This window comes from Alcaligenes pakistanensis (assembly GCF_014652815.1).
Lineage (GTDB): Bacteria > Pseudomonadota > Gammaproteobacteria > Burkholderiales > Burkholderiaceae_B > Alcaligenes > Alcaligenes pakistanensis.
Genome location: NZ_BMZN01000004.1, coordinates 231,795 through 345,646, shown reverse-complemented (window position 1 = coordinate 345,646; position 113,852 = coordinate 231,795). Strand labels below are relative to the sequence as shown.

Sequence of the window (113,852 nt, the reverse complement as noted above, 5' to 3'; positions counted from 1 at the left end):
CGTTCCGAGCCGGTCTAATGTATTTCAAACCTAAAACAGTATCCTGTCCACGGCACCTTAGCAGATTGGGATACGACTGGGAATTGATGTATTCACGTAGTCCCTGGGGCCCGTCTTTTCTGGCCTGCAGGACAAGTGACCATTTAGAGGTGGACACCTGTGAGTTACAGCTTCCAGCGTAGTGGGGGTGGTCCAGAGCAGGCGACAAGTCCAGTTTTTGAGAGACAGAGGACGGAGACAATCATGAAAAAACAATTTGCGTTTTGTATGAGCACGCTGGCGTTGGCCTTGGCCTGTAGCCCCGCGTCCAGTCAGGAAGTGTTCAAGGTCGGTTTGCTGACCACCTTGTCTGGCCCAGGCGCCGCCATTGGCGCAGAAATCCGCGATGGTTTCGAGCTGGGTCTGAATCATTCGGGCGGCAAGCTGGGTGGCGTGGATGTCGCTTTGACTGTGCTGGACGACCAGCAAAAACCGATGGAAGGCCGTCAGGCCGTAGATCGTCTGGTCAAGCGCGACAAGGTTGATGTCATTACCGGCATGGCCTTCTCCAATGTGCTGCTGCCCGTGATGCCGACGATTTTGAACAGCGACACCGTTTACATTTCTGCCAATACCGGCCCGGCTGATTATGCGGGCGAGCGTTGCCACCCCAATTTCTTCAGCGTGTCCTGGCAGAACGAAGACATTCCAGCCGCTATGGGCAAGTACGTGACGGATCAGGCGCACAAGAAAGTCTATTTGATTGCCCCTAACTACCCCGGTGGCCGTGAGTCCATTGAAGGCTTCAAACGCCTGTTCAAGGGCGAGATTGCCGACGAAGTGTATGTAAAGGTCGGTCAGATGGATTACGCCGCCGAGCTGGCACAAATGCGTGCGTCGGGGGCGGATGCGGTGTTCTTCTTCCTGCCCGGTGGCATGGGTGTGTCCTTTATCAAGCAGTTGATCAACTCGGGTCTGTCCTCGCAGTTGGCGGTGTACACCCCCGGTTTCTCAGCCGACCAAGACACCATTGCCGCTATTGGCGAGTCCATGAAGGGCATGGCTAACGCCGCCCAGTGGTCGCCCGATCTGGATAACGCAGTCAACAAGCGTTTTGTGGCGGATTTTGAGAAGACCTACGGCCGTCTGCCTTCCATGTACGCGTCTCAGGGTTACGACGCTGCCCTGTTGCTGGATGGTGCATTGAAAGCCGACCCCAAGGCCGCAACTGACCGCGAAGCCTTGCGTAAGGCCTTGCGCAGCGCGCCGTTCGAGTCCGTGCGCGGAGCCTTTGCCTTTAACAACAACCAGTACCCGGTGCAGACCTACTACATGCGCGAAGTGGCCCCGAATGAAAAGGGTCAGATGAGCAACAAGATCGTGTCCACCGTGTTTGAGCAGTTCCAGGATCATTTTGCACCGCAGTGCAAGATGGAAAAGTCATAAAGAGGATGCGCACAGCATCCGGCAGCAAGGAGGTAATGATGAGCTATAGCAACGAACAGCTGTCCGCACTGGTGCGGGGAGACAGCGTACATAAATCGGTCTATACCGACCCTGAGATCTTCCGTCTGGAGATGGAACGCATTTATGGCCGTGCCTGGATCTACATCGGTCACGATAGCCAGGTACCCAATCCGGGTGACTATCACACCACCTTGCTGGGTGGGCAGGACGTCATCATGGTGCGCGGTAGCGACAAGAAGGTGTACGTGCTCTACAACCGTTGCCCGCACAAGGGGGCGAAAGTGGTGGCTGATGGGTGTGGCAATGCCGGTAAATTCTTCCGTTGCCCTTACCACGCCTGGACGTTCAAGCTGGATGGGCAACACCTGGCTGCCCCCATGAAAAATGGCCTGGAAAATACCTGCTTTGATCCTAAGCACCCGGATTTCTCCATGCGTCGTGTGGCTCGTGTTGAAAGCTACCGTGGCTTTGTGTTCGCCTGTCAAAGCGCTCACGGCCCGGATCTGCATGAGTTTTTGGGCCCCATCATTACCTCTATCGACAATCTGTGCGACCGTTCGCCCGTGGGTGAAGTGGAAGTGGCCGGTGGCAGCTTCAAGGTTTGGCAGCCCTCCAACTGGAAGGTGTTCTACGAGAACCTGCACGACACCATGCATGCCAACGTAACGCATGAATCGTCTTACGTGGCTGCCCGTGAACAGGCAGAAGACTATGGCTCCATGCCGCTGGAACTGCACATCATGGACGGTAATGGCGAGCCCTACGGGTTCTGGGAAAAGCTGGATCTGTACGCTTTTGATAACGGCCACGGCTATATGGAAGGCATCTTCAATCCTGGTGCCATTGAAACCGACCCCATTACCAAGGCGCACTACGAAACGCTGAAAGAAGCCTATGGCGAAGAAAAAGCCCTGAGCGTTCTGGGCGAGAACCGTCACAACAGCATTATTTACGGTAGCGGCTCGCCACACACCGTGTTCCAGCAGTTCCGCGTGATTCGCCCTGTGGCCGTAGACCGCACCCATGTGGAAATCCAGTTGTTCCGCCTGAAAGGCGCACCGGACGATATTTACAAGCGCGGCCTGATGTACGCCAACCTGATCAATTCGCCCTCGTCCAACGTGATGCCGGACGATATCGAAGTCTATGGCCGTTGCCAGGAAGGCAACCAGACCAATGGCGGTGAGTGGATCAGCATGCACCGCTACAACGGGACCGACAAGCCGATCGAAGGCGGCATGGTTGCCACCAACGGCACCAGTGAGTTGCCGATGCGCAATCAGTTCCGTGCCTGGAAGCATTTCATGACCACCAGCTTGTACGACGCGCCTGCACAGAGCGAAGAAAGCGGCAAGGCTACCGTGCGTTCGGCTTCAGGCGAGCCTATCGCCCCAGCCACACACGCTTAAGCGGGCTGCTGTCCGAGCCAAGGAGAATTCTTATGTTGTTTGATATTGATTTTGATGTAAGTGTGGATCAGGTCACGCCCGTGAACCTGAGCCTGGAGGCCATTCGCGAGGTGGAGCAGTTCGTCTACCACGAGGCTCGTCTGCTGGACGAGCGCCGCTGGCAAGAGTGGCTGGATCTGTGGACCGAGGAAGGCATGTACTGGATTCCGCATAGCTACGATCAGGACAGCCCTTACGAGCACATTTCCCTGTGCTGGGAAAACAAGCTGCTGCGTGAGCTGCGTATCCGCCGCCTGGAAAACCACCGCAACTGGTCCCAGCAGCCGATTACCCAGTCGGGCCGCGTGCTGGGCAATCTGATGATCGATGGTACGGACCCTGAAGGTTACTTGGTCGTGCGCTCCAGCTTCCACGCCATGGAATGGCGCGGTAAAGACCCGGTCTACCGTGTAGGCAGCCTGATTCACAAGCTGCAAGCGCAAGAAGGCGGTGGCTGGAAACTGCGCATGAAGCAGGTCAATCTGGTGGATAGGGACGCGGTTCACGGCGCGATTCAGGTGTACATCTAATGTCGGTCGCCCATCACACCGCCTTGCTGGCCCTGCATTATCAAAATGATGTTTTGCATGCTGATGGCCTTATTCGTGTGGGGGTTGAGGCCAATAGCCCCCAACGTCAGGCTCTGATCGAAGCTGCAGGCCGTTTGTTGGCGCAGGCCCGCGCACAGGGCGTGCCTATTGTGCATGTGCGGGTGGGCTACCGGCCTGACTACGCCGATCTGCTGTGCAACGCCCCGATTTTGCACAATGTAAAGCGTATCGGCGCCATGCAGACCGGCAGTTGGGGGGCCCAGTTCTTTGAGGGGCTAGCTCCCTTGCCCAACGAGTTTGAAGTCCATCACACTCGCATCAATGCCTTTTTTGGTTCGGCGCTGGAGCCGGTGGTGCGTTGTCTGGGTGTAGAGCGTCTGGTCATTGCTGGCGTGGCCACCCATTCCGTGGTTGAAAGCACGGTGCGTCATGCGGTGGATATGGGCTATGAAGTGGCTGTGGTGGCCAGCGCCTGCGGCGCACCGCCCGCCACCCATGAGGCCTCCCTGGCAAGCATGAGCCTGATCGCTCATATAGACCGGGACGAAGACTGGGCGACCGTTTTTGGCGCGCCGCAAGCACAGTAGGAGAAGCACATGCAGCAGGACATGAAGGTGAATTTACAGGGTAAGGTCGCCATCGTGACCGGGTCAACACAAGGGCTGGGAGCAGATATCGCCCTGGCTTTGTGCGCGGCCGGTGCGTGGGTGCTGATTGTGGGCCGCAGCCAGGAAGAAGGCCAGCGTACCGAGGCGCGTTTGCAGGCTGTAGGCAAGGCCCAGTTTCTGGCCGCCAATATTTGTGACGATGCGCAGCTGGAGGCCTGTGTGCAGGCGGCTCTGGCACAGACCGGCCGTATTGACATTGTGGTCAATAATGCCTGTTCTTACGGGGATGAGGGCTTGGCCTCCAGTCGCGAGCTTTGGCATCAGACGCTGGATGTGAACCTGATCTCCAGCGCGATTCTGGCCCAGAAAGCCACGCCGCATATGGGGCAGGGCGGGGTCATCATCAATATGGGCAGTACGGGCGGTAAATTCGGTGTCGCCGGGCGTGCTTTGTACCCGGCCTCCAAAGCAGCGATCTTGCAGTTCACCAAGAGTCTGGCGGTGGAACTGGCTCCTTCCGGTATCCGCGTGCTGACGGTCTCGCCTGCCTGGACCTGGTCGCCCTCGGTCGAACGTATGAGCGGTGGCTCGCGCGAGCTGGCCAATCAGGTGGGCGCTCAAGTTCATCCTTTAGGGCGTGTGGGCTCGGGCGAGGAAGTGGCCCAAGTGGTGTTGTTTGCTGTGTCGGGTGCAGCGTCCTGGATGACAGGAATTGATCTGCCTGTGGATGGTGGCTTTTCCATTTTGGGGCCCGAACAAGGCAAATCGCCCCGTCACTGGTTTGAACGCTGGCAGGCGCAGTCGTCTGGCTCATAAATAGAAAAGTGCGGTAAAAGATGCTCAGGGCTTGTTAACACCGATGTCTGACTGCGTGTTCACAAGCCCTGACCCCGTTCAGGGCAATTTTAAAAAAGGTGTGGGATGACAGATTCAACAAATAAAAAGTCATATGCCGTCATTGTGGTGGGCAGTGGCATTAACTCCTTGGTGTGTGCGGCGTTGCTGGCGCAAAAGGGCAAGCAAGTCCTGGTGCTGGAGCGTAATGATCGTGCGGGTGGCTGCATCCGTACCGAGGAGCTTTTTCCAGGCTTTACCCACGAACTGCTGTCGTCCTGGTATCCCTTGTTTACTTCCGGCGCTGCCTACGCGCGCCTGAAAGATGATCTGGCGGCGGAAGGTGTCGAGTTTCTGGAAAACGGCTACACCACCGGCGTGGTCGGCAGCGATGGCAAAGGTCTGGCCCTGCGCCATGATGTGGGCGATTCGATTCAGCGCATTAACGGCTTGCAAGCGGGCGATGGCGATGCCTTCGGAGCCATGTGCAGCCAGTTGTTCGAGCGCGATGCCGGACTGACCTTTGGTTTGCTGGGCACTGAGCCTTATAGCCGAGGCTTGTTGGGGTTGCTGTTCTCGCAATGGCGCAAGCGCCGCATGGACGGCATGGTGCAATATGGCCGCGAGTCTCTGGAGTCCTTCCGCCGTTGGGCCGACCGTGAACTGAAAGATGATCGTGTACGCGGCATGATGGCCCCTTGGGTTTTGCACTCGGGCTTGGGGCCAGATGACGCTTGCTCCGCCCTGATTGGTAAGCTGACCTTTGCGGCCGTGGTAGCCGGTGGCATGCCTGTAGTAAAAGGCGGTGGCCAAAATTTAGTGCGTGCCTTATGCGCCATCATTGAGAAAGCCGGTGGCCGTATTCAGCTGAACACCGAAGTCGAAGAAATTGTGCTGGACGGACAAAAAGCTCGTGGTGTGCGTGCCGGTGGCCAAGTCTACGAAGCCAGCCATGTTGTGTGCAACGTCACGCCTCCGCAACTTTACGGACGCCTGCTGCCCGGTGCTCCCGAGCCCGTGCGTGAACAGGCCAATGCCTACCGTTTTGGCCGTGGGGATATGCAGATTCACCTGGCTTTGGACAGCATGCCCAACTGGAGCGACCCGGAGTTGTTGAAAGTGCCTCTGCTGCACCTGTCCGATAGCCTGGAAGACGTTAGCATGAGCGTGGCCCAAGCCAATAACGGTTTGATCCCGGCGAAATTCACCGTGGCAATTGGTCAGCCTTGCTCGTTGGATCCCAGCCGTGCGCCGGAAGGTAAATGGATTCTGTGGATGCAAATGCAGGATATGCCATCCAAATTGCGTGGTGATGCCGCAGGCAAGATCGATGTTCCTGCAGACGGCAAATGGACCGAAGAAGTCAGCAAGGCTGTGGCTGAGCGCATTATTGACCAACTGGAAGGCGTCATGCCCGGTTTGCGTCAACAGATCGTGGGCCAGAAAGTCCTCTCGCCCGCCGATCTGGAATCCATCAACTGCAATCTGGTGGGCGGCGACCCCTACTCGGGCATCTGCTCCCCAGACCAGTTCTTCTGGATGCGCCCCTTTGCGGCCAGCAACGGTGCCCGTTCCCATGCAACACCGTACAAGAACGTCTACCACATCGGCGCGTCTACTCACCCAGGTCCAGGCTTGGCAGGGGCGTCCGGCTTTATGGTGGCGGAGCAGATTCGCTAAGCGTGGCCGCACGCTCGCTTAGGGCATAGTTTTTAAGCTTTGAGAACCGGTTGGGTAAGGTGTTGTACACCGATCCTTGCCGGTTTTTTTATGACTTAAATAAATACAGTGGAAGTGGAATTACTAGTGTTAAGGGACGAGGTGTGATGTTTAGAAAGTGAATGGCCCTGAGTTCAGGGGCGTTTATCTCCTAAAAAAATGCTATCTCGGGAATACGTCATGCGCCAAGCAGACAATAGTTCGGTATTCTGTGCATGTTTTCTGCCGCCCTGCCAGTTTCAAGCGCGGGGCCTTATTATTTAGCCGGAGTTTTTCTTGATGCACGCTTTCCGCCGTTCGCGCTTGTGTGTCTTTTTGTCGTTTTGTCTGCTGGCCATCGTGCTGGCTGCAGGGACTGTGCAAGCGGCGGCCGAGACTTCGGCCTGGACCCCGGCACAGGCTAGTGAGTCCCTGAATGAATTGCGGGACACGCTGCAAACAGTGCAGGGGCGGCTGCAAAAAAATGATGGTTTAGGGGATTCGGATCTGGTGGCTTTGCGCAATCAGCTTTTGCTGGCGCAGGAGCAGGCGCAGGAAATGAGTGTGCGTCTGGAACCGGAGTTGTTGAGTGTGACGGCCCGCTTGAGTCAGTTAGGAGCCGTGGATGATCCGGCAGGGGAGTCCGAAGACATTGCTCGCCAGCGTAGCCAGTTGCAGCAAGCCGCTACCGAGCTGGATGGCATGATCAAGCTAGCGCGTTTGATTGGTGTGGAGACGACTCAAGGCCTGGATCAAGTGTCCAAGCAGCGCCGTGTGATTTTTCAGGCCGAGTTGGGGCGGCAGTCGCAGTCGATTTTGACGCCCCGTTTTTGGCGCAATGTCTCGCGTGACCTGCCTGGTGATTTGGCGCGGGTCGAGCGCATGCGCAAGGACCTGGCGCAACGGATCACGGACTTGCCTGCTTATGTCTTGTGGTCCGCCGCTGCGTTAGCTGCGGTTTTGCTGGGTCTGTCGATGTGGGCGGTGCGGGGGCTGGAGAGCTTCACCATCAACCACACCAAACCTTCGCGTTTGCGGCGCTCGTTTTATGCCAGTGCGCTGATTGTGCTGTATTGCCTGACGCCGGGTTTGTTGGCCTCAGTAGCGGCAGGGCTGTTTTATTGGAATGGCAATCTGACTCCAGACTTGGCCAGCTTTGTGTCCAAGTCGGTCTTTGCCTTGTTTTTAGGTGGTTTTGTGACGGGGATGGGCCGGGTGCTGCTGTCGGCTCAACGCCCCAGCTGGCGCTTGCCTCCAATTCCAAGCAATGTAGCCTTGAAATTGGCGTGGTTACCGATTGCACTGGGCATGATGGTGGCCTTGACCTGGATGTCTCAGCAATTGCTGGGCTTGATCAACGCCACCTTGAGCACCACCCTGTTGGTCAATAGCTTTAATACACTGACCTTGAGCATCTTTATTGCCATTGCCGCCTGGAATTTAAGCCAGGGGCGTGAAAAGACACCCGTGCCAGAAGGTGGTGAAGATCCGCAAAAAACCGCCCCTGTTCAGCAAGGGGCGACGTGGTTGCGTGCTATTCCCATTACCCTGGGTGTGGTTATCGGTCTGGGGATGATTGCATTCTTGCTGGGCTATATCGCCTTAAGCAGCTTGATTGTGCAAGAGGTGCTGTGGCTCAGCCTGGTGATTTGTACCTGCTATGTATTGGTGGCCTTGATTGCTGACATAGGCCAAAGCCTGTTGCTGCAGTTCAAGGAAAAGCGGGCCTCCAATGAATGGACCAGCACGCAACTGCGTGGCAGCAGCCAGATCGTGATTGTGCTGTCTGGGGCGCTGCGTTTGTGCCTGATTATTACGGCGATTACGCTGGTCTTGTTGCCCTTTGGGGAAGATCCCACGCAGTGGCTGCAGCGTCGTCTGGGTTTTCTGGTCAAAGGCTTTTCTTTAGGTCAGGTTCAGCTCAAACCCAGCTCGGTTCTGCTGGCGGTACTAATCCTGGTGCTGGGCATTTTGTTCGTCAAAGCCCTGCAGCGCTGGGTGGCGAATCAACTTTTGCCTGCTACGCGCATCGATCCGGGAATGCGTGTTTCGACGGCCAATCTGTTCAGCTATGTGGGCTACTTCATTGTGGTGGCCACGGCGATTTCTTCTTTGGGAATCGGGCTGGAGCGTATGGCCTGGGTGATTTCCGCCTTGTCGGTAGGTATCGGTTTCGGCTTGCAAGCGGTGGTGCAGAATTTTGTGTCGGGCCTGATTCTGCTCGCCGAACGCCCCATCAAAATTGGGGACTGGGTCAGCCTGAATGGGGTGGAAGGCAATGTGCGCAAGATCAATGCCCGTGCCACGGAAATCGAGATGTTTGATCGCTCGACCCTAATTGTGCCGAACTCCGAGTTCATCACCAAAACCGTGCGTAATGTGACCTTGAGTAATCCTTTGGGTGTGGTGAAGGTTAAGATCAATATGCCTATCGACACAGACGCTAAACGGGTGCGTTCTATCATGCTGGATGTGATGCAGAACTACAGCGATGTGCTGGCTGACCCCGCGCCAGATGTGACGCTGGATGGTTTTGATGCCAATGGTTTGCAGTTTACGGCGACCTGCTACGTGGCCTCGCCTCGCGTTGGCAGCAAGGTGCGCAGCGTATTGATGTTCGATATTTTAGATCGTTTGCGACAGGAAGGTCTGGTGCTGCACCATACGCAAACCATGACGGTGTTGCCCACAACGCCGGTGGCCAGCCAGACCGAGAGCAGTACCCCCTTGTTGAATGATTAAACCTAGATAAAAACAACAGGTAGTCCCCAGGGAGAGAGTGATGATGAAGCCGCTACGACTATGTGTGCAGGTCTTGCTCTTATGTCTGGGTCTGATGGGGGCGGGGGCTCAGGCACAAACACTGTCCGAGGTAGAGCAAGAGCGGCACATGATGCGAGAACTGCAGCAGGCTCAGGATGAAATCCGCCTGATGCAGTATCGCCTGGAAGGTAATCAGGTCTCGATACGGCCCGAGCGCGGTCACGAGCAGGATCTGAAACTGCTGGAAGCCCAGAGTCTGGCCAGCCGGGTCGTGCTGTCGCTGGAACGGCGCAGTCGCTTGCTGCGAGCACGTCTTCAAGAACTGGGCGAGGATGCTGGGGATGAGGCGGATCAGGTCACTCTTCATAACGAGCGCATACAGTTACGGCGGGCCGATGCCGCCTTGCGTGCGGATTTGCGCGTAGCGCGCCTGGTGCAGTTGGAGGCGCAGCAGACTCGCCAGTTACTGCAGGAAGCGACCAAGCGTTACGAACATGGCAAGCGCTGGCAACGCAATCCGTCCTTAGTCTTGCTGGAAAGCGCGCCGGAGTTCAAGGAGGCCTGGCCTACAGACCGAAAAAAGCTGTCGGACTTCGCGCAACAGTGGCGTCAAACGTGGCAGAACGGCAGTTGGCAGGACAGTAATGCGTCCTTGTGGATGGCGGCTGCGGTCCTGATTCTGACGGTCGTTTTGTTCCGCGTCATCCCCGTATGGGTGATTCGCTATTTGCCTGCGGGGCGCCTGCGTCGCTCCAGCCTGACGATTGCCAATTTTCTGTTGTGGTTCGGTGTTAGCTGGATTCTGGTGGATCAGGTGGTCGAACTGTTATTTGACCGGCCAAACCTTCAACCGACGCAATTGGAGCTGCTGGCTTACCTCAAGGCGGCATCTTTGCTTGCTGCCATCGTGCTGGCCTCTATCCGAGGCATTGTGATGCAGCCTCGCGCTTCCTGGCGCCTGATTCCCATTTCGGATCAGACCCGGGGTCGGCTACGTTATTTTGCACCTGCCTTTTTCCTGGTCGCCTTTGTAGACATCACGGACCTTTTTTTTCGTGGCTCTATAGGCGTATCGGACGCTTTTCAGGCCCTGTTGGATGCGATGATCAGTCTGCTGTATTTGGTTTTGTATGGCTATGGTTTGTGGGTGTTGCGGGGTGAGCTGTTTGGTCGAATCGAGCAGCAGGGGCAGGGAGCCGGCAAAGCGGCGCGTGCTTGGGCGCGTCTGGCCTTCAAGGGGGCGGTTGTCCTTTACATGCTGGTTCTGGGTTTGTTCGTCACCGGCTGGCAAGGCCTGTCTGATGATTTGATGTCGCACTTCATCACCATGCCTCTGGTGCTGGGCTTGCTGGCCTATGTGCTTATGGTATGGCTGCAGGACATGTCGGATTCTTTGCTGACGTACTTACATAACCGCAGCCGCGATCCGGACGCCGCGCCGATTCGTGTGCAAAGTCAGTTCATCGTGGTGTTCTTTGCCATTGTCCGCATGACGGTGCTGGGTCTGGCTATCTGGATGGTTAGCGGGGACTGGTTGAACGAACCCAAGCAGTTGCTGGAGTCTGGCCTGGATGTGTCGCGCGATGCCTTGCGTCTGGGAGCGGTGCAGTGGCGTCTGGACTTGTGGTTGATTGCCTTGGGCGTGATGCTGGTGGGCGCAGTGCTGATCCATTTCCTGCGCGCCTGGCTGCGTCAGCATTACATGCCTAACACCACGCTGGAACCGGGTTTGCAAAATGCGATTGTGGGCATGGTGGGTTATATCGCTTACTTTGTCTTGCTGGTGATTTGCCTGTCCATGTTGGGTGTGCCAATTGAGTCAGTGACCTGGATCTTCACGGCCTTGACGGTGGGGCTGGGTTTTGGCTTGCGCGGCATTGTGCAGAACATTGCCTCTGGCCTGATGCTGATGGTGGAACGCCCCGTTAAAGTAGGAGATTGGGTGGAGGTGGAGGGCAGCGAAGGCAATGTGCGCCAGATTCGCCTGCGGGCTACGTATGTAGAACGTTTTGATCGCACCATGCTGATGGTGCCCAACTCACAGATGATGGGGCGACAGGTTCGCAACCTGACCTACACCCCCACATCCATCGGCGCGATTGAGTCCCGCTTCTTGTTTCCATTGGATGTGGATGCAGACTTGATTATGCAGACTTTGCGCGACGCTGTATTGGCCGAGCCGGAAATTCTGGATGAACCAGCGCCTATCTTGTCCTGCGACGGAATTTTTGGCGATGGCTTGGCTTTCAGCACACGTTGTTTTATCAATACCATGCGAGTACAGCGCCGGGTGCGCAGCAATCTGATGCTGGATATCTTGCGCCGTTTGCGTCAGCAAGGCATCAGCTTGCATCCTGCCCAACGCTGGGTACAAGAGGCGATCGACAAGGACAAAGCTCAAGAAGCTGATCTCTAGGGATTTCCCTGTGATTGAAAGCTGAAATATTCATCCGTATAATTTGTTTAGCCACACTAAACAGAAAGGCGCGCTATGCGCATCAGGATGGATGAGACATGAGCAAGAAACAGTCCCCCCAGGACGGGGCCCCCGTATCGCCGTGGCGTGCCGCTAGCGCGGCTGGCCTGGGCACCATGATCGAGTATTACGACTTCCAGCTATATGGCGTCTTGGCCGTTACGCTAAGCGTACTTTTTTTCCAGACAGGCAATGAAAACGCCGCTTTGCTGTCCACGCTGGCCGTGTTTGGCGGTGCTTTTCTGGCTAGGCCATTAGGCGGAATCTTCTTTGGCTGGTTCGGTGACAAGCATGGTCGCACCGCTGCCTTGATGTTCACCATTGTGGGTATCGGGATTGCCAGCGCTTTGATGGGCATGTTGCCCACCTACGCTACCTTGGGCTTGGCTGCTCCCGCTTTATTGTTGCTGTGCCGTTTGCTGCAGGGTTTTTTTGCTGGTGGTGAAATTACTGGCGCAGCAACCTATGTGGCGGAGTGTTCGCCTCCCGGCAAGCGCGGCTTCTTTGGTGCCTTCAACCCAGCAGCGGCGACCTTGGGCTTGTCCTTGGCCACGGGTGTTGCCGGTCTGGTGACGACGCTGGTGGGCAAGGAAGCTATGGTGGATTGGGGCTGGCGCATTCCATTTTTGTTGTCTATCCCCTTGATTATCCTGTGCGTTTGGGCCCGTTCACGGATTGAGGACTCCCCCCGTTTCAAGGAGATGCTCAAGACGCATCGCCCAGAGCACTCGCCCTTGTCACTGATTGTGCGTAACTATCGCCGTCCCTTGCTGCAGGTGATTGCCATTGGCTTTGCCCAGAATGCAGCCGGTTATGTGGGCGTGGTTTACCTGAGCACGCATTTGATTCACACCCTGAAATACGATGGCACTGCCGTGTTCTGGCTGATCTCCCTGGTGACCTTGTGTTCCGCCTTTGTGATGCCTTTTGCCGGCAGTTTGTCAGATCGCTTTGGCCGCAAACCTTTGCTGACGATTGGGTTTCTTGGCTATCTGGTGCTGGTGCCTTTGACCATGTGGGTTGCGTCCTGGGGCAGTTTCCCGCTGGCCGTTATGGCGGTGGCCGTGTCGATTGTGCCTTTTATCGTCGTTCAGGCCGTGGGCTACCCCCTGTACGCCGAATTGTTCCCCACCCGAGTGCGTTATAGCGGCGTGTCGCTGGGCTTTAACGTGGCCACTATTTTGGGTGGTGCGACTGCCCCCTTTGTCGCATCCTGGCTGACGAGCCTGACCGGTTCCAGCATGGCTCCGGCCTTCTATGTGATGGCAGCGGCCCTGGTCGGGATTGTGGCCTTGAGCACAGTGCAGGAAACCTCTGGCCGTCAGTTGGCCGATTGATTTTCAAGGAAGTGAATGATGTCCGGATATTTTCTTTACCACTCTATTGGCATGTTCGAGGGCAAGGAAGCCGCCATGCGTGCCGAACTGGATCAGTTCAGCCAAGTTTGGTCAGCACAGGATGATGGCCAGTGGGGCTACGCCCTGGGTCATAAGCAGGCCTTTATGGATGCGTGGGCCAGCCTGATTGGCGCTGACTCCAAGGATATTGCCCTCAGTGAAAACGTGACGGGTGGCTTGTACAGCATTCTAGGTTCTCTGCCATCGCATGTGCTGAAAGGACGCACCTTGCTGGTGGCGGCTGACTGCTTCCCCAGCCTGCATTTTCTGCTGCAAAAGCTGGCACAGCGTTTGGGTTTTACCCTGCGCACAGTGCCACTAAGCGCGGGTCTGTCCTATGTGACCGATGATGATTTCATCAATGCCTGGGATGACAGTGTTGGCGTGGCCTTGGTGACCTGGGTCAGCTCTACGTCTTCGCACCGGGTCGATGTGGATCGCATGGCCCAGTGTGCCAGCGAACATGGCAGCCTGATGGCACTGGATTTGACGCAAGCGGCCGGTTTGGTGCCGTTCACGGTGCATGAGGGCGTGGCCTTCACCCTGTCGGCCTCTTTGAAATGGGCCTGCGGGGTGTCGGGGGCCAGCTTGTTGCATGTGCGCGCTGATTTGATCGAGCAGTGTGAACCCGAATTCCGGGGCTGGTTCAGCCAGGAAAATCCGTTTAACTGGAATTTGGATCAGTTCAGCTACGCTGACGGCGCACGCCGCTTTGACCACGGTACACCAGCTATTTTGGGCAGTATTGCCTCTTTACCCGGCATGCGTTTTGTGCTGGAAACCGGAGTGGAAAAACTCCTGGAACAAAACCGGGCCCTGACGGCCGTGTTGCTGGATCACGCTGCTAAGGCCAATTGGCCCGTGCTGACCCCATTGGCCGAGAACGAACGGGGCGGCAGCATCATGTTGCGGGCCAGCAGTCCACAGCGCGCCCAGGCCATAGTGGATCAGCTGCGCACGCAGGAGCTGTATTGCGACCAGCGTGACGGCGTGTTGCGTCTGTCCCCCGGTAATGTGTGTACCGAACAAGATGTGCTGCGTTTGTGCGACACCTTGCAAGCCGGTTGGTAAAAGGGGAACCGTATGGATAGCCAAACCTGGGCCCATCAGGCCAGCCGTCGTATTGAATGTTCTGCCAAGGTCGTGATGGACTATATGGCGGATCTGGATGCCTTGGGGCGCTGGTCCCTGGGCTGTTTTGACACGCAAACGGTGGAGCCCGGCCTGGTGGTGGGGACTTCTTTGTTTGACGGCGGGCAAACTCATGTCAGCGCAGAGCTTCTGGCCGAGCAAGGTCTGATCCGTTATTGGGTGGGCAGTGCCACGAAGCGTACGCCACGCATCAGCGCTATGGTGCAAGCACTGGACGATGACTCCTGCGTGTTAATCATGCTGGCCACGCGCAGCGCCGATATGGATGAAAACCGTTGGCTGCGCTTGCAGCGTTGCCATGAAACCGAGCTGGATCTGATCCAGGCCCAGTTGCACAGCGCTGCGTAACGGCTGCGCTTAATAGCTGGGTGGGGTGATCGCCACAATAAAGCGCACATCCTTGTCGTAAGGATTGCGATACGCATGGGGCAGGCTGGAGTTGAAATAACAGCTGTCGCCCGTTTGCAAACAGTGCTGATCATCCCCTACATCGACCAGAAGCTGGCCTTCGGTGACCAGCACACATTCCTCGGCTGGGTGGCTCCAACGCTGCCCAACAGAGCTTCCCCCCGGCGGCAAAAAGCCCGCCAACATTTCAATACTTCCAAAACCGGGTGACACACGCTGATACTGTACGCCCGAGGCAGATTGAATACTCATGCGCTCGTTCTGGCGCACTACCGCCACTTGCTCCACATTGTCATCCAGCAAGGAAAACAAGGGCGTATCTAAGGCACGCGCAATCTGGCGCAGGGTATCCAGGCTGGGCTGGGTCAAGCCACGTTCAACCTGACTGATCAAACCGGGGGAGACTTCAGCCAGCTCGGCGAGCTTGCGCAGAGACAGTTTTTTATGAAGTCGAACTTGGCGAATACGCAAAGCGGCCATGTAGGAGCGAGGGCTAAGTGGCAAAGCCGTAATTGTAAGACAAGCCTGACACGTCGGGGAGCGTGTTGCGGGTATCTGCCGGCGCAGTTTGAATACAGGCTGCCTGGGTGGCGTGTGAATTCAGGGGCATTCAGGTGCTGTCTCGTAAGTATTATTTGTTTTTTTAAAGGGCCATCAGCTTGGGATCATCGGCCCATTTTTCTTTAATATGCAGCATTTCAGGCAGGCATTTATCCAGTAGCGCCACCAGTTGAGGGTCAAAGTGCAGGCCGGACTGTTCGCGCAAATAGTTGATACAGCGCTCTACACTCCAGGCTTTTTTGTAGGGACGGTCGCTGGCCAAGGCGTCAAAGACATCCGCCACCGCCACAATACGGGCGGGCAGAGGAATGTCCTCACCCTTCAGGCCATAAGGGTAGCCGCTGCCATCCCATTTTTCGTGATGGTATAGGGCGATGGTACGCGCTAGCTTCAGCAAACCATGCGAATGCTGGCCGATAATGCGTGCGCCTATCAAGGTATGCGTGCGCATGACTTCCCATTCTTCCGAAGTCAGTTTGCCAGGCTTTTGCAAGATGGAATCGGGGATGCCGATCTTGCCAATATCGTGCATGGGTGCAGCGTGCAAGAGGTCGTCGGCCGCTTCGCTGGAGTAGCCCAGCCAGTGGGCCAGAATACGGGTGTAGTGGCTCATGCGGATCACATGGCGGCCTATCTCGTTGTCTTTGTATTCGGCGGCTGTGCCCAGGCAGCGGATAATTTGCAGGCGGCTGTCGCGTAGTTCCTGCATTTGTACCAGCGACAAGTGGTTGCGAACCCGTGACTTCAAAATGGCAGGGTTAACGGGTTTGGAAATATAGTCCACAGCCCCCATGTCCAGACCCATCTGTTCGTCCTGAGGTTGCGAGAGCGCGGTGACGAAAATAATGGGAATGTGGCGGGTTTTGAGCTCGGCCTTTAGCGCGCGACAGACCTCGTAACCGGAGAGCTGCGGCATCATGATGTCCAGCAAAATCAGGTCCGGCAGATCCCGCTGGGCCAGCTCCAGGGCTTTGACCCCATCCTTGGCAAAGAGCAGCCGGTAATCCTGTTGCAGCGTGTGGCGCAGAATCTGAAGATTCGCCGGCTCGTCATCAATTAGCAACAGGGTAGGGCGTGGCGAGGTAAATTCATTCATGTCGGGGCGGATCCTTGACCATGCTTGCATTCAACTCTTTGATTAGCACAGACAGGATCAGGCTGGCTTGAACAAAGTCGAAGGCATCAATGGCTTTGTTGAGATCATTCAGGGCGTTGACTTGCCCTGTGCTTTCCAAATATTGGTAGACCACCAGCAAAGCGGGCTCATCAAGCTCATTGAGCAGCACGCTGTTATGCAGAATGTGTAGATAATTCAAGGCCACATCGGGAGTGTGTTCCACGATGGTTTGTGGGTCTGAGTATGGCGTGGGCGGGCCATTGTGGCTTAATTCGTGGGCGATGCGATTGAACATGTCTTGAAGCTGTTCAATCCGTTCACGTACCTGACGGGTTTGTCCGTGGCGGATTTTTTCTTCCAGCTCGGCGCTTAGCGCTGACACTTGCGGCAGGCCCAGATTGCCGGAGGTACCGCGAATGCCATGCAGGCTACCAAGCACAATTTCCCAGTTGGGTGTGTCACGCTTGATTTCATCAAGCGGGTAGCGCGTATGCAGGTCCGACAAAAAGCTCAGAATGGCTCGGCGCAAGCGTACTTGTGAACCCCACAGGCCCAGGCCCATCTCCCAGTCAATCAGGCTGCTTTCTTGTGGTTCCACACTGTGCTCGGGGGGGGCGCTTGGGTCCAGACCCATGACCAGAGCGATTTCCTGCAACAGATACGGCAGGTCCAGCGGCTTGGTGGCAAAGCCATTCATGCCCGCCTCTTGGGCTGCGCGGCGGTCGGACTCCATGACACTGGCCGTCAGGGCAATCAAGGGCAAGGGTAGGCGGGCTTCCCGGCGTTCCTGCTCGCGCCACCGTCGGGCGGTTTCCAGGCCGTCCATTTCGGGCATGTGCACATCCAGCAAAGCCACATCAAAGTCTTCTTTGCTCAACAGCTCCAGGACCTTGTGGCCATTGTCGGCGACCGTGACGGAATGCCCGTGCTGCTCTAGCGCCAAGGTCAGCAGTTCCTGGTTCAGGCTGATGTCATCGGCCACCAGAATCCGCAGCGGTGGCAAAAGGGGCAGGTGATGATCGTTCGGGTCCAGGCTAGGCTCTTTGCCGGGTTCCAGAGGGATGGTGACTTCAAAGATGCTGCCCACGCCCAAGGTGCTTTGCATGTTCATTGTCCCGCCCATCAGGTCTACCAATTGACGGGCAATGGACACGCCCAGTCCGGTACCGCCAAAGCGGCGGCTGATGGAGACATCGGCCTGGGTGAACGGGGTGAATACTTGGCGTAATTGATCCGGCGACATGCCAATTCCCGTGTCTGCCACGCGAATTGAAATGGCATTGCGCCCCGGTTCGGGTTTGACATCCACGCGTACAGAACCGCTTTGTGTGAACTTGATGGCATTGCCGATCAGGTTGTTCAACACTTGCTGGATACGCAGCGGGTCGCCTCGGTAAAAGTGGTGCAGCTCGGGGGCATAGTTCAGGCGGAATTCCAGGTTTTTGGCATCTGCTGCCAAGCGTAATGAAGCCACGACCTGTTTGCATAATTCAATCAAGGAAAAATCAACTTTTTCCAGTTCTACTGAACCGCGCTCCAGCTTGGTGGTATCCAGAATGTCGTTTAGCAAGCCCAGCAATGATCGGGCCGATTGATTGATAATGGCCAGATGTTTGTTCTGTTGCGCAGTGAGCTGTTCATTCAGCATCAAGTCGCTAAAGCCAATAATCGCGTTAAGTGGTGTACGGATTTCGTGGCTCATATTGGCCAGAAACGCACTCTTTGCCTGGGCCGCTTGCTCGGCTTTTTCCGCACTTTGGCGTAGCGATTCGGTCAGGGCGTTGTAGCGGCTCATGTCCGTGACAAAACCAACAAAAAGTGGATCGCCGGGCTGACGTACCTTGCCCACGGCCAGGCGCATCGGCATCAGGCTTCCATCTTTGCGCAGCCCGGTCACATCCCGGCCTACACCAATAATTTTGGGATCGTTGCTGCGCAGGTAATTGGACAGATAGCTGTCGTGGCGCGAGCGGTCCGGCTCGGGCATCAGCATATTCACGTTGCGGCCCAGCACCTCGCCGGCTTTCCAGCCAAACAGGCGCTCGGCAGAGTGGTTGAAGTCCAGAATCGTGCCGTGGCTGTTGATCGTAATAATGCCGTCAATTGCGGTGTCCACAATGGCACGGTTATGCGATTCACTCTCTTCCATCTTCAGAAAGAGCTGGCGGTAGCGCAGCAGGCCATTGGCGGCAGTGACCAGCACCGTCACGGTAATGGTGAAGGTGGACAGCACCATAGAGGCAAAGGTGCTGTTGAAGATGATCATGTCATCTGGTGGAGTGGTCTGGCCTATAAAGCGCGCCGCCGCCATGCCGGTGTAATGCATGCCAGAGATGGCCAGCCCCAGCACAATGCCACTGATCACCACGCGCTGCAGCAAAGTCAGGCGGGTGCGATGCAGGCGAAACCGTATCCACAGCGCCATAGTGGCCAGTACAACGGCCAGCACAATTGACAGGAAGAAGGTGAAGGGGTCGTAGCGCAGCATGGGGGCCATTTGCATGGCCGCCATCCCGCTGTAGTGCATGGTGCCTATGCCCAGGCCCACCAAGATGCCGCCGACGATCAGGTGCGAGCGCTGGACGCGGGCTTGGGACAGAATCTGCAAGGCCACCCAGGAGGCCCCCACACTGGGCAGGACCGACAGCATAGTGATGGCCGGGTCGTAATGGACGCTGGTGCACAGATCAAAGGCCAACATGCCAATAAAGTGCATGGTCCAGATGCCGCCGCCTAGTGCGACGGCGCCGGTACAGATGGCGATCTGGCGATGCAGTCGCAAATCGGCCATACGGGCGATATGCGCTGTCTGCAGAGCCATGCCCGAGGAGAAAATCGCAACCAGCAGCGACAGAATGACCAGACCGCTGTTATAGCTACCGACTAAAAAGGGAGCCATTTGGTCTGCACTGATGAAGAACTGGTCGAGTATCCGCATAGGTGCTTACGTCCGAAGCGGCCCCGCAGGGCCAAGTTAGACTAAATGTGTCGGGCTCCCTCAGTCTTAGAGGAGGGATGTAACGGTAAAATCCGGATAGGTTACCGAGTTTGTCTCGCGCTGTGCAGTTTTTTGTATGGATTGAACAAAAAATTTCATGGCTAAAGCAAGGTTCCTGTCAGCAACATGGCTGCCACAGAGAAATAAATGACCAAACCCAGCACGTCTACGAGTGTTGCCACCAGGGGAGCAGAGGCGCTGGCCGGGTCAAAACCAACCCGTTGCAAGATGAAGGGCAGCATGGAGCCAATACATGAGCCAAAGGTCACAATTCCCACCAGTGCCAGCCAGATTGTGAAGGCAATCAGCAGGGAATGTTCGCCATAGTCATACAGGCCCAGGTGTTGCCAGACTTCGATACGGACAAAACCGATGGCCCCCAGCATGGTGCCCAAGACCAGACCTACAGGCAGTTCACGCAGCAAGACACGCCACCAATCGCCCACGCGGACTTCGCCCAGCGCCAGACCGCGAATCAGCAGGGAAGTGGCCTGCGAGCCGGAATTCCCGCCGGAGCTCATGATCAGGGGAATGAACATGGCCAGGACTACTGCTTTTTCCAGCTGTATCTCGTAGTACTGCATGGCGCTGGCAGTGAGCATTTCACCCAGGAACAGAATGGCCAGCCAGCCCCCCCGTTTGCGGATCATGGTGCTAAAGCCCGCTTGCAAATAGGGTTTGCCAATATGTTCGGCACCCCCGAAACGGTTCATATCCTCAGCGGCCTCGTCCATCAAGGCGTCGATTACGTCGTCTACGGTCACAATGCCGATGATGGCATTGGCCTCGTCCACTACCGGGATGGCCAAAAAGTCGTGACGGCGAATCAGCTGGGCCACGGCTTCTTTATCGGTCAGGGCCTGGACGGCGATGGGGCTGTCTCCGCTCCAGAGTTCTGTCAGGGCGGCTTGCGGGTCAGCGCACACTAGTTTGCGCAAGGGCACCACAAATTCCAATTGCTGCTGCTCGTTGACTACATAAATGGCGTAGACCGTCTCGCGGGTACTTTCCACTTCTCGGATGTGTTGCAGGGTCTGCGCCACATTCCAGCTCATGGGAACTTGCAGGAACTCGGTGGTCATGATGCCGCCGGCAGTATCGGCCGGGTAGTGCATCAGTCGCATGATTGAGGTGCGGGTAGCCTGGCTCAGGCGGCCCAGAATCTGCTCCTGGTCCTCGTGGTCCAGGTCCTGCAGCAAGTCGGCCATCCGGTCTTCGGCCAAGGTTTCCAGCACTGGTAGCCGCTCCGGGCGGGTCAGCTCCATCAAAATGGCACTGGCCCAACGCAACTCAGGTGTTTCCAGCAAAGCTTGTAGCCGCTCATTATCCAGCTCTTGGGCCGCTGCCAGGGCTGGACGCCGCTCCAGCTGGTTTAAGGCTAGAACAATGTCGGCAATGGGGATTTGGGGGCCAAGTAAGTCTGTGGATGGGGGCTTGGACATGCAATACTCCAGTTGGCGCGCAAGTATGGGATGTTGGGCTTTGTTTGGGGAGTTACAACAGGTAGTGGCGAGCTTGTAACGGTCTGCGTGGGCTGCGGGTCATTGGCAGGATTGGTGCTAGGATACCTGCAGTTCTTACCAGTGGAGCATGTTATGGATTTGAAGACCAGACTGACAACCCTGACAATGACTATATTGATGGGGGGAGCCCTCGTTCCCATGGCTCAAGCGCAATATGTGGGCCCATCCAGCCAGAAAACGTTCACCAATGTTGAACAAGTCACCAAAAACGCCAAAGACGACGATCCGGTGGCTTTGCGCGGCAAGCTGGTGCGCAAGGTGTCCAACGAGACCTATGTGTTCGCGGACGAGACTGGTGAGATCCAGGTCGAGATTGATGACAAGATTTTCCCGAAAGAGCCCGTGGATGCTAACACGACCGTGGAAATCGTTGGCGAGATGGACAAGGCCATCGTAGGCACCTCCGAAGTGGATGTTAAAGCGATTACGATCGTTCGATAAATAGCCGCCAGGAATGTAAAAAGGCCCGCGAACCTGGTTTGCGGGCTTTTTTGTGGGGCAGTCGATGCTATAGTGCCCGCTTTCGCCCCACCTGCAGAACAGAAATTTTCACGCCAGGGCGACTTCGTCCGCTACAAGATCAGGAACAACCATGAGCAATGCAATTAATTTTGACAAAGGCAACTACCGCTTCATTCCGACCGGCGTGAACCGCTACTCGGGCGGGGTGGCTGCTCAGCCTGGCTACGAGATCTGCCGGGTCGTGTTTTCCGCGCCTGTGCCACTGAGAGAAGGCTTTGATTTAATTCAGGCTGTGCTGGAAGCTGAAGAGCGTCCTCTGACGGCCCTGTGCGCGTGCGAACTGCGCTCGCCCGAGCCCGTTAGCGATAGCGCGTTTAACCAGTTCAATGAGCTCTATCTGGAAACACTGGAAGATTGGGGCCTGATTAAAGGCAAACACAATCCTGTGGCCCGTAGCAATGTATCTCCGCTGGTTGGCGCACCAGACGAGCCTAGCTTTTATGCATTCAGCTACACGGTCGAAACCGATATTGAAGAGTCTACCTTCGTGATTGCCGGTAGCTGCGAAGTGCCAGAGACTCCCGATGACTATATTGATAGCATCGTGGCGTATCAGGATGTATCGCCTGAAGGCTTGTTGAAAAAGGCACAGTGGGTGTTGGATGAAATGGAACGTCGCTTAAGCGTGTTGGAACACGAATGGGCAGATACGACTGCTGTGCATGCCTACACCGTTCACAATCTGCATCCGTTCATGGCCAGTGAACTGGCCAGCCGTGGCGCGATTAACCACGGCTTGGGCTGGCATCTGGCACGTCCTCCGGTCAAGGACCTGGAGTATGAAATGGACTGCCGTCGTGTCCTGAACGAGCGTGTGTTGACGATTGATTAATTTCGTCCAGCAATAGAGAAAAGGCCCAAGCTAGCTTGGGCCTTTTTTGTTATGCCTGGCTGTAGGCCGTGTCGGTAGATTGCTGATAGCGACGGCGTACGATCAAACCCCAGCCCAATCCCAGCACTGCCGAAGCTAAGGAGCCGCACAGCACCCCTAGCTTGGCGGCATCCAGCAGTACAGGTTCACCAAAGGCCAGGTTGGCCACGAAGATGGACATGGTAAAGCCGATACCAGCCAGCAGGCCGATTAGCGTAACGCCAGCCCAGTCCATGCCGGCAGGCAGTTTGCACAGGCCCAAGCGTACCGGCAGCCAAGTACCCAGCAAGACGCCCAGTGGTTTACCCACAATCAGGGCGATGGCCACGCCAAATAAGGCACTTTGCGCGCCGCTGGCATCCAGATTCAAACCATTCAGGCTGACACCGGCATTAGCCAGGGCAAACACCGGCATGATCACAAAGGCGACCCAGGGGTGCAGCAAGGCAGGAATACGCTGTACCGGGGGCAGAATCTCGCGCTGGGCCAGCTGCATTTTCTGCAGAGTGTGCATAACCTCCTGAGTATCGTGCTGGCTTTCCAGCCTGGTGGCCAGTTCCAGATTCAGGTGACGTGCCTTGCGAGGCAGGGGCAGGGCGCGCACGGGGCTCATCATGCCCAGGACGACACCGGCCAGGGTGGGGTGTGCGCCGGTTTTCAGCAAACCAAACCAGAGAATGGCACCGGGAACGACATAGGCCCAGGCCGAGCCTATCCCTATTTTTTGCAGACCCAGTACCGCGACGACACCCACACCGGCAATTAGAAAGGCGCTGTAATCCAGGCCGCCCGAGTAAAAGAAGGCAATGATCAGGATGGCGACCAAGTCATCAATAATAGCCAGCGCCAGCAGGAAAACCCGAAGGCTGGGGGGAAGCGAGCGCCCCAACAGAGCCAGCACACCAACGGCGAAGGCAATGTCCGTGGCGGTAGGAATCGCCCAGCCCATCAAGACCTGAGGGTCGGGGTTCATGGCCGCATAAATCAGGGCAGGCAAGGTAATGGCTGACAAGGCGGCACAGATGGGCAACATGGCCGAGCGCCAGTCGGACAAGGCACCGTCATGAATCTCGCGGCGAATCTCCATCCCGACGACCAGGAAAAAGAGGGTCATCAAAATGTCGTTGACGACAAAGTGCAGATCTTGCGAGAAGCGCCAGGAGCCCAGCTCCAGGGTAACTTGGGTATGCCACAAGGCCGAGTAGCTGTCTGCAAAAGACGAATTGGCCCAGATCAGGGCCAGGGCAGCAGCCAGCAATAAGACGACGCCGCCCAACGCTTCGATATGCAGCAGGCGCTGCAATTGTGCTTGTAGCTGGCGGGTTAGAACATGGGCGCGCGGCAAAGGCGCACCGGGGGAGGGGTGGGACATGGTCGGCCAATCTCCACAAGGCGGCCCGACCTTGCGTATTATTTAACCTGCCTTGCTGCACAATGCCAGCAAAACACCCTGCGCAATTATAGGGATGTCGCCTCTTTAAGGCAAATGTCAGCTTAGGTCAGTGTCCGGGGCGATATGCAAGGGAATTGTGACCGGGCCGTCATTGGTTAGGCTCAGCTGCATATCAGCACCAAACACACCGCACTGCGTATTGGGCAGACGTGTGCGGGCCAGGGAAACCAGTTCATCAAACAAAGGTTGGCTGATAGCAGGGGGCGCCGCGCGGCTGAAACCTGGGCGATTGCCCTTGCGCGTATCGGCAGCCAGGGTGAACTGGCTGACCAGCAAAAGCTGACCACCTGCTTGCAGCAGATTCAGATTCATCTTGCCCTGCTCGTCCGAGAAAATGCGCAGGGCCAGTAATTTGTCCAGCAAGCGGATGGCTTGCTCGGTGGTGTCGCCATGTTCAGCACAGACCAGCACCGCCATTCCGGCACCAATCTTGGCAACGGTTTGGTTTTCAATATCGACCTGGGCCTGGCGTACCCGTTGAATCAAGGCAATCATGGTGTTTAGTAAAGCTAGGGTGTGGTGTCGTGGCAATCGGCCTTAGTGGCTGACAGCCTTGGAGAACAGGTTCACAATCAGCACGCCGACCACAATAAAGGCGATGCCAATCATAGCGGCCAAATCCAGCTTTTGCTTGAAGACCACCCAGCCTATCAGCGAAATCAGCACAATGCCCACGCCGCTCCAGATGGCATAGGCGATACCCACAGGCATGACCCGCAGGCTAAGGGACAAGAAATAAAAAGCGCCAGCATAGAACAGGATCGTGAACGAACTGGGAATCAGGTGCGTGAACTGTTCAGATCGTTGCAACAGACTGGTGGCGATGATCTCGAAGATGATCGCAATAAATAAATGCAGGTAGGCGAGGCTTACAGGAGTCATTGAAAATCAGGGTTGAAAACTAAACCAGCCAGGCAACAGTAGGGCGCTGGCCCATAAGCCGGCTGACGCCCAGGAAGACAGATGAAAGCTGATGGGCGACATGGCGCAGGTGCCGGCAATCAAGGGGACAGTCGAGCGCAAAGGCCCAATAAAGCGGCAGGCCACAATACTAAACCATCCCCAGCGTGCAAAAAAAGCCTGCGCTTTGGCATATAGGTGCAAGCGTTTGCGGGCCCACTCAAAATGGAATAGATTGCCGCCGTAACGTTGGCCCAGATAAAAGGAGATGGCATTGCCTATGCCGGCACCCAGCATCACTGCCAGCCAGACCGGTAGCAAATTGATGTCACCTGCGCCCACCAAAGCCCCGACAGACAGGAGAATGGCGGTACCGGGCACAATCAAGGCTAGAAAGGGCAGGGATTCAATCAGGCATAAGGCAAAAACGGCTGGGGCAACCCATTGAGGATGGGCGCTGATCAGCGCGGTAGCTTGCTCCGCAACATTGCTTAAGGTGCTCAGCATAGTAATCAGAAGGAAGGGACGGCAGCAGGCCGTTCTTTAGTTCAAGGCAAGGCGTAGGATCAGGCGGTCTTTGTGCTGCAGACCGTCTTCAAACAGGGCCTCGTCGTAGTGTTGCAGGAAATAATCTGGCTCTACCGCCACCACCCGAAAGCCTGCACGCTGATAGAAAAACAGCGGGTAGCCTATTGTGCCGGTGGCGACATATAAAGACTGCCCGCCTTGCTCGCGCACCGAGCGTATCAATGTGGACAGCAATTGTGCACCCAGCCCACGGCTTTGATACGAGGGCAAGACAGCAATATTCATCAGCTCCCAGTCCTGCGGATTTCTTTGCTGCGCAATGGCGGCCGCCACGGTTTGCCCTTGATCGCTAATTTGCCAAGCATAAGGCGTATCCCGGTAGCCATCAATTAAGCGAGCGCTGGGGTCCGCTTCCAGCAATAGAGACAGGGGCAGACTTAGGCCATGTACCTGTTTAACTGGCCCGTAGCCATGGGGCTGACTCATGAAAAGTCACCATCCACATAAAACCACTGGCCCTGCTCAAATACAAACCGGCTAACTTCATGCAGGCGATTGGCGCGGCCATTCAAACGATTGCGCGCCACAAATTCTACGATGGCTTGGGTGTCAGAAACACGCTCATGCCGACGTACATCCAGTCCTAACCATTGCAAACCTTCAGGATTGGTTTCCAGTGAATGGGGGCGGGTGGAACTGTGCCAGGTGGCCAGCAGGTAGTCCAGATCGTCACGTACAAAGGCACTGTAACGTGAACGCATCAAGGTAGCGGCATCGGGGGCTTGCAGGTATTGCGGGCCTTGATGCCAGGGGCCACAACAGGCTTCGTATTGCTTGGGATTGCCGCAAAGACAGATGTTTTTTGAAGAGGAGGACTTTTTCAAGAGCGTGACTGCCAAGACCAAAGAATGTCACAAGCATACCTGAAAGTAGTTTGAGGTTTAGAGGGTCTGCCGCGACGAAAAGTAACGGATCAGGCATAAAAAAACCCGCCCGCAAGAGCGGGCGGGTCATGTGCATGCGTTTAGCTGCGTCGAACCGGCTTACTTGGCCGCATCGATACGCTGTTGCATACGCTGGGCACGTTCTTTGGAGCCGGGGTGCGAGCTCATTGCGCTGCTCTCGCCACCATCCAGGGCAGCCAGTTTTTCGAAGGCGCTAACCAGACCTTGGGTCTTGAGTTTGCGTTCGGTCAACAGCTCGAAGGAGTAGTCGTCAGCATCGGACTCTTGCGATTGCGAGAACTGGGCGTTCAGGAACGCTTCGGACAGTTCGCCCAATTGGCTGGAGTTCAGCTGAGTTACCAGACCGTTGCCGGTGGCAGCCGCCGCATCACGAGCAGCGGACAGGCCGTAGGCTGTTTGCATGGCTTTCTTGCTGTGACCCAGTTCAACGTGGCCCATTTCGTGGCCGATCACGCCGCGCAGCTCGTCGTCGCTCATCTTGTCCATCAGACCGGCGTAAACACGGATACAACCGTTAGCCATAGCCCAGGCGTTGACTTCCTGTGTCTGGTAAACCTTGAAGTTAGGAGTCTGACCATTCAACTGTTTCGTCAGGGGTTTGACGACACGTTGCAGGCGCTTGTTGTACTTGCTGTTGGCGCTGGCCACTTTGTTTTCAGCGTCCATCTGCTTGCAAGACTGATCAGACAGAGCAACCACTTCCTGATCGGACAAATTGAAAGCCTGAATCGCTTTGCTACCCGCACCAACCATGCCACCCACATCCATTGTCTGACAACCGGCGGTCAGACCAGCGACGGCCAGCATAGCGGCCAATGCACCCATACGAAAAGTCATGAACTTCCCCTTCTAGTTATATAAAGAGTGAGGATTTTAATGACTAGGCGGCAAAGGCTTATTGCTTCACACAATGTTTAACAATTGTTGTTGGTGTACTTACACATAGTTATAAGAGGTCGCTGCGCGGGTTAGCCGATCTTGGCGCTTTTTATCGCCATGAGTTGGTAAAAATAGGCCCGTGAACAGACTGGGAGCGAATGGGTGAGAAGGCCTTGCTTGCCCGTGTGATGGATTTTGCTGGTGCGGACCAGGCCCCTTGGGTGGATTTACTCTACGCACTGATTGATAAATGTCTCTGCAACGATCGCTGCTTTTCCTGGAGGCGATAGACCGAATTTATGGTTGAGGGAACTATGGGACTACGTGCAGGGCAGGGTACGCAATCTAAGTTGAGGATTTAACGTATCAAGGTAGGTCATTAGATTGAAGTAGTTGTTTTTAAATAAAATGAGTTTTTTGACTGCTTAAATGCCTTACATAAACAATAAAGAAATTGCAGTGCACGATAAGCTTGCTGGGAACCATACTAGGCCGGCTCTGGTTCTGCTCTTTGGCTTTGGGATGTCCTGCGAAGATTGCGCTTGCCGTGGTCGGCCGGGACCTTGCAGCGTATTGTGCATTGGTCTTAGGTGGCTTGGAGCTTCATTCCGTCATCGATCTGAATAACGATCGGGTCGCTGAAACGCTTAAATTAGGCCAGGAAGCATGGCTTTCGCTTTGGCGGAGCAGGTTTCAAGTTCCAATGGGAATGGCAAGACGTTTAGCCCAGATCGACACTCAAGCGCTACATGCGCTACGTACGGCAGAGGTGAGATGGCAAAGGGTGCCGGAAAAGATCACAGCGCTTGGCTGTGCCAAGGACGCAGTAAACCCGATAGTAAATTGCTGAATGGATGATGACAGCAGATGCAAAAAAGCCCGCAGTGAAAGCGGGCATTTGCGGTGAAAGTCGGATTTTCTCCCACCGGGATTTTGTGCGGTTTTAAGTAAACATAATAAAAGCGCATGAATTCTGGTGCCCCCCCCGTGAGTCGAACACGGCACCAACGGATTATGAGTCCGCTGCTCTAACCAAGCATGAGCTAGAGGGGCGACAAGTCCGCAATTATTACATAAAGTCCGTGCTTATGCCTAGCGAAGGTGCGCTCGGGGCAAGAGTTTGGAGAAGGCAGGGATTCGACATTATCTGCACGGGATTGGTAGCGGCTTGTTGTTCATTTCTGGAGCACAATGAGCGCGTTTGGAAGCAGCGGAGATTGTTGATTGAGTCCTGTGCCGTGACGGCCACTTTATCGACCTATTTACGCTGATAGCGTTTACTACCTGTGCTGGTTTCACAGTAATGTCCCCCTCTTGAGCCGGTACAATAGGTGCCACTGGAGCATGAGCATGGGCTGTTCGAGCGAAGCGCCTGTGGGGTAGCCCCGAGGCTGTTTCCTGTTGCTCTTGTGTAATCGGGGCAAGACTGTTTGCTACTACTGGCTGAACCATCACGGCATACAAATACCTCACCCTCACAATGGGAAATACCCCCTTTTTTGCCTGAGCAGGGCTTATTTCTTGCCTGGGTGTTTAGGGGTAAAAGTGCCATGATCAGGCAGAGAACCAGCCATTTCATTCTTGTCTCATGTATGTAGAAGTGGTTTTTTACCCGATGTAATGGTTATAACTAGGGCACTGAAAAATAATGGTTTTTGGGTGCACTGTGAGAACTTTTTTATGGAGCTTGCCATGCGAATCTTACTGCTTGTCCCCGCCTTGTTGTTAGCCGCGTGTCAAAGCGCTGGCTCCACGCCTAAAGTCGGCAGTGACGCTTGGCTGGAAAAAGTGGATCGGCAATTGGCAGTATCAGATGGACAGGGACATGGCCCGGACTACGGCTCCCAAGAATGGTGCAACGTTGTTCACTTTCGTTTGTATGGCCAGGCGGCCACTAAGCCAGTGCCATGCGATCGGGCCTGGATGGAACGAGTTGAGCTGGAGATGAAAAAGCGTTGATTAGGGAACCCGTTGATAGAGGGGGAATACTCAGGGGCACCTTGTTTGATGAGGTTTAAGTCGACCAGTAACTGCCGCTTTGATGAAACTTTTAGGGTGCACATCACCTGTGTTTACGACGAAGTAGGGTCGCAACCTCCTGTAGTTCTTACTTCTCCAGCCCTTCAGCCTGATAAAACCGCTTCAACTCTCTGGCGCTGCCCAGTCTGACTTTAGGCAAAGTACTTTCCTCGAAGATCTTCAGGTATTTATGCCGGTTGGGCGGTGTGGCGATGGTGATGTGACGGATCATTTGCCACTTCACACTGTCTTTACCTCCTTCCAGGGCGCCGCGTCGATCACGCTCAAACCAGGTTCGTCGAAAATAGCGCAGCAGGCTGGTGGCGGTAGACACCTCCAGCACAATAAAACCCGTGGCGCGATCAAGGCGGGGTGTCAGGTGGCTCGTGTAGTTGCCGTCCATCACCCATTTATCCTGAGTGATGGCCGCTTGGTGCAGCTCAATAAACTCTGCCTCGGAGCGGGGGACCCAATTGCTGTGGGGCTGATGAAAAAGCTGATCCAGATGTATTGCCGGGAGATCCTGCTTGCGGCCGATGGCATCGGCCAAGGTGGATTTACCGCTGTTGGACGGGCCTAGTATGCAGATACGGGGGCCTAAGTGCTCAAGAGTCATCATGGTGTTGGGGGAGGGGCATTTGGCTTAGGGAAGTCTAGCACTGCAGAGTGCTGGGTGCTGTGTGGTCTAGTCAGGCTGGTTTAAGTCTAAGAATGGGCTTGATGGCTTGTTTAATCTGGACGTATAGATCCACTGCGGGCAAGGAGTAAATGTAATTTCTGCCGTTGTACCTGGTAACAAGGCAGGCAGGAAATCGCCGGTTTGGTAAGGACGCTGATGGTATCTACTGTTATGGTTGAATTTCAAGCCATGAACGATGGGAGTCATTATGTCCAGTTACTTCAACGTGCGCTCGGTCGTAGCGCTGGCCTTGTCATCGGCCTTATTGTCTTTTCCGTCCTATGCTCAATATACGGGGCCCTCGGAGATTGGCCAGACGACGGTGGCGGATATCTTGAAAAAACCCGTGGATGATCAGGATGTACGCGTCCAGGGGCATTTGTTGCGTCAGTCAGCACATGACAAGTTTGTATTCTCAGACGGGACCGGTGAGATTGTGGCGGAGATTAAAGCCAAGCATTTTGCGGGGCAAACCCTGGATGAGAAAACCAAGGTGGAGTTAATTGGGGAGGTTGATACCAGCTCCAAGCGGCCACCCGAGATCGAAGTGGATTTCGTGAAAGTGGTGAATTAGCGATTCAAGAGTTTTGGACGCGGCAGGCTGATTCAGCCTATGTTGCATAGTCTTTTGTGGGGTGTGGTGGGGGCTTATGGCAGAGCCATGGATTGGTACTGGAAAAGTCGGTTGAAGTCTTGTTTTCTTGCTGCCTGATTATCCCCATATCCGCTGAACGAATGTGACGCTACACTGGCTCAGTCGCGGCGGTGAGCCGCTTATTACATCCGTACTCAGAATGGCTAAGATTCTCCCTATCTTGATGTTGGTCGTCTCCAACGTGTTCATGACCATTGCCTGGTATGGGCACTTGAAGTATCCCAATAGCCCTTTGCTTAAAGTCGTGTTGATCAGCTGGGGCATTGCCTTTGTGGAGTACTGTTTAGCGGTTCCCGCTAATCGTCTTGGGCATACCGTTTACAGCGCGGCCCAATTAAAGACCATGCAGGAAATCATCACCTTGCTGGTCTTTGTGGTGTTTTCGGTGCTGTATCTGAAAGAGAGCTTCACCTTGAATCATCTGGTGGGCTTTGTGCTGATCGGTGCAGGGGCATTTTTTATATTTTATGGGCCGTTGAAATAAGCCTTCGTGATGTGGTCCTATCTTCCGGGCTGCTGGGTTTGCGAGTAGCTGGCTGAGTCAACACTGGCTTTGGATGGCATCGCGGCTGCTTGCTTGTTGAGGTTCACGCTCCCTAGCTGATCCCTTGATCTCTCTGGTTTTGGGAGAGGCTCGGCAAAAAAAAGGGCCTCGCGTGAAGCAAGGCCAGAAGCCGGATATATAGGGAGGTGAAAAATGATATCCGGACTGTTCCAGTCTACGGATGGGATCGCCTGCTGACTAGGTTCAAAGCATAGCAGTCAGTAACTATTTGTGGCTTCGCTCGTGCTCTTCCGTATCCCGCCCGTAAAGGATGAAGCGTAGCAACAGGCTGAACCAAGTCAATGAAAAAACGGCCCTGAATGAGCTGTCCTTCAAGTTGGAAATATATCCAGCTTCTGGGCCAGTTCATTCAGGGCCGTTTTTTTACGGCCTTAAATCTAAGTTTATTTGCTGACTTGTTCGGACTCCACCACCATGTCCAGCACGTCGGCCTTGGAAGACGCATCGGCAGGAACATTTTTCAGTTCGTAACGGTCGATACGCAGCACATTACGAACACCTGGGGTGTGGGTGTAGCCTTCGATGTCGCCGTAGTAGTACATCCATTCGCCGGTCCGGGTTTTCAGGCCAGAGTCGCTGTATTGAATTTCACGTACTTTCAGGCACTGGTAATTAGGGATCAAGGGATGCGAGCAGGCTTCGCGTTGGGCCGCCACTTCCAGGAACACACGAGTAGGCTCACTGCCGTAACGGGTGGTTGCGGTCGGCTCGCCTTTCAGGCGCCATTTGCTGCCATCGCTAAAGGACAGGGTCAGTACCGGAGCTGGATTATCCGGTGCGGAGTCGGCCTTGGCCATACTCCAGTCCGTTGCGGTCGGCAGCAGTTTGCCTACAGCTTGCTCGTTGCGCATCAGCTCTGGGTCTGCACACATTTTCAAGGTGCTGACAGGCGAGGTAAAGGTGATTTTGGGGCCCTTGATGGTGTACCCGCTACCCAAGGTATTACACAGATTGTCCACCGACATCATTTTGTCGGAGAAGTTTAAGGTGACTTGTTCGCCGCCTATGCCTGGAATGGCAGGGGCAGGCTGGCCGTCTTTGCCAGTGGTGGCAAACAGGCGCCAATGATAAGCCTGCAATGAGGTTTCTTTGTCCATATGGCGCTCGGAGCCAGCGGTGCTGGAAGAGTTGTTTGGAGCCGCGCAGGCGGCCAGACCCATTAATGCCAGTGAACTAATCGCTAACTTGAAGGTGCTTTTCATGGGCAGTTTCCTTGATAAATCATCGAGCTGCAGCGGGTGTGCTGCTCTGGGGAAAAATAATGTCATTCGGCTAGGGCACTCGGGTGAAGAGGTCCAGTACCGGATTTACTCTGTCGTTAGAGCCTGTACCTGATTATCCAGACTTTTGCGCAAGGAGTCTGGCAAGGATAGTAAACGTGCAAGCTCCTCCAGGTAGGCGCGCTCCATATAACTTTGCTCGTCGATGGCGATCACGCTAGCCAAATAAATTTCGGCTGCCATTTCGGGAGTTTGAGCCAATTGGGCGACGGCCTGAGGGTCGACAGGTTTGAGCAATTCTTGTGACAGCCAGTGGCGGGCTTGCTCGGGGGCGGCCATTTTATTGATTTCCGCTTCGATCAACTCGCGCTCGGCATCGCCAATATGTCCGTCAGCCTTGGAGGCGGAAACCAGTGCAGTCAGGATAGCCATAGCATGGGTATCGGCCTGCTGAGGGGCTGCTAAAGGCAGAGGGGTGGGCGGGATCGCTTGTACCGGTGATGGCGTCGATTGTTGACCCGCATTTTGTTCTTGCCAGTTTTGGTAGACCTTGATGGCTAGGGCGCCCAGGGCAGCGGCTCCACCATAGGCAGCCATGGAGCCGCCCATTTTACGGAACTTCTTATTACCCAGCAGCACGCCCAGGACACCGCCTACGACCGCACCGCCGCCAAAACCACCGGCCTGTTCACTTATCTTTTTGCCCAAGCCCGATGAATTCAGTTGGCCTTGACCTTGTTTCAGTGCGCTCTGGCCGCTTTGCAGGATTTGTTGCAACATTTGCTGAAGTGACATGGATTCGCTCTATCAGAGGTAAACAGTAGCTTCGTTATAAACTACTTTATTGGGCGTGCCCGCGTACAATTGTAAGCAGACCTGCCTGAGAAGATCGCCGAAGAAGGCGTCCGCGGTACAGGGAATTTGGTATCTTATGTCCAGATCAATCCATATAGGCGCGGCTGCGCTGATATCAAGGGGGGAAGGGCTTAATTGGCTCTACATATTATGAAATTGACTCGAACTGCTTTCGCTTTGTCCGTTGTTCTGGCCGCTTTGGCAACGCCGGCCCAATCACAGGTAAAAATTGGCGTGATCGCTTCGGCCACCGGGCCCACCGCGGTTGTAGGTTTACCGCAGCGCAATACGGTGCCTCTCTTGCCCACGAAAGTGGGGGATCTGACGATCGAGTATGTCTCTCTGGATGACGCCAGCGATCCGAACCAGACCGTCACCTTGTTCAAGAAAATGATTTCCGAGGACAAGATTGACGCCTTGATCGGGCCTACCGGCTCGCCCAATGCTATGGGTTTGATTCAGTTTGCTGCCGACTCGGGCACGCCTGTGCTGGCACCGGTGGGGGCCGCATCGGTCGTGCTGCCCATGACCGAGCAAAAGAAATGGGTCTTTAAGACCACGCAGAACGACGACATCATTGCCCAGGCACTGGTCAAGCATATGGTCGACAATGGCGTGAAAACTGCTGGTTTTCTGGGTTTTAACGATGCTTATGGCGAGAGCTGGTTGAGCGTCTTTAAAACACTGGCTGACGCGAATGACATCAAGATTGTGGCCACGGAGCGTTATGTGCGTTCGGACACCTCGGTAACCGGGCAGGCCTTGAAGATTTATGCCGCCAAACCGGACGTGGTTTTGGTGGCCGGTACTGGCGCGGCAGCCGTTTTGCCCCAGGTAACTCTGGTTAAGCAAGGTTACAAAGGGCAGATCTATCAAACGCACGGTGCTGCTTTGCCTGCCTTCTTAAGTCTGGGTGGCGAGCAGGTAGAAGGTACGATTTTGGCGGCCAGCTTGATGCTGGTTTTACCGGAAATTGCAGACAGCAATCCTTCCAAGCCTATCGCACAGGACTACATCCAGCGTTACACCGAACGTTATGGTTCGGCGCCCGCGACGTTTGGCGCCAATGTGTTTGATGCCGGTCTGCTATTGGAAAAGGCTATTCCTGGCGCAGCGGCCAAGGCTAAACCCGGTACTCCAGAATTCCGGGCCGCTTTGCGTGATGCCTTGGAGCAGACGCGGGACTTGGTCGCGACTCAAGGTGTCTACAATATGTCGCCCGAGGATCACAGCGGCTTTGACGAACGGGGTCGGGAGTTGATTACGGTGCGCAATGGCCAGTGGCACTTGCTCAAGCCTTAAGCCAAGTCTTTGGCAGGCATAAAAAAACGCGGCCCAGGCCGCGTTTTTTTGTATCCCCAGGCAGCAGGGAGTGAAAGGAAGGCTGTCTATCCGGCCTGGCTGGGTAAGCTGAGCAAGATATGCGGCTCTTCAACTTCAAGCTCAGTTTTCAAGTATTTGGCACCAAAACGGCTGAGCGCCACGATCAGCTTGGCAGGAATGCCATCCAGAAGAATGTAATAGTCTTCCTGGCCTTGCTCAATGTGCTGGACCACATCAGGTTGTGAGCGCTGCCAGCCTGTGCCTCCCAAATGGGTGATTCGTTCGTATGGGTCCCGACGCATATCTTTCGTGACGTATGCAACCTCGATCATGTGCCACCTCATGAAGTTCTTGTTGGGACCTTCATCATTGGCTATAAGCCGGCGGGTAGCCATTAGGGATTTTACGAACGTTTAGGTTTATAACTTCAAGGCTTTGAGCAGATAAGGGTCCAGATCGGGTTGGCGCAGCAGCCAGTTTTTGTAATCCTGTGGCACATCTGCAATAGCCATGCCCTTATGTTTGCCGAAACGCAAAATAGTGGGAATGCGAGCGTGCTCAGATAGCTGCCACAGCTGTTCCCAATTATGGATATTTTGTGTCAGACCCAGCAAATGCTGCAAAAGCGACAAGCAGTTGCGCACGTCCGCTAAAGCACTGTGTGCATTGCGCAGGCGTTCACGGGCGTGGGGGCGATCAATGTGATAAACCAAGGCGGACTGACTGTAGCTGTCCAGGCCGGGCATCAGGTGACGGGCCAGGGCCAGTGTGCAGATGCGCTTGACCGATGGGTGGCCTGCCACGCCCCAGTCATAGTCCACATTGTGGCCAATGATGTACTGGGTGTCGGCGGGTAGCTTGAACTCGGTATGAGAAGGGCAGTCTTGCAGCTCTTCGTCGTAAATGTGGTGCGTAGCCAGGGCGCCCAGTGTGTTGGCTTCATCAGGGCGGTAGCGTTGCTCAAATTCTTCATTGACCAGCAAGAAGGCGGGGTCGCTTAAACGCAGCCAAGCCGCCTCGATGACTTGAGGCTGGGCAGTGCCGGTGGTTTCAGTATCAAACAGCAGGGCAGACATACAGGAATCGCTAACAGACAAAATGGTCATGGTAGTGCATGTGCCCGGCTTTGCCTATACAGGCTTCAGACGAAAACCTTCGGGAACACCCCAGCGGTTGGTGCGCAATAACCAGTGTGTCTGGCAGCTCAGGCAACGGTATTGGGTTTCGTGGGCTCCGTTCGCAGAGGGAGGGTGCTGCCCCAGTAAACGCAAGTCGGCATGCGCTTGGCTGGTACTTAAACCCTGTGGCAAGCTCTGACATGCTTGGCACAAGGGCGAGCCGTGAAATGACGCCATATCCCCGCTCCCTGATGTTTTGTTTCGTATTGACACATCAGTATCGGTTTGCTTACGGATAGCGTCAAGTCCCTGTCTTGGCTTTGGGGTAATGGTAGGAAAAACTCTGATCCCGACCGGCACGTTTGGCTTCGTATAAAGCCGTGTCCGCTTGACGCAGCAGAGCGTGCAAATCCAAAGTGGAAGACTCCAGGGTGGCCACGCCCAGGCTAGCCGTCATGGTCAGTTGCTGATCGTTGTCCAGCGCAAAAGGCAGTCGGGCAATACTTTTACGCACGCGTTCGGCGACGGCGTGGGCTTGGGTGGCGCTACAGTCCGGTAGCAAAATACCAAATTCTTCACCGCCTAAACGGCCGAACAAGTCGCTGTCACGCAGAGCCAAAGAGATACGCTGGGTAATGGCGCTCAAGGCCAAGTCACCTACATGGTGGCCGTGGGTATCGTTAATTGGTTTGAAGTGGTCGATATCTAGAACAATCACGCTGATCGACATATGCTTTAAGCGGCATTGGGTCAGTACGGTCTGGCCTTGCTGGAAAAAGGCTTGTTTATTAAGCAGGCCAGTCAAGGCGTCGTGATGAGCCAGTCGTTGGAGTTTTTCTACTGCCAGATTGCGGGCGGACATCAGGCTGGCACCCGTGATGGAGGCCAGGGCAATCGAGGCTATGCCGATGCGCATAGATAGCAAGTCCAGCGAGGTATTTAACTGGCTGGGCAGAAAGTACATGGGCTGGCTCAGGGCGAATAAAGTCCACAGCACATAGAACAGCGTCAATAAGGTACTCGTGAAGAGCGAGTAGCTCAGTGCGCACCATAATAAGGGCAGCACGGGAAAAGCCAGCGAGCCGGGACCCTCAATCAGCAGGCTCAGCAAGCTGGTCAGCAAAAGCGCTAGGGCCGGTGCTAATTGCGCCAGGCTCAGCAAATGGGGTTCGTTCCAGTATTCCTGAAAACGTCGCCAGGGCCGGGCCGGGGCTGTCAGGATGACAGGCAAGATGGCGGTATAGGAAATCAAGCCAGTCAGCATCCAGGAAAGGATGGCTAAAGACAGATCTTGAGAGGTGTGTAGATACAGGGCAATGCCGCCCAGCAAAGCCGATAAAAGACAGGCCAGACTGTAGCAGGCAGCCAAGGATAGCAGGGCTTGCGGGCGGCGCAGGGACAGATCCAGCCGTGGGTTGCGAGTGATCAGCCAAAAGGCCAGACCAACCCCGCTGACGTTTGCCAGGGTCAGCAAGAGCGCAATGGCTAGGGGGGTGTCACCAGTCAGTTCAGCACAGAGGTAGCCCAGAATAACGACTAACCAGCTGCTTGGGCTATGAGCCCAGTCCGGGCGACGAATGAACAGGCCCAACAGTACGGCTTCGGCCGGCCAAAATATAGTGAGGGCGTCGTAATGACGTAATTTTGCGCCCAGCAGGGTCAGTGACAAGACCAGGCCGAACAGAAAAAAGCGGGAGAGATAGGAGTGGCGCCGGGATGGGCGCAAGCAGGAATCCTGCTTTGATTTCATATCCGTTGCCATAGGAGCGTACGCTCGTCGTGGACGCTTTACAGCGTCGGATAAGTTTCAAGCCGCCACTATTGTAGGATGAAAGCAGAAATACTTTTTACAAATTGTAATTATGTGTTTTTAAATGAAATTAATTCGGGGGCTGGGTCAAGCGCCCCGTATTAATTGGCAAGCAAGGCTTTAGTTCAAGGCAGGCATGGCATGGCGTGCGGCCACGTGATGCACGTCTTGCAGACGAAAGCGGAAACGTACATTAGCGTCTTGGCTCTGGGCATCCGCGGTGTAGGTGGTGCAGCCGTGTACAGGCGAGCTGAAAATCACGGTACCAGCCATGCGAGGGCCGTTTTTAGGTTGCAAGTAAACAGTGTCGCCAATGCGAATATCGGTTTTGTTCAAGGCAATATGCTCAGGGCGCGAGACCAAACCAGTTGGATAGATATTTTTCATAATTTTTTTCCTTATCGTGTGGTGTCATTACATCGTTTTTTTATTGAGATTTGATGACACCATGATGGACCGGACTCCACACGGAGACCAGGCCAGTACTATTTCAATGTAGAACATCGCTGGCTGGATGTTAAAAAGCATCAGGCAGCCGTGCTCTGTGGCAGCATGGACAGCGCCTTATTCGTTTGCCAAGCAAATGGACGGAGCGAGTCCGCTACGATGCAAAAAATAAGTCTGGATGTGGCTGTCGTCGCCGTTGTGAATGAATACCCGCATGGTTGGGAACATGCTGGCAGGCTTAAGAGTTAGAGCCTGAAAAGTGGGTACATTCAAAAAAAGGTTGATTGCACGTTCTTAATGTAATGGATATGTTGGTGCAACCAATCAACTATTAAGTCATAGGCTTTGATCTTTGTCAAGAGCTGTGGCAAGAAAGTTTTCAAGTGCCGACGTTTCTGGCCCACGTCTGATGAAAACAGTAGCAAAGTGCCTGCAGTTCGAACGCTGGGCTGCTCTAGAATAAGTCCCTTGTCTTAGCCCTTTTGTTGTTGCGACTCATGATTACCATCACCGGCTTGTTTACCCATCCCATCAAATCCTGTGCAGCCCAAGCCCATCCGCAGGGCGTGGAGATTAGTGTTGCTGGTCTGGACTTCGACCGCGAGTGGGTGGTGGTTGACCAACAAGGCGTGTTTATGACGCAGCGCCGCTGGCCGCGCATGGCCTTGATCCAGCCAGTGGTGCAGGACGGGGAAATTACCGTGCAGGCTCCGGGTATGGCCCCCTTGTCCTGGTCCTTAGATGTATCGGCCGGTGACAACGTGGCTGTGTCTGTGCGTATCTGGAGCGCTGATACCTTGGGCCGCGATGAAGGCGATCAGGTCGCGCAATGGTTTAGCGATTTTTTACAGACCCCTTGTCGAGTGCTGCGTAACCATAGCCGTGCGCGTCGCTATGTCTTGACCGAGCGGGTGCGCCCTTGGGAGGAGAAGTCCCAAGGTTGGCGTGTCATCGGGGATCAACAACAAGGTTTTGGTTTTGCAGATGCCTTGCCATTCCTGTTCACTAATGAAGCTTCCTTGGAAGAACTGAACCGCCTGGTGCAACAGTCTGGCGAACAGGCCGTGCCTATGGATCGCTTCCGCGCCAATATCGTCTTTGAAGGCTTACCCGCTTACGAAGAGGACTATGTCTTGGGTGTCAGCAGTGAATGTTTGAGCTTTGCTTTCATCCGCGCCTGCACGCGTTGCCCCATGCCTAATGTGAATCAGGTAACGGCTGATGTCGGTACGCAGCCTGGTTTGGCCTTGGCCCAAAGCCGGCAGTTCCCGCAAGGGACCTTGTTTGGCATGCAGGCCATGCTGGTGGAATCCAAGCCGCAACGTTTGACGGTGGGCCAGACATTAGATGTGGAATACAGTTTTTAAAGACAGAAGACGGTATTCCGACGCTTGCCAGGTCTGTAATCAGGCGTAGTCCAGGGGCAGACGGGTGGTGAACTTGATCTGCTCCATGGCAAAGCTGGAGCTGACATCGGTCAGCTCAATTTCAGCGATTAATTGTTGATACACCCGATCAAAGCTTTTGATATCAGGTACGACCACGCGCAGCAAGTAGTCGGTATCGCCACTCATGCGGTAGAACTCCACAATTTGTGGAATCGCTTCGACCACCGCAGAAAACTGGCTATACCACTGCTTATTGTGTTGATTGGTCTTGATGGCCACAAACACGGTCACCCCCACATTCAGCTTTTCCGAGCTGAGCAAGGCTACCCGCTTTTCTATATAGCCCTCTTGTTCCAGGCGCTGTATGCGTCGCCAGCAAGGGGTGCTGGATAAACCCACGCGATCGGCAATTTCTTGGATGGCCAGGGTGGCATCGTTTTGGAGGATCTCCAGAATATGCTTGTCGAACTTATCCAGCATAAAAATAATTTCCCAATAATTTTCTTAATTGTAGATTTTTATTCTATATATTCTGCGTCCTATAGGGTGAAAACGCAATAATTCACTGCGACCCCTTGCGTAGACTGTTTCCATTCACACATATCGATCAGGATCAGGAAAACAGCATGCAGGACTGCGATTACCAAAATACCCGTTTGACGCATTTGGGTCGGGACACCAGCGTGTCGGCCGGTTTTGTTAACGTGCCTATTTGTCGGGGCTCTACGATTTTGGCCGACAACCTGGAGCAATGGGCGCAGCGTAAAGAGCCTGACAATCCCTATGCCTCTTACGGCCGTTTCACCAACCCGACCTTGCAAACCTTGACGCAGGCCGTAGCTGAACTGGAAGGTGCTTATCAGGCTTGTCTGTTTCCTTCTGGTTTGGCCGCTTGCACGCACGCTTTATTAGGCATGCTGAAAGTGGGGGACCATTTGCTCTTGCCGGATTCTGTCTATGGACCGGTTCGTGCTTTTGCGCAGCAGGTACTGGCTTGCCGCATGGGAATTCAGGTGCAGTTTTACGAGCCGTCTTTGGGGGAGGGGATTGCTAGCCTGCTGCAGCCCAATACCAAAGTGGTTTATGTAGAATCCCCCGGTTCGGCCACTTTTGAAGTTCAGGATATTCCCGCCATTGCTCGCTGCGCACATGCAGTAGGAGCCTATGTGTTGATGGATAACACTTGGGCGACTCCCTTGTTTTTTCAGCCTTTTGAGCACGGTGTGGATGTGTCCATCCAGGCGGCCACCAAGTATTTAACGGGGCATTCCGATGCCTTGCTGGGCGTTGCGAGCGCCAATGAACGGGCCTGGCCGTTGTTGCGTAGAGCTGCTCATGACTTCGGCCAGACAGCGGGGCCGGACGATGCTTTTTTAGCCTTACGGGGCTTGCGTACCTTGGGAGTGCGTCTGCGTCAGCATCAGGCCAGTGCTTTACAGATTGCGCAGTTCTTGGAGGGGCATCCGCAAGTTAAGCAGGTGCTGCATCCAGCTTTGGAATCTCATCCGGGCCATGCTCTCTGGAAGCGGGATTTCAAGGGTTCGACCGGTTTATTCGGTATGGTCTTGGCGCCGCTCAGCGAGGAGCAATTGTCTCGTTTTTTCAAAGCCCTGCGCCTGTTTGGCATAGGCTTGTCCTGGGGCGGGTTTGAGAGTCTGGCCCTGCCTATCGATATGCCCAACCGCAATGGGCAAGCCTTGTTCGGAGACGGGCAGCTGTTGCGCGTGCATGTGGGGCTGGAAGAACCCCAGCATTTGCAGCAGGATCTGGCTCAGGCTTTGGACGTGGCGTATTCGCAGCCAACATCCTGCGAAATCAGTGAATTGCGTTTAGTTGCCCAGCAGGCTTAACTGCTGGTTTTCCTGTCTGGCGAGCAGGCGGCGCGTCTGTTCCTCATTGATGTCCAGGCTGGGATCATCCAAAGAGGGTTGGGCGGGGCTGGAGATGCGCTCGGCAATCCGGTTCCAGCGCAAACCCAGTTTGCTGGGTTTGGCAGGACGGCGACGGCTGCGCGGGGCAGTTTCATGTTGGTCGGGGGAGTACTGGGTCAGATCAAACTGGCCCGTCACAATGCCTACCTGTTTGAGTAACACCATGGCCTGCAAGGGACTTTTGAAACTGCGCGGATCTTTGCTGCGAGCCGTTACCAATACGGCCTGGCCAGCGCGGGTGGCCACTTGTACAAAAAAATGATTGCCTTGTCCTTTGATGGACACACCTAAAATCCCCCCCGCTTGCGTGGCGGCACGCAGTTGCTGCAGGGTAAAGGTGACGATTGCGCCTGGACAGGGCAAAGAGGACATAAATTAGCGCTCAATAAAGAAAGCCCGCCGTTGCGGGCTGGTCGGGCAAATGGCTGCGTCCCCAGACAGGGGACTCAAGGGCGACATTATGCCAAAAAATAGCCTGCTCGTGGCTTGAGCGGCCTAATACTTGAAGAAGTAGTGCAAGGGCTCAGGCTGTGGGCTGGGCGCACAGGCGCGGCAAAATGTGATCAGCCAGCAGTGGGGCCAGTGTCAGGGAGCGAATTTCCTGGGGGCTGACCCAGCGCGCTTCTTCCAGTTCGGCGGCGGCCTGGATGTCCCGGTCTAGCGTCAGGGTGAAGACATGGGCATGAACCACATGACCGGGCTCATTGGCGGCAGGGCTTTCAAAGTAAGCTTCGTAGCGCGCATGGGCGGTTTCTTCTGCTTTTAAACCCAGTTCCTCGTCCAGTTCACGTTGCAGGGCCTGCAAGGGCGATTCGCCAGCCTCCAGCTTGCCACCTGCCTGCATGAAATAAGCGCTGCCACGTTTGCGGACCAATAGAATCTGACCGGCAGGGTTGGTGATGTAGGCGGCAGCCAGCAAGATGACAGGGTTGGACATGGAGTCTTTAAACAAAAAAGGGTGAAGCCAGGATCGGTTCAAGTACGCTATTTTTGCACAGGCTCTGAAGGGGTGTCATCCAGGGTTTTGGCTCGCAGCAAATAACGGGTGGCAAAAATGCCGGGGATCAGCAGGCCTAATCGGTACCAGCCCAGGTGGCTGGTTAGCCAGGCCGAGGCGGCCAGAGAAAGCCACAACATGATCAGAGCCCGGCGTTTGGCCCGGCGGGTGAGCCCTTGGCCGTTTTCCCAATTGCGCAAGTAGGGCCCCAGATGGCGCTGATCCAGCAACCATTGATGGAAGCGGGGTGAACTACGCGAAAAACACCAAGCGGCCAACAGGACGAAAGGTGTGGTGGGCAGCAAGGGTAAGACGGCGCCAGCCACGGCCAACGCCACACAGATCCACCCGGCAAACAACAGGGCGTAACGCATCATCGTTTAGCGAGGGACGCGTCCCAGCATGTAGAACTCGTCATTGCAGCGCATAGACATGAAGTTGGCCATACGGTTGCTGAGGCCAAAAAACGCGCTGATACCAGCAATATCCCAAGCATCTTCGTCGGTGAAACCGTGTTCGTGCAGGGATTGGAAATCGGACTCTTCAATCTCCTGGGCGTTTTGCGAGATTTTCATGGCAAAAGCCAACATGGCTTTTTGGCGGGGGGGAATGTCGGCCTTGCGCCAGTTGACGGCAACCTGGTCAGCCACCAGTGGATTTTTGGCGCGGATGCGCAAAATGGCACCGTGGGCAATCACGCAGTAATGACATTGATTGGCAGCGGAGGTGGCCACCACAATCATTTCCCGATCGGCATGGCTCAAACCACTGGGTTTTTCCATCAGCGCATCGTGATAGGCAAAAAAGGCACGGAATTCGTCAGGGCGGTGTGCCAGGGCCAGAAAAACATTGGGAATAAAGCCCGATTTTTCCTGCACGGCTTCAATACGACTGCGAATATCCTCGGGCATTTCGGCCAGCGTGGGGACGGGATAGCGGCTGATAGCGGCTTGAGCATTTGTCTCGGGCATGACTTGTCTCCAGGTGAAAATGGATGTTCTAGTTCATCGGGGAATTAAATCCAGCTACGCAAAGGTGTCCAGGGTCGGTCAAGACGATATAATGACATATTGATCCTGCCACGGGCAGCGCTCTTCTAGAGAGCCTTGCGGGCGGAACTGTACTTGCACACCACTACTGACGCGATAATGACAACCATCCTCGAATCTCTTCCAGTCGGCCAGAAGGTCGGCATTGCCTTTTCCGGTGGCCTGGACACCAGCGCTGCACTTTTGTGGATGCGCAATAAAGGGGCCATCCCTTACGCGTATACCGCGAATCTGGGTCAGCCTGACGAACCCGATTACGATGCGATCCCTCGCAAGGCCAAGGAATACGGCGCCACGTTGGCCCGTCTGGTGGACTGCCGTCAGCAGTTGGTGGCTGAAGGGATTGCTGCTTTGCAGTGCAACGCCTTTCACATCACCACCGGCGGCGTCACCTACTTCAACACCACGCCTATTGGCCGTGCTGTGACCGGCACCATGCTGGTTGCGGCCATGAAAGAAGACGACGTCCATATCTGGGGCGACGGCAGCACCTACAAGGGTAACGATATCGAGCGTTTCTACCGCTACGGTTTGTTGACCAACCCTGATCTGAAGATTTACAAACCTTGGCTGGACCAGACTTTTATTGATGAGCTGGGCGGTCGTGCCGAGATGTCCGAGTACATGCAGGAAGCCGGTTTCGACTACAAGATGTCGGCCGAAAAAGCGTACTCCACTGACTCCAACATGCTGGGTGCCACGCACGAAGCCAAGGATCTGGAATACCTGAACGCCGGTATCAATATCGTCAAACCCATCATGGGCGTCGCGTTCTGGCGTGACGATGTGGCCGTGCCTGCCGAAGAAGTGCGTGTGCGCTTTGAAGAAGGTCAGCCGGTTGCCCTGAATGGCGTGGAATTCTCGGACCCCGTGGAATTACTGTTGGAAGCCAACCGCATCGGTGGCCGTCATGGCCTGGGCATGAGCGACCAGATCGAGAACCGCATCATTGAAGCCAAGAGCCGTGGCATCTATGAAGCTCCGGGCATGGCCTTGCTGCACATTGCCTACGAGCGTCTGGTTACCGGTATTCACAACGAAGACACCATTGAACAGTACCGCATCAACGGTCTGCGTCTGGGCCGTCTCTTGTACCAAGGTCGCTGGTTCGACCCACAATCCATCATGTTGCGTGAAACCGCCCAGCGTTGGGTGGCGCGTGCCGTGACCGGTGAAGTGACTCTGGAACTGCGTCGTGGTAATGACTACTCCATCCTGGACACCGTCTCGCCTAACCTGACATACAAGGCCGAGCGTCTGAGCATGGAAAAAGTAGATAGCATGTTCTCGCCACGCGACCGTATTGGTCAACTGACTATGCGCAATCTGGACATCGTCGATACACGCGACAAGTTGTTCACCTACACGCAGGTCGGCCTGTTGGCTCCTGCGGCAGGTTCGGCTGTTCCTCAGCTGAAAGACAGCAAGAAGTAAATGCTGATTCGGTGATCTGTACGGCTCCGAACAGGAGGCTATAAGCACAGATCCTAAGTCGCAGATCTAAACACCCCAATGCTTGTTTGATCAGGCATTGGGGTGTTTTTTATGTGTTCTGTGGGTGCATGTAGGGGATGGACTCGTCAAGCAGACGAGTTGATATTGGCTTAATCAATCAACGCGCCATCGGGTTCATGAAAGGCGAAGGGCCCTTCAAATTCTCCCACCGTGGCGGTATGCGTGACGATATGTCCTTGAGCATTCAAGGCATGAACTGCGTAGCCGGGAGGCTCCAGTGTCCATGCGGAGGCCGCATCGGGAGCCAGATCCAGGCAGACCTGATGGGCGACGGACGGTGCTGTGCAGGCAATGCTGCCACCAAAGCGAACTTGTATCGTGCGATGCAGGTGTCCGCTGATGACACGCTCTACATTGCTGTGACGACGCACCAGCTCCTCCAGTCGTTCTGCTCCCTGCAACAGGCCGATCTTGTCCATATGGCCGATCAAGGTTTGAAAGGGAGGGTGGTGCAGCGCAATGATTGTTGGACGATCTGGCTGCTGGTCCAGTTCGGCTGCCAGCCAATCTAACTGCTTTTCATCCAGGCTGCCCGCACTGGCACCTGCCACAGCGCTGTCCAGGGCGATTAGCCTTAATTCACCCATATCCACGCTATAACAAATAGGCCCGGCCTGGCCTAAATAACGATGTTTTGGAAAGCTCAGACGCAGTTGCTCCCTGTCATCATGATTCCCCGGCATCAAGTACACAGGTATGGGTGCCAAGGGTTCCAGCAAAGCCCGCAAGTGAGCATATTCTTGCGGTCTACCAAAATCGGTCAGATCACCCGTCAGTACAAGGGCATCCGGTTTTTGCGGTAGCGCCAGGACGTGAGCGATGGCGCGTACCAAATAGGGGGCGGTATTCAAGCGCCCGTAGGCCAGCCTGCCTTCTTCCCGGATATGCGGGTCTGTCATTTGAATAAGTAGTGTTTTCAGCATGTTTGATCGGGCCGCTCCTATCGAGGCGTTCCCTGAATAAGTGTTTTTTTGGCGAGTGGAGACGAGGCGTCTGATGGATAGACGGGGCAGTCCAACCGATGGCTTCAGGACGGCGCTATCGTGCCTGGCATCAGCGCGCTAAGTGGGATGTGAATGCCGACGCTACTGCCTATGACTGCTGGGTGATCGCGGTCCACTTCGGCAATCAGGGCGGCTTGGCCGTCCACGTCCAGCGTCAATTGAACCCGTCCTCCCAGGAAGCTGCGCTGTTTGACTCTGGCTCGCGCCCAGCCCGGCTGTGTGTTCATGCAAACGGTGATATCTTCTGGGCGCACCAGTAATTCTTGCGCACCGCGTAAGGCATCCGGGCAGGACAGGCTTAGACCCGCTAATTCCACTTCGTTGTTCAGCAGGCTTTGTTCATTTCGACGCAACACATTAACCCGCCCTAAAAACGTAGCCACAAAAGGATGGGCAGGGTGGCGGTACAGGCTTTCTCCATCCCCAATCTGGACGATGCGGCCTTCATGCATAACGGCCAGCCGGTCGGCAATAGCAAAGGCTTCTTGCTGGTCATGGGTAACATGAATAGCCGTAATACGCAGACGTCGTAGCAGTTCGGCCAACTCGTCTCGCAAGGACACTTTCAGTTTGGCGTCCAGCGCAGCCAAGGGCTCATCTAACAATAAGACGCGTGGTTGATTGGCAATGGCGCGGGCAATGGCCACTCTTTGTCGTTGGCCGCCGGACAAGGCGGAAGGAAGACGTTTTTCCAGGCCATTCAGACGCATTAAATCTACTAACTCACCTACCAGGCTTTGACGCTGCGCCTGTGCCACTCCTTTGATCTTTGGCCCATAGCCAATATTGGCCTCTACCGTCATAGTGGGAAATAGCGCGTAGTGCTGAAAGACCATGCCCACCTCGCGCTTCTCTATAGGTAGCTGTGTAACATCCTGAGCATCGAAGAAGATACGGCTGCCCGCGTCGGGCATCTCCAGTCCAGCGATGAGTCGTAGCAGCGTTGTTTTGCCACAGCCTGACGGGCCTAGCAGAGCCATGACTTCACCGGGGGCAATATCCAAGGTGCTGGGATGTAGGCCTCGGGTGCCGTCTGCATAGGTTTTGGCACAGTGCTCGATGCGCACCGGTATGTGTTTATGGTTCATTGTGTCTCTCCAGCAAGCGGGCCAGGGTTTGTAAGCCCCACAGCACGGGCAAAATAACCAGCATGAAAATCAGCGTGTAGGCTGAACCCACCTCAATGCGCATTGAGGCGTAGCTATCGGCCAGCCCCACCGGCAAGGTGCGGGTTAGTGGCGTGTGCAGCATCCAGGTCAGGTTGAACTCGCCCAAGGACAGGGTGAACACCATCAGGCTAGCTGCCACAATGGCCGGCAAAATGGCGGGCAGCAAAATGCCAAAAAAGATCTGAGTAAAGCTGGCCCCTAGCGATCGAGCGGCTTCTTCCAGATCCACCAGACTGCGTTTTTGCAGGGCTGCCGTCGTGGTACGCACCATAAAGGGCAAGGTAAAAACAATGTGTCCGACCAGAATGAACCAGAAGCTTTGGCGAAAGCCTTGCAGGGAACCGTAGGCCAGCAGCAAAGCCAGCGCGGAGGCCATTCCTGGCACGGCAACGGGCAAGGTCAAGAGTTCCTCAAACAAACGAGCCAGGCGGGAGCGGCTGCGTGCCAAGGCATAGGCGCACGGCACGCCCAGCAGGATGACGGCCAGTACGCAGAGTAAGGCCAGTTGCAGGGACAGCCAGACCGTACCGCCGTAGTTGGCCCAGACCTGTGCTACCCATTTCAAGGTCAGGCCGCTTTTCAGCCCCACACGGTAATTGTTGACCAGACCCGCCATGACGGAAAGTAGAATAGGCCCCAGCAAAAACAGTACGGTCAGCCCGGTGACGGCCAGCAAGAGGGGGGAAGGGCGATGCATGCCAGAAGAGGATCGTAGCGTCATGGCAACCTCACGCGCTGATAGACGGATCGCGCACCAGGCGGCGGGCCAGCCACAAGGTAAACCATGTCAACAGTCCCAATGAAATTGACAGGCTGGCTGCCAAGGTGAAATTCGCATAATTCGTGAATTCGTTATAAATGGTGATAGGCAAGACTTCGTAGCGGCTGGATAAGGTAAAGGCCGTGCCGAAGGCGCCCATTGAGGTGGCAAAAACGATGGCACCGCAAGAAAGTGAAGTGGGGGCCAACTCGGGCACCCACACATCTCTGGCGATCTGCCAGCGTGTTGCGCCACAGGAGCGCGCTGCTTCTTCCAGATTGGGATCAATGGACTGGGCTGCAGCGGTATAGGTCGCAATCGCTCTGGGCAGGGAAAAATACAGGTACGCCAGGAACAGGCCCAGCAAGCCATAGGCAAAGGTCACCCGCCCAAGGCCCAGCTCCTGGGTGATTTGCGCCAGCGCACCTTGTCGGCCACCCAACAAAATAATGAAAAAACCCACGATGACGCCGGGGAAGGAAAGAGGCAAAGTCATCAGTGAAAGCAGAAGCCGTTTTGCGGGTACACGATGCCGTGCCATTACGATCCCGACCATTGCGCCCAATACCAGGGTGGCCAAGGTGACAACAACGGACAGGGCGAGGGTTTGCAGTAAGGCTTGCAAGTAACGTCCCGAACTCAAGACGACCCAGTACGTTTTTATGCCGTCATGGGCAGGCAGCGCCAGCAACTGTGCCGCTGGCAACAACCAGAAAGCGGCGAAGAAGGCGAGAGCTGGGGCGGAGCACAGTGGCAGTAGGTAATGGCGTCGCATATGCTAACTCCAGGAAATACGGGGCAGAAAATGGCGGCTCGATGGCGTTCGAGGCCCCGATGTAGATGGTCCAGTCCAGGGAGCCGAACGCCTTGAATTCCGCTCTGCAGCAGGCCAGAGTGTGCTTGGCCCAGCCTGGGCTACAGAGTGAAATGGCTTAGCGAACCTCTGCCAGGTAACGCTCGGCAAAGGGTTTTTGGCCTTGTGCCATACGGTCATAGTCAACGGGTTTGGCGCGGGCATATTCGCTGTCGGGCAAGAAACGCGATTGCGCTTGCTCACTGACTGCGCTGCTACGAACGGGGCGCAAAAAAGCATTGGCCCAGATAGATTGGCCTTGCTCGGACAGGACAAAATCCAGTACTTTGCGGCCGTCATCGGCGTGCGGTGCCTTGTTCACTAGCGACATGACGTAGGGCACCACAATCGTGCCTTCTTGTGGAATGACGAAGGCCACGTCTTCCCCATCTTTGTACTGAGCGCGGTAGGCACTGAAGTCGTAATCGAGCAGGATCGGGATCTCACCGGAGATCAGGCGGGCATAGGCGGTTTGCTTGGGGACGATGGGATTGTTTTTCTGCAGCGCCTTGAACCAGTTGATAGCGGGGTCAAAGTTGTCCATATTGCCGCCCAAGGCTTCATTGATGGCAACGGCACCGACATAGCCAACGAAGGCAGAAGAGGGGTCCAGATAGCCGACCAAACCTTTGTACTCAGGCTTGAGTAAGTCTTCCCAGGACTTGGGCACAGGGGCATCGCCCAGGGCCGACTTGTTCACCATGATGCCCATGGTGCCCGAGTGGATGGCAAACCAATGGCCTTGTGGGTCTTTCAGGCCCTCGGGAATCTGCTCCCAGCCTTCGGGTTTGTAGGCTTGGGTTATGCCTTCTTTCTTGGCCTGAATGGCAAAGGTGATGCCCAGGTAGGTCACATCGGCCACCGGGTTGGCGGACTCCGCCACCAACTGCGCCAGCGATTGGCCCGAGTTCTTGTTATCTGGTGGCACGGTGATGCCGGTGTGCTGTTTGACCGCTTCGATCTGGCTGGCCCAGTCGGCCCATTCAGGGGGACAGTTGTAGCAAATGGCAGTCTGTGCGGCTGCGGCGCTAGCAAAAGTCATCAAGGCTAGTGGCAGTGCCACACGGCCCGCCAGTGAACTCAGAATATGTTTCATGATCCATCACTCCAGTCAGTGAGTTGTGTCTAGAAAAAAGCCCGTCAAGGCGTAAGAGCAGGGTCGTTGCGGGAATCATTCCCTCGGGAAAAGGGGGCTGCATCAAGGATGCGCATCGGGAGGAAAAGGACAGGGGGCGCAGGATTCACCTGGGTCAAAGCGGTGTGGCAAGAGCACCGAAGCTTGGGTAGGCACGGCTTCTTGTCGTTTCACGGCGGTCAACAGCAAGCCTACGCATTGCCGGCCGATTTCTTCATTAGGCTGAACGATGGTGGCCGGGCGGGGAAAGAGGTCCGCCCCGATGCCAATGCCATCGAAACCGACCACGCTGATGTCCTGGGGGATACGCAGCCCGATTTGTTGGGCGGTTCGCATGCAGCGCATGGCAATCAGATCATTGGAGCCAATCAGGGCTGTGGGCCTGTGCGCCTGACGCAAGAGCGTGGCGACATCAGCCAGATGAGTTCCTGCCCGCGTGTCGCCAGGCTGTGCATCTGTCTGGCTTGTGCCTTTTGCTGGGGCCTGGTCCATGAAAGGCACCTCCAGCAATGCAAGAGGCCGCAGCCCGGCCTGTTCCATACCTCGGGTGTATCCACGGCTGCGCTGTTGGGCTCGATCGGAAACGTGCAAGTGTCCCGTCACCATCGCAATCCGGTGGTGGCTTCCGGCCACAAGGTGGGCGATCAAGTCGATCATGGCCTGCTCGCCGTCTACGGTCACGCAAGGGTGATCCGGGTGCTGGTTATAGGCCAGCACATAGGGGCAGGTCGTCTTGCTTAGTCGGGCCAGAGCGGGAGAGGAGGCGGGATTGGATACCACCAGCACGATGCCTTCCACATTGCTGGCCAGCAGCAAGGCGACTGCCTGGGATTCGCGTTCGATGTGGTAATCGGTAAAAAACGGCAGGATGGCATAGCCACCCTGGGCAGCCGTATCGGCAATACCTTTAAGGCATTCTGCAAAGACCGGGTTAAGCAGCGTCGGCAAGATCACACCGATCACACGACTACGCTGGCTGCGCAGACTGCGGGCAGATGCATTAGGTTCATAACCCATAGCCTGGATGGCGGCCTGCACGCGCAGCAAGGTTTTTGCGCCTACCTTTTCTGGCTCGTTCAGTGCGCGCGACACGGTGGCCACGGACACCTCCGCCGCTTTGGCAACATCCAGGATTCCAACTGTAGCCATGACACCCAGCCGTCAAAATGAAAACGATTACATTTGAGCAAAGCTATATGTCAGGCAAATGACGCCCCGTGATTTTTTGACCAGTGAACGAGTGATCGTCTGAGCTGGTTTGGGGCCTGTCCGGCGACCCTTTGCCGCCACAGCGCTTCTGTCTGCACGTCACAATCCATATGCCGTCTTTATACGCAGACCATTAAACACTGCTCTGAATTTACGCCGCCAATCCTAGACTTGATCTGTCTGCTGCTGGTCAGCATTACTAGGAGGCGGGGATGAGTGCGTCCTTTTTTACAGTTCTGTCGGGCGGCGTTGCCCTGGGGCTATTTATCTATTTGTTCTATGCCTTGCTTAGGGCCGAAAATTTTTGATTTCGGGCTCCCTAAACGTTCATTGTTTGGAACAGGTGTGCAAATGAGTGATGTTCTATTTCTAACGGTGCTGTTTGCGTTTTTTGCGATGGCGATCGGATTTGTTCTTGGTCTTGAGAGACTGTAAGAGGGGCTGTCATGCTGGATGATCTGATGCAGTTCCTGATTGTTTTGGCCGTCTCAACGGTCTTGCTGGTGGTGGCGGGCAAGTGGATTGCCCATCTTTTTAGCAGTCCGAATCACGGCGTGATCGAGCGTGGCACGTATAGGCTGTTGGGGGTGAACCCAGACGAGAAAATGTCCTGGAAGCGATATGGTCTGGCGCTTTTGCTGAGCAATGCCGCCATGTTGCTTCTAGGATATGTTCTTTTGCGTGTGCAGGCGTGGATTCCTGGCGACAGCTTGCAGCGGGCGGCGCAATCTCCAGACCTGGCCTTTAACACCGCCGTGTCGTTTACGACGAATACCAATTGGCAGGCGTACTCGGGTGAATCCAGCCTGTCCAACTTCTCTCAAATGGCGGCGATCACTTTTTTGATGATGATCAGCGCCACGACGGGTCTGGCGGCAGCGGGTGGCTTTATACGTGGTTTAAGTCGTAAAAATACGGCCGATATCGGCAACTATTGGGTGGACTTCACCCGTGCCTTGTACCGTTTGCTTTTGCCCTGCAGCTTTTTGCTGGCCTTGCTCTATATCTGGCAAGGCATGCCGCAAACACTGACTGCGGAAGTGGTGGTCAATACGTTGGAAGGCCTCAAGCAACACATTATTCTTGGGCCCGTGGCCAGCTTCGAGAGTATCAAACACATCGGTACAAATGGGGGCGGTTTCTTTGGTATGAATGCCGCCCATCCTTTTGAAAACCCTACGCCCTTGACCAACACCGTGCACATGCTGAGCATGTTGCTGGTGCCCTCGGCCCTGGCCTACGCCTTTGGCTCCATGCTGGGGCGGCGCAGCCAGGGTTGGGCCTTCTTTGCTGCATTCCTGGTGATGTTCATTGGCTTTCTGTCCTTGATCTACAGCGCCGAGCAGGCGGGCAATCCCTTGCTGAGCTCGTTGGGTGTCGATCAAACCCAAAGTAGCACTATGGGGGGCGGCAATCTGGAGGGCAAAGAATTGCGTTTTGGGGTGGCGCAAAGCAGCTTGTTTGCCACGGTGACCACGGCAGCAACGACGGGCTCGGTGGACGCCATGCATTCTTCCTTGACGCCCCTGGGTGGCCTGGTGCCGATTGCACAAATGATGCTGAACAACGTCTTTGGTGGGATTGGAGTGGGCTTCATCAGCCTGGTCAGCTATGCCATTTTGACGGTGTTTCTGGTGGGCATGATGATAGGGCGCAGCCCCGAGTTTCTAGGCAAGAAGATCGAGGCGCGGGAAATGAAGTTCGTGATGCTGGCCATGCTGGCGCACGCATTCAGCATCCTGGGCTTTACCGCGCTGGCCAGCGTGCTGCCATCGACCATGGACAGCCTGTCCAATATGGGGCCGCATGGTTTTAGCGAAGTCTTGTATGCCTATACCTCGGGGACGGCCAATAACGGCTCTGCCTTCGCGGGCTTTAACGCCAATACGCCATTTTTCAATACGACGATAGGGCTGGCCATGCTGGTCGGACGCTACCTGACCTTGCTGCCTTTGCTGGCCTTGGCTGGCGTACTGGCAGCTAAAAAAGCCGTACCTGCCGGCCCTGGAACCTTGTCGACGGCCACTCCCTTGTTTACCGGTTTGCTGATTTTTGTGGTCCTGGTGGTGGGAGGGCTTACTTTCATGCCCGCGCTGGCCTTGGGGCCGATTGTGGAGCATTTGCTGATGCTCGATGGAATTACTTTTTGAGGTTTGACTGCCATGTCTACACCACACTTTATGGTCTTAGTGCCAGCCGCATCGACGTTGAAAAGCTTGCTGCGCCCTGCATTGGTGTCTGCCGCCTTTTTTATGCTCTTGACCGGCATTGCCTATCCTTTGGCGACCGCGATGTTGGGGACGGCCCTTTTCCCTGAACAGGCCAAAGGCAGTCTGATTCAGCGCGATGGCCACGTCGTGGGTTCGCGCCAGATTGGTCAGTACTTTAGTCAGCCTCAGTACTTTCATGGCCGCCCCAGTGCAACCTTAGGGGCTGATCCGGCCGACCCATCCCGCAGCCTCGCCCAGCCTTATAACGCGGCTGCCAGCGGGGCCAGTAATCAGGGTGTGCTTAGCCAAAGTCTGCTTGAGGCCGTGGCCGAGCGTAGCAAAGCCTATCGCGTGATGAATGGTCTGGCAGACGATGCAAAGGTGCCGGTTGATGCGGTGACGGCATCGGCCTCCGGTCTGGATCCTCATATTTCCATTGCCAATGCCCGCCTGCAAGCCGCCCGGGTCGCCAGGGTACGTGGCATGTCGCTTGCCCAGGTTCAGGTACTGCTTGATCGCTACACCAGTGGCCGTCAGTTAGGCGTGTTGGGCGAACCTCGCGTGCAGGTCTTGGAGCTTAATCTTGCGTTGGATATGGCTAAGGCCGTCCAGCCTGCAGTGCGTTAGGAGCAGGTGTCATTATGTCTATTACTGATCTGAAGGCTTCGCAAGAGGCAGAGCGCTCGACGACGTTTAGGGCCTTGCCTTGGGGCACGGTCTGCAAGGATGCCTTTAAAAAACTGTCTCCACGTGTTCAGTTCAAAAACCCGGTGATGTGCGTGGTGTATCTGGGCAGCATCGTGACCAGCTTGCTGGGCGTGCAGGCCTTGATGGGGCAGGGCGAGGCGCCCGCTGGGTTTATTTGGGCTGTCGCCGCTTGCTTGTGGTTTACGGTGTTGTTCGCCAATGCGGCAGAGGCAGTGGCAGAGGGGCGTGGCAAGGCGCAAGCCGACGCGCTACGCTCTACTCGCAAGCGCGTCATGGCAAAAGTCTTGAAAGACCCTGCACGCGATAGTCGATCCTGGCCTGTACCCAGCGACGAGCTGGTGCCCGGTGCCTATGTGCTGGTTGAAGCAGGGCAGATTATTCCGGCTGATGGCGAAGTCTTGCAGGGAGCGGCCTCAGTGGATGAGTCCGCCATTACCGGGGAATCTGCGCCAGTTATCCGCGAGTCGGGTGGGGACTTTTGCTCGGTAACGGGCGGCACTCGTGTTCTGTCGGACTGGCTGGTGATGCAGGTGACGGCCAAGCCGGGCGAGGCTTTTCTTGACCGCATGATTGCTATGGTGGAAGGGGCCAAGCGTGGCAAGACGCCCAATGAGATTGCCTTAAACATCCTGCTGGTGGCGTTGACGCTGATTTTTCTATTGGTCTGCGTCACTTTATTGCCTTTCTCCAGCTTTGCGACGACCCTGACCGGTGCAGGATCGCCAGTTACGATCACCGCCTTGATTGCCTTGCTGGTGTGTTTGATCCCGACCACTATCGGCGCTTTGTTGTCCGCAGTGGGAGTCGCGGGGATGAGCCGCATGATGAAGGCCAATGTGCTGGCCAGCTCCGGTCGCGCTATTGAGGCTGCAGGCGATGTAGACGTGTTGCTGCTGGACAAGACGGGCACGATCACCTTGGGCAATCGGGAAGCCTCGGCATTTTTACCGGCGCCGCAAGTATCTGAACAAGTCTTGGCGGATGCGGCCCAGTTGGCCTCGTTGGCGGATGAGACCCCGGAAGGCCGATCCATTGTGGTGCTGGCCAAGCAGCTTTTCAATTTGCGGGGCCGTGAACTGCAAGGGGCACAGACTATTGCCTTTAGTGCCCATACCCGAATGAGCGGGATTGATATCGATGGTCGCCAGATCCGTAAAGGGGCAGCGAGCACGATGCGTTCGCACATTGAGTCACAGGGGGGCGTATTTCCTCGCGAGCTGGATACCTTGGTGAATGATGTCGCCCGACGGGGCAGCACGCCACTGGTGGTGGCGGAAGGCAATAAGGTGCTGGGTGTGGTGGAACTCAAGGACATTATTAAAGGCGGCATCAAGGAGCGCTTTGCTGAGCTGCGTGCCATGGGTATCAAGACGGTCATGATTACCGGCGATAACAAACTGACGGCAGCGGCTATTGCGGCGGAAGCCGGGGTTGATGACTATTTGGCCGAGGCCACACCCGAGGACAAGCTGCAACTGATTCGCCGCTATCAGGACGAAGGGCGTTTGGTCGCTATGACTGGCGACGGCACTAACGATGCTCCTGCGTTGGCACAGGCGGATGTGGCCGTGGCAATGAATAGTGGCACCCAGGCGGCCAAAGAGGCGGGCAATATGGTGGATCTGGATAGCAACCCTACCAAGCTGCTGCGCGTGGTCGAGGTGGGCAAGCAGATGATCATGACACGCGGTGCTTTGACTACCTTCAGTATTGCCAACGATCTGGCCAAGTACTTTGCCATTATTCCCGCTGCCTTTGTGGTGACCTATCCCGCATTGGGGGCCTTGAATGTCATGCAGCTGCATAGTCCGGCTTCCGCCATTTTGTCAGCGGTGATTTTTAATGCCTTGATTATCATCGCCTTGATTCCCCTGGCCTTGAAGGGTGTCAAATACCGAGCCGAACCCGCCAGCCGCCTGCTAAAGCGCAACTTGCTGATTTATGGTCTGGGAGGGCTGATCGCGCCCTTTATAGGTATCAAACTGATTGATTTGCTGCTGACTCCCTTTTTTGGATAAGAGCGTAAGATCAATAGCAATTTTCTGGATGGAGTGCACAGATCCATGTCGCTTGAGGATAGGCCAGACCCGGATGAGCTGCTGCAGGTGGTGGGCGAGGATCCGCATCAGCCGCGCCGCGGGCAGCTGAAGATATTCTTTGGAGCCTGTGCGGGCGTGGGTAAAACCTATGCCATGCTCCGGGCCGCCCATCAGCGTCAGGCCGAAGGTGTGGCGGTTGCCATCGGCCTGGTAGAGACGCATGGCCGGCAAGAAACGCAGGCTTTGACGCAAGGTTTGCCTGTTTTGGCGCGTAGGGAGTATCAGCGTCAGGGGCGGGTGGTGACAGAGTTTGATCTGGATGCTGCCCTGGCTTCGGGCTATCAGCTCTTGCTGGTGGACGAGTTGGCGCATTCCAACTTAGAGGGCAGCCGCCATACCAAGCGTTGGCAGGATGTGGAAGAGCTGTTGGATGCCGGTATCGATGTGTATACCGCGTTGAATGTGCAGCATTTGGACAGTCTCAATGAGGTGGTGGGCGGCATTGTCGGAGTCCGTGTTCGGGAGACCGTACCCGACCGGATTTTTGACCGGGCTGCCGACGTGCTGCTGGTGGATTTGCCACCCGATGACCTCTTGGCCAGACTCAATGCGGGCAAGGTTTATCTGGCTGACTCGGTCGCGCAGGCCCGCCAGAACTTTTTTCGTCGTGGCAATCTGATTGCTCTACGGGAGCTGGCTCTGCGCCGGGTGGCCGACCGGGTCAATGCTGATGTGCATGTCTACCGGATTTCCCATGCCATACGAACGGTCTGGCCGACCCGCGAGCTATTAATGGTGTGCGTCAATGCTGATAGCGCCCAGGAAGCCTTGATTCGGGAGGGCGCACGCCTCGCGCAGCAGCTTCAGACGCCCTGGATCGTGCTGCATGTGGATACGCCGCAGGAAAGTGGTCAGATCAAGGCGCAGGAAGCTTTGGTTCGTCTGGCGGCCAGTGCACAACATGCGGGTGCGGAATTTGCCAATCTGGCTGGACAGGATGTGGCGCATACGATTCTGGCCTATGCCCGCCAACGCAATGCCACCAAGTTGATTCTGGGTAACTCCTCCGCACACTCTGTCTTGCCTTGGCGGACCAGCCTGTCTGAGCGTCTTGCTCGCAGCAACCCGGAAATTGGATTGCTGTTGGTGCGCATAGAAGGGGGGCAGCGACCCATACGACCTCTGGAACTGGAGCCAGCCATGGCCCAGGGCAAAGCCTTATCGATTGCTTCGGTGGTCTGCGTCATTACGGCAATCCTTGCCAAGCAATTGCTGCCATTTTTCGAGCTTTCCAATGTGATCATGCTGTTTTTGATCACGGTGGTGTTTATCGCCCTGCGCTTGGGGCGACTGGCCGGCGTCTGGGCATCCTTATTGTCGGTGGCGTTTTTTGACTTCTTTTTTGTCGAGCCACGCTATTCCTTTTCGGTGACTGACACTCAATATGTGTTTACCTTCGGTGTCATGCTGGGGGTTGCGCTGATTATTGGCCAGTTGGCCGCCAAGCTGCAGGCCGAGGCCAGAGCAGCACGTGATGGTGAACGCCGTGCTGCTGCCTTGACGCGTGTTAGTCGGGATCTGGCTGGGGCGCTGGCTTTGGAGCAAGTCTTGGCGGTATGTCGGGATACGCTGGAGCCTTTATTCGAGATGCAGGTGGTATTGGTAGTGCCAGATCAGCAGAATCAGTTAGTGGCTACCCGCCACACGGAGTTTGTTGAGCTTTCGGTGGCGCAATGGGTTTTTGAGCATATGGAACCCGCCGGCAATGGTACTGAGACCTTGAGTGGTGCTAGCGCCTTGTATCTGCCCCTTAAAGGCCCGATGGCTCCGCGTGGTGTGCTGGTGGTTCAGTCTGGGGGCGCCGCTTCTTTGGGAACGCCGGATGGACGGCGCTTGCTGGATGCTTGCTGCTTTACGCTTGCGCAGGCTTTGGAGCGCATTCACTACGTCGAGATCGCTCAGGATACGGTGCTGCGCATGGAGGGGGAGAAAATGCGCAACACCCTTTTATCTGCTGTTTCGCACGATTTACGGACCCCCTTGACGGTTATTCGAGGGCTGGCTGAAACCTTGGAACAGCCCAAGGGCTTGAGCGAAACAGAGCGTTGTGACATTGCCCGTTCCATACGTATTGAGTCCGATGAGCTGCGCCGTCAGGTGTCCAATCTGCTGGACTTGGCTCGTATGCAAAGTGAAGGGGTCAAGCTGCATAAAGAGTGGCATGCTCTGGGTGAAATCGTGGGTATTGCGCTTGGTCGTTGCGCAGCAGCCTTGCAGCCCCGCAAAGTGCTGACCGAGTTTGCGGCTGATCTGCCTTTGGTCGAGGTCGATGGTGTCTTGCTGGAAAGGGTGGTGACGAATCTGCTGGATAATGCCGCCAAATACACGCCCAAGAACAGCACCATCTCTTTGCGCGGGCAGTGCTCTGGCCAGTCCATGTATCTCTTGATCAGTGATGATGGGCCCGGTTTGCCGCCGGGCGATCCCGAGCGTTTGTTTGACACCTTTACGCGGGGGCAGAAAGAGTCCTCGGTTGCCGGGGTTGGCTTGGGTTTGGGCTTGTGTCGAACGATTATTGCTGCGCATGGTGGTACGATCAGCGCCAAGCCGCGTCTGCCTCATGGGGTGATCTTTGAGATTCGCCTACCCTGGCAAGCGGCTCCCCGTATGGATAGTGACGAGTTACTGACATGAACAAAGCCCAGATACTGATTGTCGAGGATGAGGCTAATATCCGTCGTTTCGTGCGGATTGCTTTGGAGCAGGAGGGCATGTCAGTTATTGAGGCCAGCACTCTGGCGCAGGCACGTATGGATGCGGCAACCCGACGCCCTGATTTGATGATTGTGGATTTGGGATTGCCAGATGGTGATGGCAAAGATTTGATTCGTGATCTGCGTAGCTGGGTCTACTCGCCCATTCTGGTTTTATCCGCGCGGGAGAGGGAAGAAGAAAAAGTGGCCGCGCTGAATGCTGGGGCGGATGATTATCTGGTCAAACCCTTTGGGGTACCGGAGCTATTGGCTCGAATCCGGGCCTTGTTGCGGCGTTCTCAGCTAGTCCCGAATGTTCAGGCGGCCTCGTCGCGGGTTCGATTTGGTGGCGTTAGTGTGGATCTGGCGTCCCATGAAGTCGCTCGTGACGGGGAGGTCGTGCATTTGACGCCCATCGAGTTTCGTCTGCTGACCGCTCTGATTCGAGGCCATGGCAAGGTGCTGACGCATCAGCACTTGCTGCATGAAACCTGGGGGGCGGCGTATTCAGATCGGCCTCATTACCTGCGGGTGTACATGATGCAACTACGTCAAAAACTGGAGCAGGATGCCGCGCAGCCTAAGTATTTGCTGACAGAGCTGCAAGTTGGGTATCGATTAGCGGGTCTGGAGGTCGCAGAGTAGGACGGGCGTGTTGCGTTGATAATCTGCAGCACAGCACGGGGGGAATAGTCTGGGCGCTGTGTCAGCACCGTATCGCGGGAATATTAAACGGAGCAGTAGCAGAGTGTCGCTTTTATCAAGGAGGAGGAATCCCCCCGTATTTAGATGCTCTTCAAGCGCTTATTTAATGATTGCCATTAGGTTTATCTGTGTCGCTGCCGCATTAAAAAAGGGATGCTAAGCATCCCTTTTTTCATTCATGGGCAGTTTGCCCTGGGTAGGAGCGCTTAGGCTTCCAGAGGTCCCAGAATCAAGAATTCCATCAATGCCTTTTGTACGTGCAGGCGATTTTCTGCTTCATCCCAGACCACGCTTTGTGGGCCGTCAATGACTTCGCCAGTGACTTCCTCGCCACGGTGGGCGGGCAAGCAGTGCATGAAGATCGCGTTGGGATCGGCCACGTCCATCATTTCCTGATCGACACGCCAATCGGCAAAGGCCTTGCGGCGCTCTTCGTTCTCGTCTTCGTAGCCCATGCTGGTCCACACGTCGGTGGTGACCAGGTGCGCGCCTTTGCAGGCTTCCAGTGGGTCGTCGAATTCACGCAGAATGCTGGAGTTCGGGTTACCGGTACGGTCTGCTTCCAGGTGATAGCCGTTAGGCGCTGACACGTGCAGGGTGAAGCCTAGAATTTCAGCCGCCTGCAGCCAGGTGTAAGCCATATTGTTAGCGTCACCAATCCAAGCCACGGTCTTGCCCTTGATATCGCCACGGTGTTCGATAAAGGTGAAGATGTCGGCCAGAATTTGGCAGGGATGAAATTCGTTGGTCAGGCCATTGATGACCGGCACACGCGAGTGGGAGGCAAAGCGCTCCAGACGGGTCTGCTCGAAAGTACGAATCATGACGATATCGACCATGCGGGAAACCACGCGGGCGGTATCTTCAATGGGTTCGGAGCGGCCCAACTGCGAGTCGGTGGTGGTCAGGTGAATGACCGAACCGCCCAACTGATACATACCGGCTTCAAACGAAACCCGGGTACGGGTACTGGCTTTTTCAAAAACCATCGCCAGGGTGCGGTCGTGCAATGTGTGGTGCGGCTGATAGCGTTTGAACTTGTCTTTGATCAGGCGTGCGCGGTCCAGCACATATAAAATTTCGTCGTGAGAAAAGTCGCGAAATTGCAGAAAGTGCCGAAGCGGCCCTGCTTGCACGATGGCATCCATAAAAAAATCCAACGAATAAAGAAAGTAATCTTAACCTGTCCGGCTATTTAGAGCAAAGACAGCCCAAGCAAAGGACGGTCTAACTGCCTGATTTTGGAATAAATTGATCACTCAAAGCAATGACTGGCAATAAATTGTCAAGCGGCTAATTTCTTGAATCCCAGGCTTTGCGTGGCCGCGATCGGATACAATGCGGGGCAAGAAAGGAAAAGGTGCAGCAGACCTGAACTGCACGATTAGCCATTAATTGTTATGACAGAGCCAGTGAAGCAACTTGTTATCCATGGTGTGACCCGGCAGGATCAGCGGTTTCGTCCCAGTGATTGGGCCGAGCGCTTGGCCGGTGTAATGTCCCAGTTTCGTCCTGCAGGGGCGATGGGTGGTCATCTGACTTATTCGCCCTATGTGGTGCCGCGTTTGATTGACGGTGTGCGGTGTGTTGTCGTGGATGCACGCCTGCGAGAGCTGGAACCTTTGGCCTGGAAATTCGTTTGTGGCTTTGCAGACGACAATAATTTAAAAATCACCGGCATTGATCCTGAAAATATGGACCCGGTCGACTCTTGAGCACAAACCTGGCCTGAGCAGTATGTCGCCACCGCGAAAACGATAGGCGACATGGCTGTTCTAGACGCTTAGCGGTGTCAGTACCTTACCGGTTTTTTGATACTGCAAAATATTTTCCAGCGTCAGTGTCAACATGGCTTCGCGCGTTTCTACCGTAGCGCTGGCCGTGTGCGGTGCCAATACCACTTGATTCAGATCGCGTAGCGCCTGGGGTACCTGGGGTTCGTTCTCGAATACATCCAGCCCGGCAGCGCCCAGACGTCCTTCTTGCAGGGCAGCGATCAGCGCGCTTTCATCGACCACACTACCGCGAGCAATATTGACCAGAATGCCTTTCGGGCCCAACGCATTCAGTACGTCGATATTGATCAGTCCGCGCGTCTCGTCTCCGCCGACTGCAGCAATCACCATAATGTCAGCCCAATCGGCCAGCTCAATTAAAGAGGGCTCATAGTGCCAGGCCACATCGTGCCGTGGGCGACGATTGTGGTAGCGCAACTCCATATCAAAACCACTGGCACGGCGGGCAATCGTCTGGCCAATCCGGCCCAGGCCCACAATACCCAGTTTCTTGCCGCTGACACGAGTGCCCAGCCCAAAGCCGTTGGGGCGATCCCACAGGCCGGCACGGACATAGCGGTCGGATTCAGTAAGGCGTCGGGCGGCATCCAGCATCAAAGCCCAGGCCATATCGGCCACGCAATCGTTAAGAACATCGGGGGTGGTGCTGACTTGTATGCCACGCTGTTTGGCGGCATGGATGTCGATAGAGTCGTAGCCTACGCCTACGCTGCAAATCGCTTTCAAAGCGGGCAGACGGTCCATTAAGGAGGCGGGGGTAGGGGTGACCGCGCTGGTCAGTAGAATCTGGACGCGCTCAATCTGTTGGGCAGAGAGTTCTGTCAGGTCTTGAAAGGCAAGGCGCTCGAAGTGACGGTCGATATCGTCAAAAGAGGGGTGCTGGGCCAAAGATGCCAGTTGCAGCACGATGGGACGTGTCATGGGGACTCACTAATGAAAAAGCAAATCCATAACTTAGCATGATTGGCCTGCGTGTCCAGGCAATGGTTTTGTGGCTAATAAAAAAGGGGTGCTTAGCACCCCTTTTCTAACTGGTTTTTAGGCCAGAGCCGATTAAACCATTAAAAATCTTTTGCAATCAGGCCAAAGCCTTGACAGCGCTAGACAGGCGGCTCTTGTGGCGGGCAGCCTTGTTCTTGTGAATGATGTTCTTGTCGGCAACGCGGTCAATGATGCTGGTCGCTTTGCGGAAAACTTCGTTAGCAGCGGTTTTGTCACCGGCTTCGACAGCCTGGCGAACGCGCTTGATAGCGGTACGCAGCATGGAACGGATGCTGGCGTTGTGTTTGTTACGAGCCACTGCTTGGCGGGCGCGCTTGCGCGCTTGTGCGGTATTAGCCATGTTTTTAGTAAAGCCTAAGTTTTAAAGTTTAATCGGCAAAGACAATTATTCTAGGACACTACGCCCGCTTTGTAAAGTAAGAGGGTCGAATGCCTACGATAAACAACATACCGAAATAGGAAATACCGCTGGCAAGCAACACCCCGCTCAGATAAAGCACGCGCAGCAAGGGCGTGATTCCCAGGGCGATCCAGTCGATATAGTGCTGGGCCAGCCAGAGCACAAGGGCCAGGGCGCCCAGGGCAGGGAGGATCTTCAGAAGAAAACGTAACCAGTCATGATTGGGCTGGTAAATCCCCCGTTTGAGCAACATCACCAGCAAGGTCAGGGCATTGACGATGGCTCCCAGGCCAATCGACAGTGCCAGTCCGGCATGGGCGAAAGTGGGGACCAGCAGCAGATTAAACAGCTGCGTAATGATCAGCACTCCAATTGCAATACGTACCGGAGTGCGTATGTCCTGGCGAGCGTAAAAGCCGGGGGCCAAAATCTTGATGGCCAGCAAACCGACCAGACCCACAGAATAGGCACCCACTGCCAGCTTAGTCTGTGCAACGTCAGCGGCTGCAAATGCACCATAGTGGAACAAGGTGGCCACCAGACCATCGGACAGCAAGGCCATGCCCAGAGCGGCTGGCAGACCTAGCAGCAAAACCAGACGCAAACCCCAGTCCAACAGGGCGCTGTAGTGTTTATCGTCTTTGCCTGCATGTGCGGCAGACAGCTTGGGCAGCAAGACGGTGCCCAGCGCCACGCCCAGCAGGGCAGTGGGAAATTCCATCAGACGGTCGGCGAAGGACAGCCAGGTCACGCTGCCGGACTGTAGCCAGGTGGCGATATTGGTATTAATCAAAAGAGAAATCTGCGCCACCGATACACCCAAAATAGCAGGCAGCATCTGCTTCAGAATGCGTTGCACGATAGGGTCACGGCGCGCCTCGCCCAGGCGAAATGACAGGCGCGGCAAGAGGCCCAGGCGGGCCAGGGCAGCCCATTGCACCAGCAATTGGGCCAGACCACCGACCATCACACCGATAGCCAGGGCATAAATCGGGATTTCCATGTGCTGGACCAGAAACAGGCTGGCGGCAATCATGGACAGATTCAGCAGAATGGGGGTGAAGGCCGGAACCGCAAAGCGGCTCCAGGTATTGAGTACGGCAGAAGCAAAGGCCACCAGCGACATGCAGATGATGTAGGGGAACATCAGGCGCGTCATGGTGATGGCGGCCCCAAACTCGGTTTGCCGCTCGGGGGAGGTCAAGCCGCTGGCCATGGCGCTGACTACCCAGGGGGCAGCCACAATACCAATCGCCGTGACCACCATGACGGCAACGGTCAACAGCAAGGCGACCCGATCCAGCAATTGCTGGACCTTGTCGGGCTCGTGCTCTTTGCGAACTTGTCCCAGGATGGGTACAAAAGCCTGCGAGAACGCCCCTTCTGCAAACAGGCGGCGCAGCAAATTGGGAATGCGAAACGCCACCCAGAAGGCATCAGTAAGCGGGCCCGCCCCGAAGGCGCGGGCAATCAGAATATCGCGTGCCAGTCCGGTAATGCGAGACAGCAGCGTCAGGCCACTAATCGTGGCCGCCGAGCGAAACAAACCCATTGGAGCCGATACAGAAAGTTATTTTGGTGCCATGCGAATGGCGCCATCCAGACGGATAGTTTCGCCATTGAGCATTTCATTGCTGATAATGCTGTGCACCAGTTGGGAGAAATCGTCGGGACGACCCAGGCGAGACGGGAAGGGAATGCTGGCAGCCAGCGAGTCCTGAACTTCCTGAGGCATGGCAAACATCATGGGGGTGCCAAAGATGCCGGGAGCAATCGTCATGACGCGGATGCCAGTTTGCGCCAGATCGCGTGCCAGGGGCAAGGTCAAACCCACGACGCCCGCCTTGGAGGCACCGTAAGCGGCCTGACCAATTTGGCCGTCATAGGCAGCGACAGACGCGGTATTGATCAGCACGCCACGCTCACCTGATGGCTCGGGAGTGTTGTTGCTCATGGCAGCAGCAGCCAGACGACACATATTGAACGTGCCGACCAGATTGATCATGACGGTTTTCTGGAACAGGTCCAGCGTGTGGGGGCCATTGCGTCCCACGGTGCGCGAGGCAGGGGCCACGCCAGCACAGTTGATCAGGCCAAACAGGGGGTGGGCACTGTCCTGGCAAGCCAGGTCTACAACGGCCTGGGCGTCTTGCTCCGAGGTCACATCACAGCGCTGATAATGTTGGCCCAGTTCTTTGGCCAGCGCCTGACCGGCTTCGTCCTGAATGTCGGCGATCACCACGCGGGCGCCGTTTTCAACCAGCATCCGTACGGTGCCTGCGCCCAAACCAGATGCGCCGCCCGTGACAATAAATGTTTTCTTATTGATTTGCATGAGCTTGTCTCCCTTGAATAATAAACAACCGGCCCTTTTGGGGCCGGTTGAAATCTAGACTTACTTAGCTTGCCAGGGCGTCGACAATGCGCTGGCGGATCTCATCAACGCTGCCCACGCCGGAAATCTTGCGATAGGCCGGAGCCTGTGGGTCGCCGGTGGCTGACCATTGCGAGTAGTAATCGACCAGAGGGCGGGTCTGCTCGCGATAGACAGACAGGCGATGGCGTACGGTTTCTTCGCGGTCATCTTCGCGCTGGAGCAAGGGCTCGCCCGTCACATCATCTACACCGGGGGTTTTGGGTGGATTGAAGGTAACGTGGTAGCTACGACCGCTGGCAGCGTGAATACGACGGCCGCTCATGCGTTCGATGATGCTTTCTTCGGGTACGTCGATTTCGATCACGAAGTCCAGTTGGACATTGGCATCCTTCAAAGCATCTGCTTGAGGAATCGTACGAGGGAAACCGTCGAACAGGTAGCCGGGCTCACAGTCGTCAGCTTGCAGGCGATCGCGAACCAGTCCGATGATCAGGTCATCCGAAACCAGGCCGCCGGCATCCATAATTTTTTTGGCTTCTACACCCAGCGGGGTTTGGGCTTTGACAGCGGCACGCAACATATCGCCCGTGGAAATTTGTGGAATACCAAATTTCTCGGTAATGAAAGCAGCTTGAGTGCCTTTGCCGGCACCAGGGGGCCCGAGCAGTATTAGTCGCATGAATTCCTCCAGGAAATGCGTCGATCCGATTCTCGCTTCAGTATGATGCAATGCAGCATATTTCGCGCATTTTTTATTCGGACAGAGCAGAAAAAAGATCTTTTATAACCGATTTGCGAAGTGAGCGCGTACTCTTTCCAGGTCTTGCTCGGTGTCTACCCCGGCTGCAGGAATCGCCTGAAGACGGTGAACCATAATCTGGAAGCCGTTTTCCATGGCTCGCAACTGCTCCAGGGACTCGAAGTGCTCCAGCGGCCCACGCGGTAGCTGGGCGTACTGCTGCAAGAAGCGATTTCGGTAAGCGTAAAGGCCGATATGGTGCAATGCGGGAAGTCCGTCGGCCAGCAGCTGTTCGCCGCCCGCCAGGGCATCACGGGCCCAGGGCATAGGGGCGCGGGAGAAATACAGGGCGCGGCCCTGCAGGTCGCACACCACCTTGACGGCATTGGGATTGAACAACGTTTCGGCGTTCTTGATAGGCGCAGCCAGAGTGGCGATATCGGCTTGCGTGCTGCGGGCCAAAAGCTCGGCAGCTGCATTGATATGCTCGGGCAGAATCAGGGGTTCGTCGCCTTGCACATTGACGACGATTTCGTCCTCAGACAGTTCCAGCAGGCGGGCGGCTTGAGCCAGACGATCCGTACCGGTCGGATGCTCCGCATCGGTCAGCAGGGCCAGGAAACCATGAGCTTGCACCGCCTCCAGCACAGCTTGCGAGTCCGTTGCTACCCAGACTTGGCGTGCGCCACTAAGCGCAGCTTGCTGAGCACAACGCACGATCATGGGTTGGCCAGCAATGTCGGCCAGCGGTTTGTTGGGCAAGCGGGTGGAACCCAGGCGAGCGGGGATGATGACGGAAAAAGTCATATCAGCTGCTGGCTTGTTCCTGGGCGTTCAACTGGCGCGCTTCGTTGATCAGCATGGTGGGGATGCCATCCACAACGGGGAAGGCCAGTTTGTCGGCCTTGCAGACCAGTTCTTGCTGTTCGCGGTCGTGGCGCAAAGGCCCTTTGCACAAGGGGCAGACCAGCACTTCGAGTAGGCGAGTTTCCATTATGGGACTCCGGGTAAAGAGGGAGGGGTTAAGCGCCGTTTGCGCAACAGACTGTCCAGTTCAGCAATCCAGCCGGGGTGTGAAAACACGGGCTGAACATCCACGACCCACAAGCGTGAGTCGTTCAGGTGCTGGCATTTTACGGCGTCTTTACGGGTAATGAGTACTGGCCCGTCATGCAAGGCTTGAAAGTCTTGTACTTGCAAGGCGGCATGGTCGGGCAGGGCAAATGTTTGGTTCAGGCGCAGACCACAGGCGCGCAACATGGTGAAAAACCGGGCGGGCTGGCCAATGGCAGCCAAGGCTTGCAGGTCTTGCTGCCCGTATGCCTGATACCAGTCCGACCAGTCCAGGCGACGTCCAGAGATCAGGTGCTCTAATTGATAAGGATGCAAACTCATGGTCAAGCTGCGGCCCGGGTCGGCAGGCTGGGGGGTAGAAGGGGGCGCTTGATCAGCCACAATCTGGCTGATCAACCAGTCTACCCGGCGCAGGCGTTCGGGGCTTTCGCGCAAGGGCCCGGCAGGCAGTAAATAGCCATTGCCCACGCCACGAGCATCTTGCACTACCACTTCCAGATCGCGCTGCAGGGCCAGATGTTGCAGCCCGTCGTCAGCAATAATCAGATCTACCGCCGGGAACTCCTTGAGCAAGGCTTGGGCAGCCAGGACACGGCGTGGATGGACAGCGATCGGGGCCTGGGTTTGGGCGGCGATCAGGGTAGGTTCATCACCAAACTGTTCGGCGGCTAATTGACCTTGACCTACGCAGGGGGTGGGGCCGATGTCTACGCCATAGCCTCGACTGATAATGCCCGGCGTCCATCCTAATGTGCGTAATTGTTCAGTCAGTGCCAGCACGACAGGAGTTTTTCCAGCACCACCCACAATAATATTGCCCACCACAATCACCGGAACCGGGCTGCGGTAAGAGGCGCTGGGGTCTTGTTCGTACCTTTGCTGTTTACGACGTACAAATAGGGCGGCCAAGGCTGAAAGAGGGCGCATGATCAGGCTGAACCAGCCTTTTTTCTGCCATTGGCGGTGCAGCCAATCTGTCAGGCGGACGCGCACACTCATGGAGCCTGGGTCGCAAAATGAATGCGATGGATGCCTGCTTGACGGGCCGCTTCCATGGCTTGCACGACAGCAAAATGAGGGGCTTGGGCATCGGCCAGAATCAGCAAGCTACTGTTCTCATCGGTCTTTTCAGTGGATAGGGCCTGGCTTAATGGTGCAGTGCTGCTGGCATCGAGCCACATGCCGTTCAGGGCGTAGCGCCCGTCCTGGCTGATGGCCAGCAATAACTCAGCCGCTTGAGCGGCTTGGGCCTGAGCCTGGGGCAGGGACACATCCAATTGGCGATGGCGCACAAAGGTGCTGCTGGCGGCCAGAAAAATCAGCACGACCAGCAAGACATCAATCAAGGGCACCAGATTCAATTCCAGCGTGTCCTGGTCTTGGGCTCGGCGAAAGCGCATTAGGCGGCCCTCTGAGCCAGCAAACGATCCAAGGCACCGGCTTCACTTTCCAGGCAATGCAGCAGATAGTCGGCCCGGCTGCGAAAGTAGCGGTGAAAGATCATGGCCGGGACAGCAATCAGAATCCCCAGGGCGGTGTTGTACAGGGCTACAGAAATGCCACGGGCAATCAGACTAGGATCGCCACCGGCAGGGTCGTAGGCCGCAAAAATATCGATCATGCCAATAACCGTACCAAACAGACCCAGCAGGGGAGCGATGACGGCAATGGTGCCTAATGCGGGGATGTATTTATTCAGCTGATAGCTGATGTCCTTGCCTTCGGCCTCGACGGCGGCTTCACGCAGCGCCGGAGTTTGAAGGCGATGTTTCAGTACGGTGGCTAATACTCGACCCAAGGGGGAGTTGTCGTACAGGCGAGGCAGGGAATCGTCCTGGACGCGGTTTTGCGCAGTCAGCTCGCTGATCTGGCGCGCCAGCCCAGCCGGTAGGATTCGTTTGCTGCGTAAAGCCAAAAGGCGTTCCAGAATCAGGCCTAGGGCAAGAATAGAGCAGGCCAGTAGGAACCAGACAGGCCAGCCAGCGGCATGGATCAAAGTAAGCACGGGTCGATTATCCGGTCACGAAATAAATCAACGCTTATTGTAGAGCCCCTGTCTGCATTGCGGGAATGTTCCGGCGCGGGCGCGGTACACTTTACGGTCTTTTTCCCGAAACCTACGCCAAAGTCATGATGTATTTGCAGTAATAGGTGTAGTGCTAAAACTATCCACAAAAACTGTGGATAATTCTGTGTATAAAACATCCCATAGTGGCTCGGGTGGTGGTTTAGAGGTTCTCTGGCTAATTTTCGACCATCTTGGTGTTTTTATAAATAGTGTTTAATTTCAATGGTTTATGCGTTTTCAATAAAGTGCTGCATCAGGTATTGGACGGAAGCCATTGTCTTGGCGCCTATTTGACAAACGCATGACAGTTGTGGATACGAATCGGTGGAAAACTACGCTGAGACGAGTCAAAAACAAAGAATATGATGCAATATCAAGAATCTAGAGCACCCGCGGTCTGGACAGTGGCCCAGCTGAACCGCCGTGTCAGCCAATTGCTGGATGAGCACATGCCGGTGGTTTGGGTCAGCGGTGAAGTGTCCAACTTTACCCAGGCCGCTTCGGGGCATTGGTATTTCTCAATCAAGGATGACAAGGCCGCCGTACGTGCCGTGATGTTTCGGGGTCGTGCCCAGGCCGTAGGTTTTGTGCCGCGTGCGGGCGAACGCTTCGAGTTTCGCTGCTCGGTGACCTTGTACGAGGCGCGTGGGGACTTCCAGGTGCAGGTCGAGGGCATGCGCCGTGCTGGCCTGGGAGATTTGCACGAAGCGTTTTTGCGCTTGAAAGGCCAGTTGCAAAGTGAAGGCTTGTTCGAGCCCGAGCGCAAGCGTCCTATTGCGACCTTGCCACGCAGTATTGGCATCATTACGTCCCTGGCCGCCGCCGCCCTACGAGACGTGCTGACAGCAATGGAACGGCGCGCACCCCATGTCCGCATCATTATTTACCCTGCGCCGGTGCAAGGTGCTGAGGCCCCCCCGCGATTGCGACAAGCCTTGGAAACTGCGATTGAGCGAGCCGAAGTCGATACACTTTTGCTGGTGCGCGGGGGCGGTAGTCTGGAAGATCTTTGGGCTTTTAACGATGAAGGTCTGGCACGTCTGATCGCCTCCAGTCCTATCCCTATTATTAGTGGGGTGGGGCATGAAACCGATTTCACCATTGCCGATTTTGTGGCGGACCTGCGCGCACCCACCCCCACCGCAGCAGCTGAGCTGGCCTGTCTGGGCCGTGATCAACTGCTGGAGCAGGTGTTTGCGCGTGTAGGCGCCTTGAATCATGGCGTGCAGCGTCATATAGACCGTGCCTCCCTGCGTTTGGATCGGGCGGTCGCCAAGCTGGTGTCCCCACACCAACGTCTGGTCCAGCAGCAACAGGGCCTGGATCATCTTAAGCAACGCCTGGAGCGTGTTGCTCGTAGCGTGCCGGATGCGGCCCGTTTGCGCTTGGCTACGGTCAAGGCGCGTTTGGAACGCAGTATTCCCCAGTTGCCGTCAAGACAGCAAAATCTGGATATGCTTTTCCAACGGCTGGAAAAAGGCCTGGATCATGCTTTGATTTTGCGCCGCCAGCGACTGGCTGCGGCTCAGCAAACACTACAGGCCTTGTCGCCTCGCCTTATCATCAATCGTGGATATGCCATAGTCAGGGATAGCGAGGGGAAAGTTGTAAAAAATGCGTTAGACTTAAAGATTGGTGAACGACTCGATGTCGAGTTGAGTCGCGGTCATGTGTCGGTGGATGTGGTGCGCACGCACGATCTGCTGTAGGACTGCGTCTTCCTTGTTGGATACCAAAAACGATTTTTATTAGAAGGAATTGAAATGGCATTCACTCTTCCAGCTCTTCCCTACGATCTCAACGCGCTTGAGCCACATATCTCCAAAGAAACTCTGGAGTTTCACTACGGTAAGCACCATCAAGCTTATGTCACCAACCTGAACAATCTGGTTGCTGGCACTGAGCTGGAAAACGCTTCCCTGGAAGACGTGGTCAAGAAGTCCTCCGGTGGCGTGTTCAACAACGCTGCTCAGGTCTGGAACCACACGTTCTACTGGAACAGCCTGTCCCCTAACGGCGGCGGCGCTCCTACTGGTAAAGTGGCTGACGCCATCAACGCCAAATGGGGTAGCTTTGATGCATTCAAAGAAGCTTTCACCAAGTCTGCCGTTGGCAACTTCGGTTCGGGCTGGACCTGGCTGGTTAAAAAAGCCGACGGCTCCCTGGATATCGTCAACACCAGCAACGCTGGCACGACCCTGACTTCCGATGACGTTGCCTTGATCACCTGTGATGTGTGGGAACACGCCTACTACATCGACTACCGCAATGCCCGTCCCAAGTACCTGGAAATTTTCTGGAACCTGGTGAACTGGGAATTTGCCGCTAAAAACCTGGGTTAATTACCTGGGCTGAAAGCAGCGCTCCTCGGAGCGCTGCCAGGCAAAAAAACCGCCAGCATTTATTGCATGGCGGTTTTTTTTGGCCGTCTTATTGCGTTGATCGGGCATGGCGTTGCCATGCACCTTGCCTGACCGCCTTACATTTGCGATTGCTGGTAGTTTTCCAGGCCCACTTTCTCGATCAGCCCCAATTGCTTTTCCAGCCAGTAAGTATGGTCTTCTTCCGTGTCGCGTAACTGGGCCAGAATGATGTCCCGGGTCACGAAATCACTAGCAGATTCTGCCAACTCGATGCCTTTACGCAGGGCGGCACGAACTTCATATTCCAGCTCAAGGTCCTTTCGCAGCATGCCCACGACGTCCTGTCCCGGTTCGAACGCACTAGGGCGCATGTCGGGAATGCCATCGAGCATCAGGATGCGGCGGATCAAGGCGTCAGCGTGCTGGGTTTCTTCTTCCATTTCGTGGTTCATGCGCTCATAGAGCTGGGTGAAACCCAGGTGCTCGTAAAAGCGAGAGTGGATGAAGTACTGGTCGCGCGCTGCAAGTTCGCCGCGTAGTAACTGGTTCAGGTAGCTGATAACTTCAGGATTGCCTTGCATGATGATTAGCCTATAAGGGTATGCCAATGTCGAAAGTATGCCATGGCGGTACTTACTCTGTGGCACCAAATGGCAAGCTCGCCTGGAAACATTCTTATACAGTCTGCCTTGTGTGTTCCCGGCTCCTGGTGTGCGCTATTTTCAGGCGTATTTGGAATAGTCCCAGAGCTGGTCAAAAGAATAATTTTTCATCTGCTCAAGGGGTTTGTATGTCCTATTCATTTGCCATTTGTAGTTTGGCTTTGCTGCTATCAACCGTAGGAGGGGCTCAGGCTCAACCGGCCTCCGATGCCGTCATTCCGGTCAATGTCGAGAACTTTGTACGCGCAGAATCCGATCTCTACATGGGAAAAATGGTGGCCGATGGTGCGTTGGGGCAATTCGTGCACAGCCGTGAACCGGTTTCGGTCGATGCGCAAAGCGTCATCCGTATGAACCGGGATACCTTGTATTCTTCCGCTGTTTTTGATCTGGATGCCGGGCCTGTGACGGTCACTTTGCCCGATGCTGGTGGGCGTTATATGTCCATGCAGGTGGTCAGCGAAGATCACTTTATTCCTGCGTTCAATTACGCAGCGGGTGACTATGTTCTCAGCAAAGAAAATGTCGGTACACGCTACGTATTTGTGTTGATCCGTACTTTGGCTAACCCGGCTGATCGTAAAGATCTGGATCAGGTTCATGTCTTGCAAGATGCCATCAAAGTCAAACAGGCCCAAAAGGGCGAGTTTGTCGTGCCTAAATGGGATGCGCTCAGCCAGAAGAAAATACGTGATGCTTTGCTCGTGCTTGGTGACAGCAGCCCTCATTATGAGCAGGCCTTCGGCCCTAAGGGCGCGGTAGACCCGATTCAGCACCTGATCGGCACCGCCACCGGTTGGGGCGGTAACCCGGCCAAAGACGCAACCTATTTAGGGGGTGATGTTCCGGTCAACGATGGCAAAACCTTTTATCGGCTGACTGTGGGTGAAGTACCGGTCAAGGCATTCTGGTCGGTGACGGTCTATAACGCCGAAGGCTATTTTGAGAAAAACCCATATGACGCTTATTCGCTGAACAGCCTGACCGCCAAAAAACAAGCGGATGGCAAGGTGGTGATTCAGTTCGGTGGCTGCGACGGAAAAATTGCGAATTGTCTGCCCGTTGTGCCGGGCTGGAACTTCACTATCCGTTTGTATCAGCCTGATGAAGAGTTCCTGAGCGGCCGTTGGAGCTTCCCGAAACTTGAGCCTCTTGCTCCTTAAGTCGAGGTCTATTATGTCTACTGCAATGCACGTTCGCAGGACTTTGTCTGGCGTTGTTGGCGGTGTTCTAATGCTGTCAGCTGGCCAGGTGCAGTCACAGCTTTCCCCCCAATTGGAAGCCAAAGTGACTGATCCTCACTTCAAGTTGGCTCCTGGCTATTTGAAACAAGCCGACCTGCCTGATAGCTTATTGCTGCTGGGGGCTCCGCCTGCCAAAGACAGTGCCGCCTTTGCTCGTGATGAAGAGGCACGTCAAGCTGCCGCCGCGATCAAGGAGTCAGCTCGCTGGCTGCAGGCCAGGCAAGATGCCGATCTGGTCTTTCCTCGGCCTGCCCAGAATTACTCCTGCGCGCTGGGCGTGAAGATTGAAGAGGCGAGTACACCCGTTATTTATCGCATGATGCAACGCTTATTGACGGACGCTGGCTTGTCCACCTACGGCGTGAAGAACAAGTATCAGCGAGTTCGCCCGTTCGCTTTGCACCAAGAAGGAACGTGTACACCGGGGGATGAGGACCTGTTGCGCAATGACGGCTCATACCCCTCAGGCCATACTGCCGCCGGTTGGGCCTGGGCGCTTGTCTTGGCACAAATTAATCCTGAAAGAAGTAATGAGCTCTTGGCCCGCGGTCTGTCTTTTGGCCAAAGTCGGGTGGTTTGCAACGCCCATTGGCAAAGTGATGTGGATGCAGGGCGCGTGATGGGGGCTGCTACGGTGGCTCGCCTGCAAAGTGAAGCTGCATTTCAGGCCGACATCTTAGCTGCTCAGCAAGAGCTGGCAAGAGCGAAAACGATCCAAGGCAATGAGCGTCTTAATTGCGCTGTGGAGTCCGCTGCGCTTTCCTAAGCTGACTAATCAAGTCCCGTATTTTCTGTTTTGGCGGAGTCACCGGTACCGCCGGGGTGGTGCCGTACGCGAGTGTGGGAAGGCGGGGCTTGCTGAGGGGGAACTAATGAGATTTTCTTTTATAGGGCCGCTTTTAGTGGCTGCGCTGGGGGCGGTGTCAGGTGCTGCCTGGGGACAAATATCCGACGACACGCCTCATTCTTTTGTGGGGGAGCCATCGAATACCGGCTCCTCGTGGCAATTGAGTGTCAGTCCCTATCTCTGGATGGCTGGCATTCAGGGCACATCGGGGCAGTTCAATTTACCGGCCGCCGAAATGAGTTCCAACTTCGGGCAAATTTTCAATGAGCTGGACTTTGCGTTCATGGGCATTGTGGAGGCGCGTCGAGGGCCATATAGCATTGTGGGCGATATAGCCTATACCAAGACATCCTTAAAGAATGCTACGCCCAAAGGGCGGCTGGCTGACACAGTAGGGGTGACGTCTGAAGCGTTTTCAAGTTTGTTGGCGGGTGCTTACACGGTTTATCAGTCAGGGCCCAACCATTTAGACGTGATCGCGGGCGCGCGACTCTGGAACGTCAAGAGCAAATTGCGCTTCCAAGGCGGCACTCTGGACGGCGTTAGTCGGCGTGACAGTGCCACCTGGGTTGATGTGGTGGCGGGCTTGCGCGGCAATTATTTTCTGTCGGAAAAAGTCTATCTAATGGGATGGGGCGCTATAGGTGCCGGACAAGCGAATCTGGATTGGGATGTGGCTGCAGGTTTTGGTTATCAGCTACAGAAAAACCTGTCTTTGACGGCGGGCTATCGCATGCAAGGTGTGGATTACAGCAAGGATGGTTTTGTATTCGATGTTATTCAGAAAGGCCCGATTCTGGGTCTGACCTACCGGTTCTGAACCGATTCAGAAAGGCCGCCGGACGAGCCTTAGTCAGGTCATTATAAAAATAGGGAGGTGGTATGAAACTCATGCGGATTGCATTGTTTCTGACTTTGGTGGGAGTGGCAGGTGTCAGTGGGGCCGAAGAGGCTGGGCTGGCCAAGCAGCTGGCTAATCCTGTGGCGGCAATGATTAGTGTGCCGTTTCAATATAACTACGACTCGGGCTATGGTTCTGAAAAGGGCTATCGTTCGGTGTTGAATATTCAGCCGGTGATTCCGATTTCGGTTAATCAGGATTGGAACCTGATCTCCCGCACGATTTTGCCTGTGATCGATCAGCATAATATAGCGGGGGAGTCTGGCAGTCAGTCTGGCTTAGGGGACATTACGCAAAGTTTTTTCCTCTCGCCCAAAGAGCCTACCTCGAGTGGCTTGATTTGGGGTGCGGGGCCCGCTCTGGTCCTGCCATCAGCAACAAATTCTATGCTCGGGGGCAAGAAGTGGGGTGCCGGCCCCAGTGCAGTGCTGCTCAAACAGGAAGGGGGCTGGACTTATGGGTTCTTGACCAATCACATCTGGTCTTTTGCAGGCCATAAAGATCGCAAAGATGTCAGTGCCACTTTCATGCAGCCATTTGTCTCACACACGACGGCCAACGCCTGGACGGTTGGGGTTGACACTGAAAGTTCGTATGATTGGAAGGATAAGGGTTGGGCAGTGCCGGTGAACTTTACGGTGTCCAAAGTCGTTAAGTTCGGAGCGCAGCCGGTCAGTTTCCAGCTGGGTGCGCGGTACTGGGCCAGCGCCCCAGACAACGGACCGACAGGCTGGGGGGTTCGGGCCGGAATCACCTTTTTGTTTCCTGGCTAAAGCTTCGCGCGGCGCATTCGCTTAAACCTGAGCCGCTCTGGATGGTAGGCCTATTGTGTTTCTTAAGCTAATGCCGCATCCGGATAGCGCGACGGCGCGCTACCCGTCCAGCGTTTGAAGGCACGCGTAAAGTGAGCCTGATCGCTATAACCCACCATGTACGCGATTTCGGTTGCAGTGTAGCGGCCGGTAGCCATCAACTGCAGGGATTGGCTACGCCGTGTTTCGTCGCGCAAAGCGTCAAAATCAACACCACAGTATTTCAGCCGGCGTTGCAAGGTGCGTGCTGACAAGCCGACGTGCTTTGAGACGGGGTCCAGCTTGGAGAGCTCGTGATCGGCGATGTTTTGAAGCAGCAGATCCGCCGTTTTAATGGTGGACTGCAAGGCGTCTGTTGTTTTCCAGGCCTCGTCGCGAGTGTGCGTGAGCGGTTCCGCCAGTAGGTCGCGATCAAACTCGATCATATTGTATTGGGCGTTGGTAAAGATATTGGGCCCCAGGCACTCCTCCAGTGCCGCATCGCCTTTTCTTCTGGATGCTTTGATATGGACTTGTATGGCAGACGGTTCTCCTGCCATCAGCGGGACTTTACGCAGGACGGCCAGACTACCCAGAACAAATTGTCCAGGGTCTGCCTCATAGTGCCCCGTGAACTGGTGAATCATTTTGATTCGGCGGCCTTCGGTGACGATTTTGACCTCCCCACCCTGGTGCAGCATGGTGGCGTGAGTAGAGGCCAGGGCACAGGCCTGGGCAATATTGCTGGAGCGCATGATGAGCTCCCCCCACGTGCCCAAGGATCGAATCTCGGTCAGATGGCCCACATAGGCCCCGCTGAATGAGTCTTGGGTGATGGCGGCCATCTCATTGGCAATGCGAAAGCAGGCGGCACGTGGCAGCCATATATCTGGGTTCTGAAAAATATTGGTGGAAATGCCCAGGCGCTGGAAGAAATCCAGTACGCACACCCCCTGCGTTGCCAAATAGGGCGCCATTTGAAGCATGCTTCGGAGCTTGATGCAGGGTACGGGGGTAGTCATACGCAGTCACGCCTATCTATAACGCGGTCATGCATCGGATGCCGTGGGGCGTTGGAGGCATAAGAATGGAGTGATCCATTTCTCGGGTGCAAATTCCTGCTGGTACTGCGTCAGACGGGCTGGTAACGTCGCCAAGTGTAGCTGGACGTTTCAGAAATTCGCAAGCACGTGAAAATAGGGATTGAATCTGTGGCTGATCTTGTATGTAGTGCGGAGATGTCCTGGTTTGGACTGCGCTTTTGCATGGCATGCCGTCAGACCGACCTGAGTTGGGGAAACTAAATTGACCGCTCAGTGGACAGGCTTGGTGACCGTGAAAAGCCTGCTTGCGCTCAGGCGCTACTATCAAAACAGTAGATTCTGAGCGTGCTTCATAGCATTCTCGCGTGATTTTATTCAAGTTATCAGGGTGATTTTCATGAGTCAGGACGCCTTTATTTGTGACGCAATTCGTACGCCTTTCGGACGTTATGGTGGTTCGCTGTCCGCTGTGAGGGCGGATGATCTGGGTGCAGTGCCTATCGCTGCGCTCATGAAGCGCAATCCTAACGTCGACTGGAGCAAGCTGGACGATGTGATGTATGGCTGCGCCAATCAGGCGGGTGAAGACAACCGCAACGTCGCTCGCATGTCTGCCTTGCTGGCCGGTCTGCCTGTGGATGTGCCCGGTGTGACCTTGAACCGTCTGTGTGGTTCGGGCCTGGATGCTATTGGCTCGGCTGCTCGTGCTATTCGTGCGGGTGACGCTTCCTTCATCCTGGCCGGCGGCGTAGAGAGCATGAGCCGCGCCCCTTTTGTGATGGGCAAAGCTGAAACGGCGTTCTCCCGTAATGCAGGCATTTACGACACCACCATTGGCTGGCGCTTCATCAACAAAGCGATGAAAGAGCAGTACGGCGTGGACTCCATGCCTGAAACCGCTGAAAACGTGGCTCAGCAATTCAATGTATCTCGCGAAGATCAGGACGTGTTTGCCTTGAACAGCCAGCTGCGTGCGGCGGCTGCTCAGGAAGCAGGCATTCTTGCTGAAGAAATTACCCCCGTGTTCATTCCCCAACGTAAGGGCGATCCTATTGTGGTGGACAAGGACGAGCATCCTCGTGCAACCACCATGGAATCACTAGCTCGTCTGAAACCTGTTGTGCGTGCTGATGGTTCGGTCACTGCCGGGAATGCGTCCGGAGTGAACGACGGGGCATGTGCGCTGCTGGTAGCAGACAAGGCGACCGTTGAAGCTCAGGGCCTGACGCCACGCGCTCGTGTGGTGGCGATGGCTTTTGCTGGTGTAGAGCCGCGCATCATGGGCATTGGTCCAGCGCCTGCCAGCCAGAAAGTGCTGGCCTTGGCCGGTCTGACACTGGATCAAATGGATGTGATCGAGCTGAACGAAGCGTTTGCTGCTCAAGGCTTGGCCGTAACCCGCATGCTAGGTCTAGCTGACAACGATCCGCGCGTGAACCCGAATGGGGGCGCGATCGCTTTGGGCCACCCTCTGGGTGCCAGTGGTGCGCGTTTGGCGATTGCTGCGATTAATCAGCTTCATCGCACCGGTGGGCGTTACGCCCTGTGCACCATGTGTATTGGTGTCGGTCAGGGCGTGGCCTTGATTCTGGAACGTGTCTAATTAAGGTCGCGGGGCAGGCAGGCCGGTAATACGTTCACCGGCTTGCTTGCCTGCTTGTTTGAACCAGCCTTGCTCCATCTCCAAGGCATAGCGCACAGGTCGCACAGGGCAGTGTGACTGAAGATCAAAAGGCTGCATGGCTTCGATATTGCTGATCGTGCCGTCATCGGTAATGAAGGCAATATCCAGCGGCAAGGGTGTATTCTTCATCCAGAAGCAAGGCGTTCCGGTGTGCTCGAAGACAAATAACATGCCGTGATCGGGAGCCAGGCTTTCTCTATGCATCAAGCCTTGGGCACGAGTCTCGTCGGTATCGGCCACTTCGGCCTGGATTTGTTTGGAACCCAGGGTCAGTGTCAGGGTGGGAAGAGTTTCATCCGCCTGGGCTGGTGCGCTGATAAAAAGCGCCGCCAGGAGACAGGCAAAAAAAACAGGGCGCGCAGGCCCCGTAGTCGTAGTGCGATACTGCATGTGTGTTGCGAACCTGCTTTTGTTAGAATCGAGAGCGCAAGAGATACTAAGGCGCAGTAATATTGAGTGCCTGCTTGCCTTTAGGGCCTTGGGCAACTTCATATAAAACTTTTTGGCCTTCTTTCAAGGTCTTGAACCCGTTCATCTGGATGGATGAAAAATGAGCGAAGAGATCTTCACCGCCGTTATCGGGCGTGATGAATCCAAATCCCTTGGCGTCATTGAACCACTTAACGGTCCCGGATAGTTTTTGATTGTCTCCAGTGCCTGCGGTGGTGGTATTTTCCGACATGCTTGCTGCCTCTCAACTTAGTGTATGGTTGATACTTTTTTCGGCCCCTCCCTGGGCCTTTGATCGCAGCACCTCACTTTTTACTGTGAAGTTGACACGATCAGTCGGATGATGCTGAATTTTGTTCCCCCCAGTCAACCTATGGAAAGCACCTAGTTCTGTATTATGGCCATTGAGATCGATAAGCAAGGCGCCACAACGGTAGAGCGCCAATCCGCGCGGCTTGCCCCACCACCCATGTATCAGGTCATCTTGCTGAACGATGACTACACACCCATGGAGTTTGTGGTGAATATACTGGAGCGGGTGTTTTCCAAAACCCCCGAGCAGGCCGAACAGCTTATGCTTAAAGTACATTACGAGGGTCGGGCTGTCTGCGGGGTGTATCCGCGAGATATTGCGGCCACCAAGGTGGAAATTGTGCGACAACTGGCGCAGTCACGACAGCACCCTTTGCAGTGTGTGATGGAGCCGGTGCCTGATGCTTGACCATTTAATGGTTTACCGTATTGTTCAGATCAGGCAAATTAGTCATAGAATAGTCTTAACCCCTAGTTTTACTCTTGCCGTGTAGGAGGAAGCATGATCTCCGAAGAACTTGAAGTCAGTCTACACATGGCCTTTGTCGAGGCTCGTGCCGCGCGCCATGAATTCATCACGGTAGAGCATCTGCTGTTGTCCCTGCTCGATAACGCCTCCACTTTGGAAGTGTTGAAAGCATGTGCTGCCGATATTGATGCACTGCGCCAGAATTTGCGTAAATTCATCAACGAAAACACGCCCACCTTCCCTGGCGAAGGCGAGGTCGATACCCAGCCTACGCTGGGCTTTCAGCGTGTTATTCAACGTGCCATCATGCACGTATCGTCCAGTAACTCCGGTAAAAATGTGGTTTCCGGAGCCAATGTGCTGGTGGCGATGTACGGGGAAAAGGACTCGCACGCTGTTTATTACTTGCAGCAACAAGGTGTCTCGCGCCTGGATGTGGTCAATTTCCTCTCGCATGGCATCACCAAAGCCAATCCAGAGCCCGCTGCACCCGAACCGCCTAAAGCCTCGGCTGCTGCCGAAGCCGATACCCGTTCGGACGCTCAGAAGTCCCCATTGGATTTGTACGCTACCGACCTGAACACCGAAGCCAGCCTGGGTCGAATCGACCCCTTGATTGGCCGTGAAAAGGAAGTTGAGCGCGTCATCCAGGTCCTGTGCCGCCGCCGCAAGAACAATCCCTTGCTGGTGGGTGAAGCCGGTGTGGGTAAAACCGCCATTGCCGAAGGGCTGGCACTGCGTATTCAGCGTGGGGATATCCCCGATATCCTCAGCGAAGCCCGGGTTTATGCCTTGGATATGGGCGCCTTGCTGGCCGGGACCAAGTATCGGGGCGATTTTGAGCAACGCTTGAAAGCCGTGCTGAAACAGCTCAAGGAAACGGCGCAGTCCATTTTGTTTATTGACGAAATCCATACCCTGATCGGAGCCGGTTCGGCTTCGGGCGGAACCTTGGATGCATCCAATCTGCTCAAGCCCGCACTGTCCTCGGGCCAGTTGAAGTGTCTTGGTGCGACCACCTACTCGGAATACCGCGGAATTTTTGAGAAAGACCACGCCTTGTCGCGTCGCTTCCAGAAAATTGATGTGGCCGAGCCTACGGTGGAGCAGACCATTCAGATTCTGCGTGGGCTGAAAGCCAATTTTGAAGAGCACCACGGGGTGCGTTACTCGGCCGCTGCCTTGACTGCTGCAGCCGAACTCTCCGCTCGTTATATCAACGACCGTTTTCTACCCGATAAGGCCATCGACGTGATCGACGAGGCTGGTGCTGCGCAGCGTTTGCTGCCACGCTCCAAGCAGAAAAAGGTTATTGGAAAAACCGATATCCAGGCGACGGTGTCGCGCATTGCGCGCATTCCGCCCCAGACTGTGTCTAGCGATGATCGCAATAAGCTGGCGACATTGGCTCGCGACCTGAAATCGGTGGTGTTTGGTCAGGACGTCGCGATTGATGCCCTGGCAGCCGCCATTAAGATGGCGCGCTCCGGTTTGGGTCTGCCCGATAAGCCTATTGGTTCCTTCCTGTTCTCCGGCCCGACCGGCGTGGGTAAAACCGAAGTGGCGCGTCAGCTGGCCTTTGTGCTGGGCGTAGAGCTACTGCGTTTTGATATGTCCGAGTACATGGAGCGTCACACCGTGTCGCGCCTGATCGGTGCTCCTCCTGGCTATGTCGGTTTCGATCAGGGTGGTTTGCTGACCGAGGCCGTCACCAAGCAGCCACATTGTGTGTTGCTGCTGGACGAAATCGAAAAGGCTCACCCGGACGTCTACAACATTCTGCTGCAGGTGATGGATCACGGGACTTTGACGGATAACAACGGCCGCAAGGCAGATTTCCGCAACGTCATCCTGATCATGACCACTAATGCCGGTGCAGAGGCGTTGAACAAGACCAGCATTGGCTTTACTCAGCCCCAGCGCTCGGGTGATGAAATGCAGGACATCAAGCGTCACTTCTCTCCGGAGTTCCGCAACCGTCTGGATGCAATCATTGGTTTCGCACCGCTATCGCGCGACATTATCCTGCGCGTGGTCGACAAGTTCCTGATGCAGCTGGAAAACCAGTTGCACGAGAAGCGCGTCGAAGTGTCCTTCTCGGATGCCTTGCGTGAGCACTTGGCTGCCAAGGGCTTTGATCCGGCTATGGGCGCCCGACCCATGCACAGGCTGATTCAGGACATGATTCGTCGTGCCCTGGCAGACGAACTGCTATTCGGTCGCTTGGTGGATGGCGGACAGGTCGAAGTTGATTTGGACGAAAACGGCGAAGTGGTATTGGAATATCCCTCGTCTGGACCTGATGAACCCGGCCGCAAAGCCTCGTCACGTCCCGAGCCGGAATTAGTCGACTAAGCCGTGAGGGCATCAGGCCCCCTAATCGTCTGTACGCACTGTGACACCGTACACGAGCGAGTCCCCGTTCAAGGAGCGGGGCTCGCTCGTTGTGTGCGTTGCGATACTGAACTTTACCGCCACAGCCGCTTTTCGCCTCGTGAATGGCAAGCGCTGGTTCTGGCGGTTTTCATTCTCTTCCTGATTGCCAACCTGTTTCCCGTCGTTCATCTAAGCATGGCGGGCAAAACAGTCTCCCCAACGTTTCCCAAAGCCTTGTTGCTGATCTGGCAGCAGGGGTATTGGGGCCTGTCGGTTATGGCGGGTTTGGTGGGGTTTTGGCTGCCGCTGTTTCAATTGATTTTTCAGTTCTGGGCCTTGGGCCTGCTTGCCCGTGGACGCCCCTTGCCTGGGGATTTTGGTTTTGGCCTGCGGGTGTTGGGACACCTGGGGCATTGGTCTATGACGGCGGTCTTGTTCCTGGGGCTGTTGGTCGCCATTGTGAAGTTTGCCGGAATGGGGCATTTAACAATGGCGCCTGGCATGTATGCCTTTTTTGCGCTGACCTTTTTGCTGACCGGTTTGAGCCGTATTACGGCACATCGTTTATGGCATTGGGCAGAGGACCGTAAGCTAGTTCCTGTCGCCACGAAGCAGGACCTGAAAGAAAACCCCTCCTGGACGGCCTGTGCCCACTGCGGTTTCCTGCAATCCGGTCAAAACAAGACTTGTGATCGCTGTGGTGCCGCCGTACATAAACGGAAACCCAATAGCCGTACCAGAGTTGCCGCTCTGGTGCTGACGGCGTGTGTCTTTTATATTCCTGCCAATGTCCTGCCGGTGATGGAGCTGCGCAGTATTGTTGGCAACAGCGCGCACACTATTTTGGGCGGCGTCATTCAGCTTTGGCAGTTGGGATCCTGGGATCTGGCTCTCATCGTCTTTATCGCCAGTATTGTCGTTCCCATTACCAAGCTGACAGCTTTGGTGATTTTGCTCTTGGGACGACGTTGGCGCGGTAATGACGTGCAGCGTCAGCGCAATCGCATTTACGATATGGTCGAGCTGATTGGGCAGTGGTCCATGCTGGACGTATTTGTCGTGGTCCTGATGGCGGCACTGGCTAATTTCCCTGGTTTGTCACAGATTATTCCGGGTGCGGGAGCGCTTAGCTTTGGCATCGTGGTGGTCCTGACCATGCTGGCTGCGATTAGCTACGATCCGCGCCACGGTTGGGATCAGGGCACCGATCAAAAAAATACAGTAGAACCGCAACATAAGCCGTCTCGGCCTGCCTCGCAGGCGACTTCCTGAAGGAAATAAGGTGCACGATTCAACAACTAATCAGCCTGACGCTCTGACCGAGCCAGCGCAGCCCAGGCTGGTTCCCTCCCAGCGATCCCGTTTTTCCTGGATATGGATCTTGCCCATCGCCGCCGCCCTGGTGGGGGCGTCTTTAGTGCTGCGCAATTGGATGTTGACCGGCCCTCGCATCACGATCAGTTTTGATTCGGCAGAGGGGCTGGCGGTGGACCAAACCAAACTGCGTTATCGCGATGTGAATGTAGGCACGATCTCTGATATTCAGGTCACCCCTGACCGTAAGGGTGTTCTGGTGACGGCGCAGTTGGAGCGCGATGGCTCAGAATTCATTACACAAGAAGACGCGCGTTTTTGGGTCGTTCGTCCGCGCTTGGGATTAAGTGGCGTGTCGGGCCTGGGCACCTTGTTGTCCGGTGTTTATATCGGAGTGGATGCACCGTTTGAGGTGAATAAAAAGGCCGAGCAACTGGAGTTTGTCGGTTTGGAAAGCCCTCCAGAGGTTACGAGCGGCCGGACTGGGAAACGCTATGTGCTGACAGCGCCTGCATTGGGTTCGCTAGATCTGGGTTCACCGTTGTACTACAAGGGTATCCAGGTGGGGCAGGTTAGCAGTTACGAGCTGAACGACAAGGGTGACGGGGTACGTGTGCAGGTGTTTGTGGATGCCCCCAACGACAAGTTTGTGACCCAGGGTTCGCGATTTTGGAACGTCAGTGGGGTCAATATGTCCCTGGATTCCACCGGTTTTAATGTGCGTACCCATTCCCTGGTGTCGGCGCTGGCAGGCGGCTTGGCCTTTGATCAGATGGAAGGCGAGTCTATGGACGTGGCTGTGGCGGATGCGCAGTACGAGCTTTTCCCCACCGAAGAACGCGCCATGGCCGAGCCGGATGGTCCGGCGGTTGAGCTGCGATTCCATTTCCATCAATCCGTGCGCGGTTTGGTGCCAGGTTCCAAGATCGAATTCCGCGGCCTGGAGTTAGGCCAGGTTTACGATGTGGATCTGGAGTTTGACTTCGAGCGCAAACGTTTCTTTGCCTTGGTTAAAGCCCGTATCTATCCGCAGCGCTTTGGTCGTTTGTACGAGCGGGTGGTTCAGGGGCAGCTCGATGAAAAAGATCCCGTCATTGCCTTGTTCAAACCTATGGTGGAACGTGGTCTACGCGGTCAGTTGCGTCCCGCCAGCCTGATTACCGGCCAGCAATACATTGCTCTGGAGTTCTTCGATAAGGCCCCTGGGGCTGAGTTTGACGAGAATGCCAAACCCTTGATCGTGCCAGTTATTGCCGGTGATTTCGACCGTCTGCAAGAACAGGTCAGTGATATCGTCACCAAGATTTCGGCGATTCCGTTTGACCAGATCGGCAAGAATCTGCAGAGCGGTCTGACTGAACTGGGGCAGGTCCTTAAGCAGCTGGACAAGACGACCGTGCCACAACTGAACGGCGCACTGAAGTCCATGGATGCGGCAGTTCAAAAATTGGGTGCCATGCTGGATACTGACTCGTCCTTCAATACCTCGGTGGATCAAACCTTGAGCGAATTGAAACGCTCGTTGCGATCCTTGCGTGATTTAAGCGATACCCTGCAAAGCCAGCCTTCATCCGTTTTGCGAGGTCGTTCCCCTGATGTGCTGCCGGAGCCCACGCCATGATGTCCCGTTTACTGATTTCCGTGGCGTTTGCCAGTTTGCTAAGCGCTTGCGCCTCGACCACGCCCACCTATTACACCTTGCAAGCGCCTAACACGGCGCCCGCAGTAGCGGCTGCGCCATCGCAGGCATGGAAAGGCTTTCAGTTGCGTCGCATGGACGTGCCGGCACAGCTGGATCGCCGCTCGCTTGTGTTGACCCAAAGCTCGGACGGGCAGGTCAATTTGCTTAATGATAGTCAGTGGGCATCCCCCTTGCCGGATGAAATGTCTTTGGCATTAGTGTCAGGTTTGCAGGATCGTTTGGGCGTGCCCCAGTTAGCCAATGCAGCCGCCAAAACACCGCTTTGGCAAATTGATGTCCTGGTGCAGCGCTTTGAATCCGTCTATGGCGAGCGTGCCACCCTGGAGTTGAGCTGGACCTTAAGCCCGATCGGCTTTAGCGCTAAAACCCAGCAGTGTCGCTGGCTGGATTCGGAGCCTGCGTCCAGCGTGCCCGAGCTGGTGCAGGCGCATCGTCAACTACAGCAACGCTGGGCAGATGCGCTGGCCGCACAAATGCAGGGTAGGCCCGTCCCGACAAACCTGAGCAAGGCCATGCTCTGCGCCAGTTAACCGCTAAAGTTAACCTTTTTCTGTCCGGGTTAACCTTAATACAGATTTGGGTTAACCGTCGGTATTATTTCGGTTTATCGCAGTCAACAAAGCGTAACCGGGATAAGAGGCATGGCAAGCACAACCTTAGGGATTAAAGTCGATATAGAACTGCGCGAGCGTCTGCGGCGTGCGGCAGATCAGTTGCAGTGCACTCCGCATTGGCTGCATAAGCAGGCCTTGCTCTCCTATATCGAAGGGATAGAGCGCGGTGTATTGCCCAGTGAGTTGGCCCTGCTAAGCGGGGGCGATGCCGAACTTGCCGAAGACGGTGTTGTAATGCCCGCCATCCCCTTTTACGGCTTTGCCCAGGATGTGCAGCCACAAAGCGTCTTGCGTGCCGCCATTACAGCAGCTTACCGCCGTCCAGAAACCGACTGTTTGCCTTTGCTGTTGAGCGCTGCGCGTTCCTCCCAAAGTGCGCGTGCCCAAGAGCTGGCCGCACGACTGGTGAAAGCCCTGCGCGCCAAGCGCCGTGGTGGTGGCGTTGAAGGCCTGATTCAAGAGTTTTCCTTATCCAGCCAGGAAGGCGTGGCTTTGATGTGCCTTGCCGAAGCCCTATTGCGTATCCCTGACCGCGCCACGCGCGATGCCTTGATTCGCGACAAAATCAGTCATGGCGACTGGCGTGCGCACATGGGCGAGTCGCCCTCGCTGTTCGTGAATGCCGCTACTTGGGGTTTGATGCTGACGGGCCGTCTGGTCAGTGTGAACAGCGAAAAGAATTTGTCCTCGGCCTTGACCCGCATGATAGGCAAGGGCGGTGAGCCTCTGATCCGCAAAGGCGTGGACGTGGCCATGCGCATGATGGGCGAGCAGTTCGTAACGGGGCAAACCATTGCCTCCGCACTTGCCAACAGCCGCAAATTTGAAGAACTAGGTTTCCGTTACTCCTACGATATGCTGGGCGAGGCGGCCACCACGGCTGAAGACGCACAGCGCTATTACCAGTCCTACGAGCAAGCGATTCATGCTATTGGCCGTGCAAGCCAAGGGCGCGGGATTTATGAAGGCCCCGGCATCTCCATCAAGTTGTCTGCGCTGCATCCACGCTACAGCCGCTCTCAGCGTGATCGCGTCATGCGCGAGCTGTTCCCCCGCTTGCTGTCTTTGGCGCAGTTGGCCCATCACTACGATGTGGGTCTGAATATTGATGCCGAAGAAGCCGACCGCCTGGAAGTGTCGCTGGATCTGCTGGACAAGCTTTGTTTTGACCCGTCGCTGGCTGGCTGGAACGGTATTGGTTTTGTGGTGCAGGCCTATCAAAAGCGTGCCCCCTTTGTGATCGATTACCTGATTGATTTGGCACGTCGTAGTGGTCACCGTCTGATGCTGCGTCTGGTCAAGGGTGCGTACTGGGATTCGGAAATCAAACGTGCCCAAGTGGATGGCCTGGAAGACTATCCGGTGTACACCCGCAAAGTACATACCGATGTGTCTTACCTGGCTTGCGCCCGCAAGCTCTTGCAGGCCCCGGAAGCCGTGTACCCGCAGTTTGCCACCCATAACGCACAGACCTTGGCCGCTATTTATGTGATGGCGGGGCAGAATTACTACACCGGTCAATACGAATTCCAGTGCCTGCATGGCATGGGTGAGGATCTGTACGACGAGGTGGTCGGCCCTCTTAAAGATGGCAAGCTCAATCGTCCTTGCCGCGTTTATGCGCCGGTTGGTTCGCACGAGACCTTGCTGGCCTATTTGGTGCGTCGTCTTCTGGAAAACGGTGCTAATACCTCCTTCGTGAATCAGATCGGTGATGCTGATGTGGATATGGATCAGCTTATTGCGGACCCTGTCGCCCAAGCCTTGGGCCTGCAGCCCCTAGGCCGTCCGCATGACAAGATCCCGCTCCCACGCCAGTTGTACTGGGACGCCGAACAACGCATGAACTCGGCCGGTCTGGATTTGAGTAACGAGCATCGCCTGGGCTCCTTGGCTGCCACCCTGATGCAAACTGCTGCCTTACCACGTCAGGCCCAGCCTATGTTGGGGCAGGGCAATCCGATCTGGGACGAATCGCTGGCGACGATTGTGCGTAATCCGGCTAATCATCAGGATGTAGTGGGGCAAGTCATGTATGCCACCGCTCAGGATGTAGAGCAGGCCCTGGATGCGGCCAGCCACTACGCGCCTATCTGGCAGTCCACACCGGTAGAAGAGCGTGCGGCAGCCTTACAGCAGGCCGCCCAGCTGCTGGAAGACAATATGCAGGACTTGATGGGCTTGCTGGTGCGGGAAGCTGGTAAGTCCTATGCGAATGCGATTGCTGAAGTGCGTGAAGCTGTGGATTTTCTGCGCTATTACGCTGGGCAAGTTCTGCGCGACTTTGATAATGACGAATACCGTCCGGTAGGTGTAGTGCTGTGCATCAGCCCTTGGAACTTCCCTTTGGCTATTTTTCTGGGTCAAGTATCTGCTGCTTTGGCCGCCGGTAATGTGGTCTTGGCCAAACCGGCTGAACAGACTTGTTTGATTGCTGCCGCTGCAGTCGAATTGCTGCACAAGGCGGGGATTGCTCCCGGTGCTTTGCAGTTGCTGCCTGGCGATGGCCCGTCCGTAGGCGCTCCTTTGGCCGCCAGCGCACAAGTTAACGCTGTGATGTTTACGGGCTCCACGGCAGTCGCCATGGGCTTGAACCGTCAATTGGCCAAGCGACTGACCGCCGAGGGTCAAGCTGTTCCCTTGATCGCGGAAACAGGTGGTTTGAATGCCATGGTGGTCGATAGCTCGGCCTTGCCAGAGCAGGTGGTGTTTGATGTGCTGAACTCTGCTTTTGACTCTGCCGGCCAGCGTTGTTCGGCACTGCGCCTGCTGTGTATTCAGGAAGATGTGGCCGAGCGTGTGCTGACCATGCTTAACGGTGCCATGCAGGAGTTAAGCGTGGGCAATCCCGATTTGCTCAGTACGGATGTGGGTCCTGTGATCGATGAGGAGGCCCGAGCCGGTATTGAAGAGCACATCAGCACCATGCGCGAGGCGGGCTTCCGTGTGACACAAAGCGAGCAAAGCCGTAGCCTGCTGGGCACCTTTGTGCTGCCTACGATTATTGAGATTGAGCAGGCTAAGGACTTGGAGCGCGAAATCTTCGGTCCGGTGCTGCATGTGATGCGCTTTAAACGTAGCGAATTGGATGGCTTGATTGATCAGATCAATGAGCGTGGTTATGGTTTGACCTTCGGTGTTCATACCCGTTTGGACGAAACAGTGCAGCGTGTGGTTTCGCGCATCCACGCCGGTAATGTCTACGTCAACCGCAATATGGTCGGGGCAGTGGTCGGGGTGCAGCCCTTTGGTGGAGAAGGTCTGTCGGGTACTGGACCCAAAGCGGGTGGCCCCTTGTACCTGCGCCGTCTACTGAGCCGTTGCCCGCAGAATCTGCCTTTGCAACATTGGCAGGAGCAGGGTGCGGTGCTGCCAGGTCCGACTGGCGAGGCCAATATTTATCAGCTGCACCCGCGGGGCCGCGTCCTGTGCATGCCCGTCAGCGCTCAGGGCTGGCAGGCACAGCGTCAGGCGTGTGATCAAAGTGGCAGTCAAGCTATTTTACTGGACCGTCTGGGTCTGGGGGGCTGGCAAGAGGCGCCGGCCGAACAAATCGCCATGTCCGATTTGGGTGAGGCGGATTATGATGCTGTTTTATTTGAAGGCGACAGCGACGAACTACGGCAGGTGCTGGGTCAAGTGGCTGAACGCCGTGGCCCCATTGTTGGAGTCCAAGGGCTGTTGACGCAGGAATTGGAGGGGGGCGCGGCATACGTGGTCGAGCGTTTGTTGCGTGAAGTCTCAGTCAGTACCAATACAGCGGCAGCTGGGGGTAATGCCAGTTTGATGATGGTGGGTTGATCTCAGATGGCACCCGTTTCTATGCACACGTTAGGTCGCACAAACAGATTTGAGCGGCGGCCCTGCGTCCATTCTCACGGCAAGGGCCGACTTGTAGCGCGGCTATATTAAAAAACGAAGGAGAACAATATGCAGTCCATCACGACCTTTAAATTGGCCTTGGTTTCGACAGCGGTTTTTGGTGCATTGGCGGCTAGCCCCGTCTTGGCCGCTGACAAGGTAATCAAGCTGGGTTTTTCGGCCCCCTTGACGGGCCCGCAGGCTCACTACGGTGAAGACATGCGCAATGGTCTGGTGCTGGCCCTGGAAGAGGCCAATGCCCAGAAAATTGAAATCGATGGCGCGACCGCCCGTTTTGAACTGGTGGCCAAGGATGATCAGGCTGACCCACGTACCGCGGTTCAGGTTGCTCAGCAAATTGTGGACGATGGTGTGGACGGCATGCTGGGCCACTTTAACTCCGGCACCACCATCCCCGCTTCGCGTGTGTATAACGACGCTGGCATTCCTCAGATCGCCATGGCGACCTCGCCTGAATACACCTTGCAAGGCTACGACAATACCTTCCGCATGATGACCAGCGACACCCAGCAAGGGGCAGCCGTGGGTCAATTCATCGTCAAGGATCTGGCCGCCAAGAAAGTCGCCCTGATTGATGACCGTACCGCCTACGGCCAAGGTCTGACTGACCAGGTTGCCCGTGCGGTAGAAAAAGCCGGTGGCCAGATCGTGGCCCGTGAATACACTACGGACAAAGCCAACGACTTCACCTCCATTCTGACCAACATCAAGTCCAAACAGCCTGATGCCATCTTCTTTGGCGGTTTGGATGCTCAGTCTGGTCCTATGAAGCGTCAGATGCAGACGCTGGACATCAAGGCTCCGCTGGTTTCGGGCGAAATGACCCGTAGCGATACTTTCTTGCGTCTGGCCGGTGCAGCTGCCAACGGTACCTACGCCTCGCTGGCGGGTGTACCCCTGTCTTCCATGGCAGCGGGCGAGAAGTTCTCCAAAGACTATCAGGCCCGTTTCAAGGCTGAGCCTGGTGTCTACGCACCTTACGCCTATGACGGCGCCTGGAACATGATCACCGCCATGAAAGAAGCCGGTTCGTCCAAAGCAGCTGACTACCTGCCCAAGCTGGCCGGTCTGAAACGCAATGGCGCAACCAGCAGCAATATTGCCTACGACCAGAATGGCGACCTGAAAGAAATTGCCGTCACCCTCTACGAGGTGAAGGACGGCAAGTGGACGATGGTGAAAACCATGGTCAGCCAGGCCAACTAAGCTCTGATCCTGCAGTTTGAGCCCTTCGGGGCTCATCTTTACCGTGGCCTGTTTTTGGCAGGCCCACGCTCCCTGTCTTATCGCCCAGCGCCAGGGCAGGGAGCAATGACCACGAGTCCCGATCTATGGAAATCCTGATACAACAACTAATAAATGGCCTGACCGTGGGCAGTGTCTACGCCCTGGTGGCGCTGGGCTACACCATGGTGTATGGAATTATTGGCCTGATTAATTTCGCGCATGGTGATGTCGTCATGGTCGGGGCGATGCTGGCCACAACAGTGGTCTTGTCGCTGGTCGGCGCAGACCCGGCTGGCTTGTCGGCCTGGCTGATGGTCGGTTTGGCGCTTCTGGCCGCGATTCCCCTGTGCATGGGTATAGGTTGGACCGCTGAGCGCTATGCGTATCGTCCCTTGCGTCGTGCACCTCGCTTGGCCGCTTTGATTACCGCCATTGGTGTCTCCTTCATTGTCCAGAATCTGGCCATGATGATCTGGGGGCGCAACTACCTGAGCTTCCCGCACATTATTGAACCCGTCGTGTTCCAGTTGGGCGAGGCGCGCATCAGCCTGTTGCAGATTCTGATTATTGTGGGCGCTGGTGCGATTATGGCCGGCTTGTCGGTATTGGTACACCGCACCCGTTTGGGAACGGCCATGCGGGCCACCGCTCAGAACCGTGAGGTAGCCGGTCTGATGGGCGTCAATATCAATACCGTTATTTCAGCCGCCTTTGTGATTGGTTCGGCACTGGCTGCCGTTGCCGGGGTCATGATCGTGACCTATTACGGCGTGGCGCAATACACCATGGGTTTCATGCTGGGCCTGAAGGCGTTCACGGCGGCTGTTCTGGGGGGGATTGGCAACCTGGGTGGAGCCATGCTGGGAGGCTTGCTACTGGGTTTGATCGAAGCTCTGGGCGCAGGCTATATCGGTGACCTGACCAACGGCGTGTTTGGCAGTAACTATCAGGATGTGTTCTCGTTCATCGTGCTGATCCTGGTGCTGATCTTCCGTCCCTCGGGCCTGTTGGGTGAACGCGTGGGAGATCGAGCATGAGTTTGAATCAAACCCTAAGCGGTGCCCTGCGTAAGGAGCGAACCGCAACGCCCGCCAAAGTCTGGGTGGGCGCACTCCTGATCGGTATGGTGCTGGCCGTTTTACCCTTTGTGCTGGGCATGGCCGGTCAAAGCTGGATTCGCACCTTGAATTTTGCTTTGTTATACGTGATGTTGGCCTTGGGCCTGAATATTGTGGTGGGCTTTGCTGGCCTGCTGGATCTGGGCTATATCGCTTTCTACGCCGTGGGTGCTTATGTGTGGGCCATGTTGGCCTCACCGCATTTCGGACTGCACTTACCATTTTGGATGGTCTTGCCAGCAGGGATTGCCTTGGCAGCTGTGTTTGGGGTGTTGCTAGGTTTTCCAGTCCTGCGGCTGCGGGGCGACTATCTGGCCATCGTGACACTGGGCTTTGGGGAAATTATCCGCATCTTCATGAATAACCTGGATGCGCCTATCAATATCACCAATGGTCCGCAAGGGATTAACCGCGTCGATACCTTCAAGATAGGGGACTTCATTTTCGGGAAGGCGGAAACCCTGTTTGGCATACGCATTACCGGCCCGGAGAAATACTATTACTTGCTTCTGCTGATTACGTTGCTGATCGTATTCATCTGCGTGCGTTTACAGCACTCCCGTATTGGCCGCGCCTGGGAAGCAATTCGTGAAGACGAAATCGCCGCCAAGGCCATGGGCATCAATACGCGTAACGTCAAACTGCTGGCTTTCGCGATGGGTGCAACCTTTGGTGGCGTGGCAGGTGGTCTGTTCGCTTCCATGCAAGGTTTCGTCAGCCCAGAGAGTTTCAGCCTGACCGAATCCATTTCTGTGCTGTGCATGGTGGTGTTGGGCGGCATGGGTCATATTCCCGGCGTGATTGTCGGTGCCTTGCTGCTCTCGGTCTTCCCGGAATTACTTCGCGCGGTGGTCGTACCTTTGCAGCAAAGTGTTTTTGGCGATGTGATTTTGGATCCGGATGGCATTCGTATGTTGCTGTTCGGTTTTGCCCTGGTGTTGGTCATGATTTATCGTCCTGAGGGCCTGTGGCCTTCGGCAGTACGTCGTCGTGAGCGCAAGATGAAACAGGTGCAAGCATGAGTCTGAACATGAACACAGAACTGAAAGAGGGCGAAGTCCTGCTACAGGCCGAGGGGCTGTCCAAGCGATTTGGTGGTTTGCAGGCTTTGTCTGAGGTCAGCTTCAGCATCCGCAAGGGCGACATCTACGGTTTGATCGGCCCGAACGGCGCTGGTAAGACCACACTGTTCAACGTGATGACGGGCTTGTACATCCCCGAGTCGGGTCGGTGCCTGTTTGCTGGCCGTAACCTGACCGAATGCAAACCGCATCAGATCGCCGAATCGGGTTTTGCGCGTACTTTCCAGAACATTCGTTTGTTCGGCAGCCTGTCTGCCTTGGAAAACGTGATGATTGGCCGCCATGTCCGTACGCACGCAGGTGTGTTGGGCGCGATTCTGCGGAACCGTTCGACTCGTCAGGAAGAAGAGCAGATCGAAGCGCGTGCCTACGAACTGCTGGATTACGTGGGTATTGCTCAACACGCCAACGAGATTGCTCGCTCTTTGTCCTACGGTGACCAGCGTCGCCTGGAAATTGCCCGTGCCCTGGCGACTGATCCCATGCTTCTGGCCTTGGATGAGCCCGCTGCGGGTATGAACCCGTCCGAGACCGTCGTATTGCGCCAACTGATTGAAAAAATCCGTGGTGACGGCATTACCGTCTTGCTGATCGAGCACGATATGAAGCTGGTGATGGGCCTGTGCGATCGGGTGCTGGTGTTGGAATACGGCAAGGTCTTGGCCGAAGGCAAACCCACCGAAGTCCAGCATAACCCGCGAGTCATTGAAGCCTATCTGGGCGCAGGTGCAGCGAAAGAGCTGGGCATTACCGTTGAAGAGGAACAGGCATGAGCACAGAACCGTTAATGCTGGATATTCGGGGTCTGGATGTGGCTTATGGCGGCATCCGGGCGGTACGTGGCCTAGACCTGCGTGTGGGCAAGGGCGAACTGGTCTGCTTGATTGGGGCCAACGGCGCCGGTAAAAGCACCACACTTCGAGCAATCACAGGTTTGGTGCCAGCCGCAGCTGGGCAGATCGAGCACCTGGGTGAGAGCATCGTCGGCCTGCCATCGCACCAACTGGTGCGCCGTGGCGTGGTCATGGTGCCGGAAGGGCGAGGGATTTTTCCTCAACTGACGATTGAAGAGAACCTGGCCATGGGGGCGTACACTCGCAAGGACCACCACGAAGTGCGCCAGGATATCGAGCGTATCTATACCTTGTTCCCGCGCTTGGCTGAGCGTAAGAAACAGTCGGCGGGGACTTTGTCTGGTGGAGAGCAGCAAATGGTGGCCATGGGACGGGCGATGATTTCCCGGCCTTCACTGTTGCTACTGGACGAGCCATCCATGGGTTTGGCGCCGATTATGGTCGAGCGTATTTTCGAGTTGATCCAGAATATCGCCAAAGAAGGCGTGACGATTTTACTGATCGAGCAGAATGCGCGATTGGCTTTAGAGCTGGGAGATCGGGGATATGTGATGGAGTCGGGGCGGATTATCCTGGAAGGCCCGGCCGGGCAGTTGCTGCATGATCCCAAGGTCAGGGCGGCGTATCTGGGGGAAGAGGATTTTGCGGCGTAGGTAGCGTGACTTCTCAAGAAAAAGCCAATCAACTTTGGGTTGATTGGCTTTTTTGCGTTCTGCGAACAATCATGCGTAAATCTGGAATCTGAACTTTAGATGGCTGCTTTTGGCCTTGGGTTCAACCGGTCGATGTGATACTGCCTTTTACTTTAGGCGCACCTCGACATGAATAAATCCTGTGGCATCCGCTGCGTCTACCACCTCAACAAATGGCTGATCGCGAACAAGTTCATTGAGCTTCTTGAATCCGTAGTTGCGAGGGTCAAACGAGCTGTGTGTTTTACTAATCAAGCTGCCCACGGTAGCTAGCCGAGCCCATCCATTCTCCCTAGCAGTCTCACGGATGGCATGAGAGAGTAAACCCTTCAGGTCAGGCACGTCTAATAGCTGAAGAGCTAGAGCTGTTGTGCCTACTGGTTTTTTTAAAACTTCAAAGAAGATGAACTTGTCGCATGCAGCAATGAAGGGCTCTGGAGTCTTTCGCTCACCAAGGCCGTAGACAGTCTTGCCTGCTTCTCGCAGCCGAGTGGCTAGCCGGGTGAAATCACTATCGCTCGAGACTAAGCAAAACCCGTCTACGTTTCCCTCATACAATAGGTCCATGGCATCAATAATGAATGCCGAATCGGTTGAGTTCTTACCGGTTGTGTAGGAGAACTGCTGAACTGGTTGTATAGCGTGGCGATGAAGGTATGATTTCCATCCAACCAAATTCTGTGTGGTCCAGTCTCCAAAAGCTCGCTTAACTGTTGCGGTTCCGTACTTAGCCACCTCCTCTAACAACTCCTTAACCACTGCCGCTGAGGCATTGTCTGCATCAATTAGTACCGCTAGCCGTAGCGTATCTGAATTAGCCAATTTTTATTCCCTCTGACTTGAGACAATAACCAAAGTATCAAGCGATTGTTCGCTGATGTGGAGGTTAAGGATTCTGATCACCGAGACGCAAATTCCGCCTCTGGCCGTTAGCCGCCATTTATGGCTGGTTAAATCTGTCCTGATCTTTTTTTGACAGCCAAGCTTAGTGTGACAATTAACAGTCCAGATGTTTCAAGCTTAGTCCCACACTCGATCCAAGCCTATCCCCACCGCTCATTACGCCAATCCTCTTGCTCCGCAGCGTCAAGGAAAGTCCACGCAACAAAGCGGCTTTGCTTTTGTCCCTGCGTCATTTCCACGGTCTTCACCTCAAACGCCTTGGCCTTTTTTAAGGCGGACAACACGTCAGGCAAATTGGATGCCTTGGATACCAAACTACTGAACCAAAAAACTTGCTTGCTTACTGTGGTGCTCTCTTCAATCATCCGACGTATAAAAAGCGCCTCACCACCGTCGCACCATAGCTCAGTATTCTGCCCACCAAAATTCAGCTTGGCAGTTCTTTGATTAGCTTCAGCCTTGCCTAAGCCACGCCATTTACGTTGATTGCTGCTTAATGCCTCTTCCTGCGATGAATGGAAGGGAGGATTGCACAAGGTCAGGTCGAAGTAGTCGTTTGTACCCAATACGCCTTTAAAAATGTGCGCAGGGGATTTTTGCTGGCGCAATTTGATGGCAGCGGACAAGCCTGGATTTGCGTGAATGGTGGTTCGTGCAGATGTCAGTGCATTCGCATCGATATCTGAGCCCAGAAACTGCCATCCATATTCGGCATGAGCAATTAAGGGGTAGATGGCATTTGCTCCTATCCCAATATCAAGAACGCGTACTGCGGCATCACGTGGAATGACGCCCTTATTCTTGCTCGCTAGCAAATCGGCTAGATAGTGCACGTAATCGGCACGGCCCGGGATGGGTGGACACAGATAGTTCGCTGGGATATCCCAATGCGCTATGCCGTAAAAGGACTTTAGCAAGGCACGATTTAGGGTTTTGACCGCAGCAGGGTTAGCGAAATCAATGCTTTTGTCACCGTACTGATTCACGAAGACGAACGTGCTCAGTTCGGGCGTGTCTTTGATGAGAGCGTCAAAGTCGTAGCGGCCTTGATGACGGTTGCGTGGGTGGAGCAGGGCCGCCGGTTTGCTTGGCGTTGGTAGTTTGGCTGTGGAATTGCCGCGTTTTGAGGATGACATTGACGTCCAAAATTAATTTTTATTGGGCTGGTCTATCTATTGTTTTTTTTATTGATCTGGAGAGTGTATTGCTTAGGCACAGCGATAAGGCCAAACTGAGGCGCTGCCATCATTAGTAGCTTACGGCCCAGCTTAAATATAGGCTCTGCAAGGTTTACAGAGCCCGGTGTTAAGGCCAAAGGAGTGAAACCAGCATCTTGGTTCTAATGCCTTTCCGTGCTGTGTCCTCCTCTGGCTTTAATGCTTAGTTCTTGCCTGTGCTACCAAATCCGCCCGTACCACGCTCGGTCTCGGTGGAGAACTCGTCTACGAACTGCAAGGTAACCTGAACAACAGGCTGGAACATCAGTTGAGCAATGCGCTCGCCAGGCTCGATCACGTAATCCTGTTCACTGTCATTCGCCAGAATCACACCGATCTCGCCGTGGTAGTCGGCATCAATGACACCGATGCCTTGGGCAACGCGTACGCCGTGTTTCAAGGACAGGCCGGAACGCGAGGCGACGATGGCCACCAGGCCAGGGTCCATCATATTGATGGCCAAGCCGGTTTTAACTAGCGTACGGCCGCCTGCTGGCAAAACCACTGCTTCACTCAGGCAGGCGCGCAGGTCCATGGCGGCGGAGCCGTCCGTGGCGTAGCTGGGGGCTTCAATGGTCGTGCCCAACAAGTCATTGACGATGCGGGTTTCAATACGACGGTGCATAGACGGTATCCTGAAAAAAAGAGAGGCAGCGCACCAACTTCAGCGCTGCCCATCATCATAAAAGAGAAAAGTGTTAAAGCCGCTGGGCGATGTTTTTTACCAATTGGCGTGCAGCCAGTAGCTTGTCCTGGGCGGGCCATTGCGTGTGACCTTGCTCGTCAAAGAGCACCAGCTCGGTATCGTCGGCATTCATGGCGCGCTGTGCCAGATTAGCCACCAGCAAGGGCACATTTTTGCGTTGACGTTTGGCTTGGGCGTGTTCGATCAAGTTGTCTGTCTCAGCGGCAAAGCCTACACAGTAGGGGCCGTCTTTGAGCGCAGCAACCTCGGCCAGAATGTCGGGGTTGGGGCTGAACTGAAGGTCAGGTGTGGCCTGTTCTGAAGTCTTCTTGATCTTAATGTCGCTGGCATTGCTGACGTACCAATCGGCTACCGCAGCCACACTGATGAAGATATCGGCATGGTGAACTTGTGACATGACCGTCGCGTGCATTTGACGCGCAGTCTCCACATTGATGCGGCTGACTTGGTACGGTGCATTGAGAGCAACGGGGCCGGAAACCAGAGTGACTTGTGCGCCAGCTTCTTGAGCCGCTCGGGCAATGGCATAGCCCATCTTGCCGGAGGAGCGGTTGCTGATGACGCGGACTGGATCGATAGGCTCGCTAGTGGGGCCAGCCGTAATCAAGACTCGTTTGCCCGCCAGCAGTTTGGGCTGAAAGAAGGCAGTCAGTTCAGCCAGTAGTTGGGCGGGTTCCAGCATGCGACCGTCGCCGGTTTCACCGCAGGCCTGGTCGCCACTGCCGGGGCCCAGAATATGTACGCCGTCGCGACGCAGTTGTTCGACATTGCGCTGGGTGGCGGGGTGCAGCCACATTTCTCGGTTCATGGCCGGGGCGATCAGCAGGGGGCAATGGCCCCGGGCAATACATAAAGTGCTAAGCAAATCGTCAGCCAGACCGTTGGCCAGTTTGGCCATGAAGTTAGTGCTGGCGGGGGCGATCAAGATGGCATCGGCATCGCGGCTAAGCTGGATGTGAGCCATATTGTTGGGGACGCGTGCGTCCCACAAATCGGTATAGACGGTGCGGCCGGATAGGGCTTGAAAGGTCACCGGACTGATGAAGCGGGTGGCCGATTCGGTCATGACCACATCAATCCGGGCACCCAGATCCTGGCTGCGACGCAAGAGCTCGGCAGTTTTATAGGCAGCGATGCCGCCGGTGATGCCAAACACCAGTTTTTTATTGCTAAGCATAGGACATGATCCTTACAGACTCAGGAGCGCTGTCGTTTGTTGCGGCGCATGCGCATGAACTCGTCCAGCACCAATAAAGCAGCACCACAACTGATGGCAACGTCGGCAATATTGAAGGCGGGAAAGTAGGATTGATTCCAGTAGAACAGCAGAAAATCTACCACGTGTCCGTGCATCAGGCGATCAAGCACGTTGCCGATGGCACCACCCAGAATCAGGCTGAGCGATAGGCAGAACAAAGGTTGTTTGGCCGAGCGACGCAGCATGGTCACGATAAACACGGTGGCGACCGCAGCGATGCCCACGAAGAACCAACGCTGCCAACCTTGGCCGCCAGCCAGAAAGCTGAAGGCGGCACCGGGGTTGTACAGCAAGGTGAAGTCAAAAAAGGGCAGGATATTCCAACGTTCCTGATAGAACAGGTTGCTGTTGAAATACTGTTTGGTCCATTGGTCCAGGCCGACAATAAAGGCGGCCAGACCAATCCAGGCCCAGAACTGCCGTGAGGGCAGTCGGGCCTGGCCGGGAGAAGGGGCCATATCCTTATCAGGCATGGTGACGCACTTCGCCTTCGCCAAACAGATTGTCCTCGCAACGACCACACAGGGTGGGGTGCTCGGCGCTCTGTCCTACGTCGGGGCGGTGGTGCCAGCAACGTTCACACTTGGCCTGTTCAGTTGGGGTGACGTCGATTCGCAAATCGCCTTCACCGGCGTGTACGTCGGCACGTGAGACGATCAACATGAAGCGCAGGTCCTGGCCCAGGGATTGCAGGAACTCCAGATCTTCGCCATTGGCGTAAATGTCGATCTCGGCGGCCAAGGACGAACCGATGGCGCCTGTGCTGCGCACATCTTCAATGCGGCGCATTACATCGGCACGGATAGCACGCAGACGCTGCCATTTGGTGCTGAGTGCCGCTTGTTCACCTTGCTCGGGCAGGGCGTGGAATAGCTCGGTGAAGATGGTGCCACTTGGCACCGAACCACCGTGCATGTCGACCCAAGCTTCCTCTGCCGTGAAGGACAGGATAGGCGCCATCAACTTGAGCAGAGTTTGTGTCAGGTGATACAGAGCCGTTTGTGCCGAGCGACGTGGCAGTCCATCCTTAGCGGTGGTGTACAGACGGTCTTTCAGAATATCCAGGTAGAACGCACCGAGGTCTTCGGAGCAGAAAGTCTGCAAGCGAGCCACGATAGGGTGGAACTCGTAACGCTGATAGTTCTCCAGCAATTCGGCTTGCATGTCAGCCGTCATTTGCAGGGCGTAACGGTCGATCTCGGTTAGCTGGTCCACAGGGACAGCGTGCTGCGCGGGATCGAAGTCAGCCAGGTTGCCCAGCAGGAATTTCAAGGTGTTGCGGATACGGCGGTAGCCTTCCACGACACGTTTCAGAATTTCATCAGAAATGGACAACTCGCCCGAGTAGTCGGTGGACGCAGCCCACAGACGCATGATCTCGGCACCCATTTTGTCGGCAATTTCTTGCGGCTTGATGATGTTGCCCAACGATTTGCTCATCTTGCGGCCATTGCCGTCCACCACAAAACCGTGGGTCAGCAAGGCTTTGTAGGGAGCACGGCCGTACAGCATGCAGCCGGTCAGCAAGGACGAATGGAACCAGCCACGGTGTTGGTCTGAGCCTTCCAGGTACAGGTCGGCAGGCCATTGCATGATGTCGGCGTGCGAGCCGTGGGTGGTGTGGTCTTTGCCGCCCAAGACGGTGGCGTGCGTGGTGCCCGAGTCAAACCAGACGTCCAGCGTGTCACGGTTTTTCTCGTACAGATCAGCCTCGTCGCCCAAGATATCGCGTGGGTCCAGATTTTGCCAGGCCTCGATACCGCTTTTCTCGATACGCTCGGCCACTTGCTCCATCAGCTCTGGAGTGCGTGGGTGTAGCTCGCCCGTTTCTTTATGAACGAAGAAAGCCATCGGCACGCCCCATTGACGCTGACGCGACAAGGTCCAGTCTGGACGGTTGGCGATCATGGCGTGCAGGCGTGCACGGCCCCAGGAGGGGTAGAACTCGGTGTTATCAATGGCTTCCAGTGCCATTTCACGCAGGCTGCGGCCGCTGGTGTTTTCCTTGTCCATACCGGCGAACCATTGGCTGGTGGCACGGTAAATGATGGGTGTCTTGTGACGCCAGCAGTGCATGTAGCTGTGTGGGTGCTGCTCGGTCTTTAGCAAGGTGCCCGCGTTCTGCAAGGTTTCCACGATCAGTGGATTGGCCTTCCAGATCATCAGGCCACCAAACAAAGGCAAGGTGTCGGCATAGTGACCCGAGCCCATCACAGGCTTGAGCATATCGTCGTCTTTCATGCCGTGGGCTTTGCAGGAGATAAAGTCCTCAATACCGTAGGCAGGAGCCGAGTGCACCACACCGGTGCCGCTATCCAGGGTGACGTAATCGCCCAGGTACACGGGGGAGCGGCGCTGGTAGCCTGCGTCCACTTTGGCTAATGGATGATCAAACTCGATCAGGTTCAAAGCTTCGCCTGTCGTGGTCGCAAGGACTTGACCGTTCAAACCCCATTGTTCCAGGCAGGATTTCACCAGATCTTCAGCCACAATCAGCATGGAACCGGTAGCGCGTGGGCTGTCCAGCTTGACCAGGGCGTAGCTGATTTCCGGGTGCACATTCAGAGCCTGGTTGGCAGGAATGGTCCAGGGGGTGGTGGTCCAGATAACGATGGCGCCATCGTCCACGCTGTCCACGCTAAAGGCGGCAGCCAATTTGTCTTTCTGGGCAAAGGGGAAGGCCACGTGCACGGAAGGGTCTGTGCGGTCCGCGTATTCGACCTCGGCCTCGGCCAAGGCCGAACCACAGTCAAAACACCAGTTCACCGGTTTCAGACCACGGAACACAAAGCCTTTTTGCATGATCTTGGACAGCACACGTAGCTCGTCGGCTTCGTTGCTGAAATTCATGGTCAGGTAAGGACGTTCCCAATCGGCCAGCACGCCCAGACGTTTGAAGTCTTTGCGTTGGCTATTAATTTGCTCCAGAGCATAGGCACGTGCCTTGGCCTGCACATCAGCCACAGGCATGTTCTTGCCGTACAGCTTTTCAATCTGGACCTCAATGGGCATGCCGTGGCAGTCCCAACCAGGCACATATTGCGCGTCAAAGCCAGCCATGTTGCGGCTTTTGACAATGACGTCTTTCAGAATCTTATTGACCGCATGGCCGATGTGAATGTCACCATTCGCATAGGGAGGGCCATCGTGCAAAATAAATTTTGGACGACCGGCACTGGCTTGCCGAATTGCTGCATAGACTTTGTTTTCTTCCCACTGGTTAATCCAGCCCGGCTCACGTTTGGCGAGGTCGCCACGCATGGGAAAGGGGGTGTCGGGCAAATTGAGAGAGTTTTTATAGTCCATTTGAAGCAAAGTAGTCGCGAGCGCGTTGTGCATCGTTGTCGATGGCGGCGATCATGGTGATGAGGTCCGGGAATTTTTCTTCGTCCCTGACGAATTCCAGAAATTCTATACGGGCAAGTTTACCGTAAGCATCCAGGCGTTGGTCCAGTAAATGCACCTCTAACAGCAACCGTCCCTGGTCCACGACGGTTGGGCGTACCCCTAAAGAGGCAATGCCGGGCAGAGCTTGCCCGGTCAGTCCGTGGACCCGTACGACATAGACCCCCGATCGGGCGGCACAGTGCTCGGGAACGCGCACGTTCAGGGTCGGGTAGCCAATGTCCCGGCCCAGTTTCTGACCATGAATGACATGGCCACTAAGATGAAAGGGTTTGCCCAGCAGCGCACGGGCGCGGTCGAGCTGGCCTACGGCCAGGGCTGTGCGTACTTCCGAGCTGGAGATACGCCGGCTATCGGCATCGGCAACATCGTGCAAGGTCTCGACGCTGAACCCGTGGCGCTTGCCAGCGGCGCGCAGCATTTCGATGTCGCCAGCGCGTTTGTGGCCGTAGCGGAAATCTTCGCCCACCAGCAGCCAGCCGGTATTCAGACCCTGGACCAGAATCTCTTCAATAAAGGTGGCGGCCGACATATCGGCCATGGCTTGGTTAAAGCGGGCCAGATAAACTTGTTCAATGCCACAGTGGTGCAGGGCTTCGACTTTGTCGCGCAGGCCGCTAATTTGTGTGGGAATCAGCTCGGGCCGTTGGCCGCGCTGCGCAAAAAAGGCGCGTGGATGCGGCGTAAAGGTCATCACACAGGAACTGAGCCCTTGTTGCCGGGCCACTTCGTTGACGCGATGCAAGATGGCCTGATGGCCCAGATGCACCCCATCAAAGTTGCCAATGGTGACGGCGCTGCGGGCCGTGCTGTTGCGCCGCGGCAGAGAGCGATAGAGTTTTAGATCAGATTTCACAAGCGAGAGTTTACAATTTTGGATTCGTTATTTCTCGGGAAACAGGATTTTGACCGATTCCACCCTACCTTGTCGCCTGGTTGTGCTTATTTCAGGCCGGGGCTCTAACTTGCAGGCCATTGGCGAACTGATCAAGACAGCGGGCTTAAATGGCCGCATCGAGGCGGTCATCTCTAACAAGGGTGATGCGCCCGGACTGGAGTGGGCGCAGCGCCAAGGGCTGCCTACCGAGACAGTGTCGCATCGCGAATTTGCAACACGTGAAGCCTTTGATCAGGCTTTGGCACGTGTGATTGACCGCTACCAGCCAGATTATGTTCTACTTGCGGGATTCATGCGTATCCTGAGCACAGAATTTGTTCAGCACTATGCAGGCAAGCTCATCAATATACACCCATCCTTGCTTCCTAGCTTTCCTGGTTTGAATACCCATCAACAAGCACTCGACGCTGGCGTACAGTTTCATGGCTGCTCGGTGCACTTTGTGACCCCTGTGCTCGATGACGGCCCCATCATTGCTCAAAGTATCGTGCCCGTGTTGCACGGCGATGATGCGCAAACGTTGGCCCAGCGCGTTCTGGCGACCGAGCACCCTGTCTATACAGCCGCTGTGCGCTGGCTGATTGAAGGGCGAGTCCAGTTGCAGGCCGATGGCCGTGTTGAGGTTGCCGGGCTAGCGCATCGCGGCTTTTATTTTCCCGCCTGATTTGAGCGGGCTATTTGGAATTTTTCAATATTCATGTCTGATCATCAACAATCCCGCCCTGAGCGTGGCCGCTCGGACCGCAAGCGTCCATCTTCGTCGACGCAGCGTAATGAGTCCGGAGCGCGTGGGCGTCCCTATGACGCACGCCGCGACAAGCCCTCTGGCCCTCCCGAACCGGGAGCGATCGCGCAGCGCCGCCTGGAGCAGGTTGCCAGCGCCCTGGGTGAAGTATTGCAGTGGAAACATCCCGCCGATCTGGCCCTGACCCGCTGGGCCCGTACTCGTCCCAAAATGGGCTCGCGTGACCGCGCCGAGATCCGTGAGTCTGTTTTTGATGTGCTGCGCCATCTGCGTCAGTACCGCAACTGGGCTGAAAGTGGTGTGGGCCCGTCGACCCGTCGCCTGGCTATTTTGGGCCTGTCTACCGCCATTGGTCAGCAAGAGCTGTCCTTGGGACTGGCTGAGGACGAGCGTCAGTGGCTAAGCCATATCCGCTCCCTGAATGTTGAAGGTTTGCCGGTAGGCGTACGCCTGAGCCTGCCAGAGTGGCTGGAAGAGCGCCTGACGCAAATTCCAGAGTCCTACAAGCTGATGCAGGCGATGAACGAGCAGGCTTTGCTGGATTTGCGCGTCAATCCGATGAAAGCCGAACGTGATACGGTGCTGCGCCAGCTGCAAAATGGTCCTATGGCTCGTTTCAAACCGGTAGCCATGCCATTTTCACCTTGGGGTATTCGGATCGAAGGCCGCCCATCTGTCGCCGTATGGCCACAGTATGAAAAAGGCGAGCTGGAAATTCAGGAAGAGGGCAGCCAGTTGCTGACCGCCTTGCTGGAGCCACGACGTGGCGAGATGGTTATTGATTACTGCGCGGGTGCCGGCGGCAAATCCTTGTTGTTGGGCGCCTTGATGCGCTCTACAGGCCGTCTCTACGCCTTTGACGTGTCCGCTAGCCGCTTGAGCAAGGCCAAGCCACGCTTTGCGCGTGCGGGTCTGTCCAATGTGGTGCCTGTGGTTATTCAGGAAGAGGGCGATCAGCGTGTACGCCGCCTGCATGGCAAGGCTCACCGTGTCTTGGTGGATGCTCCTTGCAGTGGTTTGGGAACTTTACGTCGAAATCCTGATCTTAAGTGGCGTCAACACCCACAAGCTCTGGAGCAGTACACTAAGATGCAAGCCGACATTCTGGAACAGGCCGCTGCCTGCGTGGCTCCCGGGGGTCGTTTGGTTTATGCAACATGCAGTTTCTTACCAGAGGAAAACGAGCAACAGGTGCAGGCATTCTTGGACAAGCACCCCGAGTTCCGATTGTTGGACGCCCGGGAAATCTTGAAGGACAAATGTCCGGCTCTCGCGCTAGAGGGGCCTTATCTGAATCTGCGCACGGACCGTCACCAGACCGACTGTTTTTTCGGTGCGGCACTGGAACGAATCACTGAAAGTGCTTGATTTAAAGCAAGTTCGTCCTTAAATAATGTTAATGTTAACTAGTTGGGTGGGATACACTTTTCTGGTTTCCCTTAACAAAGTTCAGGTCTAAAAGGGTCTATGCAATCGTTTCTCTCTTATCTCGCCGATGGATGGCTGCAACTTTCTTGGTGGCAGTTCGTCCTTGTCGTTTTAGCACTGACACATGTCACTATTGTGGCAGTGACCGTCTTTCTACACCGTAGTCAGGCGCACCGTGGGCTGGATCTGCATCCGGCCGTTATGCATTTCTTCCGCTTCTGGCTCTGGATGACCACCGGTATGGTCACCAAAGAGTGGGTGGCTATTCACCGTAAACACCACGCCAAATGCGAGCGCGAAGGCGATCCGCATTCGCCCGTGGTTTTTGGTCTGGGTAAAGTGTTCTTCCGTGGTGCCGAGCTGTACCGCCAGGAAGCGACTAATCCTGAAACCTTGAAGCGCTTTGGTCACGGCACGCCCGATGACTGGCTTGAGCGCAACCTGTACAGCAAGTACAGCATGTTGGGTATTGTCATCATGCTGGGTATTGATCTGTTCCTGTTCGGTCTGCTGGGTCTGACTGTCTGGGCGATCCAGATGGCCTGGATTCCTTTCTGGGCAGCCGGTGTGGTTAACGGTTTGGGTCACGCTATTGGTTACCGTAACTTTGCCAGCCCGGATACCAGCACCAACGTGTTCCCTTGGGGCATCATCATTGGTGGTGAAGAGCTGCACAATAACCACCACGCCTATGGCACCTCGGCCAAGTTCTCCAGCAAATGGTACGAATTTGACTTGGGTTGGTGCTATATCACCGTGCTGAAAGCGCTGGGTTTGGCCAAGGTCAAGAAGGTTGCGCCTAAGCTGCGTTTGGAACCCAGCGTGGCCTCCAACGCACCTATCGATGGCATCAGCCTGGCTACCTTGCAAGGTGTGATTACCCACCGCTACGAAATCTTGGCCCGTTACGCCGACATCATCAAGACTACGGCGTCTGAAGAAATTGCCCGTCTGAAACCGCAAGTGAACAAGGACAATCCAAATTGCTCTTGGTCTCTGCTGGAAAGCTGCAACGACTGGATTGGCCGTGGTGACGACGTTCTGGCGCCGGAACAACGCGCTGAACTGGAAACTGTAGCGGCTGGCGACTCCCGCCTGTCCATCCTGGTCCGCATGCAACGTGAACTGGCCGGTATCTGGGAAAGCTCCAGTGCCTCCAGCGAGCAGTTGCTGACTGATTTGCGCGCTTGGTGCCAGCGTGCTCAGCAAAGCGGCATTGAAAGTCTTGAGCAGTTCGCCTTGCGTCTGCGCCGCTACGCGGCATGATGGATCGCTTAAATCCGGAACAGCGAGCCGCCGTTACTCTCCCCTCTGGCCATGCCCTGGTGCTGGCCGGAGCGGGTAGCGGAAAAACCAGTGTACTGACCTCCCGAATGGCCTGGTTAATCCAGACCGGGCAGGTCAGCCCACACGGCCTAGCCGCTGTTACCTTCACCAACAAAGCCGCGCGCGAAATGCTGACGCGGCTTACTTCTTTATTGCCTATCGATACCCGCGGAATGTGGGTCGGGACCTTTCATGGTCTGTGCAATCGCTTGCTGCGTATGCACTACCGGGATGCCGGTTTGGTGCAGACTTTCCAGATTCTGGATATGGCAGACCAATTGGCCTCCATCAAGCGTTTGATCAAGGCTAATAATGTGGACGACGAGAAATTTCCACCCAAGGAAATTCAGAAGTTCATCAATGCCTGCAAAGAAGACGGCCAGCGTCCCGGAGACCTTGACGCGCATGATCCCCACCGTCGCCGCCTGATTGAGCTCTATCAGCTTTATCAAGAGCAGTGCGAACGTGAGGGTGTGGTCGACTTTGGCGAGCTGCTGCTGCGTGCTTACGAACTGCTGTCGCGCAATGCGCCTATTCGAGAGCATTATCAGCGCCGCTTCAAACATATTCTGGTTGATGAATTCCAGGACACTAACGTGCTGCAGTACCGCTGGTTGCGTCTTCTGGCGGGCGATCAGGCCAGCATGTTTGCGGTGGGCGACGACGACCAGTCTATCTATGCCTTCCGTGGTGCGAATGTGGGCAATATGGCCGACTTTGAGCGCGACTACGCCCGTGGTAATGTGATTCGCCTGGAGCAGAACTACCGTTCTTGCGGCCATATTCTGGATTCGGCCAATGCGCTGATCGAGAACAATAGCGGTCGCCTGGGCAAGAATTTGTGGACTAATAGTGGCGAGGGCGAGCTGGTACGCATCAGCGAACTGGCTTCCGATGCCCTTGAAGCGCAGTGGATTGTGGATGAAGTCCGTGCCCTGATCGCTGAAGGCAAGCCGCGTCGCGAGATTGCTATCTTGTATCGCAGTAACGCCCAGTCGCGAGTCATTGAGCACAGGCTGTTTTCCCAAGGGTTGCCCTACAAAGTGTATGGCGGCCATCGCTTCTTCGAGCGTCAGGAAATCAAGCATGTACTGGCGTATCTGCGCTTGATGGATAACGCGGATGATGACACGGCATTTTTGCGTATCGTGAACTTTCCGACACGCGGTATTGGTGCCCGTTCCGTTGAGCAGTTAGCGGATCTGGCCCGAGAGCGCGGTACCAGCTTGCTGCGTGCGATTCCCTACCTGCAAGGTCGGGCTGCTGCTGGTTTGCTGCGCTTCGCCAATTTGATTCAAGACATGGCCAGTCAGGCCCAGATCTTGTCTTTGCCTGAACTCATTGAGCATGTAGTCCATGACAGTACCTTGCTGGCGCATTACCAGGCGGACCGTGAAGGTGCGGAACGACTGGAGAACTTGCAGGAATTGGTGAACGCGGCCACTGTTTTTGTGGGTGAAGAAGGCTTTGCCGAACTGCCAGCGGGTCGTGTGCCTGAGGCCGTTCCGGGCGAGTCGCAGCAAGCCATGCAGAATCCGGACCAGCCACTGGCGTCGGTGCTGGCTCCCATGTCGCCTTTGGGCTCTTTCCTGACTCACGCTTCGCTGGAAGCTGGGGATAATCAGGCTCAGGCAGGGCAGGACGCCATTCAGCTGATGACGATTCATGCTGCCAAGGGCCTGGAGTTTGATGCGGTCTTCATTACTGGCTTGGAAGAGGGTTTGTTCCCTCATGAGAACAGCTTGTTTGATCCGGGTGGCATCGAGGAAGAGCGTCGTTTGATGTACGTGGCGATTACGCGGGCGCGTCAGCGCTTGTACATTACTTTGGCGCAAAGCCGCATGCTGCACGGACAAACGCGTTATGCCATGCGTTCACGCTTTCTGGATGAATTGCCTGAACAACACATCAAGTGGTTGTCAGCCCGTTACGCCAGCACACCCATGCAATCCGAGGCTAGCTCGGGAGCATTCCGTCGTGGTCAAAGCTGGGAGTCCAAAGACAAAAGCCGTTCGGCGCAGCCTTATGGCGGACGCAGTCACACCAGCGTGTTGGAAGTGAACGGCCAGTCCTTCCGTGTCGGGCAGGGCGTGCAGCACAGCCGTTTTGGTGAAGGCACGATTATCAATCTGACGGGGCAGGGCGACGATGCGCAAGCATTGATCCAGTTCCGTGAGGTGGGTAGCAAGACCCTGGCCTTGGCGATTGCCAAGCTGGACACGGTTAGCTAGACAGCTTTTCTACGACTAGTGGACAGTTTGAAAGCCCCCGACTCGGGGGCTTTTTTCATGGAGAGATGTTTGTTGTGGCTGAGGATTTTGTTGGCCCGGCCTCTGTATGTTTGCTTCTCTTATCAGCCAGGGCGAGCTCAGCGCTTTCATGCGCCCAAGTAGCAGGGCATTAAAAAGACCCGTTAAATTCCGATTTTTGATGAGGCAAATATTCAAACATCTCGTCTCTATCGTGGTTTTCCCTATTTCAGGTAGCAGGTAGGAAGCACCGCCCCGGCTCTCTTACCCATTCAATTTTTAAGATTGTTGACCTTGATTTGCTTCTTGGAAATATACGAAGATTTTCTGTAAGCCTTATTTCAAGCGCCTCTCAAGGGACTTCTTGATACCCTATAAGCGCCATATTCCCGTTATATATAAGGGTTATAAATTCTAGTTATAAAGTGAGCGCCCCCATAAAATCGAAGCCTAAACTAATTACAGATAACAAACACACATGGAGGCGATCATGGAACCCAGCAATCTCTCACGCCGGCGCATGCTTTTGTCTACGGGCGGGGTCATGGCTTTGGCTGGCACCGCAAGCTTGACACCTTTGTCTGCGGCACTGGCACAGGAAAAGGCCAAAACGCAGGCTAAGGCGCTGCCGGCTTATGCATCCTGGAAACACCTGGACAGCTTGATCGTACATAGCGCTAACACCATTGAAACCAAACGCAGCGCATTTGGTTCGGGTTTGATTACCCCCTTGGATCGCTTGTTCGTACGCAATAACGTGGCTCCCCCGTCTGAACAGATCGTTGCTGATCCAGACGCGTGGGTACTGTCGATCAAGGGTGTTAAAAACCCTAAAGACATGACCGTGGCCGAGCTGAAGCGCCTGGGCCTGGTAGCAGTGCCTATGGTGCTGCAATGTTCCGGCAACGGCCGTGCTTACTTCCCTGAAAAACCCAGCGGTACCAAATGGACTGTGGGTGCAGCTGGCTGCATCGTGTTCTCAGGCGTACCTATCAAGGCCGTGCTGGAAGCGACAGGCGGTATGGAAGCCGGTGCCAAATTCATGACTGGCACAGGCGGCGAGGATATTCCAGAAGGTTTGGATCCCAATACCATCATGGTGGAGCGCTCGCTTCCACTGGAAGCCATTGATGATGCAATCCTGGCTTGGGAAATCAACGGTCAGCCCATTCCTTTGGCACACGGTGGTCCTTTGCGTTTGATCGTGCCCGGTTACACCGGCGTGAACAACGTTAAGTACATCAAGCAACTGGCCTTCAGTAAAGACCAGTCAGCTGCCAGCATTCAGCAAAACAGCTACCGCATGACGCCTATGGGCGAAAAGACCAATGTGAACCAGGAGTCGGTGTGGGAAATGCCGGTCAAGTCCTGGATCACCAGCCCCAATGGCGAATCTGGTGAAGATTTGAAAGCAGGCTTGGTGCAGATCCAAGGTTTGGCTTTCGGTGGCATGTCTGCGGCTAAAGAAGTTGAAGTGTCCGTGGACGGTGGCAAGAACTGGGTCAAGGCCAATTTCGTGGGACCGGATCTGGGCAAGTACGCCTGGCGTCAATTCGTGGTGGGTATGGAATTAAAGCCCGGCCAATACGAAATCGCCAGCCGTGCGACTAGCGAAGCGGGCACGGTTCAGCCTGAAGAGCGCGTTGCCAACAGCCATGGTTATTTGAACAATAGCTGGCGCGATCACATGCTGCCTGTCACGGTTGCCTAAGTATTGAATGTTGTAGCCGCCCCGATTCGTCGGGGCGGGTTTGGAAGGAAGTCATGAAGAAATACCTTGCTGTTGCTGCTACCTGTTTGTTCGCTGTGTCGGGCCAGGCCCATGCCGATGAACAAGGCAAAACCTTGTTTGCCAGCAGTGCCAAACCTATCGCCTGTGCGGTCTGTCATACCTTGGCTGATGCGGGTTCGGCCGGCGCCATTGGTCCTGATCTGGATGAATTGCAGCCCTCCAAAGAGCAGATTTTGAAGGTGATGAAAGAAGGAATGGGCGCGATGCCTTCCTTTGCGCAAACCTTAAGTGACGAAGAGCGTGATGCGATCGCCACGTATGTCAGCTCGGTAGCGGGTCAATAAATCCACGCCCGCTGTCTTTGCCAGACACTAGCCGCCTTACTCATTCTCCTCCTGATCCGGGGGCAAGAATTCGGTAGGCGGCTTTTTGTTGGCATTGTGGTGCAAGATTCGATCTGGGCGGCCTTGCTCGTCCAGCCAGATCTGACCTATTCCTGAGCCATTCCAGACTCGTTCTCCTTGTTGGCGTTGATTCGGCAGGCGAGGGCTGATGCTTAAGTCGCGGCGCTGGGTAAACCAGTTCAAGGGCGAGCGTGGCGAATATAACCAACGGTTCAGACGATCCAGCCAGTTCAAGAGCTCGGGTGGAAACTCGTTCTTGATGCCGCTACTGGTGATTTGCCAGATATGTGGGACTTGTTTGCTGTGGCGCACCTGCACATCGTAGGCGAAGGAATAATGCACGTCGCCGGACAGGATTACGTAATTACCGGGCGTGCGGGAATGCCGAAAGATATTAAGCATAGTATTGGCGGCGCCCCGGTGTGCCATCCAGTTTTCTGCATCAACGGTCAGGGCAAAGCCGGCATAGGTGCAGATTCTTTGAATGACCTCAATCAGCTTCACACCGAACATAGGGGTGGGCGACACGATAATTGCTGCCTTCTCATCCAGTAATTCATGCTGCAGCTCCGTCAAGGATTCCCAGTCCATTAAACCCGATGGTCTGCTGGCTAAACGTCGGCTGTGCCAGCGGCGGGTACGGGTATCCAGCACGATGATGGCGGGGTCGGTACGCAGCACATAGTCCCATTGCTGAAAGGCCAGGAGCTGCTTGATCAGATCATCCTGGGTCTGATGATCAAGGCGGTGCTGTCCATCCGTCTTGCTCGTCCAGGCGGTGGTTGTATCCAGCACAGCCGCAAAGACCTCGGGTCGATTCCCCCAGCCTTGACACAGCATATAAGCGACTAAGGCATTCCCCACGATACGCCGCGAAAAAGGGTGGCCGTAGGCCGTGCTTTCCCATTTGGCGGACAGATTCCAGTCATCGGTGATGTCGTGGTCATCAAAAATCATCAAGGTCTGTACATGTGCCAGAAGCCGTGCCGCTTGAGGCAGGTCTTGTCTAAAACCCTCTAGTGCGCTGGCTTCACGTTGCCAGCGTTGCTGGTGTTGGGGCTCTAGCTCGGACGCCTTGGGCTCTGGGATGATCTGCCAGGCAGTCGGGGACCAGACCAGCAGATACATGGCCAGTACTTCCGCCAAGGTGACCAAGTGGTTATGTGCATTGGCGGTGGTGAAAATCGGTTTTTCCACGCCACCAAAAAACCGCTCGCGCAGGGCTTCATTAGATTTGAAGGCCGGGAGCAGATCGGCGCGGCGGTAGTAGCTGGCCGGGTGACGATACAGCGACTCGCTGTCTGAGACGACCGCGCCGTCCAGATATTCGCCAAATAATCCCAGCCGTTCAATCAAGGCATGAATAGCGGCCAGCATGGGGCCAGCAACATCGTCGGCATAGACCTGATCGCCGCACAGCATCAATAAGGCGGGTCGCGCATCGGCCTCGCGAATGTGCTCGCTTAACACCGTATCAGCTTGAGCCAGGCCGTCACGGGCCGGGTGATGCGGCTTGCGGCAAGAGCCAAACATCAGATTATCGGCCCGGCTGGCCAGGACCAAATTGGGTCGGGATTGGCCTACATGGAGCAAATGAGGGGCCCAGTCGGCAATCCCTTGTTCTTGTCCTGTGTCGCTTGCCGTGAGCAGGTCGTAGTGAATAAGGGTATCGCGGGGCAGGGGGCTAGCCAGTTCTACATCGATCAAATGGATAAACGCGTGCTGGCCAATTGGCACGATGCGACAGTGCTTGGAACCCAGAGTAAGGCGTTGGGGAGCGGCACCTTCCGGTTCCAGCAGTAGGTCTAGAGACAAGGCTGTGCTGCCGACTAGCCATATGACCAGACGCTGGGAGTCCAGGCGACGCAAAATAGGGCCCGCCAGTACGGGGGGCAAGCTTGCAGAGGGGGTGGAGAGACTCAAACGGATTACAGCCAGAATAAGAAAAGACAATGGACAGCGCAGCGCGCATAAAGTTGCAGTTCTGAAGGTGTTAATGCGTGTGCACCGCTCACTCTGCAGTTTCTAGTCTGGATGGAGAGCCAGACGGGGCCACCTGACTGCAGATGGCCCAAGAAACGTGTCGGCCTACGCGTCTTGGCGAAGCCGGACTGTTTAGCTATTGGCTACTTCCGGGCTGGCTGCCAGAAAGGCAGTAATTTGTGCATCCAGATCATCTTCATGCACGACACGCACAGGAAAGCCAAACTTCTCGCTTAAGGGAGCCACAAAGGCATTCAAGGAAAAGGCTATCAAGGAATTGCTCACCACCACCAGGCTGGCCGCACAGTAGATGCTTAAACGGCTGCGATGGTCTTTGAGCCACTGCGAAAATTCCTCTTTGTCATTGTCCGCGCCGTCTTGGCCGGGGAGCTCGCGAGTCAGCAAGACAAAGCGTTTACCTTGATCCAGCAAGGCTTCCAATTCCTGTTTCCAGTTGGAGGGCGAAGCGTTCGAGATCCAGATACGGGGAAATTCTTGTATGGCAATGTGCATGAGCAAGGTCCTGATAAAGCGGATTAATGATTCATAGTGAATGCGCTGCTTTGTACCATTAATCGGTTGACTCAGGCAGTTGATTTGCGATTGGCGCCACGCATCAGGGCGATAGCGACCAACACGGACAGGCTTACCACAAGAGCACTGACTAGATAAATTGCTCCAATCCCCCAGGCTCCAGCTATTGCGCCCAAGGCAGGACCCGTAATGCCTAGCGAGATGTCCAGGAAGGCCACGTAAGCCCCCATGGCGACCCCTCGGCTCTCTGGTGGTGCACGGCGCACGGCTTCAACGCCAAAGCCAGGGAAGGCCAGGGAATAGCCCCATCCGGTCAAGGCAGCACCCAGGTAGGCGATAGCAGGACTTTGTGCGCCCCAGATCAGTAGCAGGCCGACCGCTTCAATCAAGACGCACAGCAAAGCGACGCGAGCCCCGCCCAGTTTGTCGGGCAGATGACCAAAGAGCATTCGCGCGGCAATGAAGGCAACTCCAAAAGCAGGGAAGGCCAGGGAGGCATTACCCCAATTGCGGTCGGCGAACAGCAGGGCAACAAAGGCAGTCAGACTACCAAAACCTACACTGCAGAGCAGCAAGCCCATACCGGCGCCCCAAACCAGACTGAGCACTTTGTAGAACGGCGTGCGGCGCAAGGCAGTAGGGGCAGTAGCGCGTACTTTGAGCAGCAGTGGCAAAGACAGCAAAGGCAAAAGAGTGCCGGCGATAGAGATGCCCTCAAAGCCATAGTCCTGGTTGACGGCTACCCCAATAGGGGCACCCACCGCATA

At 55.5% G+C, this 113,852-nt stretch carries 107 protein-coding genes and 1 tRNA gene (1 of these 108 only partly in view); 51 read left to right on the top strand and 57 right to left on the bottom strand.

Annotation, left to right across the window (positions count from 1 at the left end; translation table 11 throughout):
• Window positions 1-243 precede the first annotated feature (243 nt).
• From IE156_RS14455 to IE156_RS14405, 11 genes are all read left to right on the top strand, one after another.
• A complete protein-coding gene (locus IE156_RS14455; RefSeq protein WP_189393250.1) occupies window positions 244-1,425 on the top strand; it encodes an ABC transporter substrate-binding protein in 1,182 nt (393 codons plus the stop codon).
• Window positions 1,426-1,463: 38 nt separating this feature from the next.
• Window positions 1,464-2,855: an aromatic ring-hydroxylating dioxygenase subunit alpha gene (locus IE156_RS14450; protein ID WP_189393249.1), complete on the top strand. Its 1,392-nt coding sequence runs from the start codon at window positions 1,464-1,466 to the stop codon at window positions 2,853-2,855.
• A 32-nt stretch (window positions 2,856-2,887) separates the two neighbouring features.
• Window positions 2,888-3,424 carry an aromatic-ring-hydroxylating dioxygenase subunit beta gene (locus IE156_RS14445; protein WP_189393248.1) on the top strand — a complete coding sequence of 179 codons (537 nt, stop codon included), beginning with the start codon at window positions 2,888-2,890 and terminating at the stop codon, window positions 3,422-3,424.
• The gene (locus IE156_RS14440) at window positions 3,424-4,032 is read left to right on the top strand and encodes a cysteine hydrolase family protein (protein WP_189393247.1); all 609 of its coding nucleotides are present in this window, start codon (window positions 3,424-3,426) and stop codon (window positions 4,030-4,032) included. The genes IE156_RS14445 and IE156_RS14440 overlap by 1 nt, the downstream gene beginning before the upstream one ends.
• Before the next feature lie 9 nt (window positions 4,033-4,041).
• The gene (locus tag IE156_RS14435; protein WP_189393246.1) at window positions 4,042-4,869 is read left to right on the top strand and encodes an SDR family oxidoreductase; all 828 of its coding nucleotides are present in this window, start codon (window positions 4,042-4,044) and stop codon (window positions 4,867-4,869) included.
• 105 nt (window positions 4,870-4,974) lie between these two features.
• Window positions 4,975-6,567: a phytoene desaturase family protein gene (locus IE156_RS14430; RefSeq protein WP_189393245.1), complete on the top strand. Its 1,593-nt coding sequence runs from the start codon at window positions 4,975-4,977 to the stop codon at window positions 6,565-6,567.
• Window positions 6,568-6,885: 318 nt separating this feature from the next.
• The gene (locus tag IE156_RS14425) at window positions 6,886-9,327 is read left to right on the top strand and encodes a DUF3772 domain-containing protein (RefSeq protein ID WP_229841405.1); all 2,442 of its coding nucleotides are present in this window, start codon (window positions 6,886-6,888) and stop codon (window positions 9,325-9,327) included.
• A 40-nt stretch (window positions 9,328-9,367) separates the two neighbouring features.
• Window positions 9,368-11,764, top strand: a complete 2,397-nt coding sequence (locus IE156_RS14420) for a mechanosensitive ion channel family protein (RefSeq protein WP_189393243.1) — start codon at window positions 9,368-9,370, stop codon at window positions 11,762-11,764.
• Window positions 11,765-11,862: 98 nt separating this feature from the next.
• Entirely contained in the window at window positions 11,863-13,161 is a 1,299-nt protein-coding gene (locus IE156_RS14415; RefSeq protein WP_189393242.1) for an MFS transporter, read from the top strand.
• A gap of 15 nt (window positions 13,162-13,176) precedes the next feature.
• On the top strand, window positions 13,177-14,292 hold the full coding sequence (locus IE156_RS14410; protein ID WP_229841367.1) for an aminotransferase class V-fold PLP-dependent enzyme: 1,116 nt from the start codon (window positions 13,177-13,179) through the stop codon (window positions 14,290-14,292).
• A gap of 12 nt (window positions 14,293-14,304) precedes the next feature.
• Complete coding sequence (locus IE156_RS14405) at window positions 14,305-14,721, top strand: hypothetical protein (protein ID WP_189393241.1); 417 nt, start codon at window positions 14,305-14,307, stop codon at window positions 14,719-14,721.
• A gap of 9 nt (window positions 14,722-14,730) precedes the next feature.
• Here IE156_RS14405 and IE156_RS14400 read toward each other — a convergent pair whose 3' ends face one another.
• From IE156_RS14400 to mgtE, 4 genes are all read right to left on the bottom strand, one after another.
• Window positions 14,731-15,261 carry a helix-turn-helix domain-containing protein gene (locus IE156_RS14400; RefSeq protein WP_042488932.1) on the bottom strand — a complete coding sequence of 177 codons (531 nt, stop codon included), beginning with the start codon at window positions 15,259-15,261 and terminating at the stop codon, window positions 14,731-14,733.
• A gap of 163 nt (window positions 15,262-15,424) precedes the next feature.
• Window positions 15,425-16,438 carry a response regulator gene (locus IE156_RS14395; RefSeq protein WP_189393240.1) on the bottom strand — a complete coding sequence of 338 codons (1,014 nt, stop codon included), beginning with the start codon at window positions 16,436-16,438 and terminating at the stop codon, window positions 15,425-15,427.
• Window positions 16,431-19,397, bottom strand: coding sequence for an MHYT domain-containing protein (locus IE156_RS14390; RefSeq protein ID WP_189393239.1), 2,967 nt, complete (start codon window positions 19,395-19,397; stop codon window positions 16,431-16,433). The genes IE156_RS14395 and IE156_RS14390 overlap by 8 nt, the downstream gene beginning before the upstream one ends.
• A gap of 161 nt (window positions 19,398-19,558) precedes the next feature.
• Window positions 19,559-20,899 carry a magnesium transporter gene (gene mgtE, locus IE156_RS14385; protein WP_189393238.1) on the bottom strand — a complete coding sequence of 447 codons (1,341 nt, stop codon included), beginning with the start codon at window positions 20,897-20,899 and terminating at the stop codon, window positions 19,559-19,561.
• A 153-nt stretch (window positions 20,900-21,052) separates the two neighbouring features.
• Between mgtE and IE156_RS14380 the strand changes: the two genes are divergently transcribed.
• A complete protein-coding gene (locus tag IE156_RS14380) occupies window positions 21,053-21,421 on the top strand; it encodes a YgiW/YdeI family stress tolerance OB fold protein (RefSeq protein ID WP_373296540.1) in 369 nt (122 codons plus the stop codon).
• Window positions 21,422-21,572: 151 nt separating this feature from the next.
• Complete coding sequence (cnbZ, locus tag IE156_RS14375; RefSeq protein ID WP_189393236.1) at window positions 21,573-22,334, top strand: 2-amino-5-chloromuconate deaminase CnbZ; 762 nt, start codon at window positions 21,573-21,575, stop codon at window positions 22,332-22,334.
• A gap of 49 nt (window positions 22,335-22,383) precedes the next feature.
• On the opposite strand, the gene nhaA is transcribed toward cnbZ, so the two are convergent.
• From nhaA to IE156_RS18665, 9 genes are all read right to left on the bottom strand, one after another.
• A complete protein-coding gene (nhaA, locus tag IE156_RS14370) occupies window positions 22,384-23,745 on the bottom strand; it encodes a Na+/H+ antiporter NhaA (RefSeq protein WP_189393235.1) in 1,362 nt (453 codons plus the stop codon).
• 117 nt (window positions 23,746-23,862) lie between these two features.
• Window positions 23,863-24,321, bottom strand: coding sequence for a D-aminoacyl-tRNA deacylase (gene dtd, locus IE156_RS14365; RefSeq protein ID WP_189393234.1), 459 nt, complete (start codon window positions 24,319-24,321; stop codon window positions 23,863-23,865).
• Between the two features lie 42 nt (window positions 24,322-24,363).
• Window positions 24,364-24,708, bottom strand: coding sequence for a DMT family transporter (locus IE156_RS14360; RefSeq protein WP_189393233.1), 345 nt, complete (start codon window positions 24,706-24,708; stop codon window positions 24,364-24,366).
• 6 nt (window positions 24,709-24,714) lie between these two features.
• Window positions 24,715-25,233: a DedA family protein gene (locus tag IE156_RS14355; RefSeq protein ID WP_189393232.1), complete on the bottom strand. Its 519-nt coding sequence runs from the start codon at window positions 25,231-25,233 to the stop codon at window positions 24,715-24,717.
• Window positions 25,234-25,269: 36 nt separating this feature from the next.
• Window positions 25,270-25,740 (bottom strand): GNAT family N-acetyltransferase, encoded by a 471-nt coding sequence (locus IE156_RS14350; RefSeq protein WP_189393231.1) that lies wholly within the window; start codon window positions 25,738-25,740, stop codon window positions 25,270-25,272.
• Window positions 25,737-26,138: a YchJ family protein gene (locus IE156_RS14345; protein ID WP_189393230.1), complete on the bottom strand. Its 402-nt coding sequence runs from the start codon at window positions 26,136-26,138 to the stop codon at window positions 25,737-25,739. The genes IE156_RS14350 and IE156_RS14345 overlap by 4 nt, the downstream gene beginning before the upstream one ends.
• 159 nt (window positions 26,139-26,297) lie before the next feature.
• Window positions 26,298-27,056, bottom strand: a complete 759-nt coding sequence (gene loiP / locus IE156_RS14340) for a metalloprotease LoiP (RefSeq protein WP_189393229.1) — start codon at window positions 27,054-27,056, stop codon at window positions 26,298-26,300.
• A gap of 1,016 nt (window positions 27,057-28,072) precedes the next feature.
• Window positions 28,073-28,151, bottom strand: a tRNA-Ile gene (locus tag IE156_RS14335).
• 205 nt (window positions 28,152-28,356) lie between these two features.
• Window positions 28,357-28,650, bottom strand: a complete 294-nt coding sequence (locus IE156_RS18665) for a YdcA family protein (protein ID WP_505601269.1) — start codon at window positions 28,648-28,650, stop codon at window positions 28,357-28,359.
• 140 nt (window positions 28,651-28,790) lie between these two features.
• On the opposite strand from IE156_RS18665, the gene IE156_RS14330 reads away from it, so the two are divergent.
• Window positions 28,791-29,057 carry a hypothetical protein gene (locus IE156_RS14330; RefSeq protein WP_229841365.1) on the top strand — a complete coding sequence of 89 codons (267 nt, stop codon included), beginning with the start codon at window positions 28,791-28,793 and terminating at the stop codon, window positions 29,055-29,057.
• 148 nt (window positions 29,058-29,205) lie between these two features.
• Here IE156_RS14330 and IE156_RS14325 read toward each other — a convergent pair whose 3' ends face one another.
• On the bottom strand, window positions 29,206-29,736 hold the full coding sequence (locus IE156_RS14325) for a P-loop NTPase family protein (RefSeq protein ID WP_229841364.1): 531 nt from the start codon (window positions 29,734-29,736) through the stop codon (window positions 29,206-29,208).
• Between the two features lie 268 nt (window positions 29,737-30,004).
• Between IE156_RS14325 and IE156_RS14320 the strand changes: the two genes are divergently transcribed.
• Together IE156_RS14320 and IE156_RS14315 are read left to right on the top strand one after the other, a co-directional pair.
• Entirely contained in the window at window positions 30,005-30,370 is a 366-nt protein-coding gene (locus tag IE156_RS14320) for a YgiW/YdeI family stress tolerance OB fold protein (protein WP_189393227.1), read from the top strand.
• Window positions 30,371-30,590: 220 nt separating this feature from the next.
• Window positions 30,591-30,935 carry a DMT family protein gene (locus tag IE156_RS14315; RefSeq protein WP_189393226.1) on the top strand — a complete coding sequence of 115 codons (345 nt, stop codon included), beginning with the start codon at window positions 30,591-30,593 and terminating at the stop codon, window positions 30,933-30,935.
• A gap of 464 nt (window positions 30,936-31,399) precedes the next feature.
• Here IE156_RS14315 and IE156_RS14310 read toward each other — a convergent pair whose 3' ends face one another.
• Window positions 31,400-32,218 carry an META and DUF4377 domain-containing protein gene (locus IE156_RS14310; RefSeq protein WP_189393225.1) on the bottom strand — a complete coding sequence of 273 codons (819 nt, stop codon included), beginning with the start codon at window positions 32,216-32,218 and terminating at the stop codon, window positions 31,400-31,402.
• 105 nt (window positions 32,219-32,323) lie between these two features.
• The gene (locus IE156_RS14305) at window positions 32,324-33,031 is read right to left on the bottom strand and encodes a tellurite resistance TerB family protein (protein WP_189393224.1); all 708 of its coding nucleotides are present in this window, start codon (window positions 33,029-33,031) and stop codon (window positions 32,324-32,326) included.
• Window positions 33,032-33,241: 210 nt separating this feature from the next.
• On the opposite strand from IE156_RS14305, the gene IE156_RS14300 reads away from it, so the two are divergent.
• Complete coding sequence (locus IE156_RS14300; protein WP_189393223.1) at window positions 33,242-34,393, top strand: ABC transporter substrate-binding protein; 1,152 nt, start codon at window positions 33,242-33,244, stop codon at window positions 34,391-34,393.
• An 86-nt stretch (window positions 34,394-34,479) separates the two neighbouring features.
• Here IE156_RS14300 and IE156_RS14295 read toward each other — a convergent pair whose 3' ends face one another.
• The 5 genes from IE156_RS14295 to IE156_RS14275 all read right to left on the bottom strand — a co-directional run bounded on the left by IE156_RS14295 (window position 34,480) and on the right by IE156_RS14275 (window position 37,729).
• Entirely contained in the window at window positions 34,480-34,746 is a 267-nt protein-coding gene (locus tag IE156_RS14295) for a DUF3892 domain-containing protein (RefSeq protein WP_229841363.1), read from the bottom strand.
• 87 nt (window positions 34,747-34,833) lie between these two features.
• A complete protein-coding gene (locus IE156_RS14290; protein ID WP_189393221.1) occupies window positions 34,834-35,490 on the bottom strand; it encodes a 3'-5' exonuclease in 657 nt (218 codons plus the stop codon).
• Window positions 35,491-35,544: 54 nt separating this feature from the next.
• Complete coding sequence (locus tag IE156_RS14285; protein WP_189393220.1) at window positions 35,545-35,769, bottom strand: hypothetical protein; 225 nt, start codon at window positions 35,767-35,769, stop codon at window positions 35,545-35,547.
• A 64-nt stretch (window positions 35,770-35,833) separates the two neighbouring features.
• Window positions 35,834-37,282, bottom strand: a complete 1,449-nt coding sequence (locus IE156_RS14280; protein WP_189393219.1) for a GGDEF domain-containing protein — start codon at window positions 37,280-37,282, stop codon at window positions 35,834-35,836.
• 180 nt (window positions 37,283-37,462) lie between these two features.
• The gene (locus IE156_RS14275) at window positions 37,463-37,729 is read right to left on the bottom strand and encodes a hypothetical protein (protein ID WP_189393218.1); all 267 of its coding nucleotides are present in this window, start codon (window positions 37,727-37,729) and stop codon (window positions 37,463-37,465) included.
• Window positions 37,730-38,286: 557 nt separating this feature from the next.
• Here IE156_RS14275 and IE156_RS14270 point away from each other — a divergent pair.
• Window positions 38,287-39,156: an MOSC domain-containing protein gene (locus IE156_RS14270; RefSeq protein ID WP_189393217.1), complete on the top strand. Its 870-nt coding sequence runs from the start codon at window positions 38,287-38,289 to the stop codon at window positions 39,154-39,156.
• 39 nt (window positions 39,157-39,195) lie between these two features.
• Here IE156_RS14270 and IE156_RS14265 read toward each other — a convergent pair whose 3' ends face one another.
• On the bottom strand, window positions 39,196-39,657 hold the full coding sequence (locus tag IE156_RS14265; protein ID WP_229841361.1) for an Lrp/AsnC family transcriptional regulator: 462 nt from the start codon (window positions 39,655-39,657) through the stop codon (window positions 39,196-39,198).
• A gap of 146 nt (window positions 39,658-39,803) precedes the next feature.
• Here IE156_RS14265 and metC point away from each other — a divergent pair, with 146 nt between their 5' ends.
• Window positions 39,804-41,027: a cystathionine beta-lyase gene (gene metC / locus IE156_RS14260; protein ID WP_189393216.1), complete on the top strand. Its 1,224-nt coding sequence runs from the start codon at window positions 39,804-39,806 to the stop codon at window positions 41,025-41,027.
• On the opposite strand, the gene IE156_RS14255 is transcribed toward metC, so the two are convergent.
• The 4 genes from IE156_RS14255 to IE156_RS14240 form a co-directional block, all read right to left on the bottom strand.
• Window positions 41,007-41,480: a hypothetical protein gene (locus IE156_RS14255; protein ID WP_189393215.1), complete on the bottom strand. Its 474-nt coding sequence runs from the start codon at window positions 41,478-41,480 to the stop codon at window positions 41,007-41,009. The two genes, metC and IE156_RS14255, sit on opposite strands and share 21 nt — an antisense overlap.
• A 151-nt stretch (window positions 41,481-41,631) precedes the next feature.
• Entirely contained in the window at window positions 41,632-42,045 is a 414-nt protein-coding gene (locus tag IE156_RS14250; protein WP_189393214.1) for an NUDIX hydrolase, read from the bottom strand.
• A 47-nt stretch (window positions 42,046-42,092) separates the two neighbouring features.
• Window positions 42,093-42,482 carry a YbaN family protein gene (locus IE156_RS14245; RefSeq protein WP_189393213.1) on the bottom strand — a complete coding sequence of 130 codons (390 nt, stop codon included), beginning with the start codon at window positions 42,480-42,482 and terminating at the stop codon, window positions 42,093-42,095.
• 3 nt (window positions 42,483-42,485) lie between these two features.
• Window positions 42,486-43,076, bottom strand: coding sequence for a peroxidase-related enzyme (locus IE156_RS14240; protein WP_189393212.1), 591 nt, complete (start codon window positions 43,074-43,076; stop codon window positions 42,486-42,488).
• Window positions 43,077-43,253: 177 nt separating this feature from the next.
• Between IE156_RS14240 and argG the strand changes: the two genes are divergently transcribed.
• Window positions 43,254-44,588, top strand: a complete 1,335-nt coding sequence (argG, locus tag IE156_RS14235) for an argininosuccinate synthase (protein WP_189393211.1) — start codon at window positions 43,254-43,256, stop codon at window positions 44,586-44,588.
• Between the two features lie 170 nt (window positions 44,589-44,758).
• Here argG and IE156_RS14230 read toward each other — a convergent pair whose 3' ends face one another.
• From IE156_RS14230 to IE156_RS14205, 6 genes are all read right to left on the bottom strand, one after another.
• Window positions 44,759-45,592, bottom strand: a complete 834-nt coding sequence (locus IE156_RS14230) for a phosphodiesterase (protein WP_189393210.1) — start codon at window positions 45,590-45,592, stop codon at window positions 44,759-44,761.
• Window positions 45,593-45,696: 104 nt separating this feature from the next.
• Window positions 45,697-46,761 (bottom strand): ABC transporter ATP-binding protein, encoded by a 1,065-nt coding sequence (locus IE156_RS14225; protein ID WP_189393209.1) that lies wholly within the window; start codon window positions 46,759-46,761, stop codon window positions 45,697-45,699.
• Entirely contained in the window at window positions 46,751-47,563 is an 813-nt protein-coding gene (locus tag IE156_RS14220) for an ABC transporter permease (protein ID WP_189393208.1), read from the bottom strand. Before IE156_RS14220 ends, IE156_RS14225 begins: the two co-directional genes overlap by 11 nt.
• A gap of 7 nt (window positions 47,564-47,570) precedes the next feature.
• Window positions 47,571-48,377, bottom strand: a complete 807-nt coding sequence (locus IE156_RS14215) for an ABC transporter permease (protein ID WP_189393207.1) — start codon at window positions 48,375-48,377, stop codon at window positions 47,571-47,573.
• A 157-nt stretch (window positions 48,378-48,534) separates the two neighbouring features.
• Window positions 48,535-49,497: an ABC transporter substrate-binding protein gene (locus tag IE156_RS14210; RefSeq protein ID WP_229841403.1), complete on the bottom strand. Its 963-nt coding sequence runs from the start codon at window positions 49,495-49,497 to the stop codon at window positions 48,535-48,537.
• Window positions 49,498-49,653: 156 nt separating this feature from the next.
• On the bottom strand, window positions 49,654-50,739 hold the full coding sequence (locus IE156_RS14205) for a LacI family DNA-binding transcriptional regulator (RefSeq protein ID WP_189393205.1): 1,086 nt from the start codon (window positions 50,737-50,739) through the stop codon (window positions 49,654-49,656).
• Between the two features lie 272 nt (window positions 50,740-51,011).
• Here IE156_RS14205 and kdpF point away from each other — a divergent pair, with 272 nt between their 5' ends.
• From kdpF to IE156_RS14175, 6 genes are all read left to right on the top strand, one after another.
• The gene (kdpF, locus tag IE156_RS18605) at window positions 51,012-51,107 is read left to right on the top strand and encodes a K(+)-transporting ATPase subunit F (RefSeq protein ID WP_189393204.1); all 96 of its coding nucleotides are present in this window, start codon (window positions 51,012-51,014) and stop codon (window positions 51,105-51,107) included.
• A 138-nt stretch (window positions 51,108-51,245) separates the two neighbouring features.
• A complete protein-coding gene (gene kdpA, locus IE156_RS14195; protein WP_189393203.1) occupies window positions 51,246-52,949 on the top strand; it encodes a potassium-transporting ATPase subunit KdpA in 1,704 nt (567 codons plus the stop codon).
• 12 nt (window positions 52,950-52,961) lie between these two features.
• The gene (gene kdpC / locus IE156_RS14190) at window positions 52,962-53,636 is read left to right on the top strand and encodes a potassium-transporting ATPase subunit KdpC (protein WP_189393202.1); all 675 of its coding nucleotides are present in this window, start codon (window positions 52,962-52,964) and stop codon (window positions 53,634-53,636) included.
• Between the two features lie 14 nt (window positions 53,637-53,650).
• On the top strand, window positions 53,651-55,735 hold the full coding sequence (kdpB, locus tag IE156_RS14185) for a potassium-transporting ATPase subunit KdpB (RefSeq protein WP_189393201.1): 2,085 nt from the start codon (window positions 53,651-53,653) through the stop codon (window positions 55,733-55,735).
• 45 nt (window positions 55,736-55,780) lie between these two features.
• Window positions 55,781-58,450, top strand: a complete 2,670-nt coding sequence (locus IE156_RS14180) for a DUF4118 domain-containing protein (protein ID WP_189393200.1) — start codon at window positions 55,781-55,783, stop codon at window positions 58,448-58,450.
• On the top strand, window positions 58,447-59,154 hold the full coding sequence (locus tag IE156_RS14175) for a response regulator (protein ID WP_189393199.1): 708 nt from the start codon (window positions 58,447-58,449) through the stop codon (window positions 59,152-59,154). Before IE156_RS14180 ends, IE156_RS14175 begins: the two co-directional genes overlap by 4 nt.
• A 266-nt stretch (window positions 59,155-59,420) precedes the next feature.
• Here IE156_RS14175 and argF read toward each other — a convergent pair whose 3' ends face one another.
• Complete coding sequence (argF, locus tag IE156_RS14170) at window positions 59,421-60,362, bottom strand: ornithine carbamoyltransferase (protein ID WP_189393198.1); 942 nt, start codon at window positions 60,360-60,362, stop codon at window positions 59,421-59,423.
• Window positions 60,363-60,614: 252 nt separating this feature from the next.
• Here argF and IE156_RS14165 point away from each other — a divergent pair, with 252 nt between their 5' ends.
• Complete coding sequence (locus IE156_RS14165; protein ID WP_189393197.1) at window positions 60,615-60,929, top strand: DUF3579 domain-containing protein; 315 nt, start codon at window positions 60,615-60,617, stop codon at window positions 60,927-60,929.
• 60 nt (window positions 60,930-60,989) lie between these two features.
• Here the strand turns inward: IE156_RS14165 and IE156_RS14160 are convergent, their stop codons facing one another.
• The 10 genes from IE156_RS14160 to IE156_RS14115 form a co-directional block, all read right to left on the bottom strand.
• Window positions 60,990-61,931, bottom strand: coding sequence for a 2-hydroxyacid dehydrogenase (locus IE156_RS14160; protein WP_189393196.1), 942 nt, complete (start codon window positions 61,929-61,931; stop codon window positions 60,990-60,992).
• A gap of 157 nt (window positions 61,932-62,088) precedes the next feature.
• Window positions 62,089-62,352 (bottom strand): 30S ribosomal protein S20, encoded by a 264-nt coding sequence (gene rpsT / locus IE156_RS14155; RefSeq protein ID WP_189393195.1) that lies wholly within the window; start codon window positions 62,350-62,352, stop codon window positions 62,089-62,091.
• Between the two features lie 58 nt (window positions 62,353-62,410).
• Window positions 62,411-63,964: a murein biosynthesis integral membrane protein MurJ gene (gene murJ / locus IE156_RS14150; RefSeq protein WP_189393194.1), complete on the bottom strand. Its 1,554-nt coding sequence runs from the start codon at window positions 63,962-63,964 to the stop codon at window positions 62,411-62,413.
• 18 nt (window positions 63,965-63,982) lie between these two features.
• Window positions 63,983-64,747, bottom strand: a complete 765-nt coding sequence (locus IE156_RS14145) for a 3-hydroxyacyl-CoA dehydrogenase (protein ID WP_189393193.1) — start codon at window positions 64,745-64,747, stop codon at window positions 63,983-63,985.
• Between the two features lie 64 nt (window positions 64,748-64,811).
• Complete coding sequence (gene adk, locus IE156_RS14140; RefSeq protein ID WP_189393192.1) at window positions 64,812-65,468, bottom strand: adenylate kinase; 657 nt, start codon at window positions 65,466-65,468, stop codon at window positions 64,812-64,814.
• Between the two features lie 102 nt (window positions 65,469-65,570).
• A complete protein-coding gene (kdsB, locus tag IE156_RS14135) occupies window positions 65,571-66,335 on the bottom strand; it encodes a 3-deoxy-manno-octulosonate cytidylyltransferase (protein WP_189393191.1) in 765 nt (254 codons plus the stop codon).
• Between the two features lies 1 nt (window position 66,336).
• Window positions 66,337-66,522, bottom strand: coding sequence for a Trm112 family protein (locus IE156_RS14130; RefSeq protein ID WP_189393190.1), 186 nt, complete (start codon window positions 66,520-66,522; stop codon window positions 66,337-66,339).
• Entirely contained in the window at window positions 66,522-67,601 is a 1,080-nt protein-coding gene (gene lpxK, locus IE156_RS14125; RefSeq protein WP_189393189.1) for a tetraacyldisaccharide 4'-kinase, read from the bottom strand. The genes IE156_RS14130 and lpxK overlap by 1 nt, the downstream gene beginning before the upstream one ends.
• Complete coding sequence (locus IE156_RS14120) at window positions 67,598-68,002, bottom strand: ExbD/TolR family protein (protein WP_189393188.1); 405 nt, start codon at window positions 68,000-68,002, stop codon at window positions 67,598-67,600. Before IE156_RS14120 ends, lpxK begins: the two co-directional genes overlap by 4 nt.
• A complete protein-coding gene (locus IE156_RS14115) occupies window positions 68,002-68,607 on the bottom strand; it encodes a MotA/TolQ/ExbB proton channel family protein (protein ID WP_189393187.1) in 606 nt (201 codons plus the stop codon). The genes IE156_RS14120 and IE156_RS14115 overlap by 1 nt, the downstream gene beginning before the upstream one ends.
• A 425-nt stretch (window positions 68,608-69,032) precedes the next feature.
• Here IE156_RS14115 and xseA point away from each other — a divergent pair, with 425 nt between their 5' ends.
• Both xseA and sodB read left to right on the top strand, forming a co-directional pair.
• Window positions 69,033-70,379: an exodeoxyribonuclease VII large subunit gene (xseA, locus tag IE156_RS14110; RefSeq protein ID WP_189393186.1), complete on the top strand. Its 1,347-nt coding sequence runs from the start codon at window positions 69,033-69,035 to the stop codon at window positions 70,377-70,379.
• A gap of 54 nt (window positions 70,380-70,433) precedes the next feature.
• A complete protein-coding gene (gene sodB / locus IE156_RS14105) occupies window positions 70,434-71,012 on the top strand; it encodes a superoxide dismutase [Fe] (RefSeq protein WP_189393185.1) in 579 nt (192 codons plus the stop codon).
• A gap of 137 nt (window positions 71,013-71,149) precedes the next feature.
• Here the strand turns inward: sodB and bfr are convergent, their stop codons facing one another.
• Entirely contained in the window at window positions 71,150-71,614 is a 465-nt protein-coding gene (bfr, locus tag IE156_RS14100; RefSeq protein ID WP_189393184.1) for a bacterioferritin, read from the bottom strand.
• Window positions 71,615-71,823: 209 nt separating this feature from the next.
• Between bfr and IE156_RS14095 the strand changes: the two genes are divergently transcribed.
• The 4 genes from IE156_RS14095 (at window position 71,824) to IE156_RS14080 (ending at window position 75,460) form a co-directional block, all read left to right on the top strand.
• Window positions 71,824-72,858 carry a DUF1254 domain-containing protein gene (locus IE156_RS14095; RefSeq protein WP_189393183.1) on the top strand — a complete coding sequence of 345 codons (1,035 nt, stop codon included), beginning with the start codon at window positions 71,824-71,826 and terminating at the stop codon, window positions 72,856-72,858.
• 124 nt (window positions 72,859-72,982) lie between these two features.
• Window positions 72,983-73,705 (top strand): acid phosphatase, encoded by a 723-nt coding sequence (locus IE156_RS14090; RefSeq protein ID WP_229841359.1) that lies wholly within the window; start codon window positions 72,983-72,985, stop codon window positions 73,703-73,705.
• Window positions 73,706-73,811: 106 nt separating this feature from the next.
• The gene (locus tag IE156_RS14085) at window positions 73,812-74,606 is read left to right on the top strand and encodes a hypothetical protein (protein WP_189393181.1); all 795 of its coding nucleotides are present in this window, start codon (window positions 73,812-73,814) and stop codon (window positions 74,604-74,606) included.
• A 62-nt stretch (window positions 74,607-74,668) separates the two neighbouring features.
• Window positions 74,669-75,460, top strand: coding sequence for a transporter (locus IE156_RS14080; protein WP_229841357.1), 792 nt, complete (start codon window positions 74,669-74,671; stop codon window positions 75,458-75,460).
• Between the two features lie 62 nt (window positions 75,461-75,522).
• On the opposite strand, the gene IE156_RS14075 is transcribed toward IE156_RS14080, so the two are convergent.
• On the bottom strand, window positions 75,523-76,455 hold the full coding sequence (locus IE156_RS14075) for an AraC family transcriptional regulator (protein ID WP_229841355.1): 933 nt from the start codon (window positions 76,453-76,455) through the stop codon (window positions 75,523-75,525).
• Window positions 76,456-76,918: 463 nt separating this feature from the next.
• Here IE156_RS14075 and pcaF point away from each other — a divergent pair, with 463 nt between their 5' ends.
• Window positions 76,919-78,124 (top strand): 3-oxoadipyl-CoA thiolase, encoded by a 1,206-nt coding sequence (gene pcaF / locus IE156_RS14070; protein WP_189393179.1) that lies wholly within the window; start codon window positions 76,919-76,921, stop codon window positions 78,122-78,124.
• On the opposite strand, the gene IE156_RS14065 is transcribed toward pcaF, so the two are convergent.
• Both IE156_RS14065 and IE156_RS14060 read right to left on the bottom strand, forming a co-directional pair.
• Complete coding sequence (locus tag IE156_RS14065; protein WP_189393178.1) at window positions 78,125-78,595, bottom strand: DUF192 domain-containing protein; 471 nt, start codon at window positions 78,593-78,595, stop codon at window positions 78,125-78,127. It lies immediately after the preceding gene.
• A 46-nt stretch (window positions 78,596-78,641) separates the two neighbouring features.
• Window positions 78,642-78,887 (bottom strand): cold-shock protein, encoded by a 246-nt coding sequence (locus IE156_RS14060; protein ID WP_189393177.1) that lies wholly within the window; start codon window positions 78,885-78,887, stop codon window positions 78,642-78,644.
• A gap of 165 nt (window positions 78,888-79,052) precedes the next feature.
• On the opposite strand from IE156_RS14060, the gene clpS reads away from it, so the two are divergent.
• The 11 genes from clpS (at window position 79,053) to IE156_RS14005 (ending at window position 94,258) form a co-directional block, all read left to right on the top strand.
• On the top strand, window positions 79,053-79,376 hold the full coding sequence (gene clpS, locus IE156_RS14055; protein WP_189393176.1) for an ATP-dependent Clp protease adapter ClpS: 324 nt from the start codon (window positions 79,053-79,055) through the stop codon (window positions 79,374-79,376).
• A 93-nt stretch (window positions 79,377-79,469) separates the two neighbouring features.
• The gene (clpA, locus tag IE156_RS14050; protein ID WP_189393175.1) at window positions 79,470-81,791 is read left to right on the top strand and encodes an ATP-dependent Clp protease ATP-binding subunit ClpA; all 2,322 of its coding nucleotides are present in this window, start codon (window positions 79,470-79,472) and stop codon (window positions 81,789-81,791) included.
• 93 nt (window positions 81,792-81,884) lie between these two features.
• The gene (locus IE156_RS14045) at window positions 81,885-83,084 is read left to right on the top strand and encodes a paraquat-inducible protein A (protein ID WP_189393174.1); all 1,200 of its coding nucleotides are present in this window, start codon (window positions 81,885-81,887) and stop codon (window positions 83,082-83,084) included.
• A 10-nt stretch (window positions 83,085-83,094) separates the two neighbouring features.
• Window positions 83,095-84,747, top strand: a complete 1,653-nt coding sequence (locus IE156_RS14040; protein ID WP_189393173.1) for a PqiB family protein — start codon at window positions 83,095-83,097, stop codon at window positions 84,745-84,747.
• Window positions 84,744-85,358, top strand: coding sequence for a PqiC family protein (locus IE156_RS14035; protein ID WP_189393172.1), 615 nt, complete (start codon window positions 84,744-84,746; stop codon window positions 85,356-85,358). The genes IE156_RS14040 and IE156_RS14035 overlap by 4 nt, the downstream gene beginning before the upstream one ends.
• A 111-nt stretch (window positions 85,359-85,469) precedes the next feature.
• On the top strand, window positions 85,470-89,243 hold the full coding sequence (gene putA / locus IE156_RS14030) for a trifunctional transcriptional regulator/proline dehydrogenase/L-glutamate gamma-semialdehyde dehydrogenase (protein ID WP_189393171.1): 3,774 nt from the start codon (window positions 85,470-85,472) through the stop codon (window positions 89,241-89,243).
• Window positions 89,244-89,372: 129 nt separating this feature from the next.
• Window positions 89,373-90,530, top strand: coding sequence for a branched-chain amino acid ABC transporter substrate-binding protein (locus IE156_RS14025; protein WP_189393170.1), 1,158 nt, complete (start codon window positions 89,373-89,375; stop codon window positions 90,528-90,530).
• A gap of 125 nt (window positions 90,531-90,655) precedes the next feature.
• Entirely contained in the window at window positions 90,656-91,588 is a 933-nt protein-coding gene (locus IE156_RS14020) for a branched-chain amino acid ABC transporter permease (protein ID WP_189393169.1), read from the top strand.
• A gap of 86 nt (window positions 91,589-91,674) precedes the next feature.
• Window positions 91,675-92,691 (top strand): ABC transporter permease subunit, encoded by a 1,017-nt coding sequence (locus IE156_RS14015; RefSeq protein ID WP_229841401.1) that lies wholly within the window; start codon window positions 91,675-91,677, stop codon window positions 92,689-92,691.
• A complete protein-coding gene (locus tag IE156_RS14010) occupies window positions 92,688-93,524 on the top strand; it encodes an ABC transporter ATP-binding protein (protein ID WP_189393168.1) in 837 nt (278 codons plus the stop codon). Before IE156_RS14015 ends, IE156_RS14010 begins: the two co-directional genes overlap by 4 nt.
• Window positions 93,521-94,258 (top strand): ABC transporter ATP-binding protein, encoded by a 738-nt coding sequence (locus tag IE156_RS14005; protein WP_189393167.1) that lies wholly within the window; start codon window positions 93,521-93,523, stop codon window positions 94,256-94,258. The genes IE156_RS14010 and IE156_RS14005 overlap by 4 nt, the downstream gene beginning before the upstream one ends.
• Window positions 94,259-94,405: 147 nt before the next feature.
• Here IE156_RS14005 and IE156_RS14000 read toward each other — a convergent pair whose 3' ends face one another.
• The 7 genes from IE156_RS14000 to IE156_RS13970 all read right to left on the bottom strand — a co-directional run bounded on the left by IE156_RS14000 (window position 94,406) and on the right by IE156_RS13970 (window position 102,642).
• The gene (locus tag IE156_RS14000; protein ID WP_189393166.1) at window positions 94,406-95,119 is read right to left on the bottom strand and encodes an NYN domain-containing protein; all 714 of its coding nucleotides are present in this window, start codon (window positions 95,117-95,119) and stop codon (window positions 94,406-94,408) included.
• A 221-nt stretch (window positions 95,120-95,340) separates the two neighbouring features.
• A complete protein-coding gene (gene rlmF, locus IE156_RS13995; RefSeq protein WP_189393165.1) occupies window positions 95,341-96,336 on the bottom strand; it encodes a 23S rRNA (adenine(1618)-N(6))-methyltransferase RlmF in 996 nt (331 codons plus the stop codon).
• Window positions 96,337-96,580: 244 nt separating this feature from the next.
• On the bottom strand, window positions 96,581-97,042 hold the full coding sequence (gene dut / locus IE156_RS13990) for a dUTP diphosphatase (protein ID WP_189393164.1): 462 nt from the start codon (window positions 97,040-97,042) through the stop codon (window positions 96,581-96,583).
• A 73-nt stretch (window positions 97,043-97,115) separates the two neighbouring features.
• Entirely contained in the window at window positions 97,116-98,300 is a 1,185-nt protein-coding gene (gene coaBC, locus IE156_RS13985) for a bifunctional phosphopantothenoylcysteine decarboxylase/phosphopantothenate--cysteine ligase CoaBC (protein WP_189393163.1), read from the bottom strand.
• A gap of 20 nt (window positions 98,301-98,320) precedes the next feature.
• Window positions 98,321-98,854 (bottom strand): signal peptidase II, encoded by a 534-nt coding sequence (gene lspA, locus IE156_RS13980; RefSeq protein WP_189393162.1) that lies wholly within the window; start codon window positions 98,852-98,854, stop codon window positions 98,321-98,323.
• A complete protein-coding gene (gene ileS / locus IE156_RS13975; protein WP_189393161.1) occupies window positions 98,847-101,687 on the bottom strand; it encodes an isoleucine--tRNA ligase in 2,841 nt (946 codons plus the stop codon). The genes lspA and ileS overlap by 8 nt, the downstream gene beginning before the upstream one ends.
• The gene (locus IE156_RS13970) at window positions 101,677-102,642 is read right to left on the bottom strand and encodes a bifunctional riboflavin kinase/FAD synthetase (RefSeq protein WP_189393160.1); all 966 of its coding nucleotides are present in this window, start codon (window positions 102,640-102,642) and stop codon (window positions 101,677-101,679) included. The genes ileS and IE156_RS13970 overlap by 11 nt, the downstream gene beginning before the upstream one ends.
• A gap of 49 nt (window positions 102,643-102,691) precedes the next feature.
• On the opposite strand from IE156_RS13970, the gene purN reads away from it, so the two are divergent.
• From purN to sorU, 6 genes are all read left to right on the top strand, one after another.
• Complete coding sequence (gene purN / locus IE156_RS13965; protein ID WP_189393159.1) at window positions 102,692-103,348, top strand: phosphoribosylglycinamide formyltransferase; 657 nt, start codon at window positions 102,692-102,694, stop codon at window positions 103,346-103,348.
• A 33-nt stretch (window positions 103,349-103,381) separates the two neighbouring features.
• On the top strand, window positions 103,382-104,797 hold the full coding sequence (locus IE156_RS13960) for an RsmB/NOP family class I SAM-dependent RNA methyltransferase (protein WP_229841352.1): 1,416 nt from the start codon (window positions 103,382-103,384) through the stop codon (window positions 104,795-104,797).
• 99 nt (window positions 104,798-104,896) lie between these two features.
• On the top strand, window positions 104,897-106,123 hold the full coding sequence (locus IE156_RS13955; RefSeq protein ID WP_189393158.1) for a DesA family fatty acid desaturase: 1,227 nt from the start codon (window positions 104,897-104,899) through the stop codon (window positions 106,121-106,123).
• The gene (locus tag IE156_RS13950; protein ID WP_189393157.1) at window positions 106,120-108,414 is read left to right on the top strand and encodes a UvrD-helicase domain-containing protein; all 2,295 of its coding nucleotides are present in this window, start codon (window positions 106,120-106,122) and stop codon (window positions 108,412-108,414) included. Before IE156_RS13955 ends, IE156_RS13950 begins: the two co-directional genes overlap by 4 nt.
• 508 nt (window positions 108,415-108,922) lie before the next feature.
• Window positions 108,923-110,143, top strand: a complete 1,221-nt coding sequence (gene sorT / locus IE156_RS13945) for a SorT family sulfite dehydrogenase catalytic subunit (RefSeq protein ID WP_189393156.1) — start codon at window positions 108,923-108,925, stop codon at window positions 110,141-110,143.
• Between the two features lie 53 nt (window positions 110,144-110,196).
• Window positions 110,197-110,508 carry a SorU family sulfite dehydrogenase c-type cytochrome subunit gene (sorU, locus tag IE156_RS13940; RefSeq protein WP_189393155.1) on the top strand — a complete coding sequence of 104 codons (312 nt, stop codon included), beginning with the start codon at window positions 110,197-110,199 and terminating at the stop codon, window positions 110,506-110,508.
• A 36-nt stretch (window positions 110,509-110,544) separates the two neighbouring features.
• Here the strand turns inward: sorU and IE156_RS13935 are convergent, their stop codons facing one another.
• The 3 genes from IE156_RS13935 to IE156_RS13925 form a co-directional block, all read right to left on the bottom strand.
• Window positions 110,545-112,491 carry an alkaline phosphatase D family protein gene (locus tag IE156_RS13935; RefSeq protein ID WP_189393154.1) on the bottom strand — a complete coding sequence of 649 codons (1,947 nt, stop codon included), beginning with the start codon at window positions 112,489-112,491 and terminating at the stop codon, window positions 110,545-110,547.
• 192 nt (window positions 112,492-112,683) lie between these two features.
• Window positions 112,684-113,064 (bottom strand): hypothetical protein, encoded by a 381-nt coding sequence (locus tag IE156_RS13930; RefSeq protein WP_189393153.1) that lies wholly within the window; start codon window positions 113,062-113,064, stop codon window positions 112,684-112,686.
• A 71-nt stretch (window positions 113,065-113,135) separates the two neighbouring features.
• Window positions 113,136-113,852, bottom strand: partial view of an arabinose transporter gene (locus tag IE156_RS13925; RefSeq protein ID WP_189393152.1) — the 3' portion only. The gene runs 504 nt beyond the window's last position; only the last 717 of its 1,221 coding nucleotides appear in the window; its start codon lies off the right edge, out of view; the stop codon is at window positions 113,136-113,138.

Excerpts from the sequence above, each read along its gene's own strand:
- argG (WP_189393211.1), top strand. The coding sequence starts at position 43,254 with ATGACAACCATCCTCGAATCTCTTCCAGTCGGCCAGAAGGTCGGCATT.
- IE156_RS13960 (WP_229841352.1), top strand. The coding sequence starts at position 103,382 with ATGTCTGATCATCAACAATCCCGCCCTGAGCGTGGCCGCTCGGACCGC.
- IE156_RS14420 (WP_189393243.1), top strand. The coding sequence starts at position 9,368 with ATGATGAAGCCGCTACGACTATGTGTGCAGGTCTTGCTCTTATGTCTG.
- IE156_RS14035 (WP_189393172.1), top strand. The coding sequence starts at position 84,744 with ATGATGTCCCGTTTACTGATTTCCGTGGCGTTTGCCAGTTTGCTAAGC.
- mgtE (WP_189393238.1), bottom strand. The coding sequence starts at position 20,899 with ATGTCCAAGCCCCCATCCACAGACTTACTTGGCCCCCAAATCCCCATT.
- argF (WP_189393198.1), bottom strand. The coding sequence starts at position 60,362 with ATGGATGCCATCGTGCAAGCAGGGCCGCTTCGGCACTTTCTGCAATTT.
- IE156_RS14355 (WP_189393232.1), bottom strand. The coding sequence starts at position 25,233 with ATGCTGAGCACCTTAAGCAATGTTGCGGAGCAAGCTACCGCGCTGATC.
- IE156_RS14255 (WP_189393215.1), bottom strand. The coding sequence starts at position 41,480 with ATGTCCTCTTTGCCCTGTCCAGGCGCAATCGTCACCTTTACCCTGCAG.
- IE156_RS14320 (WP_189393227.1), top strand. The coding sequence starts at position 30,005 with ATGTCCAGTTACTTCAACGTGCGCTCGGTCGTAGCGCTGGCCTTGTCA.
- lspA (WP_189393162.1), bottom strand. The coding sequence starts at position 98,854 with ATGCCTGATAAGGATATGGCCCCTTCTCCCGGCCAGGCCCGACTGCCC.
- IE156_RS14175 (WP_189393199.1), top strand. The coding sequence starts at position 58,447 with ATGAACAAAGCCCAGATACTGATTGTCGAGGATGAGGCTAATATCCGT.
- IE156_RS14300 (WP_189393223.1), top strand. The coding sequence starts at position 33,242 with ATGAAATTGACTCGAACTGCTTTCGCTTTGTCCGTTGTTCTGGCCGCT.
- IE156_RS14410 (WP_229841367.1), top strand. The coding sequence starts at position 13,177 with ATGATGTCCGGATATTTTCTTTACCACTCTATTGGCATGTTCGAGGGC.
- IE156_RS14430 (WP_189393245.1), top strand. The coding sequence starts at position 4,975 with ATGACAGATTCAACAAATAAAAAGTCATATGCCGTCATTGTGGTGGGC.
- adk (WP_189393192.1), bottom strand. The coding sequence starts at position 65,468 with ATGCGACTAATACTGCTCGGGCCCCCTGGTGCCGGCAAAGGCACTCAA.
- IE156_RS14080 (WP_229841357.1), top strand. The coding sequence starts at position 74,669 with ATGAAACTCATGCGGATTGCATTGTTTCTGACTTTGGTGGGAGTGGCA.
- IE156_RS14380 (WP_373296540.1), top strand. The coding sequence starts at position 21,053 with ATGGATTTGAAGACCAGACTGACAACCCTGACAATGACTATATTGATG.
- IE156_RS14065 (WP_189393178.1), bottom strand. The coding sequence starts at position 78,595 with ATGCAGTATCGCACTACGACTACGGGGCCTGCGCGCCCTGTTTTTTTT.
- nhaA (WP_189393235.1), bottom strand. The coding sequence starts at position 23,745 with ATGTCCCACCCCTCCCCCGGTGCGCCTTTGCCGCGCGCCCATGTTCTA.
- IE156_RS14425 (WP_229841405.1), top strand. The coding sequence starts at position 6,886 with ATGCACGCTTTCCGCCGTTCGCGCTTGTGTGTCTTTTTGTCGTTTTGT.
- murJ (WP_189393194.1), bottom strand. The coding sequence starts at position 63,964 with ATGGGTTTGTTTCGCTCGGCGGCCACGATTAGTGGCCTGACGCTGCTG.
- IE156_RS14180 (WP_189393200.1), top strand. The coding sequence starts at position 55,781 with ATGTCGCTTGAGGATAGGCCAGACCCGGATGAGCTGCTGCAGGTGGTG.
- IE156_RS14330 (WP_229841365.1), top strand. The coding sequence starts at position 28,791 with ATGCGAATCTTACTGCTTGTCCCCGCCTTGTTGTTAGCCGCGTGTCAA.
- IE156_RS14005 (WP_189393167.1), top strand. The coding sequence starts at position 93,521 with ATGAGCACAGAACCGTTAATGCTGGATATTCGGGGTCTGGATGTGGCT.
- metC (WP_189393216.1), top strand. The coding sequence starts at position 39,804 with ATGCAGGACTGCGATTACCAAAATACCCGTTTGACGCATTTGGGTCGG.
- IE156_RS14010 (WP_189393168.1), top strand. The coding sequence starts at position 92,688 with ATGAGTCTGAACATGAACACAGAACTGAAAGAGGGCGAAGTCCTGCTA.
- IE156_RS14390 (WP_189393239.1), bottom strand. The coding sequence starts at position 19,397 with ATGCGGATACTCGACCAGTTCTTCATCAGTGCAGACCAAATGGCTCCC.
- IE156_RS14240 (WP_189393212.1), bottom strand. The coding sequence starts at position 43,076 with ATGCCCGAGACAAATGCTCAAGCCGCTATCAGCCGCTATCCCGTCCCC.
- IE156_RS14400 (WP_042488932.1), bottom strand. The coding sequence starts at position 15,261 with ATGGCCGCTTTGCGTATTCGCCAAGTTCGACTTCATAAAAAACTGTCT.
- IE156_RS14275 (WP_189393218.1), bottom strand. The coding sequence starts at position 37,729 with ATGAAAAATATCTATCCAACTGGTTTGGTCTCGCGCCCTGAGCATATT.
- IE156_RS14015 (WP_229841401.1), top strand. The coding sequence starts at position 91,675 with ATGGTGCTGGCCGTTTTACCCTTTGTGCTGGGCATGGCCGGTCAAAGC.
- rpsT (WP_189393195.1), bottom strand. The coding sequence starts at position 62,352 with ATGGCTAATACCGCACAAGCGCGCAAGCGCGCCCGCCAAGCAGTGGCT.
- IE156_RS14310 (WP_189393225.1), bottom strand. The coding sequence starts at position 32,218 with ATGAAAAGCACCTTCAAGTTAGCGATTAGTTCACTGGCATTAATGGGT.
- kdpC (WP_189393202.1), top strand. The coding sequence starts at position 52,962 with ATGTCTACACCACACTTTATGGTCTTAGTGCCAGCCGCATCGACGTTG.
- IE156_RS14415 (WP_189393242.1), top strand. The coding sequence starts at position 11,863 with ATGAGCAAGAAACAGTCCCCCCAGGACGGGGCCCCCGTATCGCCGTGG.
- loiP (WP_189393229.1), bottom strand. The coding sequence starts at position 27,056 with ATGACTTTTCGTATGGGTGCATTGGCCGCTATGCTGGCCGTCGCTGGT.
- IE156_RS14305 (WP_189393224.1), bottom strand. The coding sequence starts at position 33,031 with ATGTCACTTCAGCAAATGTTGCAACAAATCCTGCAAAGCGGCCAGAGC.
- IE156_RS14285 (WP_189393220.1), bottom strand. The coding sequence starts at position 35,769 with ATGGCGTCATTTCACGGCTCGCCCTTGTGCCAAGCATGTCAGAGCTTG.
- IE156_RS14280 (WP_189393219.1), bottom strand. The coding sequence starts at position 37,282 with ATGAAATCAAAGCAGGATTCCTGCTTGCGCCCATCCCGGCGCCACTCC.
- clpA (WP_189393175.1), top strand. The coding sequence starts at position 79,470 with ATGATCTCCGAAGAACTTGAAGTCAGTCTACACATGGCCTTTGTCGAG.
- IE156_RS14225 (WP_189393209.1), bottom strand. The coding sequence starts at position 46,761 with ATGAACCATAAACACATACCGGTGCGCATCGAGCACTGTGCCAAAACC.
- IE156_RS14215 (WP_189393207.1), bottom strand. The coding sequence starts at position 48,377 with ATGCGACGCCATTACCTACTGCCACTGTGCTCCGCCCCAGCTCTCGCC.
- IE156_RS13950 (WP_189393157.1), top strand. The coding sequence starts at position 106,120 with ATGATGGATCGCTTAAATCCGGAACAGCGAGCCGCCGTTACTCTCCCC.
- ileS (WP_189393161.1), bottom strand. The coding sequence starts at position 101,687 with ATGGACTATAAAAACTCTCTCAATTTGCCCGACACCCCCTTTCCCATG.
- dtd (WP_189393234.1), bottom strand. The coding sequence starts at position 24,321 with ATGATTGCCTTGATTCAACGGGTACGCCAGGCCCAGGTCGATATTGAA.
- IE156_RS14440 (WP_189393247.1), top strand. The coding sequence starts at position 3,424 with ATGTCGGTCGCCCATCACACCGCCTTGCTGGCCCTGCATTATCAAAAT.
- sorT (WP_189393156.1), top strand. The coding sequence starts at position 108,923 with ATGGAACCCAGCAATCTCTCACGCCGGCGCATGCTTTTGTCTACGGGC.
- IE156_RS18665 (WP_505601269.1), bottom strand. The coding sequence starts at position 28,650 with ATGGCACTTTTACCCCTAAACACCCAGGCAAGAAATAAGCCCTGCTCA.
- sorU (WP_189393155.1), top strand. The coding sequence starts at position 110,197 with ATGAAGAAATACCTTGCTGTTGCTGCTACCTGTTTGTTCGCTGTGTCG.
- IE156_RS14265 (WP_229841361.1), bottom strand. The coding sequence starts at position 39,657 with ATGCTGGATAAGTTCGACAAGCATATTCTGGAGATCCTCCAAAACGAT.
- lpxK (WP_189393189.1), bottom strand. The coding sequence starts at position 67,601 with ATGAGTGTGCGCGTCCGCCTGACAGATTGGCTGCACCGCCAATGGCAG.
- IE156_RS14270 (WP_189393217.1), top strand. The coding sequence starts at position 38,287 with ATGATTACCATCACCGGCTTGTTTACCCATCCCATCAAATCCTGTGCA.
- IE156_RS14450 (WP_189393249.1), top strand. The coding sequence starts at position 1,464 with ATGAGCTATAGCAACGAACAGCTGTCCGCACTGGTGCGGGGAGACAGC.
- clpS (WP_189393176.1), top strand. The coding sequence starts at position 79,053 with ATGGCCATTGAGATCGATAAGCAAGGCGCCACAACGGTAGAGCGCCAA.
- kdpB (WP_189393201.1), top strand. The coding sequence starts at position 53,651 with ATGTCTATTACTGATCTGAAGGCTTCGCAAGAGGCAGAGCGCTCGACG.
- kdsB (WP_189393191.1), bottom strand. The coding sequence starts at position 66,335 with ATGACTTTTTCCGTCATCATCCCCGCTCGCCTGGGTTCCACCCGCTTG.
- IE156_RS14205 (WP_189393205.1), bottom strand. The coding sequence starts at position 50,739 with ATGGCTACAGTTGGAATCCTGGATGTTGCCAAAGCGGCGGAGGTGTCC.
- IE156_RS14220 (WP_189393208.1), bottom strand. The coding sequence starts at position 47,563 with ATGACGCTACGATCCTCTTCTGGCATGCATCGCCCTTCCCCCCTCTTG.
- IE156_RS13955 (WP_189393158.1), top strand. The coding sequence starts at position 104,897 with ATGCAATCGTTTCTCTCTTATCTCGCCGATGGATGGCTGCAACTTTCT.
- putA (WP_189393171.1), top strand. The coding sequence starts at position 85,470 with ATGGCAAGCACAACCTTAGGGATTAAAGTCGATATAGAACTGCGCGAG.
- IE156_RS14315 (WP_189393226.1), top strand. The coding sequence starts at position 30,591 with ATGGCTAAGATTCTCCCTATCTTGATGTTGGTCGTCTCCAACGTGTTC.
- IE156_RS14455 (WP_189393250.1), top strand. The coding sequence starts at position 244 with ATGAAAAAACAATTTGCGTTTTGTATGAGCACGCTGGCGTTGGCCTTG.
- IE156_RS14445 (WP_189393248.1), top strand. The coding sequence starts at position 2,888 with ATGTTGTTTGATATTGATTTTGATGTAAGTGTGGATCAGGTCACGCCC.
- IE156_RS14395 (WP_189393240.1), bottom strand. The coding sequence starts at position 16,438 with ATGAATGAATTTACCTCGCCACGCCCTACCCTGTTGCTAATTGATGAC.
- IE156_RS14360 (WP_189393233.1), bottom strand. The coding sequence starts at position 24,708 with ATGACTCCTGTAAGCCTCGCCTACCTGCATTTATTTATTGCGATCATC.
- IE156_RS14130 (WP_189393190.1), bottom strand. The coding sequence starts at position 66,522 with ATGGAAACTCGCCTACTCGAAGTGCTGGTCTGCCCCTTGTGCAAAGGG.
- IE156_RS13930 (WP_189393153.1), bottom strand. The coding sequence starts at position 113,064 with ATGCACATTGCCATACAAGAATTTCCCCGTATCTGGATCTCGAACGCT.
- IE156_RS14405 (WP_189393241.1), top strand. The coding sequence starts at position 14,305 with ATGGATAGCCAAACCTGGGCCCATCAGGCCAGCCGTCGTATTGAATGT.
- bfr (WP_189393184.1), bottom strand. The coding sequence starts at position 71,614 with ATGCAAGGCAATCCTGAAGTTATCAGCTACCTGAACCAGTTACTACGC.
- IE156_RS14145 (WP_189393193.1), bottom strand. The coding sequence starts at position 64,747 with ATGCAAATCAATAAGAAAACATTTATTGTCACGGGCGGCGCATCTGGT.
- IE156_RS14075 (WP_229841355.1), bottom strand. The coding sequence starts at position 76,455 with ATGGCGCCCTATTTGGCAACGCAGGGGGTGTGCGTACTGGATTTCTTC.
- IE156_RS14350 (WP_189393231.1), bottom strand. The coding sequence starts at position 25,740 with ATGAGTCAGCCCCATGGCTACGGGCCAGTTAAACAGGTACATGGCCTA.
- coaBC (WP_189393163.1), bottom strand. The coding sequence starts at position 98,300 with ATGCTTAGCAATAAAAAACTGGTGTTTGGCATCACCGGCGGCATCGCT.
- IE156_RS14250 (WP_189393214.1), bottom strand. The coding sequence starts at position 42,045 with ATGTCCAACCCTGTCATCTTGCTGGCTGCCGCCTACATCACCAACCCT.
- IE156_RS14435 (WP_189393246.1), top strand. The coding sequence starts at position 4,042 with ATGCAGCAGGACATGAAGGTGAATTTACAGGGTAAGGTCGCCATCGTG.
- IE156_RS14245 (WP_189393213.1), bottom strand. The coding sequence starts at position 42,482 with ATGATGCGTTACGCCCTGTTGTTTGCCGGGTGGATCTGTGTGGCGTTG.
- IE156_RS14210 (WP_229841403.1), bottom strand. The coding sequence starts at position 49,497 with ATGACTTTTGCTAGCGCCGCAGCCGCACAGACTGCCATTTGCTACAAC.
- pcaF (WP_189393179.1), top strand. The coding sequence starts at position 76,919 with ATGAGTCAGGACGCCTTTATTTGTGACGCAATTCGTACGCCTTTCGGA.
- kdpF (WP_189393204.1), top strand. The coding sequence starts at position 51,012 with ATGAGTGCGTCCTTTTTTACAGTTCTGTCGGGCGGCGTTGCCCTGGGG.
- cnbZ (WP_189393236.1), top strand. The coding sequence starts at position 21,573 with ATGAGCAATGCAATTAATTTTGACAAAGGCAACTACCGCTTCATTCCG.
- IE156_RS14325 (WP_229841364.1), bottom strand. The coding sequence starts at position 29,736 with ATGATGACTCTTGAGCACTTAGGCCCCCGTATCTGCATACTAGGCCCG.
- IE156_RS14085 (WP_189393181.1), top strand. The coding sequence starts at position 73,812 with ATGAGATTTTCTTTTATAGGGCCGCTTTTAGTGGCTGCGCTGGGGGCG.
- IE156_RS14060 (WP_189393177.1), bottom strand. The coding sequence starts at position 78,887 with ATGTCGGAAAATACCACCACCGCAGGCACTGGAGACAATCAAAAACTA.
- rlmF (WP_189393165.1), bottom strand. The coding sequence starts at position 96,336 with ATGTCATCCTCAAAACGCGGCAATTCCACAGCCAAACTACCAACGCCA.
- dut (WP_189393164.1), bottom strand. The coding sequence starts at position 97,042 with ATGCACCGTCGTATTGAAACCCGCATCGTCAATGACTTGTTGGGCACG.
- IE156_RS14020 (WP_189393169.1), top strand. The coding sequence starts at position 90,656 with ATGGAAATCCTGATACAACAACTAATAAATGGCCTGACCGTGGGCAGT.
- IE156_RS14290 (WP_189393221.1), bottom strand. The coding sequence starts at position 35,490 with ATGTCTGCCCTGCTGTTTGATACTGAAACCACCGGCACTGCCCAGCCT.
- IE156_RS14095 (WP_189393183.1), top strand. The coding sequence starts at position 71,824 with ATGTCCTATTCATTTGCCATTTGTAGTTTGGCTTTGCTGCTATCAACC.
- xseA (WP_189393186.1), top strand. The coding sequence starts at position 69,033 with ATGATGCAATATCAAGAATCTAGAGCACCCGCGGTCTGGACAGTGGCC.
- IE156_RS14295 (WP_229841363.1), bottom strand. The coding sequence starts at position 34,746 with ATGATCGAGGTTGCATACGTCACGAAAGATATGCGTCGGGACCCATAC.
- kdpA (WP_189393203.1), top strand. The coding sequence starts at position 51,246 with ATGCTGGATGATCTGATGCAGTTCCTGATTGTTTTGGCCGTCTCAACG.
- sodB (WP_189393185.1), top strand. The coding sequence starts at position 70,434 with ATGGCATTCACTCTTCCAGCTCTTCCCTACGATCTCAACGCGCTTGAG.
- IE156_RS14230 (WP_189393210.1), bottom strand. The coding sequence starts at position 45,592 with ATGCTGAAAACACTACTTATTCAAATGACAGACCCGCATATCCGGGAA.
- IE156_RS14165 (WP_189393197.1), top strand. The coding sequence starts at position 60,615 with ATGACAGAGCCAGTGAAGCAACTTGTTATCCATGGTGTGACCCGGCAG.
- IE156_RS14025 (WP_189393170.1), top strand. The coding sequence starts at position 89,373 with ATGCAGTCCATCACGACCTTTAAATTGGCCTTGGTTTCGACAGCGGTT.
- IE156_RS14160 (WP_189393196.1), bottom strand. The coding sequence starts at position 61,931 with ATGACACGTCCCATCGTGCTGCAACTGGCATCTTTGGCCCAGCACCCC.
- IE156_RS14120 (WP_189393188.1), bottom strand. The coding sequence starts at position 68,002 with ATGCGCTTTCGCCGAGCCCAAGACCAGGACACGCTGGAATTGAATCTG.